100 protein-coding genes (2 of these 100 cut by a window edge) are annotated in these 115,343 nt (G+C 34.5%); 46 read left to right on the top strand and 54 right to left on the bottom strand.

The window, feature by feature from the left end; all coding sequences use genetic code 11:
* A protein-coding gene (locus FNW52_RS09030; protein WP_143377134.1) for a PKD-like domain-containing protein crosses the window boundary here: on the bottom strand, positions 1 to 4,307 show its start. The gene continues 5,227 nt to the left of window position 1, outside the view; the window shows 4,307 of its 9,534 coding nt (coding positions 1–4,307); the start codon lies at positions 4,305 to 4,307; its stop codon lies off the left edge, out of view.
* Positions 4,308 to 5,003: 696 nt separating this feature from the next.
* On the bottom strand, positions 5,004 to 9,299 hold the full coding sequence (locus FNW52_RS09025; protein ID WP_143377133.1) for a T9SS type B sorting domain-containing protein: 4,296 nt from the start codon (positions 9,297 to 9,299) through the stop codon (positions 5,004 to 5,006).
* Positions 9,300 to 9,783: 484 nt separating this feature from the next.
* Between FNW52_RS09025 and FNW52_RS09020 the strand changes: the two genes are divergently transcribed.
* Positions 9,784 to 11,016: a TCR/Tet family MFS transporter gene (locus FNW52_RS09020; RefSeq protein ID WP_143377132.1), complete on the top strand. Its 1,233-nt coding sequence runs from the start codon at positions 9,784 to 9,786 to the stop codon at positions 11,014 to 11,016.
* A gap of 579 nt (positions 11,017 to 11,595) precedes the next feature.
* Entirely contained in the window at positions 11,596 to 12,423 is an 828-nt protein-coding gene (locus FNW52_RS09015; protein WP_143377131.1) for a lipopolysaccharide assembly protein LapB, read from the top strand.
* Between the two features lie 307 nt (positions 12,424 to 12,730).
* Here the strand turns inward: FNW52_RS09015 and FNW52_RS09010 are convergent, their stop codons facing one another.
* From FNW52_RS09010 to FNW52_RS09000, 3 genes are all read right to left on the bottom strand, one after another.
* The gene (locus FNW52_RS09010; protein ID WP_143377130.1) at positions 12,731 to 14,161 is read right to left on the bottom strand and encodes a TolC family protein; all 1,431 of its coding nucleotides are present in this window, start codon (positions 14,159 to 14,161) and stop codon (positions 12,731 to 12,733) included.
* Positions 14,154 to 17,324, bottom strand: coding sequence for an efflux RND transporter permease subunit (locus FNW52_RS09005; protein ID WP_143377129.1), 3,171 nt, complete (start codon positions 17,322 to 17,324; stop codon positions 14,154 to 14,156). Before FNW52_RS09005 ends, FNW52_RS09010 begins: the two co-directional genes overlap by 8 nt.
* A gap of 121 nt (positions 17,325 to 17,445) precedes the next feature.
* Positions 17,446 to 18,528 (bottom strand): efflux RND transporter periplasmic adaptor subunit, encoded by a 1,083-nt coding sequence (locus FNW52_RS09000; protein ID WP_143377128.1) that lies wholly within the window; start codon positions 18,526 to 18,528, stop codon positions 17,446 to 17,448.
* Between the two features lie 9 nt (positions 18,529 to 18,537).
* Here FNW52_RS09000 and FNW52_RS20715 point away from each other — a divergent pair, with 9 nt between their 5' ends.
* Positions 18,538 to 18,681 carry a hypothetical protein gene (locus FNW52_RS20715; RefSeq protein WP_185965943.1) on the top strand — a complete coding sequence of 48 codons (144 nt, stop codon included), beginning with the start codon at positions 18,538 to 18,540 and terminating at the stop codon, positions 18,679 to 18,681.
* A 256-nt stretch (positions 18,682 to 18,937) separates the two neighbouring features.
* Here the strand turns inward: FNW52_RS20715 and FNW52_RS08995 are convergent, their stop codons facing one another.
* Positions 18,938 to 19,333 (bottom strand): hypothetical protein, encoded by a 396-nt coding sequence (locus FNW52_RS08995; protein WP_185965942.1) that lies wholly within the window; start codon positions 19,331 to 19,333, stop codon positions 18,938 to 18,940.
* A gap of 366 nt (positions 19,334 to 19,699) precedes the next feature.
* Positions 19,700 to 20,743: an NAD(P)-dependent alcohol dehydrogenase gene (locus FNW52_RS08990; protein WP_143377127.1), complete on the bottom strand. Its 1,044-nt coding sequence runs from the start codon at positions 20,741 to 20,743 to the stop codon at positions 19,700 to 19,702.
* A gap of 232 nt (positions 20,744 to 20,975) precedes the next feature.
* On the opposite strand from FNW52_RS08990, the gene FNW52_RS08985 reads away from it, so the two are divergent.
* Positions 20,976 to 21,545 carry a pentapeptide repeat-containing protein gene (locus FNW52_RS08985; protein ID WP_143377126.1) on the top strand — a complete coding sequence of 190 codons (570 nt, stop codon included), beginning with the start codon at positions 20,976 to 20,978 and terminating at the stop codon, positions 21,543 to 21,545.
* 77 nt (positions 21,546 to 21,622) lie between these two features.
* On the opposite strand, the gene FNW52_RS08980 is transcribed toward FNW52_RS08985, so the two are convergent.
* The 6 genes from FNW52_RS08980 to glyA all read right to left on the bottom strand — a co-directional run bounded on the left by FNW52_RS08980 (position 21,623) and on the right by glyA (position 26,409).
* On the bottom strand, positions 21,623 to 22,108 hold the full coding sequence (locus FNW52_RS08980) for a hypothetical protein (protein WP_143377125.1): 486 nt from the start codon (positions 22,106 to 22,108) through the stop codon (positions 21,623 to 21,625).
* A 200-nt stretch (positions 22,109 to 22,308) separates the two neighbouring features.
* Positions 22,309 to 22,770 carry a VOC family protein gene (locus FNW52_RS08975; RefSeq protein ID WP_143377124.1) on the bottom strand — a complete coding sequence of 154 codons (462 nt, stop codon included), beginning with the start codon at positions 22,768 to 22,770 and terminating at the stop codon, positions 22,309 to 22,311.
* Positions 22,771 to 23,036: 266 nt separating this feature from the next.
* Positions 23,037 to 23,471, bottom strand: coding sequence for a GNAT family N-acetyltransferase (locus FNW52_RS08970; protein WP_143377123.1), 435 nt, complete (start codon positions 23,469 to 23,471; stop codon positions 23,037 to 23,039).
* A gap of 58 nt (positions 23,472 to 23,529) precedes the next feature.
* Positions 23,530 to 24,027, bottom strand: coding sequence for a GNAT family N-acetyltransferase (locus FNW52_RS08965; protein WP_143377122.1), 498 nt, complete (start codon positions 24,025 to 24,027; stop codon positions 23,530 to 23,532).
* Positions 24,028 to 24,276: 249 nt separating this feature from the next.
* Positions 24,277 to 24,870, bottom strand: a complete 594-nt coding sequence (locus FNW52_RS08960; RefSeq protein ID WP_143377121.1) for a tRNA-(ms[2]io[6]A)-hydroxylase — start codon at positions 24,868 to 24,870, stop codon at positions 24,277 to 24,279.
* A 264-nt stretch (positions 24,871 to 25,134) separates the two neighbouring features.
* Positions 25,135 to 26,409 (bottom strand): serine hydroxymethyltransferase, encoded by a 1,275-nt coding sequence (glyA, locus tag FNW52_RS08955; protein ID WP_143377120.1) that lies wholly within the window; start codon positions 26,407 to 26,409, stop codon positions 25,135 to 25,137.
* 108 nt (positions 26,410 to 26,517) lie between these two features.
* Between glyA and fahA the strand changes: the two genes are divergently transcribed.
* Together fahA and FNW52_RS08945 are read left to right on the top strand one after the other, a co-directional pair.
* Positions 26,518 to 27,801, top strand: a complete 1,284-nt coding sequence (gene fahA / locus FNW52_RS08950) for a fumarylacetoacetase (RefSeq protein WP_143377119.1) — start codon at positions 26,518 to 26,520, stop codon at positions 27,799 to 27,801.
* Positions 27,802 to 28,023: 222 nt separating this feature from the next.
* Positions 28,024 to 29,208, top strand: coding sequence for a hypothetical protein (locus tag FNW52_RS08945; RefSeq protein ID WP_143377118.1), 1,185 nt, complete (start codon positions 28,024 to 28,026; stop codon positions 29,206 to 29,208).
* Between the two features lie 54 nt (positions 29,209 to 29,262).
* Here FNW52_RS08945 and FNW52_RS08940 read toward each other — a convergent pair whose 3' ends face one another.
* From FNW52_RS08940 to FNW52_RS08915, 6 genes are all read right to left on the bottom strand, one after another.
* A complete protein-coding gene (locus FNW52_RS08940) occupies positions 29,263 to 29,997 on the bottom strand; it encodes a hypothetical protein (RefSeq protein WP_143377117.1) in 735 nt (244 codons plus the stop codon).
* 94 nt (positions 29,998 to 30,091) lie between these two features.
* Positions 30,092 to 30,514 carry a DUF1003 domain-containing protein gene (locus FNW52_RS08935; protein ID WP_143377116.1) on the bottom strand — a complete coding sequence of 141 codons (423 nt, stop codon included), beginning with the start codon at positions 30,512 to 30,514 and terminating at the stop codon, positions 30,092 to 30,094.
* Positions 30,515 to 30,576: 62 nt separating this feature from the next.
* A complete protein-coding gene (locus FNW52_RS08930; RefSeq protein ID WP_143377115.1) occupies positions 30,577 to 31,053 on the bottom strand; it encodes a hypothetical protein in 477 nt (158 codons plus the stop codon).
* Positions 31,054 to 31,123: 70 nt separating this feature from the next.
* On the bottom strand, positions 31,124 to 31,726 hold the full coding sequence (locus FNW52_RS08925; protein WP_143377114.1) for an isoprenylcysteine carboxylmethyltransferase family protein: 603 nt from the start codon (positions 31,724 to 31,726) through the stop codon (positions 31,124 to 31,126).
* 498 nt (positions 31,727 to 32,224) lie between these two features.
* A complete protein-coding gene (locus tag FNW52_RS08920) occupies positions 32,225 to 32,971 on the bottom strand; it encodes a hypothetical protein (RefSeq protein WP_185965941.1) in 747 nt (248 codons plus the stop codon).
* 148 nt (positions 32,972 to 33,119) lie between these two features.
* On the bottom strand, positions 33,120 to 35,201 hold the full coding sequence (locus FNW52_RS08915; RefSeq protein WP_143377113.1) for a Helicase associated domain protein: 2,082 nt from the start codon (positions 35,199 to 35,201) through the stop codon (positions 33,120 to 33,122).
* An 861-nt stretch (positions 35,202 to 36,062) separates the two neighbouring features.
* On the opposite strand from FNW52_RS08915, the gene FNW52_RS08910 reads away from it, so the two are divergent.
* From FNW52_RS08910 to FNW52_RS08840, 15 genes are all read left to right on the top strand, one after another.
* A complete protein-coding gene (locus tag FNW52_RS08910) occupies positions 36,063 to 36,701 on the top strand; it encodes a GNAT family N-acetyltransferase (RefSeq protein ID WP_143377112.1) in 639 nt (212 codons plus the stop codon).
* A gap of 141 nt (positions 36,702 to 36,842) precedes the next feature.
* Positions 36,843 to 38,036, top strand: a complete 1,194-nt coding sequence (locus FNW52_RS08905) for an argininosuccinate synthase (protein WP_143377111.1) — start codon at positions 36,843 to 36,845, stop codon at positions 38,034 to 38,036.
* Positions 38,037 to 38,292: 256 nt separating this feature from the next.
* Positions 38,293 to 39,270 (top strand): N-acetyl-gamma-glutamyl-phosphate reductase, encoded by a 978-nt coding sequence (gene argC, locus FNW52_RS08900; protein WP_143377110.1) that lies wholly within the window; start codon positions 38,293 to 38,295, stop codon positions 39,268 to 39,270.
* A 41-nt stretch (positions 39,271 to 39,311) separates the two neighbouring features.
* Positions 39,312 to 40,451 carry an aspartate aminotransferase family protein gene (locus FNW52_RS08895; RefSeq protein WP_143377109.1) on the top strand — a complete coding sequence of 380 codons (1,140 nt, stop codon included), beginning with the start codon at positions 39,312 to 39,314 and terminating at the stop codon, positions 40,449 to 40,451.
* A 43-nt stretch (positions 40,452 to 40,494) separates the two neighbouring features.
* Positions 40,495 to 41,691, top strand: coding sequence for a glutamate-5-semialdehyde dehydrogenase (locus tag FNW52_RS08890; protein ID WP_143377108.1), 1,197 nt, complete (start codon positions 40,495 to 40,497; stop codon positions 41,689 to 41,691).
* A 170-nt stretch (positions 41,692 to 41,861) separates the two neighbouring features.
* Positions 41,862 to 42,623 (top strand): glutamate 5-kinase, encoded by a 762-nt coding sequence (gene proB / locus FNW52_RS08885; RefSeq protein ID WP_143377107.1) that lies wholly within the window; start codon positions 41,862 to 41,864, stop codon positions 42,621 to 42,623.
* Positions 42,624 to 42,764: 141 nt separating this feature from the next.
* Positions 42,765 to 43,409: a hypothetical protein gene (locus FNW52_RS08880; RefSeq protein ID WP_143377106.1), complete on the top strand. Its 645-nt coding sequence runs from the start codon at positions 42,765 to 42,767 to the stop codon at positions 43,407 to 43,409.
* Positions 43,406 to 44,119 carry a DUF3307 domain-containing protein gene (locus FNW52_RS08875; RefSeq protein ID WP_143377105.1) on the top strand — a complete coding sequence of 238 codons (714 nt, stop codon included), beginning with the start codon at positions 43,406 to 43,408 and terminating at the stop codon, positions 44,117 to 44,119. The genes FNW52_RS08880 and FNW52_RS08875 overlap by 4 nt, the downstream gene beginning before the upstream one ends.
* A 50-nt stretch (positions 44,120 to 44,169) precedes the next feature.
* Positions 44,170 to 45,129, top strand: coding sequence for an N-acetylornithine carbamoyltransferase (locus FNW52_RS08870; RefSeq protein WP_143377104.1), 960 nt, complete (start codon positions 44,170 to 44,172; stop codon positions 45,127 to 45,129).
* An 82-nt stretch (positions 45,130 to 45,211) separates the two neighbouring features.
* Complete coding sequence (gene argB, locus FNW52_RS08865) at positions 45,212 to 45,988, top strand: acetylglutamate kinase (protein WP_143377103.1); 777 nt, start codon at positions 45,212 to 45,214, stop codon at positions 45,986 to 45,988.
* Between the two features lie 83 nt (positions 45,989 to 46,071).
* Positions 46,072 to 47,139: a M20 family metallo-hydrolase gene (locus FNW52_RS08860; protein ID WP_143377102.1), complete on the top strand. Its 1,068-nt coding sequence runs from the start codon at positions 46,072 to 46,074 to the stop codon at positions 47,137 to 47,139.
* A 124-nt stretch (positions 47,140 to 47,263) separates the two neighbouring features.
* Positions 47,264 to 48,544 (top strand): argininosuccinate lyase, encoded by a 1,281-nt coding sequence (gene argH, locus FNW52_RS08855; RefSeq protein WP_143377101.1) that lies wholly within the window; start codon positions 47,264 to 47,266, stop codon positions 48,542 to 48,544.
* A gap of 179 nt (positions 48,545 to 48,723) precedes the next feature.
* Positions 48,724 to 49,302, top strand: a complete 579-nt coding sequence (locus FNW52_RS08850; protein ID WP_143377100.1) for a hypothetical protein — start codon at positions 48,724 to 48,726, stop codon at positions 49,300 to 49,302.
* A gap of 458 nt (positions 49,303 to 49,760) precedes the next feature.
* The gene (locus FNW52_RS08845) at positions 49,761 to 50,759 is read left to right on the top strand and encodes a DUF2157 domain-containing protein (protein ID WP_143377099.1); all 999 of its coding nucleotides are present in this window, start codon (positions 49,761 to 49,763) and stop codon (positions 50,757 to 50,759) included.
* Complete coding sequence (locus FNW52_RS08840) at positions 50,743 to 51,930, top strand: hypothetical protein (protein ID WP_143377098.1); 1,188 nt, start codon at positions 50,743 to 50,745, stop codon at positions 51,928 to 51,930. The genes FNW52_RS08845 and FNW52_RS08840 overlap by 17 nt, the downstream gene beginning before the upstream one ends.
* Before the next feature lie 132 nt (positions 51,931 to 52,062).
* On the opposite strand, the gene ytxJ is transcribed toward FNW52_RS08840, so the two are convergent.
* Positions 52,063 to 52,473, bottom strand: a complete 411-nt coding sequence (gene ytxJ, locus FNW52_RS08835; RefSeq protein WP_143377097.1) for a bacillithiol system redox-active protein YtxJ — start codon at positions 52,471 to 52,473, stop codon at positions 52,063 to 52,065.
* 310 nt (positions 52,474 to 52,783) lie between these two features.
* Here ytxJ and clpB point away from each other — a divergent pair, with 310 nt between their 5' ends.
* The gene (gene clpB, locus FNW52_RS08830) at positions 52,784 to 55,390 is read left to right on the top strand and encodes an ATP-dependent chaperone ClpB (RefSeq protein WP_143377096.1); all 2,607 of its coding nucleotides are present in this window, start codon (positions 52,784 to 52,786) and stop codon (positions 55,388 to 55,390) included.
* A gap of 362 nt (positions 55,391 to 55,752) precedes the next feature.
* Positions 55,753 to 55,926, top strand: a complete 174-nt coding sequence (locus FNW52_RS20710; protein WP_185965940.1) for a hypothetical protein — start codon at positions 55,753 to 55,755, stop codon at positions 55,924 to 55,926.
* A 377-nt stretch (positions 55,927 to 56,303) separates the two neighbouring features.
* Here the strand turns inward: FNW52_RS20710 and FNW52_RS08825 are convergent, their stop codons facing one another.
* From FNW52_RS08825 to FNW52_RS08815, 3 genes are all read right to left on the bottom strand, one after another.
* Positions 56,304 to 56,939, bottom strand: coding sequence for a hypothetical protein (locus FNW52_RS08825; protein ID WP_255515530.1), 636 nt, complete (start codon positions 56,937 to 56,939; stop codon positions 56,304 to 56,306).
* Positions 56,940 to 58,036: 1,097 nt separating this feature from the next.
* On the bottom strand, positions 58,037 to 58,996 hold the full coding sequence (locus FNW52_RS08820; protein ID WP_143377094.1) for an ornithine cyclodeaminase family protein: 960 nt from the start codon (positions 58,994 to 58,996) through the stop codon (positions 58,037 to 58,039).
* A complete protein-coding gene (locus FNW52_RS08815) occupies positions 58,993 to 60,114 on the bottom strand; it encodes an aminotransferase class I/II-fold pyridoxal phosphate-dependent enzyme (RefSeq protein WP_143377093.1) in 1,122 nt (373 codons plus the stop codon). Before FNW52_RS08815 ends, FNW52_RS08820 begins: the two co-directional genes overlap by 4 nt.
* Positions 60,115 to 61,318: 1,204 nt before the next feature.
* Between FNW52_RS08815 and FNW52_RS08810 the strand changes: the two genes are divergently transcribed.
* The 3 genes from FNW52_RS08810 to FNW52_RS08800 all read left to right on the top strand — a co-directional run bounded on the left by FNW52_RS08810 (position 61,319) and on the right by FNW52_RS08800 (position 63,674).
* On the top strand, positions 61,319 to 61,813 hold the full coding sequence (locus tag FNW52_RS08810; protein ID WP_143377092.1) for a DUF4199 domain-containing protein: 495 nt from the start codon (positions 61,319 to 61,321) through the stop codon (positions 61,811 to 61,813).
* A 275-nt stretch (positions 61,814 to 62,088) separates the two neighbouring features.
* Positions 62,089 to 62,958 carry a DUF808 domain-containing protein gene (locus tag FNW52_RS08805; RefSeq protein WP_143377091.1) on the top strand — a complete coding sequence of 290 codons (870 nt, stop codon included), beginning with the start codon at positions 62,089 to 62,091 and terminating at the stop codon, positions 62,956 to 62,958.
* A 368-nt stretch (positions 62,959 to 63,326) separates the two neighbouring features.
* Entirely contained in the window at positions 63,327 to 63,674 is a 348-nt protein-coding gene (locus FNW52_RS08800; protein WP_143377090.1) for a GIY-YIG nuclease family protein, read from the top strand.
* A 179-nt stretch (positions 63,675 to 63,853) separates the two neighbouring features.
* On the opposite strand, the gene FNW52_RS08795 is transcribed toward FNW52_RS08800, so the two are convergent.
* Entirely contained in the window at positions 63,854 to 65,608 is a 1,755-nt protein-coding gene (locus FNW52_RS08795) for an ABC transporter ATP-binding protein (RefSeq protein WP_143377089.1), read from the bottom strand.
* Between the two features lie 159 nt (positions 65,609 to 65,767).
* Between FNW52_RS08795 and FNW52_RS08790 the strand changes: the two genes are divergently transcribed.
* The 3 genes from FNW52_RS08790 to FNW52_RS08780 all read left to right on the top strand — a co-directional run bounded on the left by FNW52_RS08790 (position 65,768) and on the right by FNW52_RS08780 (position 68,650).
* The gene (locus FNW52_RS08790; RefSeq protein ID WP_143377088.1) at positions 65,768 to 66,616 is read left to right on the top strand and encodes a L,D-transpeptidase; all 849 of its coding nucleotides are present in this window, start codon (positions 65,768 to 65,770) and stop codon (positions 66,614 to 66,616) included.
* 255 nt (positions 66,617 to 66,871) lie between these two features.
* Positions 66,872 to 67,285 (top strand): hypothetical protein, encoded by a 414-nt coding sequence (locus FNW52_RS08785; protein WP_143377087.1) that lies wholly within the window; start codon positions 66,872 to 66,874, stop codon positions 67,283 to 67,285.
* A 477-nt stretch (positions 67,286 to 67,762) separates the two neighbouring features.
* The gene (locus FNW52_RS08780) at positions 67,763 to 68,650 is read left to right on the top strand and encodes a carbon-nitrogen hydrolase (RefSeq protein ID WP_143377086.1); all 888 of its coding nucleotides are present in this window, start codon (positions 67,763 to 67,765) and stop codon (positions 68,648 to 68,650) included.
* A gap of 186 nt (positions 68,651 to 68,836) precedes the next feature.
* Here the strand turns inward: FNW52_RS08780 and FNW52_RS20705 are convergent, their stop codons facing one another.
* The gene (locus FNW52_RS20705; RefSeq protein WP_185965939.1) at positions 68,837 to 68,998 is read right to left on the bottom strand and encodes a hypothetical protein; all 162 of its coding nucleotides are present in this window, start codon (positions 68,996 to 68,998) and stop codon (positions 68,837 to 68,839) included.
* Between the two features lie 192 nt (positions 68,999 to 69,190).
* On the opposite strand from FNW52_RS20705, the gene FNW52_RS08775 reads away from it, so the two are divergent.
* From FNW52_RS08775 to FNW52_RS08765, 3 genes are all read left to right on the top strand, one after another.
* On the top strand, positions 69,191 to 70,231 hold the full coding sequence (locus FNW52_RS08775; RefSeq protein ID WP_143377085.1) for an agmatine/peptidylarginine deiminase: 1,041 nt from the start codon (positions 69,191 to 69,193) through the stop codon (positions 70,229 to 70,231).
* Positions 70,232 to 70,441: 210 nt separating this feature from the next.
* Entirely contained in the window at positions 70,442 to 71,005 is a 564-nt protein-coding gene (locus FNW52_RS08770; RefSeq protein ID WP_143377084.1) for a Crp/Fnr family transcriptional regulator, read from the top strand.
* 101 nt (positions 71,006 to 71,106) lie between these two features.
* A complete protein-coding gene (locus tag FNW52_RS08765) occupies positions 71,107 to 72,147 on the top strand; it encodes an SMP-30/gluconolactonase/LRE family protein (protein WP_143377083.1) in 1,041 nt (346 codons plus the stop codon).
* Positions 72,148 to 72,219: 72 nt separating this feature from the next.
* Here the strand turns inward: FNW52_RS08765 and FNW52_RS08760 are convergent, their stop codons facing one another.
* On the bottom strand, positions 72,220 to 74,487 hold the full coding sequence (locus tag FNW52_RS08760) for a M1 family metallopeptidase (protein ID WP_143377082.1): 2,268 nt from the start codon (positions 74,485 to 74,487) through the stop codon (positions 72,220 to 72,222).
* A gap of 169 nt (positions 74,488 to 74,656) precedes the next feature.
* On the opposite strand from FNW52_RS08760, the gene FNW52_RS08755 reads away from it, so the two are divergent.
* The 3 genes from FNW52_RS08755 to FNW52_RS08745 all read left to right on the top strand — a co-directional run bounded on the left by FNW52_RS08755 (position 74,657) and on the right by FNW52_RS08745 (position 77,065).
* The gene (locus tag FNW52_RS08755; protein WP_143377081.1) at positions 74,657 to 75,508 is read left to right on the top strand and encodes an aldose 1-epimerase family protein; all 852 of its coding nucleotides are present in this window, start codon (positions 74,657 to 74,659) and stop codon (positions 75,506 to 75,508) included.
* A 67-nt stretch (positions 75,509 to 75,575) separates the two neighbouring features.
* A complete protein-coding gene (locus FNW52_RS08750; protein ID WP_143377080.1) occupies positions 75,576 to 76,517 on the top strand; it encodes an alpha/beta fold hydrolase in 942 nt (313 codons plus the stop codon).
* A complete protein-coding gene (locus tag FNW52_RS08745) occupies positions 76,517 to 77,065 on the top strand; it encodes a GNAT family N-acetyltransferase (protein WP_143377079.1) in 549 nt (182 codons plus the stop codon). The genes FNW52_RS08750 and FNW52_RS08745 overlap by 1 nt, the downstream gene beginning before the upstream one ends.
* A 429-nt stretch (positions 77,066 to 77,494) precedes the next feature.
* Here FNW52_RS08745 and FNW52_RS08740 read toward each other — a convergent pair whose 3' ends face one another.
* Entirely contained in the window at positions 77,495 to 77,881 is a 387-nt protein-coding gene (locus FNW52_RS08740) for a cyanovirin (protein ID WP_143377078.1), read from the bottom strand.
* Positions 77,882 to 78,512: 631 nt separating this feature from the next.
* Between FNW52_RS08740 and FNW52_RS08735 the strand changes: the two genes are divergently transcribed.
* Positions 78,513 to 79,151, top strand: coding sequence for a bifunctional 2-polyprenyl-6-hydroxyphenol methylase/3-demethylubiquinol 3-O-methyltransferase UbiG (locus tag FNW52_RS08735; protein ID WP_143377077.1), 639 nt, complete (start codon positions 78,513 to 78,515; stop codon positions 79,149 to 79,151).
* A 194-nt stretch (positions 79,152 to 79,345) separates the two neighbouring features.
* On the opposite strand, the gene FNW52_RS08730 is transcribed toward FNW52_RS08735, so the two are convergent.
* The gene (locus FNW52_RS08730) at positions 79,346 to 79,567 is read right to left on the bottom strand and encodes a VF530 family DNA-binding protein (RefSeq protein ID WP_143377076.1); all 222 of its coding nucleotides are present in this window, start codon (positions 79,565 to 79,567) and stop codon (positions 79,346 to 79,348) included.
* Between the two features lie 89 nt (positions 79,568 to 79,656).
* Positions 79,657 to 81,168, bottom strand: coding sequence for a S8 family serine peptidase (locus tag FNW52_RS08725; protein ID WP_143377075.1), 1,512 nt, complete (start codon positions 81,166 to 81,168; stop codon positions 79,657 to 79,659).
* Positions 81,169 to 81,319: 151 nt separating this feature from the next.
* On the opposite strand from FNW52_RS08725, the gene smpB reads away from it, so the two are divergent.
* Complete coding sequence (gene smpB, locus FNW52_RS08720; protein ID WP_143377074.1) at positions 81,320 to 81,772, top strand: SsrA-binding protein SmpB; 453 nt, start codon at positions 81,320 to 81,322, stop codon at positions 81,770 to 81,772.
* A 91-nt stretch (positions 81,773 to 81,863) separates the two neighbouring features.
* Entirely contained in the window at positions 81,864 to 82,532 is a 669-nt protein-coding gene (locus FNW52_RS08715) for a hypothetical protein (RefSeq protein WP_255515529.1), read from the top strand.
* 201 nt (positions 82,533 to 82,733) lie between these two features.
* Here FNW52_RS08715 and FNW52_RS08710 read toward each other — a convergent pair whose 3' ends face one another.
* On the bottom strand, positions 82,734 to 83,375 hold the full coding sequence (locus FNW52_RS08710) for a PAS domain-containing protein (protein WP_143377072.1): 642 nt from the start codon (positions 83,373 to 83,375) through the stop codon (positions 82,734 to 82,736).
* Between the two features lie 272 nt (positions 83,376 to 83,647).
* Positions 83,648 to 84,289 (bottom strand): protein-L-isoaspartate(D-aspartate) O-methyltransferase, encoded by a 642-nt coding sequence (locus tag FNW52_RS08705; RefSeq protein WP_116761310.1) that lies wholly within the window; start codon positions 84,287 to 84,289, stop codon positions 83,648 to 83,650.
* A gap of 178 nt (positions 84,290 to 84,467) precedes the next feature.
* Between FNW52_RS08705 and FNW52_RS08700 the strand changes: the two genes are divergently transcribed.
* From FNW52_RS08700 to FNW52_RS08670, 7 genes are all read left to right on the top strand, one after another.
* On the top strand, positions 84,468 to 85,433 hold the full coding sequence (locus tag FNW52_RS08700; RefSeq protein ID WP_143377071.1) for a Gfo/Idh/MocA family protein: 966 nt from the start codon (positions 84,468 to 84,470) through the stop codon (positions 85,431 to 85,433).
* Between the two features lie 85 nt (positions 85,434 to 85,518).
* Positions 85,519 to 86,406 carry a 3-hydroxyacyl-CoA dehydrogenase family protein gene (locus tag FNW52_RS08695; RefSeq protein WP_143377070.1) on the top strand — a complete coding sequence of 296 codons (888 nt, stop codon included), beginning with the start codon at positions 85,519 to 85,521 and terminating at the stop codon, positions 86,404 to 86,406.
* Between the two features lie 77 nt (positions 86,407 to 86,483).
* Positions 86,484 to 87,710, top strand: a complete 1,227-nt coding sequence (locus FNW52_RS08690) for a DUF1015 domain-containing protein (protein ID WP_143377069.1) — start codon at positions 86,484 to 86,486, stop codon at positions 87,708 to 87,710.
* A gap of 19 nt (positions 87,711 to 87,729) precedes the next feature.
* Positions 87,730 to 88,404, top strand: a complete 675-nt coding sequence (locus FNW52_RS08685) for a YggS family pyridoxal phosphate-dependent enzyme (protein WP_143377068.1) — start codon at positions 87,730 to 87,732, stop codon at positions 88,402 to 88,404.
* A gap of 60 nt (positions 88,405 to 88,464) precedes the next feature.
* The gene (locus FNW52_RS08680) at positions 88,465 to 89,826 is read left to right on the top strand and encodes an exonuclease domain-containing protein (RefSeq protein ID WP_143377067.1); all 1,362 of its coding nucleotides are present in this window, start codon (positions 88,465 to 88,467) and stop codon (positions 89,824 to 89,826) included.
* Between the two features lie 178 nt (positions 89,827 to 90,004).
* Positions 90,005 to 90,937, top strand: coding sequence for a tRNA (adenosine(37)-N6)-dimethylallyltransferase MiaA (gene miaA, locus FNW52_RS08675; RefSeq protein WP_143377066.1), 933 nt, complete (start codon positions 90,005 to 90,007; stop codon positions 90,935 to 90,937).
* An 82-nt stretch (positions 90,938 to 91,019) separates the two neighbouring features.
* Positions 91,020 to 91,760 carry an acyl-[acyl-carrier-protein] thioesterase gene (locus tag FNW52_RS08670; RefSeq protein WP_143377065.1) on the top strand — a complete coding sequence of 247 codons (741 nt, stop codon included), beginning with the start codon at positions 91,020 to 91,022 and terminating at the stop codon, positions 91,758 to 91,760.
* Between the two features lie 38 nt (positions 91,761 to 91,798).
* Here the strand turns inward: FNW52_RS08670 and FNW52_RS08665 are convergent, their stop codons facing one another.
* From FNW52_RS08665 to rpsF, 22 genes are all read right to left on the bottom strand, one after another.
* Positions 91,799 to 92,506, bottom strand: a complete 708-nt coding sequence (locus FNW52_RS08665; protein WP_143377064.1) for a response regulator transcription factor — start codon at positions 92,504 to 92,506, stop codon at positions 91,799 to 91,801.
* 3 nt (positions 92,507 to 92,509) lie between these two features.
* Positions 92,510 to 94,096, bottom strand: a complete 1,587-nt coding sequence (locus FNW52_RS08660) for a sensor histidine kinase KdpD (protein ID WP_143377063.1) — start codon at positions 94,094 to 94,096, stop codon at positions 92,510 to 92,512.
* 59 nt (positions 94,097 to 94,155) lie between these two features.
* Positions 94,156 to 94,752 carry a dephospho-CoA kinase gene (coaE, locus tag FNW52_RS08655; RefSeq protein ID WP_143377062.1) on the bottom strand — a complete coding sequence of 199 codons (597 nt, stop codon included), beginning with the start codon at positions 94,750 to 94,752 and terminating at the stop codon, positions 94,156 to 94,158.
* A 1-nt stretch (position 94,753) separates the two neighbouring features.
* A complete protein-coding gene (locus tag FNW52_RS08650) occupies positions 94,754 to 95,752 on the bottom strand; it encodes a glycosyltransferase family 2 protein (protein WP_143377061.1) in 999 nt (332 codons plus the stop codon).
* Between the two features lie 310 nt (positions 95,753 to 96,062).
* Positions 96,063 to 96,869 (bottom strand): enoyl-ACP reductase, encoded by an 807-nt coding sequence (locus FNW52_RS08645; RefSeq protein ID WP_143377060.1) that lies wholly within the window; start codon positions 96,867 to 96,869, stop codon positions 96,063 to 96,065.
* Positions 96,870 to 97,035: 166 nt separating this feature from the next.
* Positions 97,036 to 98,226, bottom strand: a complete 1,191-nt coding sequence (gene fabV, locus FNW52_RS08640) for an enoyl-ACP reductase FabV (protein WP_143377059.1) — start codon at positions 98,224 to 98,226, stop codon at positions 97,036 to 97,038.
* Positions 98,227 to 98,317: 91 nt separating this feature from the next.
* Positions 98,318 to 99,970 carry a DNA repair protein RecN gene (recN, locus tag FNW52_RS08635; RefSeq protein WP_143377058.1) on the bottom strand — a complete coding sequence of 551 codons (1,653 nt, stop codon included), beginning with the start codon at positions 99,968 to 99,970 and terminating at the stop codon, positions 98,318 to 98,320.
* 50 nt (positions 99,971 to 100,020) lie between these two features.
* On the bottom strand, positions 100,021 to 100,902 hold the full coding sequence (locus FNW52_RS08630; RefSeq protein ID WP_143377057.1) for a DUF4835 family protein: 882 nt from the start codon (positions 100,900 to 100,902) through the stop codon (positions 100,021 to 100,023).
* Positions 100,895 to 102,106: a bifunctional phosphopantothenoylcysteine decarboxylase/phosphopantothenate--cysteine ligase CoaBC gene (coaBC, locus tag FNW52_RS08625; protein ID WP_143377056.1), complete on the bottom strand. Its 1,212-nt coding sequence runs from the start codon at positions 102,104 to 102,106 to the stop codon at positions 100,895 to 100,897. The genes FNW52_RS08630 and coaBC overlap by 8 nt, the downstream gene beginning before the upstream one ends.
* Positions 102,107 to 102,114: 8 nt before the next feature.
* Positions 102,115 to 102,432 carry a DNA-directed RNA polymerase subunit omega gene (locus tag FNW52_RS08620; RefSeq protein WP_116761231.1) on the bottom strand — a complete coding sequence of 106 codons (318 nt, stop codon included), beginning with the start codon at positions 102,430 to 102,432 and terminating at the stop codon, positions 102,115 to 102,117.
* 8 nt (positions 102,433 to 102,440) lie between these two features.
* Complete coding sequence (locus FNW52_RS08615) at positions 102,441 to 103,235, bottom strand: outer membrane protein assembly factor BamD (RefSeq protein ID WP_143377055.1); 795 nt, start codon at positions 103,233 to 103,235, stop codon at positions 102,441 to 102,443.
* Positions 103,236 to 103,366: 131 nt separating this feature from the next.
* Positions 103,367 to 104,254 carry a 4-hydroxy-tetrahydrodipicolinate synthase gene (gene dapA / locus FNW52_RS08610; protein WP_143377054.1) on the bottom strand — a complete coding sequence of 296 codons (888 nt, stop codon included), beginning with the start codon at positions 104,252 to 104,254 and terminating at the stop codon, positions 103,367 to 103,369.
* A gap of 8 nt (positions 104,255 to 104,262) precedes the next feature.
* Positions 104,263 to 104,781: a hypothetical protein gene (locus tag FNW52_RS08605; RefSeq protein WP_143377053.1), complete on the bottom strand. Its 519-nt coding sequence runs from the start codon at positions 104,779 to 104,781 to the stop codon at positions 104,263 to 104,265.
* A gap of 296 nt (positions 104,782 to 105,077) precedes the next feature.
* Entirely contained in the window at positions 105,078 to 105,791 is a 714-nt protein-coding gene (locus tag FNW52_RS08600) for a hypothetical protein (protein WP_143377052.1), read from the bottom strand.
* Positions 105,781 to 107,790 carry an NAD-dependent DNA ligase LigA gene (gene ligA, locus FNW52_RS08595; RefSeq protein ID WP_143377051.1) on the bottom strand — a complete coding sequence of 670 codons (2,010 nt, stop codon included), beginning with the start codon at positions 107,788 to 107,790 and terminating at the stop codon, positions 105,781 to 105,783. Before ligA ends, FNW52_RS08600 begins: the two co-directional genes overlap by 11 nt.
* A gap of 41 nt (positions 107,791 to 107,831) precedes the next feature.
* Positions 107,832 to 108,176: a type II toxin-antitoxin system VapC family toxin gene (locus FNW52_RS08590; protein ID WP_143377050.1), complete on the bottom strand. Its 345-nt coding sequence runs from the start codon at positions 108,174 to 108,176 to the stop codon at positions 107,832 to 107,834.
* Positions 108,155 to 108,373: a hypothetical protein gene (locus FNW52_RS08585; RefSeq protein WP_143377049.1), complete on the bottom strand. Its 219-nt coding sequence runs from the start codon at positions 108,371 to 108,373 to the stop codon at positions 108,155 to 108,157. The genes FNW52_RS08590 and FNW52_RS08585 overlap by 22 nt, the downstream gene beginning before the upstream one ends.
* 43 nt (positions 108,374 to 108,416) lie before the next feature.
* Complete coding sequence (locus FNW52_RS08580) at positions 108,417 to 108,890, bottom strand: DUF6495 family protein (RefSeq protein WP_143377048.1); 474 nt, start codon at positions 108,888 to 108,890, stop codon at positions 108,417 to 108,419.
* A 141-nt stretch (positions 108,891 to 109,031) separates the two neighbouring features.
* Positions 109,032 to 112,241, bottom strand: coding sequence for a carboxypeptidase regulatory-like domain-containing protein (locus FNW52_RS08575; protein ID WP_143377047.1), 3,210 nt, complete (start codon positions 112,239 to 112,241; stop codon positions 109,032 to 109,034).
* Between the two features lie 100 nt (positions 112,242 to 112,341).
* On the bottom strand, positions 112,342 to 112,782 hold the full coding sequence (gene rplI, locus FNW52_RS08570; protein WP_143377046.1) for a 50S ribosomal protein L9: 441 nt from the start codon (positions 112,780 to 112,782) through the stop codon (positions 112,342 to 112,344).
* Between the two features lie 66 nt (positions 112,783 to 112,848).
* Positions 112,849 to 113,145, bottom strand: coding sequence for a 30S ribosomal protein S18 (gene rpsR / locus FNW52_RS08565; protein WP_007138295.1), 297 nt, complete (start codon positions 113,143 to 113,145; stop codon positions 112,849 to 112,851).
* 5 nt (positions 113,146 to 113,150) lie between these two features.
* A complete protein-coding gene (rpsF, locus tag FNW52_RS08560; protein WP_116761249.1) occupies positions 113,151 to 113,492 on the bottom strand; it encodes a 30S ribosomal protein S6 in 342 nt (113 codons plus the stop codon).
* Between the two features lie 168 nt (positions 113,493 to 113,660).
* On the opposite strand from rpsF, the gene FNW52_RS08555 reads away from it, so the two are divergent.
* Positions 113,661 to 114,356: a LytTR family DNA-binding domain-containing protein gene (locus FNW52_RS08555; protein ID WP_143377045.1), complete on the top strand. Its 696-nt coding sequence runs from the start codon at positions 113,661 to 113,663 to the stop codon at positions 114,354 to 114,356.
* A 9-nt stretch (positions 114,357 to 114,365) separates the two neighbouring features.
* On the opposite strand, the gene priA is transcribed toward FNW52_RS08555, so the two are convergent.
* Positions 114,366 to 115,343 carry the final stretch of a primosomal protein N' gene (gene priA / locus FNW52_RS08550; protein WP_143377044.1) on the bottom strand. It continues 1,473 nt past the right edge of the window, so the window shows 978 of its 2,451 coding nt (coding positions 1,474–2,451); the start codon falls outside the window, past its right edge; the stop codon is at positions 114,366 to 114,368.

Below are 115,343 nucleotides of genomic sequence, written 5' to 3'. Positions count from 1 at the left end.
CTTGGGACTGACCTGGCAGTACCTCCTGTAACATTTCCCGAAGCTCCTGATATAGTTGGAACTGGATAACTATAAACCACTGCTGTAGTGGTAGATGACAAACTTCTATTAGTCGTCTGTCCGCTACAAATAGTTTGAACCAAACCTGCAGTAACAATAGGATTAGGATTAACCGTAATTACCACCGTATCAACATTACCTATACACCCCCCCAACGGACCTGATGCAATGGGTGTTACAGAATATGTTGCAGTTTGAGGTTGCGTTGTAGGGTTATGAAAATCATCTATGATTGTATTTGTGCCAAATCCATGATCTGTATACGTCATTCCTCCCGATAAAACAGGAGGTGTCCAAGTAAAACCTGCTCCGCTTAAAAATGGAGTAGTTGTCAATACTAAACTTGCCGTTACATTACCACTAGTATTGGAACACAAATTTTGAACTTGACTAGTTGTCAAAACAGGAACAGGACTTACTGTTACAACCACTGTAAAAGGCGCTCCAACACATCCCAAAGGACTCGTAGGTGTAATGGTATAAGTAGCCGTTTGAATTATAGATGTAGGATTTACAAGAACATCTGTAATGTCTGCTGTACTTCCTGTACTACGATCATTGCCTCCTGTTATACCACCTGTTACTACTGGCGCAGCATAAGTAAATGTTGTACCTGAAACAACTGGACTTGTTGTTAGTACTTGATTCACTGTTTGACGACCACTACAAACTGTTTTCGTAGCCGCTACTCCAATTGGTGTTGGATTTACAGTAACTACTACTGTAAAAGTGGAGCCCACACATCCTTCAAGACTTGTCGGTGTAATAGTATAAGATGCCGTTTGTGCAGTTCCTGTAGGGTTTGATAAAACATCAGTAATATCAGCCGTACTTCCTACGCTTCTAGCTATTCCTCCTGTTATACCTCCTGTTACTATAGGTACACCATATGTGAATGTAGTACCCAAAATTACTGGACTGGTTGTTAATACTTGATTCACTGCTTGACCGCTACAAATACTTTTTGTCGATGAAACGCCAAAAGGTGCAGTTTTTGGAGCAGATATTCCACTTCCAATCATACCCATACAACCACTAATGCTTTGTGTTACATTAAAAGTCCCTGCCGTAGTTACTGTAATACTAGGGCTAGTTTCTGATGTACTCCACAATAAACTACCACTATAACCTGAGGCTGTAAGTATCGATGTGCCGTCACAATTGTTTACTACCGATACAATCGGGGCTGAAGGTAAGACAACAACACTCACAATTATATTTTGACAAGTTGAATAACAAGAGCCATTTTCCCAACGAGCATAATAGGTTGTGGTTACTGCTGGCGAAGCAATATTCAATGGATTACCTACTCCTATTGCTGTTCCGCCACAGCTCGATGTAAACCAAGTGACTTGTGAACCAGAACCTCCACTCACACTTAAACTAATATTTCCTGTGTCGTCTGAGCAAAAATTATTTCTATCAGCACTTGCTGAAACTGGAGCCGTTGGTGCTGTTTGCACTGTGATAGTAGGTGTACCACTTATTCCAGAAGACAAACATCCATTAGCATCTGATATTGATGTAATAGCATAGGTAGTGTTTGAAAATGGACTAACGGAAATACCACTTCCAGAAACATAATTACTAATTGTTCCGACTCCGTTGTTTATTGTAACATTATATGGAGAAGTCCCGCCTGTTACTGTTGCTGTTAAATCTGAGGAATTACCACCACAAATAGTAGCTGTTCCTGAAAGAACTGCAGAAGTGGGGTTTGAGTTTACTGTAACAGCAATAGAATTTGACAAAGTAGCAGAACACGAAGTTCCTATTCTAAAAGCCTTTACCGTTAATACAGTTGAACTGGTTAATGTCGCAGAAGTCAAAATTATAGCACTTCCTGTTCCTAGTTTAGAAGTACCACTTGTTGAAGCACCATTATATAATTGGTAAATTATTCCATTTTCAGAACTTTCAACTGTAACAGCAACTGTCGAACCTGAACAAATCGAAGCTGTAGCAGGAGTAACTGTTAAACTACTTGAGGGAGACACACAAACAACTGTACTACCTGCTGAAGCACTACCCTCACAATTAGACCCAGTCGAAGCTGTAGCGGTTACTACACCCCCAGCATACAATTCGCAATAGCTGGAAAGTCCTGAAATTGTCCAAACACCACTTGCAACTGTTGTAGTAGCCCCAATCTGAACTCCATCAATATATAAAGTAACAACATCTAAATTTGTACCTGTACCACTTACTGAAGCTGAACATTCATATATTGGACTTGTGGAAATGCCAACAGTATTTGATGATTTTGTACCAAGTACTACTGAATTTGAAGCACTACTAATCGAAAGACATGCACTGGATGCTTTTGCGGTAATTATACTGCCAAGTGCAATACTAATACCAGTTGAAGCTGTCCATGTACCACTTGCAGAAACTGTAGTAGTAGCACCTTCTGAAATTCCATTTTCATATACTTGTATTAAAGTGCCAGTTGCTTCGATAGAAGTACCTGAAACACTAGTGATTGCACCAGTAGAACAAAGCGGACTATTTACCGTAGGAGCATAGGCTGTTCCTTTTATTGTTCCTGTTACAGCTGTAGACACACATTTACCACTAGCAATTGCAACTAATGAATACGTTTGACATTCAAGACTAGAAAGAGACAATCCGGCAATTGTCCATGCCCCACCAGCAGTTGACGTTGTAGTTCCTAATTGTATTCCGTTTGAAATTATACTTACAGTTATCCCCGTAACATTATCCGGAGAAGCAATAGTACCTGATATTGATGTAGTTGAAGTAAGTATAGGACTTGTAGTTATGACTGGAGTGGTGGTCGCTGTTGCTGATGAATATTGACAATCATAAGTTCTTGCTGATTCACATTTTCCAGGTTCTTGATACGTAAAAAAATATACTGATGACCCAAAACAATTACCCGTTTGACATTTAAACAAAACATTTTCCGGATTAGCTGTGGTTGTAACTGTATTTAAATTATAGGGCACTTCCAAAGACAAAGTTATTGGATTTATAAGAGTCCCATTTGGCAAGTAACATCTAACAATGGTTCCAACTGGTCGAGTCAATGCTAAAGTATATCCCTTATTTCCTGATATCTGAGTAATATCTCCAGAAGCTGGGGCAGAAGTTACTGTTGCACAACTAGTAACAGTCATTGCATTACAATTGGCAATCGAAACCCCTTTGCTTGTTGCTGTAGCAGTAGCCGTAATTACATTCCCACTAGAGAGTGCTGGGCTAATACCACTAAGTGTCCAAACACCAGCTGTTACAGTTGTTGTACCAATAGAAACCCCATTCTTATAAACCGTAATAACCGTAGTATTTGCCTCTATTGAAGTACCTGATATAGAAGTTGCTCCACTATTTATGCTATTTATACCTGGACAAGTAGAGCGGTCGGGGCATACCGTTCCTGGTGCGCACGGAGTATAATTATCTATAATATCCTCAAAACAATTTTCAAGGATACTTCCGCACAATGCGTCATTTATTCCAGCAATATCAGAGGCAGATGCAGGGTTACATAACGTTGATTTATTGGCTCCCATATTATCAACCATAACCATTCGTATTGCTGTTGATGTGGAAATTCCAAACTGTGCAATCAGATCATTAAAATTCACAAAAAAATCATAGAAATAATCTGGATTTCCACAACTGGTTGTGAGTGCAATCGACTTTTGATAATGTATATTTAATGGATTATTATAAGAAATAACTGGAGTACAATTCATACTATTTACATCATACACAAAAACACCAAAATTAGTAGCTAATACTATTTCTATCTCAAAGCCAGGATTTGAACTGGAATAATTCGGATCTGCATTTGGACCAGTTCTTCCGAACTTGCCATCAGTATCAATCAAAACACTATAACTTTTTGAATTAGGTGCCGTACTTCCCATTCTCATCCTGAAAAGCCAATTATTACTTCCAGACAGATAGGACTGAACTGGATCCTGATCTCCTTGATCAACATAATCCGTAAAACCGCAATCTGGTCCAGGCCCAAGATCACTATTAGGCTCCACCATAGGAAAAACCAATGATGTATAAGGAATCTCACTTTGAACTTGGTCGTCTGTAGAAAAACCAGCATTTGTTGCCGAGATATAACCATCCCCATTTGGATCTAATACAGTTATACCACTACCAGTTGCTAACTGATATATAACACCTGGTGTTTGTGCATAACTATTTATAGATAATAGTATAAAACAACATTTTAGCAAAACCGAATGTATATTTTTACTCATAATATCAATAATTTTAAAATCCAATTAATTTAAATACTTTATAAAATGTTCAAAAAACAATAGTTGATTCATCGCAACCCTTTTTTTTTAAATTAAAAATCAATTCACGTGCCAGTTAAGCAATTAATTGACTAACAAAGACTTGAAGCATGTGTGTTTTGAAAAAAAATTCCAAATAATGGAAAACAATAATACCATATGGAATAAAATATCTAAAACTACTATTAAAAAAATCGCTGAATTAATAGAAATATTTGATCCAGTAGCTAAAGAAGGAGTCTTAATTTAGTTAAGGGAATAAGGGATATGCCGCTTGTCACGGATTTAAAAAGTTTTTTGCATTACCAATTTACTTTACTGACTTGGTCAATAAATTTCTTCAATAAATTAAATTTACTTTCTCTATAATCTTTGGGAATCCTTGAAATCTTGCGTAATAAATTAGTAATCGCATTATTTACAAATAGGGCTGTATTCTAAAATAAACAGCATTTAATTTTAACCATATAAGAAATATAAGGTCATTTAAGCTGGATGAAAAAGCAATAACTTATATTTTCTAATATTTCTTATATGGTAAACCTTTTTATCACAATCTAAACTCTTTGGGAGTCGGAGTGATTTTTAAATATCTGTTTTAAAAGAATATAAGTTAAAAATGCTGTTCATTGAAGAATTAAGCGACAAATAGTTATACTATCGTATCAATGAAAAATGGGAGCGATATTCTTTTGCAACTCCATTCTCTAAATAAGAAATCATAAACCAATAATCATCAGCTGGCAAAGGTTGTCCTTGAAAGGTACCATCCCAACTATCTCCGTTTATGGCAAGTTGCTTAATTATTTTTCCGTATCGATCAAGGATGAATATTTTTGGATCATCTTGATTTTGCAATCCTACTATACTCCATTGGTCATTATAACCATCTCCATTTGGTGTAAACATTTTTGGGCTACTGATTAATTTAATGGGTATAGGTATTGGGGTAGATCCACAACCATTGGCATCACTAACTGTAACTTCATGAGTACCAGAACTAACATTTACAAAAATATTACTCGTTTGCGGCATATCATTATCTATTGCATACAAAAAGTTACTTTCGTATCCTGGATATGGAACCGCATCAACTTTAATGGTTTGACTATCTGAAAACCATCCGCTTGTTGTGAAAGATACTTTGGCTGGTTTTGATGATATTAACACCGTAAAAGGGACTACTTTAGAAACACACCCAGCAACTGACAAGTCATTGACTGTTAAAGTGTACTTACCAGGTGTTTTTGTAGAAAAATCAGAAGCAGTACCCAATGTAGTTCCAGCTTCGTTTTTCCAATCAAAAGAATACAAAGGAGTCGCATAACCACTGGTAGCATAGGAGTCATTTATGATTCCTGTATCTACATCAACACATATTGGGAGAAGTGTAATGTTTGGTATCGGTTTGTTTTTTATAGTAATAACCAAAGGCTTTTCGTCATAACATAATTTTGTTGTTAGAGTACCAACATCTGCATAAGCATAAACAGTAGTCGATGAAGCGATTAAATCTCCCGCAAACTTTTCAGTATTAGCTACATTAGACCCGCCAGGCAATACAAAATATCTTGTTGCTGGCGCTATTAATGTGGGCAATGTATATGATTCACATACAACAACTGGGAGAATTGGAGCAACTATGGGAGTTTTATAAATTGTCACTGTAAAAGCATCTTCATCTGAGCAAGCAATTCTATTATTATCCTCTGCGTAAACATACAAAGTGGTGGTTGAAGTTATTGGCAAATATGGGGGTAGCAATTTTATCCCACTACCATTAGGTCCACCAGTAGCAGTATAATAATCTCCTTGACCTATAATTGCTGGTAATGCATAAGTATCACAAGCGAATGTATCTGCAATTGGATTTACTTTCGTATTCACAATAGTTACCGTTATACTATATTCAACAAAACAAGTATTAGGCGGTGGAGCTGCTGCATAAACATAAATCTTTTTAGATGTTTTTATTTCATAACCAGCTGGCAAAATAGGATTTGTTGCAGATAATCCTCCCGAAAATTCATAATACTCTCCATCTTTTAAATCATCCAGAAAATAACTCTGATTGCATCTTAAAACTTCTATAGGTCTTGCATCGATTAATGGGGAAGGATCTATAGTAACTAGAAAACTAGATTCTACATAACAAGAACCCGTTGGAACTTTATCATAAAAATAGATCGTTTGAGTACTTGTAATTGGGTAACCAACAGGTCTTACCACGCCAGTTCCTAAAGACTTTGTATAATATTTTCCTGAATGTGCTACTGCTGGCAAATAATAGACATCGCATTGAGGAGGAGTATCTACCATGACTGGCAATGGCGAAATATTTACTGTAACGGTAAATGATAGATTGTCTGTACAACTTTGTCCTGCAACGTGAAACCAAAGCGCTGTTGTACTATTTATAGCTGTTCCCGAAGCCACAACCGAACCTCCTCCTGCCGCTGCTGTTCTATACTCTCCAACAACCAAAGAAGGTAATAGATAAGTAGAACAGGAAGTAACATTGGTAGGAATAGTAATATTTGAAATACCAATATAAACCGTAAATATTTTTTCTGAAGTACAATTAAGGGGTAATGAGCCACTTTCTTTATACACATAAATTGTTTTTGTACTACTTATAATCGTACCCGGTGGTATTATAGGAAGCCCTTTATTTATTCCAGTATAATAAGTTCCTCCATTTGGGTCAACTGGTAATGTATATGGATTACAACCAAACTGATTAGGATAATCCGGTAATGGCGTAAAAGGCAATATTGTAACTGTAAAAAAAGTTTCTTTGGTACAAGAAGGAACAACCGTTGTATCTTCAAACCAAACGTATATCGCATTAGGACCAACAGTATTAATAATCGTTCCTGCGACTAATTTTGTATTACCGCTTGTTGCTGCGCCACCGCTTTGTGTATAATAATTTCCATAGGGCAACGCAGGAAGTGTGTATTGTGTACAGTAAGTAGCGCTGGCAGGTACTATCAAAGGTAAATTGGCAATCGTAACCTTAAAAAGATCTTGATTAATACAAGAACCCGATTTATTATAGACATATAAACTTTTTGTTGTAGTGACACTATTACCTGCAAAGAACTGTGTTCCTGTACCGTTTAACCCGTTCCAATATTGATTTCCAGCATTGACTAAAGTAGGTAAAGTATAAGAGCTACAAACTACTACATCCGGCAAAATATCTACTTTAGGCAATGGCGTTACAATAAGCTGAAAACTAGTGGTAACAAAACAACCTACATTCGATATATTTTGCAATCGTACCCAAACCGTTCTTGATGCCGATCTTATAATTCCTGTGGGCGAGGTTGCTAAAATATTAATGTTACTATTTGCCGAAGGTAATGTGGTGTGAAAAGAAATCACATTGTAAGCCGAAGATTGTGGTCCTAATATTAAAGCGATTTGGGAGGTCAAGTCAAAATCGGCTCTTAAATCGGCTAGCGTTCTTGCACAAAGTGTTGTTCCTCCTGGAGCTATAGCAATATAAGGCGGAGGAACTATCTGCAATTGAAAAGAGCGTATCTCATAACAAGGAGAAGTGGCACTACCGACTCTAACATAGATTGTTTTTCCGTTTTCTGAATTCAAAATCGTATAAGGGCTTGATAATGCAGCGGTGTTTGCTATAGCAGCAGCATTCGTGAGATGATAAGTAACTATTGTACTCGCTGGCAAATCATCTAGCATTCCAGCAGGAGTTGTAGCGGGATTCATTCCTGCCATAATAATAGGTGTGTTTTTTGTCAAATCAAAAGCATAGGTTGAAGCCCCAATATCACAGGCATAAATATTAGGAAGTATCGCTTTAAAACTTAATTTCGGATATATTTCGACTAGAATATCATCTGTAATCGCAACGCAACCGGGCTCAGTATAGGTAACGCTATACGTTTCGCTTCCTGTTGAAAGTAAAGGGAAAACTGAATTTAAATCTAAAGTCAAACCTGTTTGTGCAGGAGAAAAAGCAACACCTCCTTTTTTCCAAACAAAAGTAGTTCCTGAACTTAAGCTTCCCACTGATAATACAGGTAATGTCCCTCCTGTACAAATTCCTTTATTATTTGCAACACTATAATCAAGCCCTAAAACATTTTGTCCTATATTAAAACTATTGGCATTAAAAAATATAGCCGAATCGTATCCTACATTATTTCCTCCATCAGCAATTACAAGTTTAATATGATAGGTATGAGTAATATCTAATCCCGTTGCCGATGCGATCATTTTTACGGTTTGTCCATTAAAATTTATGGCAGGTCCAAATCCTCCCCCGTTAAACTTTCCAAAAAAACTAGCATTAGCCGAAGGGCAATTTGTATTGTATAAATTGTCTCTAATGGTTTCTACAGATATTGGAGTATTGGGCAATGCTGGTGCGGGAACCACAGCTAAATTTTCATTTGCACCACCAATAGTAAGGTCTTTCAAAAGAAAAGCAAAAGCATCAGAAAAATTACATTGTGAAGTTCCATACTCTTCGGAAGCAAAAATAAATTCAAAATCAAAATTGGAGGTTTTAGGTTTAAAATCAAACTCTATATAACTTGCATTAATCGAGTTAATGGTAATTCCAGATTGAGAGAGCAAATTAGCCTCTAGGTCAGCATCTCCAGTCCATACCAAATTTCCATCACTCAAGACAGTGGTGTTTGGACTAGGAACCTTGGATACATCCCCAGTTGTTAATACTACTCCTTTTTCAAAAGGAAAGTTTGGATTTGCGTTCTCAAAATAACCAATACCATTTGTTGAACCAAAATCTGTTCCAGTCTTTGAGGTAACGTTTGTACCAGAAACACAGGGAGAATTAATTAAAACAGTATTGACCAACTGATCGACCGTATAAACACTAGTATTTACAGTAATCGATTGTGAAAAACTTTGTAAACTAATCAATACCATTAATGTAAGTATGAATGTTTTCATTTGTATCCAAATTTTATCTGTTACAAAAACTAATTATCAATTTTAACTAAACGATAAATGCGCTTACATTAGTCGTTTAGCTAAAATTGATAATAAATTAAGAGACAGTTGTTATATTTTTAATTTTACCTGACATTGAATAATCAAATAGCACGCCTTTTTTAAAAACGCATTGCAAATCAATCAGTTACACACATACCGAATGTTTAACATTTCCAAAAATTGGAAATATCAACTATTTAATGGAAAAAAATACTGAAATCATACAGTTTGTCTAGTCTTGAAATAAGTGAATCACGGATAACTGCTTGATTTTACATCAAAAGGCAAGTTTGAACTAGAAGAAATTTATCTTTCTCACTCCTCTAAACTGACTTCTAAAAGCTTTGATTTTCGGAATAAAAATTCCTCTGACACATTTGATTACGTTTCCCGAAAAAAAAGTTATTTTTATCCCTATTAAATTTACAATAATCACAAACCCATGACTTCAACCAAAAAGGCGGCACTGAGTTTTATTTTCATTACATTATTACTAGATGTTATTGGTCTAAGTATAATTGGCCCTGTGTTACCAAGATTAATTGAGCAACTTATTCATGGAAATATTAGCCAGGCTTCACAATGGAGTGGTTTGCTGCTTTTTGCTTATGCCTTTATGCAATTTATTTGCGCTCCGATAGTTGGCAATTTGAGCGATAAATACGGACGAAGACCTGTTTTGTTATTGTCTTTATTAGGTTTTGGGATTGATTATATTTTTCTTTGGTTAGCGCCAACAATATGGTGGCTATTTCTGGGCCGGATTATTGCTGGAATGTTTGGAGCAAGTTATACAACTGCTACTGCTTATATTGCCGATATTAGTACAGATGAAAACAGAGCGAAAAATTTTGGGATGATCGGAGCTGCTTTTGGATTAGGATACATTATAGGCCCTGTACTAGGTGGCGTATTGAGCGAATTAGGCCCAAGAGTTCCATTTATTACCGCTGCAATTTTAACGTTTATCAATGTAATATATGGCTATTTTGTTTTGCCAGAATCTTTAGCCATAGAAAATAGACGCCCGTTTCAATGGAAAAGAGCCAATCCGTTAGGTTCTTTATTACAACTAAAAAAACACAAGAGTCTTTCGGGCGGATTAATTATTACCTTCATATTAATTTACATCGCCGATCATGCCGTAATGAGTACTTGGACTTTTATTAATATTGAAAAGTTTGGTTGGAGTAATGCCCTTATTGGACTTTCATTAACCACTGCTGGCATAATGGTTGTTATTGTTCAAGGAGGTTTAATTCGGATCATTAATCCTAAAATAGGGAATGAAAAAAGCATTTTTATTGGATTAGTTCTATATACGCTATCCCTTTTATTGTTTGCTTTTGCAACTCAAAGCTGGATGATGTTTCTATTTTTAATTCCGTATTGTTTGGGTGGCATTACAGGGCCATCACTACAATCGATTATCTCTAGAAATGTACCTCAAAATGAGCAAGGGGAATTACAGGGATCTTTAACCAGTTTAATGAGTGTAGCTTCTATAATTGGACCGTTATTAATGACCAATTTATTTACCTGGTTTACCCGTCCGGCTGCTCCAATTCAATTTGCTGGTGCACCTTTTTTAGCTGGTGCAGCTCTTATGATGATAAGCGTATTTATTGCTGCAAATAGCATGAAAAAAAAATTTATTATAGAGAAAGTTAATTGACAAATGTATTCTGTGATTGTTTAAAAAACCCAATACCCCTCCTATTTAAACATACAAAAAAAATAACCGCTGGGCGATTGAAAAAGAATGCCGATACAGTTAATTCAGGTGGCTATGTTCTAAAATAAACAGCATGCAAAAAGCAATAACTTATCTGTTCTTCTATTTCTTATATGGTAAACCTTTTCATCCTGATCGATACGCTTGGGTAAACGCCTTTAAAAAAAGAAAAAAGTTGCTACGAATTTTCACATATTTAAATTACACAATTTATCAAAAGGAATAAAATTCATACAATTAATTTTTATTCATTATGAATTTATGTTAATTCGTAAATTCGTAGCTAAAATTTTCTTAAAAAAATTTGGCCTGTCTATAAGCATTGGGAGTGTGGAGTGTTTTTTTTACGAATCTAAATTAAAACACTGTTTATCAGAGATTAATAGATTTACATTTTTAATTCACTATCGAATGGCAAATGAATGAATATTGCTGTATTGGATTTGTTTTGAAGAATCAAAATGCCAATCTTTGTGCTCGAATTGCAAACTCTCCTTTACTGTTCATTTAGATAAAATCATGAAAAATCAAATACTCGTTTACATCATAACTATAAGCTTACTTCCATTCAATGGTTGGGCACAAAAAATTCCTCAAAATGAAAAAAAAACAGAAGGAGTGCAAAACAATGCTACAATTCTAAGTGATAAAGTTGATGCTCAGGCAAGAAAAGTAAAGTATTACCATGTGGAAGAAATCGTTGATTTGAAATTTGGTGGACACAAAACAGTTTACAATGTAACACATCCTAAACTAATTCAAACCTATAATTTAGGACCAAATAGCAAAAGAATAGTAACAACCATATTTGAAAATGGCGAACAACTCGTTGAAAGTATTCTAAAATCGGATGGTTTAAAGAAAATTGGAAATTCTGCTAAAGTATCCATTACCGATACACCAAAAAAAATAGACATCCCTGATTTAGGCACAGCGAATAAAACAATAATAACTCCCGATTTTCCTAAAAAAGAGCAACTCGATGAAACCATTATTAAATTAAACACTTTAAATGAAATTGAAAGTTCTACTGTATTTTCGATCACCGATACACCAAAAAAAGTAAATATTCCAGCCAACATTGACATTATAAAAACCTATGAAAGAGTTGTTGAAAAAGGATACGAAACTTTAGATATATTAAAAAAACTGGCCAATTCATACTTTTTCGACAATCAATTAGAAAAAGCCGAAAAATACTATAGCAAAATATTTAGTAAGACTACTGATTTAGAACCTGAATATTATTACCGTTATTCTGTTGCTTTAAAAGCAACGGAGCAAGATGCAAAATCGAATGAGTTTTTAAAAAAATTCAATCAATTATCTGGTAACAGCTCTAAATAGCAGTACTACTAACAAAAATTTCACACGTCCCGATCGTTATTGGGATTCACGAATTAACACGAATACAGGATCAAAATCGAATCTAATTTCACAAAAAAAACAATTTCACAATGCAATTTGTGCAAATTTGTGTATCCCGAAAGCTTTCGGGACGTGTCTGTTTTTTTTTAAAATCCTACGTTAATTTGGTGTAGGCAGAATAGTAACAATAATTAATGGTATTAAATTCTAGTAAATGTTTTTTATAAAAAAAGCCCCAAACACTTTACGGTGCTTAGGGCTTTGGGCAAACTTAAAAAAAACGGTCTTATTTCCAACCTCCTCCTAGTTCTCTGTAAACATGAACTATGGCATTGAGTTGCTCTTTTTTGGTATCTATTAGTTCGAGATTAGATTCTAAAGCATCGCGCTGTGTCATCAAAACTTCGAAATAATCTACTTTGGCAGACTTGAATAAATCTCCTGCAACGGCTATAGAACGGTTTAATGTAGCTACTTGTTGCGATTTTAAGTCATAGCTTTTTCCTAGATTATTGATTTTAGAAAGTTGGCTAGAAACTTCTAGATAGGCATTTAAAATGGTACGCTCATAGTTATACAAAGCCTGAATTTGTCGTGCATTGGCAGAACTATACTCGGCTTTGATGGCATTTCTGTTAATCAAAGGCGCAGCCAAATCTCCGGCTAATGAATACAGCAACGACTCGGGAAGTGTAAACAAATAGGACGGTTTAAAAGCATTTAATCCTATCGCTGCCGAAATATCGAGTGAAGGATAAAACTCGGCACGCGCTACTTTTACATCCAGCTTTGCAGCAGTCAGTTGCAGTTCGGCTTGTTTGATGTCCGGACGATTGGCCAACAATTGCGAAGGAATTCCTGAATTGATTACCGATGGCATCAAACTCATGAAGTTACTTTTGTCTCTCTTTATCTCCTGCGGGTACTGCCCTAACAAAAAGTTAATTTTATTCTCCGTTTCTTTTATGTTTTGAAGAATCTCAAACTCCATGCTTTTAGACGCCATTACCTCCGCCTGAAATTTTTGAACACCTAACTCAGTTGCTCTAGCGGCTTCTTTTTGAAATTTTACAATTTCTAAAGCATTCGATTGCAATGCAATATTCTGTCTTACAATATCTAACTGGCTATCCAGAGCCAATAATTCGTAATAAGAATCGGCAACCTCAGCGATAAGGTTCGTAATCACAAAGTTCTTACCTTCAACAGTTGCTAAATATCTAGTTACTGCTACTTTCTTAGAATTGCGCAGTTTTTTCCAAATATCTACTTCCCAGCGGGCATAAGCCGCTAGTTTAAAATCGCTCAACGGGTCTGGCATTTCCTTACCGGGCATTATCTCGGTAGAGGCATCCCCCGCCCCTTGACTGGTATACCTTCCTACTTTTTCAACTCCTGCGCCTGCGCCTATACCAACTTTTGGTAACAGAGCGCCTTTCTTCACACGAATATCATTCTTTGCAATCTCAATTTCCTGCAAAGTAATCTGTAATTCCTGATTGTTTTTCAAGGCTGTATCGATCAAATTTACCAAATTCTGATCCTTAAAATAGGTACGCCAAGGAGTAGTTGAAATATTGATCGTATCCGTACTTTTATCAAAAGATTCAGGAACAGGCTTGCTTGCTGCCAACGGTGCGATACCTGGAGTACAACTTACCACCGCTAAGCAAATACCTAGCGGGATAATATATTTATGTAACTTCATTTTATACATGGTTATTATCAATTTCTTCGGTTAATGGATTTTCTTTTTCATTTTTTACCAGCTTATATTTTTCTGCGATTCTACCAAAAACGTAGTACAATCCAGGAATAATAAATACACCGCAAATGGTCCCTATAAGCATTCCTCCTGCTGCCGCAGTACCAATAGTTCTGTTACCAATTTTACCAGGTCCAGAGGCAAATACCAAAGGAATTAAACCTGCAATAAAGGCAAACGAAGTCATCAAAATAGGACGGAACCTCGCTTTAGAACCTTCCATGGCTGCTTCGAGCACTGATTTTCCTGCAGCATGCCTTTGAATAGCAAACTCGACAATCAAAACGGCATTTTTACCCAACAAACCAATAAGCATGACCATCGCAACCTGTGCATAGATATTATTTTCTAAGCCTGTTAATTGCAATAAAAGGAAAGCTCCAAAAATACCTGCTGGTAAAGAAAGAATTACCGACAATGGCAAAATAAAACTTTCGTATTGTGCTGCCAAAACTAAGTACACAAAACCTAAACAAATAAGGAAAACCCAAATGGCTTGATTACCTTGTGCTACTTCATCAGCAGAAATACCTGCCCAGTCAATACCAAAACCTCTAGGTAATTTTTTCTCTGCCACTTCCTGAATAGCTTTAATAGCGGCACCACTGCTGTAACCTGCGGCTGCGGCTCCACTAATTTCGGCAGAATTATACATATTGTGACGTGTAATTTCCGACAGTCCATATACTTTTTCTAGCTTCATGAAAGCCGAAAAAGGAACCATTTCGTCACGGTTATTTTTTACATATAATTTTAAAATATCTTCGGGTAAAGCTCTGTATTGAGGTGCTGCCTGGACGATTACTTTATAATTAAATCCGTATTTGATAAAGCTAATTTCATAATTACTACCCACAAGTGTAGATAACGTATTCATGGCGTTCTCAATAGACACTCCTTTTTGTTGCGCCAAATCATTATCGACTTTCATCATATACTGAGGGAAACTAGCACTGTAAAAACTGAATACTGAAGATAGTTCAGGACGCTTATTCAATTCTTTTACGAATTCAGCATTAACCGTTTCCATTTTTTTATAATCTCCTGAACCCGCTTTATCAAGCAAACGAAGCTCAAAACCTCCTGCAGCTCCGTATCCTGGCACAGCTGGCGGTTGGAAAAATTCGATATTAGCACCCGGAATTTCTTTCGTTTTTTCTTCTAATTCTGCCATAACCTCTTGCACAGAATGTTTTCTATCGCTCCAATCTTTAAGGTTTATCAAACAAGTACCTGAGTTAGAACCCGTACCTTCTGTAAGGATTTCATAACCAGCCAAGGCCGAAACCGATTGAACACCTTCGACGGTTTCTGCGATTTTCTGCAATTTTTCGGCAACATTATTCGTTCTTTCTAATGATGAACCTGGAGGAGTTTGAATAATAGCATAAAACATCCCTTGATCCTCATTTGGGATAAATCCAGAAGGCACGTTGCTGCTTAAAATCCATGTTCCCAAACAGAAAACTATAAGGGTGATAAAAGTAATTGTTCTTCTGTTTATGATATGACTCAAAGCATTTTGATACTTCCCAGCCGTTATATTAAACTTATTATTAAAACCATCTAAGAATATATTTATTGGAGTTCTCTTTTTAGGCTTACCATGATTATTTTTCAACATCATAGCACAAAGTGCAGGCGTAAGTGTCAATGCTACGATACCAGACAAAATAATTGCAGTTGCCATAGTGATTGAAAATTGACGATAGAATATCCCAACAGGACCTGACATAAATGCAACTGGAATGAATACCGCTGCCATCAAAAAGGTAATTGCAATAATAGCTCCTGCAATCTCGTGCATCGCTTTCTTGGTAGCCTTTATAGCTGATAAATGCTCTTCTTCCATTTTAGCATGCACTGCTTCGATAACAACAATCGCATCATCGACCACGACACCAATGGCTAATACCAGTGCAAATAAGGTAATAAGATTTAGTGTAATTCCGAAGAATTGCATGAAAACAAAAGTTCCGATAAGTGAAACAGGCACTGCAATTGCAGGAATAATAGTTGACCTCCAATCTCCCAAGAAAAGGAAGACTACCAATCCCACCAGAATAAAAGCTTCGACCAAGGTGTGCATTACTTTTTCGATCGAAGCATCCAGAAATTTAGAAACGTCATAACTAATTTCGTAATCCATTCCTTTCGGGAAAGAGTTTTTCTTAATTTCGGCTAATTTTGCCTTTACATCTTTAATTACCTGACTTGCATTACTACCATAAGATTGTTTTAATACAATAGCGGCAGAAGGCTTCCCGTTTAAGCTCGAATAAATATCGTACATCGAGCTTCCAAACTCAATATTGGCAACGTCTTTTAATCGTAAAATTTCACCGTCGGCGCTCGATCTTAAAACCACATTTCCGTACTGCTCTTTTGTAGTAAATCGCCCAGAATATTTCAATACATATTCAAATGCCTGAGATCGTTTACCGGAGCTTTCACCCGTTTTACCAGGAGATGCTTCTAAACTCTGATTTGCTAATGCTTCCATTACCTCATCAGCAGAAATTTTATAAGCTAACATTCTGTCTGGTTTCAACCAAATTCTCATGGCGTACTCACGAGTACCTAAAACATCTGCAAACCCTACTCCATTTACCCTTTTTAATTCTGAAAGGATATTAATCTCGGCAAAGTTGTAAAGAAACTTTTGGTCTGTATTTTTATCATCACTATAAAGATTCACATACATTAACATGCTTGATTCTTCACGAGTAATCTTTACCCCTTCTCTTACCACTAATGGCGGTAATTTATTCACTACAGAAGCTACACGGTTTTGAACATTAATCGCAGCCTGATTAGGATCTGTACCCAAATTAAATATTACTTGAATACTAGCTTCACCATCATTACCTGCATCCGAAGTCATGTATTTCATCCCAGGAACACCATTTAGTGCCTTTTCTAACGGAATGATTACAGATTTGATCATAAGCTCTCCATTAGACCCAGGGTAATCTGCTGTTACATTTACTTTTGGTGGCGAAATAGATGGAAATTGAGTCACTGGCAGATTTGTTACGGCCAAGGCTCCTAAAAAGACTATTATAAGCGATATTACTATCGAAAGAACAGGTCTTTGAATGAATTTATTAAACATTTATTTATTTTTTAATGATTAAACTAAATTGGAATTTATTGTCATCAGCTCAGTATATTTTGCTTTTTATTAGTTTCAGCAAACCTCTGAACACTAAATACTGAAAACTGACCACTTGAATTTACTCCGCTTTTAATCGCAAATGATTGATAACCTCTTGAGGTGCTAGGTAATCGAATTTGATTTTCTCATCTTCTTTTACTTTTTGAACACCTTCTATTATAATTTTATCATTCTCCGTAATACCGCTAGCAACCACGTATAAATCAGGTATTTCACCAGTAATAGTAATTTCTTTTGAAGTCACAACATTATTTTTATTCACTACAAAAACATACTTTTTGTCTTGAATCTCGTAAGTTGCTTTCTGTGGAATTACAACTACATTTTTAAGCGGAACTGTCATTAATACTTTTCCAGTTTCGCCATTTTTTAAGAGTTTATCAGAGTTTGGAAAACTAGCTCTAAAGGCAATATTACCCGTTTCGCTATCAAATTCACTTTCTATAACTTCTACTCTTCCTTTGTATTTTAAAGGTTCGTTGTTCGCCAAAAGTAAAGTTACTATACTATTTGCTCTCCCTTTTACATTGCTTTGATACTCTAGATATTCAGGTTCAGAAACATTAAAATAGGCAAACATTTTACTGTTATCCGAAAGACTAGTCAATAATTCGCCTTCGTCAATAAGACTTCCTAATTTTTTCGGAATTCGGTCAATCGTTCCGTCAAATGGAGCTCTAATTTCAGTAAATGATAAATGAAGTTTCGCTAAGGCCACTTCGGCTTTTGCTTGCTCCAATTTCGCCTGCGCTATAGCCTGCTCACTTTTTGAAACTATATTTTTATCGGCAAGATTTTTAGTGTTTTGTAATTCTATTTCAGCTGCTTTTTCTTCTGCTTTAGCTTTCAGCAATTCAGCTTCATACATTTTTGGCATGATTCTAAACAACACTTGGCCCGCTTTTACAAACTGCCCCTCATCTACATAAATATTTTGCAAGAACCCTTTTTCTTGGGCACGAATCTCAACATTTCGCACTGATCGTATCTGCGAAACATATTGCTTTACAAACGAAGTATCAATTTTTACAGGATTGGTAACGGTAAATTTACCGACTTCTTCTTTTTCTTCTTTTTTAGTTGTACAACTTGTTAGACACAACAAGGCAAGCATGCCCGTGAACACAATTATTCTCTTCATAATATAAAAATGGAAATTAAGCGATTGAATACTTTGGAATTAGAGATTCCTTTTGGATATAAAAATTATCAGTCGCCAGAGAAGAATCTGAACTGTACTACAGGAGGAAATAGGTTTAGCCAAAAATTAGCATTAGAGATTTACTGCAACTGAATTTATTTGACATTTCAACTTATTTTTTATTAGTCAAATAAAATCTTCGAAGCCTTCTTCAAAACTTAACACTTGCTCTAATTTAAAAGAAGTCAAAAAATTTCTTCTTTAAAAATTCCTCGAAACGTTCAGGACGTGAGCACTTGTTTGTATTGAATAATCTAGCTTCGTAACGAAATCTAATTCTGATTTTAGGTTTAATACACACCAACTTGGTACAGAGGATTGCTCCATCGGTAACTGATGTATCGTAGAATCAAATTCTTAAGACTCTTTGTCTAATGTAAATAGGATTTGAATGGCCGCAAAAGGGCAAGAAGATTTTAAAACACTCGGAGTAATCGTTTAAAACAAACTGATTAGGGAATGCCAAATACCAACTGTCTAGTAAGCTGTATTTTTTGAAAAGAAATTTATTGGTAAGCCCATCTTTGGCATCATCGCCGCTAACGTGTTCCTCGTCTAAATCTACGTCGGCATCCTCAATTAAGAGACTACCTTGATCTTGATTTAAAAATTTTACTTTGAGGTTTTTCGAAAAATTGTATGAAGAAGAGTAACTGCTACTGTCATGATTTGTATCTGCATGAAGATAATGCCCTCCGCCTAGCAGATGGAAACACAGATATACGAAAAATACAGTTGCTCTCATTTGGGCGCAAAAGTAACAAAAGATCGAAAGAAAAAAAACTATTTTTCAAGACTCGAAAAACAAAAGCAAACGAAAACGTTTTCGCCAATTTACCTGATAATGCTATCCATAAGCTGTTGGACACAATTAATAAATATTTTAATACTTTAAAATAGAAGCTTCTAACATAATTTTATGATTGATCCATTAACCGCTATAAGGCATCAAATCTCTTTGTATAATTTATAAATCATTTCTTAATTTATCTTTTTATAAGCAAGAAATTACATCTAAAATACATATAGCATACTTGTAAAATGTCTGCAAGACGCAAAAAAAAACTCTAAATCCTTCAAAATGTTTAGAGTTTTTCTTTATATAGCTCACCTACAATGTTGCCATATCAATGACAAAACGATAGCGCACATCGCCTTTTACCATTCGATCGTAAGCTTCATTTATATTTTTGATGTCTATCATTTCAATATCAGAAACGATACCGTGTTCTGCACAATAATCGAGCATTTCTTGGGTTTCCGGCAATCCGCCTATCAAGGAACCTACAATACTTTTTCGTCCAAAAATAAGTCCCATAGCATGTAACTCATACGGCGCGGGTGGCACACCAATGCAAACATGAACTCCTTTGGTCTTTAGCAATGCAACGTACATATTCAAATCATGTGGTGCAGAAACCGTATCCAGAATAAAATCAAAATAACCCGTCACACTTTGAAGTTGTTTTTCATCTTTGGTAACTACAAATTTATGGGCGCCCAGTTTCTTGGCATCGGCTTCTTTTGCAGGAGATGTACTTAGAACGGTTACTTCGGCACCAAAAGCGACACCAAACTTAACCGCCATATGACCCAAACCGCCAAGACCCAAAACCGCTAGTTTATGCCCTTTTCCCACTCCTAAAAATTTTAGAGGAGAATAAGTCGTGATTCCAGCACAAAGCAAAGGAGCTACGGCGGCCAAATTCAACTTATCGGATATATGCAAAACAAAATCTTCATGAACGACAATGGTATTCGAGTAGCCACCGTAAGTTGGCGTTTTTTTGTCTTGTTCCGTACTATTATAAGTCGCCGTAAATCCATTTAAGCAAAACTGCTCCAACCCTTCCTCACAGTTTTCGCAAGTACGGCAGGAATCAACCAAACAACCCGTTCCTGCAAGATCGCCTACTTTAAATTTCTTGACATGACTCCCAATTTTTATCACTTTCCCAACAATTTCATGTCCAGGAACCATCGGAAAAACACCGCCACCCCAATCGTCTCTTATCTGATGAAGGTCACTATGACATACCCCGCAAAATTGAATATCGAATTGCACATCATGTGGTCCGACTTCCCGTCTTTCAAAATTCCATGGTGCCAAGTCCGACTTAGCATCCTGTACTGCAAATCCTTTTGTTGCTATCATATTTTTTATTTTTAATAAAAATACTAAAAAAAATCTGACAGTCCGTTAATTGCATATTAAAACAGTTGATTTATTTTAAAAAAAATAAAAACCTATTTACAAAAACCTTTACAATTGATTTTGTTTTTCATTTGCAATAGCATTTTATTAATGTTCTATTCTTTTTCAGCTATAGAAATTCGTTTCTTTGCCAAAATCTATACTTGCAACACCTAAAAATCAAAACTCCTTCATGCCTGAATATTTCCTAGATATCGAATACAACAACCACACTTATGGCGCGGATGAAGTCAATTTTAAGGAGTTTGAATGTTGTACGTTTAACCATTGCACTTTTTCGGCTTGTAACTTTATGGATGTTACTTTTATCGATTGCATCTTTAATGATTGTATTTTTAGCGAAGCCAAAATCAATCATGTGGCGCTGAGAACAGTTACGTTCAACCGATGTGAAATCAAGGATGTTAATTTTTCCATGTGCAACAAACTCATTTTTGAAGTCCACTTTAACAATTGCATACTGGATTTTTCTAAATTTTATACCCTAAAAATAAAAGGAACTCCCTTTATCAATTGTAGTTTGGTTGCCGTCGATTTTATGGCTACCGATTTGACCGAAGTACTGTTTGAAAATTGTGACCTATACCGTTCCGAATTTGGCAAAGCCATTGCCAACAAAGCCAATTTTAAGACCAGTTACAACTACACGATTGACCCAAAAACCACCAAATTGAAGAAAGCGGTATTTGCATTAGAAGGTTTAAAAGGGTTGCTGTATAAACACGACATCATCGTAAAGTAATTTCTTTTTCCCCGACAGCCAACACTACCGACAGCTAAAGGAACTAACTTAAAATAGGCAATTTTGAATTAAAAATTTTAAGTGATAAACTCAAGGTGATTTCCTTCAGTATGCAAAATATGTTTTGCTTTCTGAATTTCTTCCTTAGAACCATTTACTATTACTATAAATTTTCCTTCTTTCAGATGTTCATGGCATTTAACTACCTTATCTTCTTTTATTCCAATAAAAGTCAAAAGTGAAATGAAACCACCTGCAACTATACCCAAGTCAAGTCCAGCGATGATTCCTACAAGTGCGCCTGCTCCATACAAAAAACCGAAACCAGGAATAGTAAAAACACCAATACCAGAGAGTAACCCAATTAGCGTACCCGCTCCCATACCAACCAGTGCAGGAGTTTCTTTCATAGTATCTAGTGATTGGATATGAATATGATCCTCAATTATTTCCGCCTTACCCAACAGCGAAACGTTATCCATAGGAAAATCATTTTCGCTTAACACTTTGATGGCATTAACCGCCTTTTCGTGGGTATCATAAATGGCAATTTGTGATTCCATAATATTATATTTTAAGGTATTAACACGATTAGTCAACATCATAATACTCTTAGTAAAGTTATGAATTTAAGCTGTTTATACATTATTATTTAACACTTTAGAATACAAAAATTTACTATTATTCAACCTGTTCAATAAAAATAGTATCAAAGCTCAATCAGTAGGATTTGATTGTATTCTTTAGTCAGTTTCATGATTTTTTATTTGGATAACATGTTGTCAAATCGCTTTTGCATTTCCTCAAAACTCATATCTTCTTTGTGGGTTGTTATCATCCATTTATACCCAAATGGATCCATTACTTGTCCTACTCGATCTCCATAAAACATATCCTCAATAGCCATTATTACGGTTGCACCTGCATCAAGAGCTTTCTGAAAAATGGCATCTACATCTTTTACATACAATCCAAAAGTCATTGGGTTTCCACCAATGGTTTCAGGACTTTTGTTCCCCCATTCGATATTCTCGTCTGCCATCATCAGTAAAGAACCTTCAATTTCTATTTCGGCGTGACCAATTTTACCATCTGGCATCAGTAATCGACCTCGTTCTTTTGCATCAAATGCTTTTTTGTAAAATTCAATAGCGTCACTACATCCTTTGATTGTTATGTAGGCATTCAAGGTGTACGCTCCTGGGTAAATGTGTGATGTTTGCATGTGTTATACGTTTTTAAGTTGTCATTTTGTATTGAGCAGATAAAACCCTGCTCTAAACAGAGCATTAAATTTACATATTTTTCTGTAAAACAGAACATTACTAAATTATTATTTTAAAATACGGGCTTTTATAAAATTTTAAGATTTATTACCTACACTTTAAAATGCGGTTAAACAAAAAAAAACTCGCTTAAAAGTCCTGAATTTTCGGGATTTTTAAACGAGTTTTACATTCTTATATGTTGTGTTTTTTTGCTTTTAAATAGCTACAAATTTATTCTCATGTGATTGTGTGTAATTCCAACCTCATCAAATGGTTCATCATAAATTTCAAAACCAAGTTTTTTGTAAAAATCATTTGCGGATGCTCTAGAATGGCACGTTACCTCCTTAATTCCTTGCTGTTTACAAAGTTCCAATAACTCAATCACTAAAAGTTTGCCTATGCCCTTCCCTTGCAAATTTGTATCTACGGCCATTTGCATGAGTTGAGCTTTTTCTTTTTTTCTGTCAATTGGGACCAAGATAACACAACCCAAAAGAGTATCATTTTCAGTTGCCACAAAGTGCCAGGCCTTATCATCGTTCATTTCCCATGCATTGTCAGGCAAGCCAATGGGTCTAAGTAAAATTTTATTTCTTAATTCTCTTTCTAATTGATAAAGAGGATCAAGAATTGTTATTTGTTTTATTTCTAACATGTTTTTTTGAGGTTTTTATTTCTATAAGGCGAAATTACAGCTAGTATGATTTTAATAATCACACCTTTTTCTCCATCACATAATCTTCCATCAGGTAGCCGTGATCCAATTCGATATCAATTTCATCAACAATTTCGAAACCTAATTTTTGATAGAAATGCAAGGCTTTATTGAATCGATTTACGTTTAAAGAAAGTGCAGTCGAATGGTTTTCTTTAGCAACATTTTCAATAAAATCGATTAGTGTTTTCCCAATTCCTTTGCCTTGAGTTTGTGGCAAAATATAAATTTTATGAATTTTGGTTTGTGGCTGTTGATTATAATTATGCTCATAAGAAGCAAAACCTAAGGTCTCGTCTCCTTCTTTGGCCAATACAAAATGATGTCCTTTATTGAAGACACTATCCTTTAAGGCTTCCTCATTATAAAAGGCTCCCAGCATATAATCCAATTGCGCTTTCGGAAGGATTTCTCCATAGGCAATTGGCCAAGTTTGATGTGCAATATCTTGAACTGTTTTGTAATCGTTTGTTGTAGCGGTAACTATTGTAATCATTTTAGAAGTTATAAATTAGAAAATAGAGTATAGAATAAAGAATAGAGATTGGAGTTCGTGTGATTGCTTCATTCCGATAATTATCGGAACTACTATTGACATTTTTATTTAATCGATTGAAAAACAATTATTTAACAAAATCAACATGCAAGAATAATACGTCATTTTATATTACTTTTTTTAGAATAAAAATTCCACCTCGCAAAGACTGAAAACTGAAAACTGAAAACTGAGACTGAAAACTAAAAACTACCCATGAATTGTCTCACTTTTCCCATAATTGGCAATAACAGATTCTTCGAATTCCAGCCATTCTCTCCATCGTTTTTCGACATCGATTCCAACGCCATATTTTCGGGCATAGGTTATAAAAGTAGTGTAATGAGCTGCTTCGCTTTCCATCAAATCTCTGTAGAAAATAGATAATTCTTCGTCTTTAATATTTTCAGAAAGTACCTTGAAACGCTCACAGCTTCTGGCCTCAATCATAGCCGAAAACAACAAACGCTCCACCAAACTAGAAACTCTGCTTCTATCGCCGCTTTTTTTCATGTACAAATACAATTCATTTACATAATCGTCTTTGCGCTCGCGACCTAGCTTCAATCCACGTTTGATGATGATGTTATGCACTTGCTCAAAATGGTCGATTTCTTCTTTGGCCAAAGCCAATAAATCCTTTACCAAATCCTGATGCTCGGAATTATTGGTAATTATGGTAATTGCATTGGTAGCTGCTTTTTGTTCACACCAAGCGTGATCCGTTAGAATCTCCTCTATGTTTTTCTCTACAATATTTACCCATCTTGGGTCGGTTGGCAATTTTAATCTTAGTACTGACATGGGGAAAATTTTAGATTTTAGTCCCGAAAGCTTTCGGGAGCAGATTTTAGATTTTTAGAACCTTCGGAATCTGAATCTCATTTTTAGTAAAAAAGGTTTAAAGTTAAAAATCAAGAACCCATAAATTCATAAAATACGGTTGTACTTTTATAATATGGAATTCCAAAACTTTAAACTCTAAACCTTTAAATTAAATTTTTAAACACTTAAATTTTTAAAAGATTAAACCTCTAAACTTTTAAACCCTTAAACTTTTAAACTTTTTTAGTAAACGAAGATTGCTCTTTCGCTCATCATTTCGTTTACTTCATTGGCTACTTCTTCAATAATATCTTCATCAGTATGGTTCATTAAAACCTTATCGATCATAGCTACAATCGTTTCCATATCTTCTTCAACAAGACCACGAGTGGTGATTGCTGGAGTTCCAACACGAATACCAGAAGTTACAAATGGTGATTTATCATCAAATGGAACCATGTTTTTATTTACGGTGATTTCAGCTTTTACCAAAGCATTTTCTGCCTCTTTACCTGAAATTCCTTTGTTTCTAAGGTCAATCAACATCATGTGATTGTCTGTACCTCCAGAAATAATATTATATCCTCTTTTTACAAAAGCATCAGCCATTGCATTAGCGTTCTTTTGCAATTGCATAGCATAAGTAAAGAATTCATCTTGCAATGCTTCACCAAAAGCAACCGCTTTGGCAGCAATAATATGCATTAATGGTCCACCTTGATTTCCAGGAAAAACAGCAAGATCCAATAAAGTAGACATCATTCTAATATCTCCTTTTGGTGTAGTTAATCCCCAAGGATTTTCAAAATCTTTACCCATCAAGATCAAACCACCACGAGGACCACGTAATGTTTTGTGAGTTGTAGTTGTTACAATATGACAATGAGGAATTGGGTCATTCATCAAACCTTTGGCGATAAGCCCAGCAGGATGAGAAATATCTGCCATTAATATAGCTCCTACACTATCCGCAATTACTCTAAAACGCTCAAAATCCATATCACGAGAATAAGCCGAAGCTCCTGCAATGATTAATTTTGGTTGTTCTCTTGTAGCAATTTCTTGAATTTTATCATAGTTCAAACGACCCGTTTCTTGATCTACACCATAAAAAACTGGACTGTATAAACGACCAGAAAAATTCACTGGTGAACCGTGAGTTAGGTGTCCTCCATGTGATAAATCGAAACCTAATATTTTATCTCCTGGTTTCAAACAAGCAAAAAACACTGCGGTATTAGCTTGTGAACCTGAGTGTGGCTGTACATTTGCGTAAGCAGCACCAAATAATTCTTTGGCTCTGTCTATGGCAATTTGTTCTACTACATCTACTACTTCACAACCTCCGTAGTATCTTTTACCGGGGTATCCTTCGGCATATTTATTAGTCAAAACAGATCCGGCTGCTTCCATTACTTCATCACTTACAAAGTTTTCAGAAGCAATAAGTTCTAGTCCGTGTATTTGTCTGTCTTGTTCTTCTAGAATGAGGTCAAAAATTTGTTCGTCGCGTTGCATTTCTTTGATTTTAGTTAATTTGTCGCAAAAATACAAAAAAACGTTTGTTTAACAGTTAGATTATAATATATTTGACAAGTAATTTTCAACAAAACAATTAACATTATCATGCCAATAACAGCCAACGATACCAGCAGAAAATCATGGTTAGAAGTACTAACAGACAGTGACTTTCCCATTCAAAACATTCCTTTCGGAGTTTTTTTAACAAAAGAAAACATAGTTACCGTAGGTACAAGAATTGGTGACTTCGCAATCGATTTAGGAGCTTTACAGCAACTAAACTACTTTGAAGGAATAGAATTGACAGACGATATGTTCATGCAAGACACTTTGAACGATTTTATATCCGATGGTCAAAAGACATGGAGATTAGTCCGAAATAGAATAGCCGATATTTTTGACGCAATAAATCCCGAATTAAGAGACAATCCCAAACATAGAGATATCGTAATTTTTAAAATGGAAGATGTCGAAATGCAACTTCCTGTATTAATTGGCGATTATACTGATTTCTTTTCTAGTAAAGAACACGCTACCAATACCGGGAAAATGTTCCGTGATCCCGAAAATGCTTTGTTACCCAACTGGTTACACATTCCCGTAGGATACCACGGAAGAAGTTCTACTATTATTCCGTCTGGAATTCCGGTACACAGACCTATGGGACAAACCTTGCCAAATGGCGAGACCACCCCTGTTTTTGGTCCTTCGCGATTAGTAGATTTCGAGCTAGAAACTGCATTTATCACTACCGATTGCAATATTATGGGAGAAACCATTCCTATTAGTGAAACCGAAGATTATATTTTCGGAATGGTTTTATTAAACGACTGGAGCGCCCGTGATATTCAAAAATGGGAATATATACCACTAGGACCCTTTTTGGCCAAAAACTTTGGTTCATCAATTTCTCCTTGGATAGTTACTATGGATGCTTTAGAGCCTTTTAGAACCAAAGGACCAAAACAAGAACCAACACCTTTTCCTTATTTACAACAAAAAGGAAAACACTCTTTCGATATTAATCTTGAAGTAGCAATTGCTCCAGAAAACGCAGAACCAACTGTTGTTTCTAGAACCAATTTCAAGTACATGTACTGGACAATGAGCCAACAACTAGCACACCATACCTCAAACGGTTGTCGTGTAAACTCAGGAGACATGATGGGTTCTGGAACACTTTCGGGCTCAACTCCAGACAGCTTCGGATCGATGCTAGAATTGACTTGGGGAGGAAAAAACCCGATCACATTAAATGACGGCACCGAACGTAAATTTATAAATGATGGTGATACCGTAATCATCAAAGGGTACAGCGAGAACGGACAAGTTCGTATTGGATTTGGAGAATGCTCTAGCAAGTTACTCCCTCCTTATGTAAGACAATAATTTTAAGTTAGTGATTAGTGAAGAGTAATTAGCTGTTAGCTTTACAATCACTAAAAACCATTCAATAATCACTGAATAACGACAAAAAATCTTATACAAACCGACAATTTTACAGTTGCCGGTTTTTTTATGAAAAATTTAAAGCGTAATCCCCTAGAGGAATAGTAATTTTGCAAAATTATTTTTTAGCTTAAAATCGATATAATTCATTTCCTCCAAAACATGAGAAAAATTACTTTTATAATTACATTCTTTATTCTGCTTACCTCTTGCAGTCTAAAACAAACCAAAAACAATTTGGCTTCAGGAAATTATGATGCCGCTATTGATATTGCGGTTTCTAATTTACGCTCCAATAAAGACAAAAAAGGAAAACAAGACTATATCTATTTACTCGAAGAGGCTTTCGCCAAAGCCAAAGAGCGAGATTTAAACACTCTTAGTTTTTTAAGTAAAGACAATCATCCAAGTAATTTAGAGAAAATATACAATACCTATTTAGCATTAAATGACCGTCAAGAAAAAATCAAACCTTTGCTTCCGCTAAAATTGATTAAAGAAGGACGAAGTGCTATTTTTCCTTTCGACAATTATACTGATGGAATCATCAGCAGTAAAAATAACCTATCCAATTATCTTTACACCAATGCAAAAGCGTTGATGCTTACCAAAAACAAAATGAATTACCGCAGGGTTTATGATGATTTAGTCTATTTGGATAAAATAAATCCTAATTATAAGGATGTCGCAAAAATCATGGATGAAGCACAGTTTAAAGGAACTGATTTTGTAATCGTATCTGCCCAAAACGAAACCAACATGATTATTCCTGTACAACTTCAAAACGATTTATTGGATTTTAAAAGCTATCAATTGAATGACAAATGGACTGTTTACCATAGTATTAAACAAAAAGGTACCAACTATGATTTCGGAATGCTCATCAACTTCAGATCTATTTTCATATCTCCTGAACAAATAAAAGAAAGAGAATTTATAAAAGAACGCCAAGTAGTTGACGGACAAAGAAAACAGCTTGACGCCAATGGCAGAGTAGTTTTGGACAGATACGGAAAACCTGTAATGATAGACAATCTAGTAAATGCAACGATAAACATCTATGAAATCAGACAATTTAAATCGTGTCAAATCACTGCGAAAGTGGATTACATTGACAACAAAACCAACCAATCCATAGAATCTTTCCCAATAGCAAGTGAGTTTGTTTTCGAAAATATTTATTCAACCTACAAAGGAGATCGACGTGCTGCCGATGCTAATTATTACACCTATTTTGATAAGAGAGTCGTTCCCTTCCCCACTAGCGAGCAAATGGTCTATGACACCGGCGAAGACTTGAAAGCCAAAATCAATGCGGTTATTACTCGCAATCAGTTTAGGAAATAAGAGATTTGATAGTTACAATTCCCAATAGCTAGCAAATCGCATTAGGTCGTTTTTTTATTTCGTTTCAAGAAAATTTTTAAAATTTCCTTTTTCATCAAGTGTCTCAATTTTTGGATTTCCTTTTTCATCTACATAAATTTTCATTTTTGGATTTCCTTCTTTGTCATACAAAAACACTCCTGAATTATTAGATTTGGTTCGTCCTATAAAAACCCTTCTTTTCGAACCTTCCTTAATCCTCAATTCCTCCATTTTTTGATTTCTTATTTTCTCATCTTTTATTTTTTCAAGTTCTTCATATTGAGCGTTTCTTACGTCTATATTTGAGCCTATTGGGTACTCGTTTATAATTAGACCTCTTTGGATATTACTTTTTCCATTTTCATATTCCTCACTATTTAATATCTGAATTACTTGATCATCATGATAATTATCCATCGTAAATGACATTCCCGAGCTTGTTTTATTATCATTGGTTTTCCCTGCAAAAACTAAGCCTCCACACTCATCTCCTTCGTCATTAAAAAAAATCATGCCCGCTGGTCTGTCTCTTTTTGGATAATCTTTCCCGTTCATTCTTCCAGAATGTTGTCTGGTTTCATTACTTAATACCATTCGTAAGCTACCATCTTCTCCTATTAAGTTGATTTTCTTAGCTGTGATTTCATCAAATGTTTCTTTTTTATCTTCTTTTCCAAAAGAACTTAATAATACAAAGCTAAAAACAAGGGTGCTCACGATAGCATAACCTGCTAAAAAGTTGATTTTTCTTTCTAATTTATTTTCCATTTTTATTGTTTAATTTACTGTATTTACAAGGGGTTTTAGTATTATTATTTTCAGTTTTGTACACCTCCTTTTCCTTGTAGGTAATTCTATCGATCTATTTCTTTGAATTGCTTTCCATCTCTTCCAAAATCCTAATTATTTTATCTAGTTTGTCTATTTCAATTCTATTCAACTTAATTGCCAAAGCTTCTATTTCCAACTTTGCTTCTTTATTGGTTTGATAATCGGATTGTGCTTGAGCTCTGTCTCTGTCATTTTGCCTGTTTTGAGCCATCATGATAATAGGAGCGGCATAAGCAGCCTGTGTCGAAAAAACAAGATTTAGTAATATAAAAGGATAAACATCCCAATGATACGTATAGGCAACAAGGTTTAATCCCATCCATAGTATTACCAAAATGGTTTGAACTATAATGAATTTCCAAGATCCCATTCCACTAGCCACTGAATCAGCTAAACGACTACCAAAGCCTGATTCCTCTTTATGTTTTTCGTGCCATGTTTTATTATTACTCATCTTTCTTGGGTTTTGTTATATTATGTTATGTTTTGATTTTCTGAATCACATGTCGAAACTTATTAGTCTATCACAAATTCAACCCATTTATTTTCGAAATAAATCGTTGAAACTTTGATCGCGTTTTTCATAAGTGCTGCTTTTATAAATGAATTGTCTTTTCCGATATATTTTAATTCCATATCATCCATAGAACTTGTATCATAATACGATCCATACTTACAATTGGAAGGATTACCTTTTACATCAAAAGTCCATATAGACAATAAAATCATTTTTTTTGAATTCTTATTTGGCTTATTGTAACCGAAAATTCGACACTCCTTTTGCATTGAAGAATATAGCGACATAACACTGTCCTTTTTTGAAATCTGTATTTTATTTACAAACTCCTTTTGGGTAAAAATGTATTTCTCCCAATTAGTATTTTCTTTTTCCCAATTAATACTATCTCGATTTACCTTTTTTTTAGCCTGAGAATAACCGTTATGGCCTATAAGACTCAACGAATATAAAATTACAAATATTAGTCTTGTCATTTTAGTATAGTGTTTATTATTTTGCAAATCCTCTGCCATTCCAAACAGCAGTTAGAATAGTAGTTTAATTTCAAATTAGTCGTCTTACTTTTTGCATATAGGTTAAATAATTGTGACCGTGTTGATTGGTTAAAAATTCTTCTTCAAGTCTGATTTGAATCTGAATTAACACATAACCTAAAACAAAAAAAACTCCTGTCAAAGCGTTTGGTGTTATTAGGAAAAGTCCAACCAGACTAATTATCATTCCAAAGAAAATTGGGTTTCTTGAATAGCTAAAAAGTCCTGTCATAATAAGTTCCGTTTTGACTTCGGTGTCTATTCCTATTCTCCAAGAATCTTTCATATTCCCTTGCGCAATTACTGTCCAAAGAAGTGCAAAAACTAAAAGTCCAAGTCCAACATATTTTAAAGTCGTGTTGTCAATTTGAGAAATAGGCAAACAGTAGTTATAAATTGTCGGTGCAAATGCGTAAAGCAGAACATAAACGAACATAAAAATCATCGTCAGTTTAAAATAATATCCAATAAGTCCGTAAGCACTGTCGTCATTGGGCAAAACAAGAGGATTTTTTCCAATTCGTTTCGCCACCATTATACTTTTTGCTACAAATGCAATTACAAAATATAGGATAAAATATGTCGGTAAAATTATTCTTAAAGATTGTTCCATTTTGTTTTTTATTAATGTTTACTGTTTTTCTAATGCTCTGCAAAGATCTCCAGACATAGCGTAACGCGTAGGAGAGCTAGAAACTAATACTTCTAGGTCGAATTCGTCACACACACACAGAGTAAACAATACAAATCCGCAATCAAAGTCCTTGCGAGTTCCGATAATTATCGGAACGAAGCAATCTCATTTGCTATATCCATTCCGATGATTCGTTTGGTTTGCTTGTGATAGTGAGATTGCTTCGTTCTTACCAAGGACTCAGCAAATCCCGCTACGCATTCTAAGACTAAAAACAAGAAAATAACAGTTTTGTTACTTTGCAGTTTTTCAATAACTCTTAAAAAAGTATACAATTCTTAAAGAGCTTTACAGTAAAAGTCGGGAGACTTTTATCTCATTCAAGGTTTTTAAAAACTTTAAAAAAAAAAGCAAAGTCAAAGACGTTTGCGGAGCGTGTAGGGACGAACACATCGCGGAGCTGGGGAACTGGTGGATTTATGACCACAATCTTTTCCACCAAGGCTTACTTCTACTATTAGCTTTATTGTTTGATTCTACACTATCTCTGCCATTGTTTTTATCCATTGTTGGTAGCTGCTTTATTCGTGTCATCATTTCAACAACTTCATCATAATTCTGCAAATCTCTTTTTCGCTCACTATAAATATATTGCCATTTGAAATCAGGAATTAGAATTTTTGAATTTATATCTTCATTCCACTCTGCTTCAAGGCCTTTTTTAGTTAATATTTTTACAATTTTTCGTCCTACTTCTAATGTCACCTTATGATTTGAATTATCAACTTTTTGATATGCAATGTATAGACTTGAGCTCTCCGGAGTAACAGCTCTTGCAAGGTCTTGCTCGTGATAAAAACAATATCCATCAGAAATCACCTGATTTTCACTAAGTCTCCTTTCCACTTCGGCTACTTCATATTCTCCATCACTAGTTGTAAACCCTGCATTATGTAGTGCAATTATATTTTGCTCACACAATTCGTCAAAAGCTTCAATTAGTCTATCCGTATCTGTTGGTTTTTTCCACTTTTCACTTTCTTCTAGCAACTTTTTGAATTCTTTTTCTATATTTTCAAAAGCCCATTTTTCAGAAATTTCCTCATCAAACCCGTTATCTTCTATTTCTTCGATTATGTTTTCCTTAATTTCAGAAACAGAAAGAAATCCCATTCGGACTTGATTGAAAATAGACTCGTAAATAAACTCTTCATTTTCTGTCATATCTTTTTCTTCTTGTTTAGTTCAAGTTACGACCAACGTTTCGCTGTTTTGAGATGGCTGGAAGTTCGTAAACGCTCAGTTTTCGGCTTAACGAAAACTTGATGCGAAACGGTAATTCCACTAAACTCCAGCTATATCAAAACAGCTGTTACAAGACGTTTTTCTTGGTAGGAGCAAGTGTCAATTCCCATTCAAACTCTATCTCTTCGAGTTTTGCTATTTTTTCAGGCGTTAATGTCTTAATTCTTTTGGCTCTTCTTTGAGAAGCTGACCAAGTGTATAATTCTTTATCAAAACTTTTTGTAACTCTACAATTACCATTAGATATTTTATATTCACATAATAAATCATAAAAGAGATTCCATTTTTCATCTGTAGAATTTTCTTTCGATAATTTTAAATCTAAATTTTCTAATAATTGTATTTGTTCATCATTAAGATTGTCAAATGTATACCTTCTTTTTTGACTTGAAACCCAAGTTCCAAACTTTTTATCTTCTTGATAGTCTTGATTAATTTGATTTATATTTTCTCCTTTTTCCTTAAGTGCTTTTAGTTTTTCAAAATTATTTTTCCATACTAGAGTTAATTTTCTATATTTTTTATCTTTTCTATCAACTTCTGAACGTAAAATTATACCGTCCACTCCAATCTCTTCTAAAATTTCTTTGTATTCTTTTCTCGTACCTCTATTTTTTAGGCTATAGATGAAATTTCCTAAAGCAATTCCGTCAGTTTTATAACTCAAAGGAACATTGAAATTGCCAAACTCTTTCTTATAGTCTATCAGTTTATTTAATTTAATTTTAAATTCATGTTCTTCTAAATCCCAAATGATATTTTCTGATTCTAGTAATTCTATTCTATCTTGAGAAAGTAATCCACGCTTTCTATTTACAGTTTGGTCATTTCTCCATCTTGCAATTTTATATTCATCTGTATTTCTTTTCTGTTTAGGTTCACGATTATATTTTTTCTTAAATTCCGAGTATATTGTCAGATTTTTAAACCATTGATCATCATCTTTTGAAATTTGACTATTCCTTTTATACCCCAATTCCCAACTAAAATCTATTTCTTCTAATTTTTTTATTTTATGCTCACTCATACGATTATCATCGTACTTTTTGTAATGACGTTGCATAGCAACGAAATTAGATAATTTGTACAATGGATCTTTTGAGTCTTTTTTTCGTGGAACATCAGAATTTTTGAATTTTACGAAATATTCTTTGAGTTCTAAATATGATTCTTCCCATATTTTATCAAATCTTATATCGTGACCGCTAGCGAAGTTGAATCCATTTTTTACCAACTTTTCTAAATGCTCCTCTGGAATCCTTTCTTCTCTGTAGAGAGCTTTTTGATTAAGATACCAAGTATACAAGCTACGGTTTACATAATCTTTAGGGATTATTACTGATTTATATTTTTCTTTAAAAATTTTAAATCTTTCAAAGTTTATTTTCCACATTGAAAAATAATAGTCATTGAGAATTATCTTGGATTGATAGTTTTTAATTTCTGTTTGACTGCCTATGTTTTCTAAATCTTCCAAATCAACATATGATGCTTCTACAGCTGTAAACAAGTCGTTGCCTTCATCATCTTTTATATTGTTTTTTTCAATGTCCTCTTCACTTTCATAGATTCTTTTCTCATCAAGTATTAATCCGTTTACTGTTAAATATTTGATTAGATTTGAATCTAATTTTTTTATATTTTGATTACTTTTATCTAAAAAGTTAAAAAAGTATTCTTCGATTTGTCTCTTTAATTTTTCGCCTTGAAAATTACCCGATACAAAGTCTATAGCAAGTGAAGTTTCAACATTATTAAAAAGGCCAGGTCTTGTTAAATTAGAAGAACCAATTAATATTCTATTCGCTTTTTCTCCATTAAAAATATATAGTTTAGGATGATATATTGCCCTAGTTCTTTTTGTAGGATTATAATAAATGTATGTATCAATTTCTCTTTCCAAAAGTTCAAGTAAAGCTTCTCTTGAAGTACCTTTATCATCAACACCTAAATAGAATTCAATTTTTTTGTAGTTAAGTTTTACTTTTTCGAGTTCGTCTATGAAAATTGAAAGTCCTGAAAGAGTAGTGTAAGCTACAAAACATTTAAAAGTATCAAAATTTTTGTCTTTGAAAGATTTATGTAGATAATTTCCAACAGTATTATCTTGCTCTTCTAATATTCCATGTCCAAGAAATTCTATTTTCATTTACGTTTCGTTTTTTTAAAATGTCTTGTAACTATTGTACACACGAAACAACCCTGCATACACACAACCAATACTAAGTGTTTAACAAAAATTTGTTTCGTATTTTTTACTTTTCAAATATACCCAATATCCCTTACAAATCTTAAAAAGAACTTTTTATTTATCAAAACCTTTTCGGTCTTAAAAAAACAAAATCTCCTCGTTTTCCTTAAAGTTGTTATGTCCCCGTAAGTGATAGCAGCTAGCTACCGAAGTAGCGCGTTCCGATAATTATCGGAAAGCACGACCGCCGATAGAGAAAAGGGCAATGACGACAAAGTAGCTTGCCCTTTTTTCTAGCGGGGGTTACGCCAAAATCACTTTTAAAAACCAATTACTGATTCAAAATCGTTCGTCAGCACCTCGAAAAAGAAAAAATTAATCAAAATCAGTCCTTAAACTCCTGAAATTTCTTTTTTGATACAAAAACAACCTTATTTGTTAAAAATTTGACTTTTACAAAAAAATTAGTATTTGGTTTGAAAAATAATTGTAGATTTGCACCAATGAAAAATACAGGAACATATATAACAATTATCTCTCGGATAATCACACCTACGACTTCTCCCGAAGTACGGACGCTATAACTATAGCTTCCAAAGTGTATTAGTAATATATTTATTCATTCCCTTATTTTATCGTTTTGAAATTATTTCCATTTGGATATATACATCCAAAAAATAGCATCACACAAAATTTATCTATCTGTAATCCAATATCTTGGATTGTTCTTTCTTGTATTTATCTTATATTTGATAGTGCAAAACCAGAGCATTTCAAACTTGATTACAGTACATTTTTTAACCTAAAATATCTCTTGAAATGAATATTTCTATTGTAGTAACTCAGGAAGAACATTATAAGTATGCGCAAGAAATATGCGATACCATAGAATCGTCTGCCCTGTTGAGAGGTACTGGAATTGCCAAAAGAACCCCAGAATACATCCAGAAAAAGATGGAAACCGGAGACGCTGTTATTGCCCTTAACAACGGAATTTTTGCTGGTTTTTGCTATATCGAAAGTTGGCAGCACGGTAAATTTGTAGCACATTCGGGTTTAATCGTACATCCGGATTATAGAAATTTGGGACTGGCAAAAAAAATAAAATCGTTTGTATTTGACTATTCGTTACAAAAATATCCAGAAGCCAAAGTATTCGGAATCACAACGGGTTTGGCAGTAATGAAAATCAATTCGGATTTAGGATACAAACCAGTTCCGTTTTCGGAATTGACTACGGATCCTAGTTTTTGGAAAGGGTGTCAGACCTGCACCAACTACGAAATCCTGAAAAGCAAAGACAATAAAATGTGTTTGTGTACGGGTATGCTTTTTGATCCAAAAGAAAAACCAAAAGACCCGCCCAAACATACTTTTAATGAAAAAGTACTCTTGAGATTGAAAGCCATTAAACAAGCGTTGTTTTTGACTCCAAAACCATCGAAAGAAAAGAATTAAGATTTTTGATTAACGCTTTTTGATGTCAGTTTGACAAAAAATAATGAAAACAAATAAATACAACCAAATATAAACATAATCAACTTCCGCACAGTCTCCCTCCCCTTCGGGGAGGGCTGGGGAGGGGAAAACCACAACATCATGAAAAAAGTAGTATTAGCATATAGCGGAGGATTAGACACTTCTTATTGTCTTAAATATTTGAAAAATGAAAAAGGGTATGAAGTACATACCGTATTAATCAACACCGGTGGTTTTGACGAAGAAGAACTAAAAGCGATCGAAGACAGAGCCTACGAACTAGGAAGCGCCAAACACGCCAACCTGACTATCGTTGATAAATATTATGACAAGGCGATTAAATATTTAATTTACGGAAATGTGTTAAAAAACAACACCTATCCACTTTCTGTAAGTGCTGAGCGTGTTTTTCAAGCGATTGAAGCCATAAAATATGCCAAATCTGTAGGTGCCGAGGCGATTGCTCACGGAAGCACAGGTGCCGGAAATGACCAAATTCGTTTTGACTTAATTTTCCAAACCATTGCTCCCGAAATTGAAATCATCACTCCTATTAGAGACCTAAAACTTTCCAGACAAGAAGAAGTGGATTATTTGTCTAAAAACGGCGTACATTATTCTTGGGAAAAAGCACAATACTCGATCAACAAAGGGCTTTGGGGAACTAGCGTAGGCGGAAAAGAAACTTTGACATCAAACCAACCCTTGCCTAGTGAAGCATACCCATCGCAATTGCAAAAAACGGGAGAAGAGAAAGTAACGCTTCAATTCGAAAAAGGACAATTAGTGGGAATCAATGGTGTTCTTGATGCACCAACAAAAAATATCGTTACTCTAGAAAAATTAGCCAATGTGTACGCCATTGGTAGAGATACTCACGTGGGAGACACTATTATCGGAATCAAAGGAAGAGTTGGTTTTGAAGCTGCTGCTCCTTTAATCATCATCAAAGCGCACCATTTACTGGAGAAACATACTCTTGGAAAATGGCAACAATACTGGAAAGAACAACTAGGAAACTGGTACGGAATGTTATTTCACGAAGGTCAGTTTCTGGATCCTGTAATGCGTAACATCGAGGCTTTCCTTGAGGACACTCAAACTACGGTAAACGGAACCGTGATTGTTTCGCTTAAACCGTATCATTTCACGCTTGACGGAATCGAGTCCGAAAGCGACCTGATGAACACTGGTTTTGGTCAATACGGCGAAATGAACAACGCTTGGACGTCTGACGATGCCAAAGGATTTATCAAAATTCTGGGGAATGCACAAAACATATTTTCATCTGTAAACAAACTGACACACGATTAATACCTCTAAACCAATATTCGGAAGAGTTAGGAGCGAAAGTTTAGGCATTTTAAGGAGGTATTGGTTCCCGCTGTCCTTCCAATCTTTTTTTTAGATTTTTACACCTGTCAGGTTTTAGAAACCTGACAGGTGTAAAAATCTAAAAAAAAGGATTTTCCCTCCCATCGGGGCTAAAGAGGAAATATTGGGGATTTTTTGGAGTTATCCAAATCGACTAAAAAAACACTAATTATAGTACGTTTTAAAATATAAAATTATGATTAACATAGGTATAATTGGCGGATCGGGTTATACGGCCGGCGAACTCATCAGGATATTGATGTTTCATCCCCATGCCAAACTCGATTTTGTGTACAGCACCACCAATGCTGGCAAACCGCTCTCGGTGGCGCATCACGATTTGTTGGGCGATATTGAAATGAACTTTACCGATACCGTAAATCCAAATGTAAATGTGGTTTTCCTGTGTTTGGGACACGGAAAATCAAAAACATTTTTGACTGAAAACCAATTTGCGAGCCATACCAAAATCATCGATTTAGGAAATGATTTCAGATTGCATAAAGATGAAATTTTTGATGGTAAAAAATTCGTTTACGGCTTACCGGAACTGAATAAAGCAGCGATTAAAAACGCAAATTACATAGCCAATCCGGGTTGTTTCGCCACTGCGATTCAGTTGGCTTTATTGCCTTTGGCGGAAGCCAAATTATTAAATGGAGATGTTCATATCAACGCCACAACAGGAAGTACAGGTGCAGGTGTTAGCCCATCAGAAACGACACATTTTAGTTGGAGAAACAACAATATGTCACATTACAAGGCTTTTGAACACCAACATTTAGGAGAAATTTCAGAAAGCTTGCATCAATTGCAGGATACTTTCACAAACGAATTGCTTTTCATTCCGAACAGAGGAGATTTTCCAAGAGGAATTTTTGCAACATTATACACCACCTGCAACGAAAGTCTGGAGGATATCGTGGCCAAATACGTCGCATTTTATAAAGACCAACCTTTTGTGACGGTTACCAAAACTGCTATCAATATGAAACAAGTGGTTCAAACCAATAAATGCATTATTAGTTTAATTAAAAAAGGAAATCGGATTTTGATAACCTCGGTAATTGATAATTTAGTCAAAGGCGCCTCGGGACAAGCCATTCAAAACATGAATTTAATGTTTGGATTGGAAGAAAGTACCGGATTGCATTTGAAACCAAGCGGATTTTAAACCCCCTAACCCCCTGAAGGGGGAAATTTAAAAGAAAAAAAATGAACTTATTTGACGTTTACCCTTTATACAACATCACTCCTGTAAAAGCAATAGATTGCACGATTACAGACGAAAATGGTGTAGAATACTTAGATTTATATAGTGGCCACGGAGTAATCTCCATTGGACACACACAACCTGATTATGTTGCCAAATTGAAAAACCAATTGGATAACATCGGGTTTTATTCGAATGCGATTCAAAACCCGTTGCAAGTGGAATTGGCTGAAAAACTAGGCAAACTTTCAGGATGCGAAGAATACAGTTTATTCTTGTGCAGCTCTGGAGCTGAAGCCAATGAAAATGCGCTAAAACTGGCTTCGTTTCATAACGGAAAATCAAGAGTAATTGCTTTTGACAACTCTTTTCACGGAAGAACATCGGCAGCAGTTGCGGTAACCGACAATAAAAAAATTGTCGCTCCAATCAATGCGCAACAAGTCGTTACTTTCTTACCATTGAACAAGCTCGATTTGGTGGAAGTCGAATTGAAAAAAGGAGACGTTTGCGCTGTGATTATCGAAGGAATTCAAGGCGTAGGCGGATTGGATGAAGGAACAACCGAATTTTTACAAGGATTAGAGAAATTGTGTAACCAATACGAGGCGGTTTTAATTTTAGACGAAATTCAGTCGGGTTATGGAAGAAGCGGGAAGTTTTTCGCCTTTCAACACCATAACATAAAACCGGATATTATTAGCCTTGCCAAAGGAATGGGGAACGGTTTCCCGATTGGCGGTATTTTAATTGCACCAAAATTCACCGCTAGCCACGGATTACTGGGAACTACCTTTGGAGGAAGTCACCTTGCCTGTGCCGCAGGAATTGCCGTTTTGGATGTAATCGAAAATCAAAAACTGATAGACAACGTAAATGATGTTTACGGGTATTTCTTGGAAGCTATCAAACAAGTTCCTGAAATCATTAAAGTAAAAGGAAAAGGATTGATGCTGGGCGTAGAATTTGATTTTGAAGTAGGTCCTTTACGTAAAAAACTGATTGTAGAAAAGCTTATTTTTACAGGAAGTGCCAACAATAAAAATCTATTGAGAATCCTTCCGCCTTTAACAATCAAGAAGGAAGCCATTGATACATTTATAGTCGCGTTGAAAGAAAGCATAGCAGAATTGAAAGCGTAGTTTTTCAATTCTAAAATCTAACCTCTAAAATCTAAAATAACCAATGAGCCATTTATTACCCATACAAAAAAGAAATTCAGTTCTGAATCGAATGGCAGATTTGCTCGAACAAGAAAGAACCAACATCAAAAAAAGCAATCAGGAAGACCTTCAAAACTACAAAGGAGATGATTTGGCGATGGAAAAACGTTTGCTTGTGGATGATGCCAAAATTGACGGTATGATTCTTTCGTTACGCCAATTGTTTGCCCAAGAAGACCCAGTGGGACAGGAACGCTTTCATTTTGTACACGATAATGGCATCAAAATCACCAATAAAACAGCGGCTTTCGGAACCATTTTGATTATTTATGAATCCAGACCGGACGTAACGGTTGAAGCCGGTGGTATTGCTTTCAAATCGGGAAATAAAATCCTTTTGAAAGGCGGTAAAGAATCCCTGCGTTCCAATTTAAAGATTGTAAGTCTTTGGCACCAAGCCTTAGCCGACAATGATGTAGATACGAATTGGGTAGAATATTTGAATTACGACAGAAACGAAACTCAAGCATTTTTAGAAAAACCAACACAAAAAGTAGATTTAATCGTGCCAAGAGGTGGCGAAAACCTAATTGCTTTTGTCAAGAAACACGCTACTTGCCCTGTAATTGTAAGCGGTCGTGGCAATAATTTTGTTTATGTGGATAAGGAAGCCAATTTAGACCAAGCGCTGAATATCATTATCAATGGTAAAACATCCAATATTTCAGTTTGCAATGCTTTGGATAAAGTACTAATCGACACGAATTTACCAAACTGGGAAACTTTTGCACAAAAATTGGTTACTGAATTGAAGAAATTCAACGTAACTATATTAGGAGATACCGCTTTCGCAAAAGCCACACAGGTAGATTGCATTGAGAACGATTTAATATGGTACGAAGAATTTTTAGATTATAAAATCGTAATCGGAACCATCAATTCCAATCAAGAAGCGATTGAAAAAATAAACAAATATTGTGGCGGACATTCCGCTTCCATCATCACCAAAAATGATGCAGTTGCCCAAGAATTCATGGAAAATGTGGATACGGCAGCAGTGTATCAAAACGCTTCTACCCGATTTACCGATGGAGGTCAATTTGGTCTTGGTGGAGAATTAGCGATAAGCACCGACAAACTCCACCAACGCGGACCAATTGGATTACAGCATTTAGTGACCAATAAATGGTATATTTATGGGGATGGACAGATAAGGTAGAAAATTTTAGATTTTAGATTGTTGATTAACGATTTTTGATTGATGATTTAAAGAAAAAAATAAAGATTTAAAAATATAGAGACAAAGCTTTGCGAACATTGCGTTTTTAAGCACTCCAAATAAAAAGAACTTTGCGCCCTTTGCGGTTAAAACCGGTTAAAAAAATAAAAATGGCTAAAAAAAGAATACTATTAAAGTTAGGCAGCAACACCTTAACCAAAGAAACCAATCATATTTCGAGAGGAAAGATTGAAGACATTGGAATGCAGATAGCGGCTTTGCAAGACGAATACGAATTTATCATTGTAAGTTCGGGAGCGATTGCCGCGGCCAAACAATTTGTAAAATTAGACAATCACGACCAAGAGGTTTTTGTAAAACAAGCTTTGGCTTCTATCGGTCAGCCCCATTTGATGCGGATTTACCACGAGAATTTTAGTGATTTAGGATTGCATATTTCGCAATGCTTGCTTTCTTATTCAGATTTTGAAAAAGAACAGTCCAAAGTCAACATCGTAAATACGATAAACGTATTGGTCAAAAACAATTACATTCCGATTATCAATGAAAATGATACTGTGGCAACAGACGAAATCCAGTTTGGAGATAATGATAAATTAGCTGCCTTAACCGCAGTCCTATTAAACGTTGATATTCTGATTATTGCAACAAACACCAACGGAATTTACACCAAATCGTCAATATATGATGAAATACCGGAAACGATAGAATTAGTAACCGATTTATCGCTGTTGCAAAAAGAAATAGGCGATGAAAAATCCTCTCACGGAACGGGCGGTATGCAATCCAAAATTGATTCGGCTGCGATTGCCAAAGCTGCGAATATTGAAACATGGATTGTAAATGGTCTCGAAGATAATTTTATGTTGAAGGCTTTGAAGGAAGAGATTAAATTTACGAAGATTATTTAATTATATCATATTTTAACATGATATTTTTAATTATCGTTTATTTACACGATATTTAAAATTATCATCTTTTAAAACGATAATTTAAAATATCGTTGTTTTATACGATATTATGATTATCTTTATTTAATAGAATATTGAATTATGATAGCAATTATAACAGCCGATATTATCAATTCCCGGAAATTGGTAAATCAAGAAATTTGGATTACTCCATTAAAGAAACTATTAACCTCTTATGGAGCAACACCGAAAAAATGGGAAATTTTTAGAGGTGATTATTTTCAAATCGAAATTGAAGATCCAAAAGAAGCATTACTTGTATCACTAAAAATAAAAGCATTGATAAAAAGCATCATTGTGACAGTAGGACAAAAAAAAGCGGCTTCGATTGATGTTCGAATGGCAATAGGTTTAGGAACAAAAGAATATGCTGCCGATAGAATTTCGGAGAGTAATGGTACTGCGTTTATCAATTCGGGAGAAAAATTTGAAAAGCTAAAAAAGGAAAAAACAACGCTGACAATTCAAACTTCATTTCCAAATTTTGATTATGAAATGAATTTATATCTAAAATTGGCAGTGATTCAAATGGATGCTTGGACAGTAAACTCGGCTGCTTTATTCAATACTTTATTTGAAGATTCAGAAAAAAAACAAACAGAAATAGGGGCGATTTTAGGCATCAGTCAAAATTCGGTAAGTGGTAGATTCAAGCGTGCCCACGTTGATGAGATTCTAGAATTAGATAAAATGTATCGTTTTAAACTAAAAGAATTGATGCAATGATACTACTTGTAAAAGTAATTTTAGCACATATACTAGGTGATTTTTTATTACAACCTAATAGCTGGGTAAAAGCAAAAGAAAACAAAAAAGCATTAGCATGGCAGCTATATGCCCATGTATGCATTCACGGATTGCTGACTTTGCTGCTTTTATTTGACATAACTGATTGGAAATTGGTAGTAGTTATAGTATTAAGCCATTTGATTATAGATTACGTAAAATTAAAATTTCAAACAGAAAATTCTAAAATTACTTGGTTTATTATTGACCAAATGCTACATCTGTCAGTAATTATATTTTTAGGGCTGTATTGGCAAGACAAAGAAAAGGAACTTTTAGAGTTACTGCTTTCCAATTCGTTTATAACATTGACAACGGCAGTCCTTTTCTTGACACAACCCGTTTCAATCATAATGAGTGTGTTGATAAAACCATGGTCGGATACAATATCAAATGAAAAAGAAAAATCGCTTAAAAACGCAGGTAAATACATCGGAATACTCGAAAGATTATTGGTTTTCCTCTTTATTTGTACCCATCATTTCGAGGCAGTTGGCTTTTTATTAGCCACAAAATCAGTGTTTAGATTTGGCGATTTAAAAGAATCCAAAGAACGAAAATTGACAGAATACATTCTCATCGGAACATTACTGAGTTTTGGCATTGCTTTGTTGGTGGGATTATTATCCGTTTATCTTTTGAAAATATAAAAAACACCAACTATAATTCCATTCTTTAAATTAATTCACAATCAACAACCATGAACTACACCTCCATAAAAGAAATAGACTCCCTCCAAAAATGGGTAAAACAAGCATTGAAAATCAAAAAAAATCCGCTTAAAAATCAAAAACTAGGGAAGAACAAAACCTTGGGAATGCTGTTTTTCAATTCGAGTTTGAGAACCCGTTTGAGTACACAAAAAGCGGCCTTGAATTTGGGGATGAACGTTATTGTGATGAACTTTAACAGCGAAGGCTGGACACTCGAATTCGAAGACGGAGCCATCATGAACCAAGGCGCTTCGGAACACATCAAAGAAGCTGCCGAAGTAGTTTCTCAATACTGTGATATTATTGCGATCAGAGCTTTTGCAGGATTGGTCGACAAAGAAAAAGACAATGCCGAAACGGTAATGAGTGGTTTCTTAAAATACGCCACCGTGCCAGTCCTAAATATGGAAAGCGCTACAGGGCATCCACTACAATCCCTTGCCGATGCTATTACCCTTGCCGAACATAAAACCAAACACAGACCAAAAGTGGTACTGTCGTGGGCGCCACACCCGAGAGCATTACCACAAGCGGTACCCAATTCATTTGTAGAAATGATGCAGTTGCAAACCGAAATGGATTTTGTGATTACACACCCGGAAGGCTACGAACTGAATCCTGAAATCACAAAAGATTCTAAAATAGAATACGACCAAGACAAAGCTTTTGAAAACGCCGATTTTATCTATGCCAAAAACTGGAGCAATTATAAGGAATATGGCAAAATCACCAATTCCGACCCCTATTGGACAATTACTGCCGATAAAATGAAACTGACCAATAATGCCAAATTCATGCACTGTTTACCAGTAAGACGTAACGTAATTGTGACTGACGAAGTTATCGACAGCGAAAACTCAATTGTGATTGAACAAGCCAATAACAGAACCTATTCGGCTCAATTGGTTTTACAGAAGATTTTGAAAAAATTAGAGAAAAGAAAATAGAACATAGATGATAGACGAATAGATATTATGGACACTTCCGTGATTAAAATCTAAAATCATAAATCTAAAATCATAAATTAAAATGACTCCTTTATCAATCATAAAAATTGGTGGTAACATCATCGACAATCCAACAGAATTGGCACAGTTCCTTACCGATTTTTCAAAAATTGAAGGCTACAAGGTTCTCGTTCACGGTGGCGGAAAATCGGCTACAAAAATGGCTCAAAGTATTGGATTAGTACCGCAAATGATTGATGGCCGACGCATTACCGATGCGCCAATGCTCAATGTAGTGGTAATGATTTATGCCGGTGAAATCAATAAAAATGTAGTCGCTCAATTGCAGGCGAATAACACCAATGCGATGGGATTTTCGGGTGCAGATGGTAATTTGATTTTATCGACCAAAAGAAATCACCCCACAATTGATTATGGTTTTGTGGGCGATGTACAAAAAGTAAATACCCCTTTATTAGAAACTTTACTAAAAAGTGGAATAACACCCGTTTTTTGTGCCATCACGCACGATGGAAATGGACAATTATTGAATACCAACGCCGATACGATTGCCAGTGAATTGGCCATCGCATTATCCGAAGTATTTGAAGTTACCTTATCCTATTGCTTCGAAAAACCAGGCGTTTTGTACGATGCCGATGATGACAGTTCGGTAATCGAACAAATCAATCACGAATTATACATCAAATTAAAAGCCGAAAAAGCCATACATTCCGGGATGATTCCTAAATTAGACAACTGTTTCAACAGTTTATCCAAAGGTGTACAAAAAATAAAAATTGGTCATCACAGAATGTTGCAAAACGAGAAAGCGATTTGCACAAGCATCGAATTATAAAAATTGAAACACGAATTACACGAATTTTCACGAATTTAAAAGTAAAATAAAAAATTAGCGCCTTTGCGCCTTTGCAGTAAAAAATGAAAAACATAGAAACCCTAACACAAGAAGCCATCACGTTATTAAAATCGCTAATTGAAACTCCTTCCTTTTCGAGTGAAGAAGAGCAAACAGCGCTTTTAATCGAGAATTGGTTCCGTCAAAACAACATTCCTTTCGAGAGGGAAAACAATAATATTTGGGCTTTCAATCAGCATTTTGATAAAGCCAAACCTACATTATTACTCAACTCCCATCACGATACCGTAAAACCCAATCAGGGCTATACCAACGATCCGTTCAAAGCTATCGTAAAAGATGATAAATTATTCGGACTTGGCAGTAATGATGCGGGCGGATGTTTGGTATCTCTTATGGCGACTTTTGTTTATTTTTATGCCAAAGAAAACCTTTCCCATAATATCGTAATGGTGGCTTCGGCCGAGGAAGAAAGCAGCGGTAAAAAAGGCTTAAACAGTGTCTTGAAACATTTACCCGAGTTGGATTGTGCCATCGTAGGCGAACCCACTTTGATGCAATTGGCCGTAGCCGAAAAAGGATTGTTGGTCCTCGATGTCGTTGTCAAAGGTACCGCCAGTCACGCGGCTCACCAAAACCTTGACAATCCAATTTATAATGCAATGTCCGTTATTCAATGGTTCAACAGCTATCAATTCGAAAAACTATCGGAGGTTTTAGGTCCTGTAAAAATGACCGTAACCCAAATCAATGCAGGGAAACAACACAACGTAGTTCCTGCCGAATGCCATTTGGTGGTCGATATCCGTGTCAACGATTGTTACAGCAATGTAGAGATTTTAGAAACGGTCAACAAGAATTTAACCGCTCAAATCACACCGCGTTCGATGCACTTAAACGCCTCGTCTATTCCCGTTTCGCACGGTTTGGTGCAAGCCGGAATCGCATTGGGAAGGACAACCTATGGCTCGCCTACCCTTTCGGATCAGTCCGTTTTGAGTTGTCAATCCTTAAAATTAGGCCCAGGAGAATCCCTGCGGTCGCACTCGGCAGACGAATTTATATATGTAAACGAAATTGAAGAAGGCATCCAATTGTATATCAAAATACTGGGAGACTTTTTGAAATAAAATTCCAAATTCCAATTTAGGACTTATGGATTTAAAAAAAACAAATAATTTATTTTAGCATTTTCAGGCTTGTAAACGGCTGTTTTCAAATCTAAAATCTAAAATTTAAAATCTAAAATTGAATATGAAACTTTGGGAAAAAGGAATACCAACCGACAAACAAATCGAACATTTTACAGTAGGAAACGATAGAGAGCTCGATTTGGTTTTAGCCAAATACGATGCTTTGGGATCTATTGCCCACGCCAAAATGTTGGGACAAATTGGACTACTCACCAATGCTGAAACCGAATCATTAGTCTTGGCTTTGAACGAAATTATAGAAGACATCGCAAACGGGAATTTCGAAATCGAAGACAGTTTTGAAGACGTGCATTCCAAAATCGAATATTTGTTGACTGTAAAACTAGGGGATGCCGGAAAAAAAATACACACCGCACGTTCCCGTAACGATCAGGTTTTAGTCGATGTCAACTTATATCTAAAAGATGTAGTCAAAGAATTGAAAGAGCAAGTAAAAACGCTTTTTGATTTAATGATGGAATCGGCAGAGAAACACCAAAATGTATTATTACCAGGTTACACACACCTTCAAATTGCGATGCCTTCCTCTTTCGGGATGTGGTTTTCTGCTTATGCCGAAAGTCTGATTGACGATATTACGATGCTAAATGCCGCTTTGAAAATTGTGGATCAAAATCCGTTGGGTTCTGCTGCGGGTTACGGCAGTTCGTTTCCTATTGACAGAACATTCACAACACAAGAATTAGGTTTTGCAACCTTAAAATACAATTCGGTTGCCGCACAAATGAGCCGTGGAAAATCAGAAAAAACAGTCGCTTTTGCCATGAGCAGTGTGGCTTCTACCCTTTCTAAATTTTCTATGGATGTGTGTTTGTATATGAGTCAGAATTTTGGTTTTATCGGTTTGCCATCGCACCTTACCACGGGATCGAGTATTATGCCTCACAAGAAAAACCCAGATGTTTTTGAATTGATTCGTGGAAAATGCAACAAGATTCAAGCCTTGCCTTATGAAATTACTTTGATAACCAATAATCTTCCTAGCGGCTACCACAGGGATTTACAACTCTTGAAAGAAGGATTGTTTCCAGCGATTCAAAACCTAAAAGCCTGTTTGGATATTGCTATTTTCTCTATCAAAGACATTACTGTAAAAGACAATATTTTAAACGATCCCAAATACAATTATCTGTTTACTGTAGATACTTTAAACGAAATGGTGGTAGCGGGAATTCCTTTTAGAGACGCCTATAAAGCTGTTGCCGAGCAATTGGAAAACGGAACCTACCAATCACCAAAAGAAACCAAACATACACATGAAGGAAGTATCAATAATTTGTGTTTAAAGGAAATTAAAGAGAAGATGATGAGCTCTTATTAATTCAAAAATAATATAAAGCAAAAAAATCCATAAATCACTTTATGGATTTATTTTTGTAACCTATTCTCCCCTAAAACATTAATATAAGCAACATAAATAACTCAATTTTTTAACATTAAAAAAATAGTATGCACGCATAGTTTTATGTATTTTCACAAAAAAATTATAAAACTAACTTCATGAAATTAATTCAAAAAATTGCTTTATTACTATTTACTGGCTCAACACTTATTATCAGTTGCTCTAGTGACGATTCAACAGAAACAGATGCTGTTGCAACGGATACTACTACCCTAAAAACCTTTAAAGATGTTACTTTTTCTTTAGACCAATCAGAAAGTTTTGATGCGGCTCTGTATTTTTCTACCGAATTAGGAAAATCATACAAAACCAAACAAATTGATGCTGCCATTTTACCCAAAATTGATATTGCTTTTTATAGTGCCAATTATAGCTTAAACTATTTTACCAGTCCAAATGATGCTGATTATGGTCTCAAAAACGCAACACTTTCTTTATTCATTAATACTCAGAAAGACCTATTGACTATTGATCAATTTAACAAAATAGAAAAAGGTTCTGAATTTGATGCTATCAAAATAGATGCAGACAATGATGATTCTTTCCCTGATAGCCAAATGCCAAATGTAGTATTGTTTAAAAATGCTGCTGGCAAAAAAGGAGCAATTTACATTAAATCAGTTCACAGAGTGGGTTATGACCCAAGAATTGTAGTTGACATTAAAATCCAAAAATAAAACACTACATAATCCTATTGACGAAACCAATTTTTCTAGTCAGAAAATTGGTTTTTTTATGCTTTTTAGTTTCCTCCAGCAAAAGCTGAAGGCAATGTAAAGCTAGAGACAATTCAAAGAAATGACACTACTATCCCTGATTCTTGACTGTTTAAAATTACTCTACCTTTTATTATGTGAATCAAGGGTTGGAAATCTGTTTTTTGTGCCGTTAGGCACTAAATATTGGTAGTGAATTAAATTAGCAATACCCTCAATGTCCCGTAGGGACTATACATTTTTACGTAATTTAGATATGAAAAGGGATTGTTTAGTCCCTAAAGGGACAAAAAATGCGGATGAAATTATTTTTCTACCAATATTCAGTACCTAACGACACATTTGAACCCTTGATTCGCATTTATTACAAATTAGTACTAAAAATTCTATATATTTGAGAAATAACTTAAATCAATAGCATGGCGAATTTCGAAGAACAAGCAACTCAAATGCTTTTTGACAAAAATCACATTACAGAGGAACAATTGGAAGTCATTAAGGAGTATCGGGGGTTAAATTTGTTTTCGGTTCATAACGAATTGAAGTTCTTACTATACCTTTCGATGCTGCTGTTTACTTCGGGTATTGGGATTTTGATTTACCAAAATATAGATACCATTGGGCATACCGCACTCCTTGGATTGTTGCTTTTGGTAACCCTAACTTGTTTTTATTTTTGTTTTAAAAATCATGAAGGCTTCAAAAAAGAAGAAGTTTCATTCCCCAATCCGCTTTATGATTATTTGGTGCTTACCGCCGTTATATTGAGCTGTACGTTTGTGGGCTATTTGCAATTTCAATATCAAACTTTTGGTACTCATTATGGATTGGCTACTTTGATACCCACCCTCATCAGCTTTTTTTGTGCCTATTATTTTGATAACAAAAGTGTTTTATCCATTGGAATCACAGGAATGGCGGCGTATTTGGGACTTTCGGTAGATCCAAAGCATGTTTTTGAAAACGAAATGATTGACAATACAACTTTGAGCTATATTGGATTGGCTTTTGGATTGACTTTGTTGCTTTGGGTTTTGTACACGACCAAAATCAACTTGAAAAAACATTTCAATCTGGTCTATCTTACTTTTTCGCTTCATTTGGTTAGCATTGCCTGTATTGTGAACTTATTTGAGGATTACTGGTTGGCATTTGGATTAGTGCTGGGAATTGCAGCTTATTATTTTTATAATTTAAGTTTCCAAATCAGGTCTATCTCACTTTTCATTTTCACGGTTTTATACGGTTATATCGGTATGAATATCTTATTTGTGAAGATTTTAGAATCCATCCATTTGGAAGACATATTCTCTGTGTTCATTTTCACTACCCCTTTTTATTTTATTGGCTCCATAATTGGATTCATAAAATTGATTAAACACTTCAATAAAAATACTACCGATGATAGCATACGATAAAACTCTTTTAGACAATGTTTATATAGACGAAGAAGCCAATCGATTGAAAGAGTCGGGTTTCATTAGTACCGAACAATACAAATCTATTGGAAACCAATTACCAAAACTTAAAAGTCAAAATAACATCTTTATCCGAATTGGTTTCTTTATTCTGGGGTGTATGTTGTATGCCTCAATTTGTGGCTTTATATCGCTTTTGGGATTAGGCATCATGGACGATGCGTATTTGTTTTTCATCTATTTATTTGCTATAATCGGCTTTGGAGCGAAAGAGTTTATGTCTATAGAAATGAATTATTTTGGTTTTGGTTTAGATGACGCTTTTATTTTGGGAGCCATTTTAGCATTACTGATTGCGGTTGGTCTCACCTTTGAACAGAATTACGATCCAAACTATCTGATTGTTATCATAGTAATGGCAATCGTGTCGAGTATCTCCTATCTGCGGTACCTCAATCTTTCTTTGGCACTACTCGCCTGCTTCGGAATAACAGCAAGTCTAGCGTACATAACATTCGAGTATTGTGTAATCGGAAAATCCATTTTGCCTTTTGTGATGCTATTCTTTTCTGGTGCTTGTTATTTCATTGCCAAAAAAACAGTACAAAACCTAACTTCTCCCTATTATGCTAACGGACTGAAACTAGCCAAAGGCTTCTGCTTAATTCTTTTCTATCTCGCAGGAAATTATTATGTGGTACGAGAATTAAATTTCAGCCTTTCTGAGAACTATTACTATGATGATGTGAGTCCTGAAATTCCTTTTGCGATAGTCTTTTGGGCTTTTACGATTTCAATTCCAATTATTTACCTCATATTTTCTTTAAAAAACAAAGATAGAATGATGCTTTGGGTCGGTTTTCTGGCACTTTGCTTTACCTTATTTACCGTTAGAATGTATCATCACGTTTTACCTCCGGAAGTTGCCTTAACCATTGGCGGACTGGTTGTATTTGCTTTTACTTATTTTGCCATAAAAAAAACGAAGTTCAACGAAACCGGAATCACTTTCAAAGCCGATCGCTTTACCAATCCAAATGCTTTTGCCAATCTACAAACTCTTGTGGTAGCTTCACAATTTGGACTTAAACCAGAAGCTAAAGTTGAAGAATCGCCAATGGAGTTTGGCGGTGGAGGTTTTAGCGGTGGCGGTTCGAGTGAGGGATTTTAGAATCTCATCGATCTATTTCTCGCAAAGGCGCTAAGACGCAAAGTTAAAAAGTGTTTTTTCTTTGCTTCTTAGCGCCTTTGCGAGCAAAAAAAGAGTTCAACTTACCAAGACACTATATACAAACCACTTAATCTATAACCTCTCGGCCAATTCTTCCGCATTAATATCACTATGCGAAGCATCATAAACCGATTGTCCGTTTTTAATCAGCAACACTTGTGGGGATTGGTGCACTACTTGAAAACGGTTGGCAATTTCATTGGAAATTTCTCTATATTCTATCAAATCCAAAAAATACGCCGATACATTGTCCTGCGTAAAGACGTTGCATTGCAACGTCTCTACCTCAAATTGTTTCAATGCAAATCTACTCACACTGCAACGGGTACTGTGTTTGAAAATTGCTACAGGTTTTTCGTTGGATAATGCTACAATCTCATTCAGCTGACCTAAATCAGTTAGCGGAATCCAATTGATTTTATTTGTTGTTGCTGTTGTTTTCTTCTCTTCTGAATTACCAAATAGGGAATTAAATATACTCATTTTGTCGTATTTTATGTCTTTTTGTCTTTATAATATGATGGAAATCATAGTTCAAACGTCAAATTGTCCGTAAATTTATAGTGGAATACCATTTGATGATTATTTTGCAAAGCTAGTGAAATTTAGTAATTAGTAATTAGTGAATAGTGATTAGCTTCAGGGCGATTAGCGACAATTTATAATTAGGACTAATCACAAGTAAAAAATAACTACATAAAATCAGCAAAAGAAATTTTATTTCGAAGCTAAAAGCTAATTGCTAATCACTAATTACTATAAACTTAAAAAAATAATAAAAAAACCTTTAATCATGAACATTAATAAATTTACCATTAAATCGCAGGAAGCCATACAGCTTTCACAGCAATTGGTTCAGAGTTTGGGTCAACAGCAAATCGAGAACGAACACATTTTTAAGGCTATTTTTGAAGTAGATGAGAATGTGGCTCCGTTTATTTTGAAAAAACTCAATGTCAATGTACCGTTGTTTCTTCAAATTTTAGACAGCACCATACAGAGTTTTCCAAAAGTTTCTGGAGGCGAAATTCAGCTTTCAAGAGTTGCCAACTCCACATTGAACGAAGCCGAAATCATCGCCAAAAAAATGAATGACGAATACGTTTCTGTCGAACATTTGATTTTGTCCATATTCGACTCTAAAAGCAAAGTAGCCCAAATCCTAAAAGACCAAGGTGTAACCGGAAAAGGATTGAAAGCCGCTATCGAAGAATTGCGCAAAGGCGAGCGAGTAACCTCAGCTTCTGCCGAAGAAAATTACAATTCTTTGAACAAATACGCTAAAAACCTCAACGAACTGGCCAGAAACGGAAAACTGGACCCCGTAATTGGTCGTGACGAAGAAATTCGACGCGTATTGCAAATCCTTACCCGAAGAACCAAAAATAACCCAATGCTAGTGGGTGAACCCGGCGTGGGTAAAACCGCCATTGCCGAAGGTCTCGCACACCGTATTGTAGATGGCGACGTACCCGATAATTTGAAAGACAAAATCGTATTCTCCCTCGATATGGGAGCCTTGATTGCGGGTGCCAAATACAAAGGGGAATTCGAGGAACGATTGAAATCCGTAGTCAAAGAAGTCATCGCAGCCGAAGGAGACATCGTGTTATTCATTGACGAAATTCACACGCTTGTAGGTGCAGGCGGTGGCGAAGGTGCTATGGATGCCGCCAATATCCTGAAACCGGCTTTGGCTCGTGGAGAATTGAGAGCTATCGGTGCGACAACTTTAGACGAATACCAAAAATATTTCGAAAAAGACAAAGCTCTCGAACGCCGTTTCCAAAAAATCATCATCGAAGAACCGGACACCGAAAGTGCCATTTCGATTCTAAGAGGAATCAAGGAAAAATACGAAACACACCATAAAGTACAAATCAAGGACGATGCTATCATTGCTGCCGTAACCCTTTCGCAACGTTACATCACCAATCGTTTCCTTCCGGACAAAGCCATCGACTTAATGGATGAAGCCGCTTCGAAACTGCGCATGGAAATCAACTCCAAACCAGAAGAATTGGATGTTTTGGATCGAAAAATTATGCAGTTGGAAATCGAAATTGAGGCTATCAAACGCGAAAAAGACGAAAGTAAACTCAAAGGACTTGGTTTGGATTTGGCAAATCTCAAAGAAGAACGAAACGAGATTTACGCCAAATGGAAATCCGAGAAAGAAGTCGTTGATAATATCCAAATCGTAAAAACCGAAATCGAAGACTTCAAATACGAAGCCGAACGTGCCGAGCGTGAAGGCGATTACGGTAAAGTAGCCGAAATTCGTTACGGAAAAATCAAAGAAGCCCAAGAGCGACTAGCCGTTTTTACCAAACAATTACAGGAAAACCAATCGGGAACTTCCTTGATTAAAGAAGAAGTAACCCGCGAAGATATAGCCGAAGTAGTAGCCAAATGGACCGGAATTCCAGTAACGAAAATGCTGCAAGGCGATAGAGAAAAACTGTTGCATCTAGAAGAAGAGTTGCACAAACGCATTGTGGGACAGGAAGAAGCCATCGAAGCCGTGAGTGATGCTGTAAGACGAAGCCGTGCTGGATTGCAAGATGTAAAAAAACCCGTGGGAACCTTCCTTTTCCTAGGAACAACAGGAGTGGGAAAAACCGAGCTTGCCAAAGCCTTGGCCGAATACCTGTTCGACGACGAAAACGCCATGACCCGAATCGATATGAGCGAATACCAAGAACGCCACAGCGTGAGCCGATTGGTAGGTGCGCCTCCAGGATACATAGGCTATGAAGAAGGTGGACAATTGACCGAGGCAGTGCGCAGAAAACCGTATTCCGTGATTCTGCTGGATGAAATCGAAAAAGCCCACCCCGACACCTTCAACATCTTGTTGCAGGTACTCGACGAAGGACGTTTGACAGATAACAAAGGACGTTTGGCCGATTTCAAAAACACCATTATCATTATGACTTCCAACATGGGAAGCCAAATTATACAGGATAAATTTGAGAATCTAAAAGGAAGCGTCGAAGCCGCCACCGAACTCGCCAAAATCGAAGTGATGGGATTACTGATGCAAACGGTACGCCCCGAGTTCATTAACCGTATCGACGAGATCGTAATGTTCACGCCACTTACAGCCAAAAATATTGCCCAAATCGTAGGATTACAACTCAAAAGCGTGACCAAAATGCTTGCCCAACAAGGCATCACGATGGACGCCACACCCGAGGCCATCGCCTATCTGTCCGAGAAAGGCTATGACCCGCAATTTGGTGCCAGACCCGTAAAACGAGTAATTCAAAGAGACGTTCTCAACCAACTCTCCAAAGAAATCCTCGCCGGTCGAGTAAAACCAGATAGTATTATTTTACTGGATGCCTTTGATGACGGTCTCGTTTTTAGAAATCAAACTGAGTTGGCACACGAATAAAAAACCGTCAGTTCGAGTGTTTTTTGTGTAATGAAATGGAACAAAAAATGTATCGAGAACAACATTCAAAAAAACTGCATTGTGGCGACACTTTGCAGTTTTTTTATTTAAGAGCATAAGTATTTGGTTTTTCATCAACTTCACTCCCGCTGTCCACAGTATCTTTTATCCCGAACCCCGGCATAAAAGGATACTTGCTCCCATCGGGGCTATGCGAGGTATTTTGTTTTTCAGAAGAAATGATACGGTTTGTGGTTGTTGTCTTTTCAACATATTTTCTTAAAAACAACTAAAGGTTAAATATTTACGAATACCCTTTTCTATTTATATTTGATATATTTACAAAAGAAAAAATTAATATTATGGGAGAAATTAAATTAGATGTAACCTCAACGGTTGCAGAAAAGGGGGTTGAATTAGCTAAAGGTTTTTTGGAAAAACTATTAGGTTCAAGTGTAGAGGAGACAGGTTTGTTAATATCAGATAATATTAAATTAATTTATTGTTCACTCACTGAATCCTATAAGAATTCATGATTTCGAAGCCAATGAAAAACACAATTGTTATTCAAAGACTTAAGAAACTAATTATTATTATTTTTTTAAAAGCCTAAAACAAAATCCGTTAATTAAACTAATCTAATGGACATTAAGGGACGCGAAGTAAACCCAGTGCTTAAAATTCAACCCAGGAAATCACAAAGTCTAAAAATTGGGCAATATTATTCAAAAAAAAAAAACCAATCGCTCCCAAAACAGTGAATTGACCCGAACAATTGTACAGCCATTATAAAAAATTCACAACGAAATTAAATTAAAACAATGCAACCTAAAAAAAGTCCCGCAAGCTTAAACTTGCGGGACTTCTAAACTATATTCAAAACTGAAATTTATTCAGAAATAAACAAGCATTACTATACTTTAGACCATTTTCCTCCTTTATAGAGTCTTGATTCTTCATTAGTCGTAGTAAGATCAATCTCCACAGCATTACTTCTGACAGTGCTGAACATGGTAGATGTACTTATATTCTGCTGAAACCACACCATAACCTGCTCAACAGGAACAAGCTCGGCTGTTCCTGAAACCATCACATCTTCGGCAACATAAATAGGAGTCGAAACTTGGCTACCATCCACACCATAAGAAAGTTGATTAACTCCAGGATGAATATTGCCATAATTATTTACCATATTTATTGCTATGTCTGATCCTCCGCTAACAGGTGCTGAAAGAACCCCTGCAGTATTAAGCGTACTTTGTTCTCCTAACCCTATTGAAACTATATTTGTTGAACCTTTTACAGTAACGGCATCTTTAAAAGTATTGGTTCCAAAAAGCTGATATTGGGGAGTCCAGCTAAACTCATTGTTGCCTAAATATTCAGCATATGCCTGCCAAACGACATTATAGGTATCCCCCACCTTTTTTGCAAAACATAACATATAATGCGCATCCTTTAAAGTCTGGAGATCAGCACTGTCAATCAAAATATTAACAACCTTAGTTGTAGACTCCAATGCAACGGCAAAATTAGTATACTTCAACAATTCTTTTGAATTTGGTCTTGTAATTTCTAATGTTTTCATAGTAACTTTGATTATTTTACATCCCTACTCTCTGGCTTTTCGGTTTCCGCCCCGTTTTTAAAATGGTTTCTGGACTCCATCTTAATTTTTTATAATATTACCTAACAAACTCACAGTATTACAAAACAAAAAAATCAAGTATAAATACCTGATTTTTAGATTGTTTAAAAAATTATTATGCATTTTAAAAATCAAAAAAATGAGTCCGACACGGGTTGATAAAACAAAAGATGTTCTTTAAATGGCTCGTCCAGACATAATCTTTCCGATCAATAAAGAACACGGATTTACAATTATTGCTTGAAAGTTATGCAGTAAAAAGTCTTGCTGTTGTTTTTTTTGAGAATTGCCCGATTATTTTGTTGAAAGGAACAAAGTTTTGAAAGATCCCCCGCTGGTTTGAGCGTCTATTTCGCTAGCGCGATGCCTCTGGCTCGTGCACACAAGCCGAGTATTTACAATCTAGAAACAGAAAATCAACTCCATAACGGGGTTGTTTTTTTTGCTTTAGACACTGACACGAGCATACTTTATAGATTGGAGCCGATATACTAAATGAGATTGCTTCGTACCTCGCAAAGACTCAGCGAACGCACATACAAGATACGACTTCGTTACACACGCTAAGCAAACAATACAATTCCACAATCAAAGTCTTTGCGAGGAACGAAGCAATCTCACTATAAAAAGCAAACCCAACAAATCATTGGAACGGATATAGCAAATGTGATTGCTTCGTTCCTCGCAAAGACTCAGCGAACGTACATAAATTCCAACATCCCAGCTCTACGAAGTCTCCCCCGCTAGTTTGAGCGTCTATTCCGCTAGCGCGATGCCTCTGGCTCGTGCACACAAGCCGAGTATTTACAATCTAAAAACAGAAAATCAACTCCATAACGGGGTTGTTTTTTTGTTTTAGACACTGACACGAGCATACTTTATAGATTGGAGCCGATATACTAAATGAGATTGCTTCTTCCGATAACTATCGGAACTCGCAAAGACTCAGCGAACGTACATACGAGTCCTAAATTCACCGCTCCTCTCACGTGGAATTTTTATAATTTGTTTTTAGAAAAGTATCTGTCCATAACTACTGTCGCTGTTGCTAAATCTTGTACTCCAAGTCCAACCAATTTTACAATTGTCAGGCCGACTTTTTCATTTGTTTCAATGCTTTCTGAAAGTAATTGGCCAAACTCAAAAGTCTTATTAATTATAGATGGATTTTGAGCAAATGCATCTTTAAATTCACCATATTTTTTATTTAATTCAATACTATCAACAAATATACTTTTGGCATCTTCAAAGCATTGAGTATCTAATTCTTTTTTGAATGTATCATCTGCACGAACCGCTGTAATATGCTGTCCGGATGTTAGCCAATTTGCTTTTATTAATGGCAAAGTGCTGGATGTAGTTGTTATAATTATTTCTGAATTTTTTACAGCTTCTTCAACTGTCTTGGCTATATTGATTGAAATATTTGAAATGGATTTTTCAATTTTCTCTTTCAATATTTCTGCTTTGTCAATATTTCTTCCATAAATAGTTAGTTTTTCAATATTTCTCAATTCTTTCAAGGCTTTTACTTGATAAAATGCCTGATTACCTGTTCCAATAATTGACACTGAATTTGCGTTTTTTGTAGCAACCTGATCTGTTATGATAGCACTTGCTGCAGCCGTTCTTAAATCGGTTAAATATCCCTGGTCTTTTAAAATTGCTGTAAATTCTCCTGTATTTGCATTAAACATAAAAATTACACCGCTATTGGCTGGTAAATTTTTAGTCTCATTTTGTGGAAACATCGTAGCCACTTTCATAGAAAAATAAGAATAGCCTTGAATAGCGGCTATTTTGATATGTGCATCAGCATTATTTTCAAAGTGAAGTAAATTTACAGGGGAAGCAATAACTTTCCCCGAACTGTAATCAATAAACGATTGCTTGACTGGCTCAAATAAATCCCTGATAGTTACAAGTTTTTTTATTTCTTCAAATTCAATTGTTATCATTTCAGTAAATTTTCTTTAACAAACTCTTCAAATTTTTCAAGTGCTATCGGCATATTCTTTCTTCCAAAACCAACTCTAAAAAAACCTCTGTAATCATATATTTCACCGGGTAATAGCAATACATTTTTTTCCTTCACAACTTTTTCGACAAATGCCATATCATCAAATTCAAAATTCATTTTTACAAAACCAATTGGTCCTGCATTTGGCTGATACCAAGTAAATAACTCTGAATATGTATTGAAAAAAGCATTCAAGAGAGGAATATTTGTCTGAACAATTTCAAGATTTCTTTTCAAAATTTCATCCCTGTTTCTTAATGCAACACCCGCTAGAAACTCACTTGGTGCCGAATTACATATGGTGGTATATTCTTTTAGGACTGCAATTTTCTCTAAAATCTCTTTTTGTTTTGACGCTACCCATCCAATTCTAAGTCCTGGCAATCCGTATGCTTTCGACATTACACCCAATGAAACGCCATTTTCATAAATATCTGCAAACGCTGGTATCCTATATTCCGGTTTATGCTCTAATTCTCTATAAACTTCATCACAAAAAATAATACAATTATATTTTCTGGCTAACGCGACAATAACTAACTGTTCTTCTTTTGAAAAATGATGTCCTGTTGGATTGTGTGGACTATTCAAGTAAATAACCTTTGTTTTATTAGTTATTAGCTTTGCAAGTTCTTCTATATCAAATACAGGTATATTGTCGTCATATTTTACTGTCCAATTTACAACTTTACAACCCAAACTTTCGGGAACAGACTGTACCGACTGATAACAAGGAAATTGAATAATTACTTCGTCACCGCTATTTAAAATTGCCTGTGAAAACAAAAAAATTGGTTCTTGAGCTCCTGAACAAACCAAGATTTCATCTGCTGTTATTGAAGAATAGATAGACGAAATGTTTTGTCTCAAAGAAGGATTCCCCTTCGTTTCTGTATAACTTAACGATAGATTGTTAAAGTCTTTAGAAGCCCCTTCTTCCAATTGTAGTAAATCTCCGATTGTCATTGATTCACAATCAGAACTACATAATAAATATTGTGCTGTGAACTCGTGAATTGTATAAAATCTTTCGAGTTTAAATGGTTTTATCTTCATGTGTTGAAAATCTTACGTTAGGAAAAAAAATCTATAATAAGTGTGAAATATAACAAAAAGGTTTTAAATACGAAAAAAATACAACAAACAAATACTTAATAACTACGGAATTTTAACCATTTCAACCCGCTCTGGCAAAGATATGAGTCTCCCGACTTCGTCACACACGCTGAGCAAGCAATACAATTCCGCAATCAAAGTCCTTGCGAGTTCCGATAATTATCGGAACTCGCAAGGACTCAGCGAACGTACATAAATTCCAACATCCCAGCTCTACGAAGTCTCCCCCGCTAGTTTGAGCGTCTATTTCGCTAGCGCGATGCCTCTGGCTCGTGCACACAAGCCGAGTATTTACAATCTAAAAACAGAAAATCAACTCCATAACGGGGTTGTTTTTTTGTTTTAGACACTGACACGAGCATACTTTATAGATTGGAGCCGATATACTAAATGAGATTGCTTCGTTCCTCGCAAAGACTCAGCGAACGCACATAAGAATTACGACTTCGCCACACGCGCTGAGCAACCAATACAATTCCGCAATCAAAGTCTTTGCGAGGAACGAAGCAATCTCACTATCAAAAGCAAACCCAACAAATCATTGAAACGGATATAGCAAATGTGATTGCTTCGTTCCTCGCAAAGACTCAGCGAACGTACATAAATTCCAACATCCCCGCTAGTTTGAGCGTCTATTTCGCTAGCGCGATGCCTCTGGCTCGTGCACACAAGCCTAGTATTTACAATCTAAAAACAAAAAAACAACTCCATAACGGGGTTGTTTTTTTGTTTTAGACACTGACACGAGCATACTTTATAGATTGGAGCCGATATACTAAATGAGATTGCTTCGTTCCTCGAAAAGACTTAGCGAATGCACATAAGAATTACGACTTCCCCGCTAGTTTAAGCGTCTTTTCCGCTAGCGCGATGCCTCTGGCTCGTGCACACAAGCCGAGTATTTATAATCTAAAAACAGAAAATCAACTTCATAACGGGGTTGTTTTTTTGTTTTAGACACTGACACGAGCATACTTTACAGATTGGAGCCGATATACTAAATAAGATTGCTTCTTCCGATAGCTATCGAAACTCTCAAAAACCAAAACAACAACACCTTTTGACTGGGAATTGGTATTCACAAACAGGAATTGATGAAGTGAATTTTTATTTATCTTTGAGTACGAACCCAAAAACTATAACTATGCAAAATAACATCTTCAAAAACGGAATTTTAGGAGGAATAATAGTTTCTATTGTTATGATTTCGATGATTTTTTATATGAAAACCTATCCCGATCGCGAACCCAGTGCGATTATAGGTTTTGCCAGTATGTTTTTGGCTTTTACCTTCGTAATATTGGGTATAAAAAAAGAACGTGAAATCAATAATAGCGCAATCACTTTTAAAAGAGCATTCCTAACAGGCTTAGGCATTTCACTTGTCATTTCAACCATTTACGTTATGGTTTGGCTTATTATTTATTATATTTTTTTTCCAGATTTCATGGACAAATACAGTGAAATGGTACTAAAAAATACCAATCCTGAAGAGCTTGCCGCAAAAATTACCGAAATGAATCAAATGAAAGAATGGTATAAAAATCCGTTAATGATAATTGTACTAACTTATATGGAAATTTTACCCATAGGAATTGTAGTTTCATTAATTGGCGCATTAATTTTAAAGAAAAAATAATATGTCTATCTATATTATATCCAAAGTATAAATTATAGTACACCGACAACACGGATTGAACGGATTATACACAGAATTAAATAAGTGTCTGAGATACATCAAATAAAAAAATTCGCATAAATCCGCATAATCAGTACAATCTGTGGGCTAATACTCGGATGGCTTGAATATTTCAACCAAAAAATGGTAGATTCGCATACATAAACAATTAATAAACATAGATTAAATTTTGGTAATGCAATATCAAAACCAACACTATTCCTAAAACAATTATAATGGCATCAGGTTTTTTCATACTATTAGATGATATCGCGGCACTTATGGATGATGTTGCGGTAATGAGTAAAATTGCAGCAAAAAAAACGGCAGGAATTTTAGGTGATGATTTAGCCGTAAATGCCGAAAAAGCTTCCGGATTTATTTCTTCAAGAGAAATCCCTGTATTATGGGCAATTGCAAAAGGTTCCTTTATCAATAAATTAATCATTTTACCAATAGCCTTTCTGCTAAGTGCATTTTCCCCTTTGGCAATTATAATAATTTTAGTGCTTGGCGGACTTTATTTAGCTTACGAAGGTGCCGAAAAAATATACGAATACTTCTTTCCTCATGAGCATTCAAAACCAGAAATTTCAATGCAACCGTTGACCGAAGCGGAAATTTTATCTTTTGAAAACGATAAAATAAAATCAGCAATTGTAACCGATTTCATTTTATCAGTAGAAATAGTAATTATTGCACTAGGCACCGTAATAGGAAAACCTATTTCATCACAGATTATGGTTGTTTCCATAATTGCAATACTAGCAACCATTGGTGTTTACGGCATTGTAGCCCTAATTGTAAGAATGGATGAACTGGGTTTTAAACTTATTGGACTGAGCACTAAAGAACGTAGCCTATCAAAAACTATAGGAAACATACTGGTACAAGCGCTGCCAAAAGTCATCAAAAGTTTGGCTGTTATTGGTACAATAGCTTTGATTTTAGTCGCTGGTGGTATATTTGTACATAATATTGATTATTTACATCATGTATTACCCCAATTACCCTCCATTCTAAAAGAGTTTAGCATCGGGCTTATAATTGGACTGGTTGTTTTGGGAATTGTAAACCTATTCAAAAAGATGATTGGAAAAAAATAAGGAACGCAATAATTTAAAAAAAAAAATAGAATCTACTTTTCTTAATACAATTCTACAATCAAAGTCTTTGTGAAGTGGAATTGTATTACAAAAAGTAAAACCAAAAAATCATTGAAACGGATATACTAAATGTGATTCCTCCTTCGTCGGAATGACAAAAATTAAGATAAGTACGTTAAAGGATACGTTTGTCATTCCGACGAAGGAGGAATCACACAAAGTTTGTCCTGTAATATGTCATTCCTCGTGCCTACCATTGACGTTTTTTCTAAACAGATGAAAAACGTCATTTCATATTGCTTTTTTTTGAATAAAAATTCCACCGCGGAATGACAGAAAGCATTATAATGACATCAACTTGTTAAAATATGATTGAATTTACAGAGGGTTATCATAGCTATTATGTTTATATTATTACGAATAAGTATAGGTCAACCTATTATATTGGCATGACAAATAATTTAGGGGTAAGGTTACAACAGCATAAAGAAAACATCGAAAAAGGAATTAAAACTTTTGCATCAAAATATAATATTGAGTTTTTAGTCTATTGCGAAAAGTTTACTTGGGTACAGCAAGCCATAGCTAGAGAAAAGGAAATTAAAGGTTGGAGAAGAGACAAGAAATTAGATTTAATCCGTTCGTTTAATGACAATTTTGAATTTTTAAATCATCGTTTTGTCAACTGCAATGTGATTCCTCCTTCGTCGGAATGACAAAAAATGAGAGTTCGTTAAAGGATACGTTTGTCATTCCGACGAAGGAGGAATCACATAAAATTGGGGCGTCCTACCTAAACCCAGCTCTGCATTCTATGACTTCACAACACACGCTGAAAAATAATACAATTCCACAATCAAAGTCCTTGCGAACGTAAAATAAAGTTCAACAATTCTTACACTATCTTCCTTTCCCCTATTTGCTGTCTCCACATAGCGTAATACAACCCTTTTTCATTCAATAGATCTTGATGCTTTCCTTGTTCTATAATAGCTCCTTGCTCTAACACGTATATTTTGTCCGCATGCATGATGGTAGACAAACGATGGGCTATCAAAACTGTAATTTGGTCTTGTTTGGAAGAGATGCTTCGAATGGTTTGCGTGATTTCTTCTTCCGTGATAGAGTCAAGAGCCGAGGTAGCTTCATCAAACAACAGTAATCTTGGGTTTCTCAATAGCGCTCTTGCAATGGATAATCGCTGTTTTTCCCCACCAGATACTTTAATGCCGCCTTCGCCAATAGTAGTGTCCAATCCTTTTTCGGCACGCTCTAATAAATTTTGGCAGGCTGATTTTTGCAACACATCATTTATTTCGGCATCGGTTGCATTGGGTTTTACAAACAATAAATTGTCTTTTATGGTTCCTGAGAACAATTGTGCATCTTGAGTCACAAAACCCAATTGTTGTCGCAACTCCGTTAAGTCAATGTCTTTGGCGTTTATTTCATTATAAAAAATAGCTCCTTCCTCTGGAGTGTATAGCCCAACCAACATTTTTACCAAAGTAGTCTTTCCACTTCCCGAAGGTCCGACGAAAGCAATCGTTTCTCCCGCTTTCGCTTCAAAAGAAATATCTTTAACAGCATAAGAAGTAGCGGTTTGATGCCTGAAAGAAATATTTGAAAATCTCAAATTATTGATAAACCCAATTGTTTTTGGGAACAGTGGTTTCTCTTCGCTTTTGGCATTCATCAAATTACCAAAATTATCCATCGAGGCTTTTGTTTCGTTATACGTCGCTATAACGTTACCAAGTTCCTGTAGGGGATTAAACAAAAAGAAGGAGAAAAACATTAAGGTAATCAAATCTCCCGGCTTGATGATGCCTTGAAAAATAAACAGGTATAACGCAAAAACTAAACCGGTTCTCATAAAATGAACGGTTGTTCCTTGGATGAAACTCAATGAACGAATAAAGCGTACTTTCTTCAATTCCAGTCCTAAAATTTTTATAGTCGTACTGTTTAAACGATTCACTTCCTGCTCCGTTAAACCTAAACTTTTCACTAGTTCTATATTGCGCAACGATTCGGTAGTTGCTCCAGCCAAAGCGGTTGTTTCCCCCAATATTTCTCTGGAAACTTTCTTGATTTTTTTGCCCAAAAAAGAACTGATAAAAGCAATAACAGGAACAGTTGCTAAAAAAATGGGACCCAACAACCAATCTATGGAAATAGCATAAACTACCACAAATGTGATTCCGATAAGGGATTGAAAAACCAACGAAATAGATAAAGTGATGAACTTTTCACAATCTATTTTTACTTTCTGAAGCTTGCCCAATGTTTCACCGCTTCGTTGATCTTCAAAATCCTGAAAAGGCAGCTCCAATGCTTTTTGAATACCATCCGTATACATTTTTGCCCCTGTTCGCTGAATAATAATATTGGTAAAATAATCCTGAAAATTCTTAGCAATTCTGGACATCATTGCAGCTCCTAATGATAGAGCCAACCAACCTAAAACTGCTTTGGTAAAATCAGGGAAATTACGATTAAAATTAGCTACCCCAACACCGCATTGATTCAGTAATTTACCAATAATAATGGAGTCACATAACGAAAAACATTGATTAATTGCTGCTAAAAACAAAGCCAAAAATAATAAAGGCTTGTGATCTTTGATATAGGTATATAATATTTTCATTGTTCTTTCTAAAAAATTGAAATGCAAAACTACAACTATTGAATTCAAATATTGAGTTCAAATAATTAAAAATGACACAATAATAACACAACAAATTACCGTTATTATATAACATATCCTTTTGTCGAAATCCTCAATTTTACAATAAAGAAATTCGTTATGAAAATGGCTGTCCCTATTTTAATCCTTCTAATTTTTTTTAGTTCATGTAAACAACAGAATCAGGAGATTATTGAAACAAAAAAAACACTTGTTAGAAAACAACCCAAAACCATTTCGTTTCATTTCGAAAACACCAAGCAATGGCTGACAAAGAATACAGATAGCACCCAAATCCAAATCGTACTTGCCATTAACCGAACAGACAAAACTAATATAGCCAAAATGGATTCTATCATTATTCCAGGCGATTTAACAGGCGATTTGGTATTTTATCTTCCGTTTCCAATAGAGGTTCCCTACTTGAAACCCATCAATAAAATTATCTTCTTTTCTTATCCAACACAAACCTTCGCTACGTATGAAAATGGCATATTGATTCATACAGGTCCCACCAATATGGGACGAAAAAAAGATCCCACTCCTACTGGACTTTTTTATACCAACTGGAAGTCCGAAAAAACTACTAGCACATTTAATGATGAGTGGGATTTGCGTTGGAATTTCAACATCGCCAATAAAGCTGGTGTGGGTTGGCATCAGTATGAATTACCCGGTTATCCAGCCTCACATTCCTGTTTGCGACTTCAAGAAAAGGATGCCAAATACCTTTACAATTGGGCAGATCAATGGATATTACAAGATGACGAAACGGTACTCCTAAAAGGTACACCTGTAATTATTTTTGCCAAATATGATTTTGATGCACCAAAACCTTGGCTACAATTGATTCAAAATCCTACAAAATTAGACATTTCCGCAGCAGAAATAGGGAATACAACAAAACCTTACCTAAACGGCATTCTATCCGAACAGAAAAAAAGAGCAAAAATGCCAGCAAAAAAATAAATCTTGAGATTTTCATATCATTATTAGAAAAACATCAGTTGAAAGACTGGTGTTTTTTGTTTAAGGTAATTCATTTTTAAGGTGTTTAACTTTCTACATTTCCGTCAACATCCCCAAAATGAGTAAATTTTAACACACAAATAAAAACTTGATTTACAGATCATTAAACACATATTAAATCTATTTAACATTTTAAGAAGCAACCATATTCCTATGCCAGCATCTATTATAGAAATAACAATAAATAATTTTATTATGAAAAAATTTAAATTACAATCGGTTCTATTCGTATTATTCGCAGCAACAGTTTTAATTTCTTGCAACAAAGATGACGATTCTCCAAGTCCTCCAGCACTTATCACAAAAAATGCTTTTGTAACAGCGATAAGTGGTCCAACAACAGGAAAAGTAGATGAAACCATCACTTTGAATGTTGTCTTTACTGTAGATAATAGCTGCGGTGACTTCAATAAATTTATTGATGTCACAATAGACAAAGAAAAAGGTTTACAAGTACAAGCCAAATATCCATCTGCCGCCTGCAACAAAAAGGTGCCCGAACCAAAAACTACAACTTACAAATTCAAATCGACTGCTAAAGGAAGTTATGCTATAAGATTTAAAAAATCTGAGACTGAATTTAAAACTCACACTATCGTAATCAATTAGTTAGTTTAACAAATAAAAAAGAATAGCTTTTTTACACTGTTTAAAACTTTTGCACTGCAATCTAGGAAACCGTTTTATTCTGAATTTATTCCGAAAAAGTATTTAAAATTGGGATGTCATCCCGATAATTATCGAGAACTTTTTCATATTTATAGGAAGAAAATTTCTTAATGCGGTTTCAATTAAAATAATAAGTTACTATTCAGCCTACACCAAATTAACGTAGGATTTAAAGAAAAACAGACACGTCCCGAAAGCTTTCGGGATACACAAATTTGCACAAATTGCATTGTGAAATTATTTTTTTTGTGAAATTAGATTCAATTTTGATCCTGAATTCGTGTTAATTCGTGAAATTCGTGTAAAACTTTTGTTAGGCTGAATAGTTACAATAATAATTAGGAATGAAATATTTATAAAACGGTTTATCCCTACTCTTTAGAAAAATAACTATTTTTGCAGTCTAAATTTTTCACCATGTCAAAGAAGAAATACAAAATAGCAGTCATTCAATTGAATCTTAATGATGTTGCCGAAAACAACCTTAAAAAATGTTTGAGTTGGGTTCGCGATGCCGCCAATCAAGGAGCCGAAGTCATTTCGCTACCTGAATTATACAGCAGTCATTATTTTTGTCAAAGTGAGGATGTCGATAATTTTGCTTTGGCAGAACCATTATACAGTACTTCATTTATTGCTTTTAGTGCTTTGGCCAAAGAGTTGGGTGTCGTAATTATTGTTCCTTTCTTCGAAAAAAGAATGGCTGGAATTTACCACAACAGTGCGTACATCATTGACACTGACGGTTCAGAAGCTGGATTGTATCGTAAAATGCACATTCCGGATGATCCTCATTTCTATGAAAAATTCTATTTCACACCTGGGGATTTAGGTTTCAAAGCCTTCCCAACCAAAAAAGGAAAAATAGGAACTTTAATTTGTTGGGATCAATGGTATCCGGAAGCGGCTCGATTAACAGCCTTGCAAGGTGCCGATGTGTTGTTTTACCCAACCGCAATTGGATGGCATCCGCTTGAAAAAGACGAATACGGCGAAAACCAACATGGTGCTTGGATGAACGTAATGAAAGGTCACGCTGTAGCAAATGGCGTATATGTGGCTGCAGCTAACCGAATTGGTTTAGAGCAATATATTGAAGGAACTGCTGGAATTCAGTTTTGGGGATCTTCGTTTATTGCAGGACCACAAGGCGAAATTTTGGCACAAGCCTCACACGATAAAGAAGAGATTTTGATTGCCGAAGTGGACTTGGATTTACAAGAAAACGTACGTCAGAACTGGCCCTTTTTTAGAGACAGAAGAATCGATGCTTTCGGAGATATTACCAAACGAGCAATCGACTAATTTTTACTTAGTATCAACTAAAAAAATAAAAAATCTATCAATAGTAAACCCTTACTTTTGGTAGATTTTTTTTATTCAAAATAGAATCTTAGAAACCGCGATAAACAATAAGCCAGCAAGAGTAGCAGCTTTTTAAAAGTTCACAAATACTAGTGCAGCAGAATTACTTCCGCCATAAGCACCTATTTAACAACTCCAGTTCAACCAGTAATGATAAGACCAATCTTCATCAGAGGATTCTAGATTTTCATTTACCGTTGGTTTGATTCTTTTTTTACTATTGTTCTCGTTTTCGGTTCTTCCGAAAAAAAATAGTGTTTTAACCACTTCTATACTTTTCTTAATCATCGTTTTATAGTTTTTTTTTCTGCAAAATTAATTGCAAACAGACGAAACAATATTAGCTAAACATTAACGAATTCTTATTATAAAACTCAGCTTTAAAAAAAATTGAAACACAAAAAAATGTAAGTGACCAAACTATTTTAAAAATTAAATCGATTGACTACATTTGTGCCTATTACTATTTGAAAATAAATTATGACTGCACTATCAAGAAGATTCCCCGCAGAATGGGAAAAGCAACAAGGTATTTTATTGTGTTTTCCGCATAATGGCAAAGATTGGCCAGGAAAATATGAAGCCATACAGTGGGCTTTTGTAGAATTTATCAAAAAAGTAGCGACTTATGAAGTTGTTTTTTTGGTAGTTGCCGATGAAAATCAAAAAACAAAAGTGATTGAAATGCTAGAAACAGCTCACGTAAAAATGAGTAATATTTCTTTTATTATTCATAAAACCAACCGCAGTTGGATGCGTGATTCTGGACCAATCATCGTAAAAAATGGTACGGCTAGAGAAGCGTTGAATTTTAACTTTAACGGTTGGGCCAAATATAAAAACATCAATTTAGACAAACACATTCCTGCCAAAGTGGGTGAATCTCTAAATATCCCTGTCACTCAAGTGATGTACAAAGGAAAACCCGTAATTGTAGAAGGTGGTGCTATTGATGTAAACGGAAAAGGAACGCTATTAACTTCCGAAGAGTGTTTGATGCATCCTGACATTCAGGTTCGGAATCCCAATTTTACGAAAGAAGATTACGAAGCTGTTTTCAAAGAATATTTAGGTGTAACGAATGTGATTTGGTTGGGCGACGGTATTGAAGGCGATGATACCCACGGACATATCGACGATTTATGCCGATTTGTCAATGAGGATACAATTGTAACCATAGTCGAATTAGATCCAAATGACAGCAATTACAAACCGTTGCAAGACAATCTAAAACGACTGCAAAATGCCAAACTCGAAAACGGAAAATCACCAATTATCGTGGCGTTACCGATGCCAAAACGCATTGATTTTGATGGATTGCGTTTACCCGCGAGTTACGCTAATTTCTTGATTTTAAACAATTGCGTTCTAGTTCCAACGTTTAATGATGCTAACGATAGAAAGGCGCTAAATATTTTAGCTGAATGTTTCCCTGACAGAGAAATTATAGGAATAAGTGCTATTGATTTAATTTGGGGTTTTGGAACTTTGCATTGTTTGAGTCAGCAAATTCCAGAGTAAACCTTATTTTTTTTAGCTAAGTAAATATTTCAAAATAAACCATACAATTTGCCTCGCTCTTTTGCCCTTTTTCTTCGTTAAAAAATCTTTGAATAGCTAGGCTATTGAAAGTTTTTTTGCCTTGAAAAAGACCAAAATAACTTCCTCAAATTTTGCATGGTTTATTTCAAAACCTTTACTAAAAAGTATTCATGAATTACAAAAGTGCAAATGAGAACACAATTACGAATACACCTAGAAGAAATAACGGAGCTAACAGATGATGAATTTACTTATATTTTTTCTCATTTTTCAATCAAAAAATTAAAGAAACATCAATTCTTAATTCAGGAAGATGATGAAGTATCACATACCTATTGGGTAAAAAAAGGATTACTAAAAGCTTACATTACTGATAAAAAAGGAAAAGACTACATTCTCAATTTTGCGATGGAAAATTGGTGGATAAGTGATTTTCAAGCCTATTTTACACAAACAAAAGCCACCCTAAATGTAAGCTGTTTGGAAGAGACTGAACTGCTTTGCCTATCGTTTGAAAACAGGGAAAAACTTTGTGCAGAGATGCACAAGATGGAACATTTTTTTAGAAAAAAAGCCAATAGTGGTTTTGTTTCCTTGCAAAAACGCATGCTTTCTTTCTTAACTCAAAATACTAAAGAACGTTATGATATACTCCTTAAGCAATATCCTCAACTTTTTCAGAGGGTGCCAAAAACCATAATTGCGGCCTATCTTGGGGTCTCAAGAGAAACTTTAAGCAGATTGAGTTCTTAACAACCCGTGATTTACCTCACACAAAAGATGTGATATAGGTCTAATCCTAATTAAGACAAACACAACCAACTTTGTATTATTATAAATTTTAAAATAATACAATGAAAAAAGTAATCATCACATTATTATTTGGCCTTTTTACTGTCCAAATATATTCACAGGAAAAAAAGGAATTGTCTCTATTTGCAGAAAGCAAAAACCAATGGACAGGAATCGCTATTTCAAAGAAAGATAGAGTGTTTGTAAACTTTCCAAGATGGTCAAGTGAAACACCAATATCTGTTGCCGAAATTATAGATGGCAAAATAATCCCATATCCAAATAAAGCATGGAACGACTGGGACACTACTGTTTTACAAAAGCATCAGTTTATTTGTGTACAAAGTGTTTACATTGATGATTTGAATACTCTTTGGATATTGGACACTGGCTATGAATTAAAAACTGATGCTACAAAAGCGGCTCATCTTTATGCTTTTGACCTCGCTGATGATAGTTTAAAATCAGAATATGTTTTTCCCGAATCCATAATTACCAATAAAAGCTATCTAAATGATTTACAGATAGACAACCGGAATCAGATAGCCTATTTCACAGATTCACAGGTAGGAGGAATTGTGATACTAGATTTACATACCCATGAAATAAGACGTATTTTATCTAAACATCCCTCTACATTGACCGAAGTATCAAAAATAGTAATAGAAGGTTTTGAGCGTACACACCCTGTTCATTCTGACGGAATTGCATTAGACCCAGACAAAAAATATTTATACTATTGCTCCTTGATGGGTAAGAACATCTATCGAGTACCTACAGGGGCATTATTAGATAAAAAATTAAATGATTCGCAATTAGGTGAAAAAGTAGAGAAGTTTGCTGAAACAGGAGCAAATGATGGAATTATATTCGATAAAAAAGGGAATCTGTACTTGAGTAGTTTAGAAAAGAATGCTATTAGCCAGTTGGATAAAAATGGTATTCTTCGAGAAGTTATTAGCGACAAGCAAATAAAATGGCCAGATTCGTTTGCCTTCGACAGCGCCGGAAACTTACTGTTTACCATTTCTAAAATACATCTCCCGAAAGAAAACAGAGGGCTCTATGCCGTTTTTAGGCTAACCATAAATAACTTACATTAAGTTATAATTATAAACCAAAAAAGACTTGTAGCGATTACCGCTACAAGTCTTTTTTTTACACCTAAAACTAGATTAGTCTCTTGTAAAAGGTAATTTTTGATCTGCACTAATAATCATATCAAATCCAGTTTTTGCTTCGTTAAATTGAAATGTAACTCCGGCCTCTTTAGATTCAAATTTATCAGTACCAATTAGAGTAAGACCAAATTTTGGGTAATCAGTAATTTCTGCAAAAAGCACACTATTTTTTTCAGTAATCACGATTTTTAGCGGTGCAGCTTTTGTAGAATACTTACCAACATAACCGTCTAAAATTACCTCTTTCTCGATTACACCTTTATCAGAAGTCCAAGTATTGTTACTTTCATTAGAATCCGGAAAAACGTGATCTGGATCGAGAACTATGCTCGCTATTTCTTCTGTAGTATTTACTTTAAAAGACCAATCTACATTTCTTTGCCAAACTTCAACAGGTAATTTAATACGGGTTACTTTTCCGCTTTTAGTTTTTACATCCAAAACGACAGGCATCGCCATTTTTTCGTAATTTTCAATCGTGACTACAGCTCCTCTAATTGGATCATTTTTTACATATTTCACAGAATTTACACCTTGATCCAAACGCCAGTTGTTTACAAACCAACCTCTCCAGAACCAGCTCAAATCTTCTCCTGCCACATTCTCCATTGTTCTAAAAAAGTCATCTGGAGCAGGGTGTTTAAAAGCCCAACGCTCTACATACGTTTTAAAAGCCAAATCAAAACGCTCTGGTCCTAAAACTTGCTCTCTCAAAATAACTAATCCTGAACTTGGCTTGAAATAGCACAAAAGACCAATATTCTTTTCTTTCATATTATCTGGAGAACTCATAATAGTTTCTGTCTTGGGATTGGTAAAATAATCCGCATTTTCATGTAAGTCGGTTGGCTTACTTTTATACTCTCCATTATTGAAATCAACTGAACTTAGTGAATTAATAAAGGTGTTAAACCCTTCATCCATCCAACCAAATAAACGCTCATTAGAACCTACAATCATTGGAAACCATCCATGACCAAACTCATGATCCGTAACACCCCATAAATCTTCTCCTTTGGATTCCCATCCACAAAAAACGATTCCAGGATATTCCATTCCTCCTTCATTTCCGGCTACGTTCGTAGCAACGGGATAAGGATATTCAAACCATCTTTTAGAATAATTTTCGATTGATGTTTTAGTATATTCTGTAGCGCGTGCCCAAGCTTCATTACCGGCACTTTCTACAGGATAGGCAGATAATGCCAATGATTTTTTGCCACTTGGCAAATTTATCCTAGCTCCATCTAATATAAATGCAGGAGAAGATGCCCATGAAAGGTCTCTTGCGTTTTTTATTTTAAAATGCCATGTTTTTTCAGAAGTAGTTCCTGCTTTTGATGCATTGGCTACCACTTCCTCGGCAGTACGAATCATTACCGTTTTTTCGCTTTGAATGGCTTTTGCCAAACGACTTTGCTCATTTGCAGAGTAAACCGATTTTGGATTTAACAACTCTCCAGAACATACTACAATATGATTGGATGGAACGGTAATATTGACATCAAAATCCCCATATTCCAAGTAAAACTCAGATGCTCCTAAATACGGATTGGTATTCCAACCTCTCAAATCATCATATACACACATACGCGGATACCATTGTGCAATGGTGAAAATTTTACCATTTTTGGTATCTAAAACTCCTGTTCTATCCGAACCTTCTTTTGGTGAAATGAAGGAGAAATCGATTTTAATTTTCACAACTCCACCTTTCGCTTTTAGATCATCAGGGAGAAAAACTTGCATTCTGGTATCAGTAATAACAAATTTCGCCTCTGTTTCAACAGATTTTCCTTTATTGGTAGAAACAATTTTTACCGATTTAATTTTATGACCTCCGTCAAAAACCTCTCCTTGGGCACCGTTGCGACTTCCTTTTAATGGCACAACTGCATTTCCTCGAGAATCGGCCTTGAATAAATTTTGATCCAAATGCATCCAAACAAAAGACATTTTATCCGTACTATTATTGGTATAGGTTACAATTCCTGTTCCTATTATTTCATTGCTTTTTTCATTCAGCTTGGCTGTCAACTTATAATCAGCTCTATTTTGCCAATATTCATGACCAGGCGCACCACTGGCAGATCGTGTATCTGTACCATTATTTACATAAAATAAAGGACCAAAAGCATCGTGATAATCATACTTTGAAACTGGAGCAGGAGTTGCAACAGTCGTTGTCTCTTGCGCCCATGAAGTAGTAATTCCTAGAAGTAAAGCCAATTGCAAAATGGCTCCGAAACGGATATTTTTCATATTTTTCTTTTTTTTCAATGACAAATTAATGGAAAAAAAATGAAATTTTCAGTTAAAATTGAGAATCTGATTGAAATTTCTTAAATATAATTAGTGCAGTTTCTGTAACCTAAATAAAAAATATAAAATATCTTTACGGTATGCTAACCATTAAAAAACGAATATTATTTTGATTACAACTATTTCAAACTCAATTCTAACGGCAAATATAAATCATACTGGAGCCGAATTGTGTTCCTTAAAAGACAATTCTAATACAGAATACATTTGGAGCGGAAATCCTGAATTCTGGGGAAAGCACTCCCCCATTTTATTTCCAATTGTGGGTACTCTCAAAAACAATTCCTATCACTACAATGACCAAAAATATAACTTATCCCGTCATGGATTTGCTCGTGAAATGAATTTTGAACTGATTGACAAACAAGAGAACAGTGCTACTTTTTCGTTAACTTCATCTGATGAAACTAAAGAAAATTATCCGTTTGATTTTGAGTTGCATTTAATTTACGCTTTAGAAAATGCATCCCTAAAAATTGAATACAAAGTCATCAACAAAGGAGCATCAAAAATGCCATTTTCAATTGGGGCGCATCCTGCATTTGACTTACCAGGGGATTTTGAGAATTACAGTCTTGAATTTGAGAATGAAGAACCATTAACATTTCATCTTTTGGAGGATGGTCTAATTTCGAATGTTACTGAGCAAGTACAATTAGACAAAAAAAAATTGCATTTAAATCATAAATTATTCGAAAATGATGCTTTGGTTTTCAAAAAACTGACATCAAAAGCGATAACCATTTTAAATAAATCGAAGCCAATTTTAAAAGTAAACTACAAAGATTTTCCGGATTTAGGAATTTGGACACCTCCTAATGCTCCTTTTATATGTATCGAACCTTGGTTTGGATATTCAGACACCGTTGATACTTTTGGAAATCTTTTTGAAAAAGAAGGCATACAAGTTCTGGATTCATACGAAACCTTTAAATCACAATTCGGCATTGAAATTTTATAACTAACGAAAATTATTTCTCTATATTTGGATAAAACTAATATACAGAAGTTCGTAAATCAATCAAACTATGCGCAACTTACCACTTCTGTTATTCTTTATCTTTTTATTCTTGGATTGTTCTGGCCATAAAATAGTATCCGATTATGTATTTAATTCTATAGATGAAAAAGCATTATATATTAAATCATACGATGAAACATTAAAATTATGGAAGGTTCCGTTTGAAGAAATGGATGTAACAACAAATTATGGTATTGCACACATTATCATTAGCGGTCCAAAAACAGGCGAACCTTTGGTTTTATTTCATGGTACAGATGCCAGTTCCACCATGTGGTTTCCTAATGTAAAAGAATTTAGTGCAGCATACCGAGTTTACGCGATTGACTTCCCCTTGGAAGCAGGAAAGTCGTTATCAAACTGTATAAAATTAACCAATAAACAGACTGCGGGATTTTACAATGCCATTTTTAAGCACTTTCGGATGGAAAACATTAATTTATTAGGAGTATCAAGAGGCGGTTGGATGGCAACTTATTTAGCCTTACAGCCTGGCAATGCAATTAAAAAAATAGTTTTATTGAGTCCTGCACAAACTTTTGGAAGAGTCTCAAACTTAGGAAAAGTCCTGTCTGCTATAAATCTTAAAATGTTTCCAAGTCCAAAAAGCACTAATAAATTTTTCGAAGCTTTTTCATACTATCCAGATAAAATTAACGGTGTTTTTAAAAATCAACTTTATCTTGCCTACAAATATGGGAATAGTAAACCCCGATTATTAGGTATGATGCCGTTTTCTCAAAAAGAATTAAAGTCACTAAAAATTCCTGTACTGGTTTTGATTGGTGACCATGATATTGTGAATAATGAAAAAATATTCGTGAAAGCGCACCAATTTATCCCGAATGTTGAAACTGCTGTTATCAAAGACGCGGGGCATTTTATATCTATTGATCAATCTGAAATTACAAATAAAAAAATTATCGAATTTTTAAACAAAAACGAATAATGTTAGAAATAAACTTTACCCCCTTTCCTAATCTTGAAACCGAGAGATTGACTCTAAAACAAGTAACTACAGATGATGCTGATGACATTTTCGAGTTGCGTTCGAATACAGAAGTCATGAAATACATTCCGAGGCCATTGCTTCAAAACAAAGAAGAAGCGTTGGAACTTATTGCCATGCTAAACAACAAAATAGAAAACAACATTGGAATTAACTGGGGAATACGATTAAAAAATGACTCGAAAATCATTGGTATTATTGGACATTACCGAATAAAACCAGAGCATTACAGAGCCGAAGTGGGTTATATGCTATTACCCGAATATAATGGAAAAGGAATTGTATCCGAAGCCTTAAAAAAAGTAGTCGAATATGGTTTTAAAGAGATGAAACTGCATTCTATAGAAGCTGTTTTAGATCCTAAAAATGAGGGGTCGGAAAAGGTTTTACTGAAAAATGGTTTTACAAAAGAAGCTCATTTATTAGAAAACGAATACTACGAAGGGCGTTTTCTGGATACTTTAATTTATTCTATTTTGAATAAATGACACTTAATATTAACCTGTTGAATGTAATTACTATTTTAAATAAAAACTATTATGGATGAAAATGTACTTTGTTCTAAAACTCCAGAAATGACATTAAAGGAGTTGAAAACTTCGTTGTCAATCTATAATTTATCAAGAAAATCAACGTAAGCAAATCTAAAAGACTTGCCTTTTCCCTCCGAAGGTGATTTCATTTTCGAATTCTATAAAAATAATTTGAGTGTTCTTATTGACAAAAAGGGAAGAGTATACGATCAATGAGTTATTGTACTATTTTATAAATATTAATGGTATTAAGCCTCATTTCTACAATATATAATTCACTTTATCTCAAAAACCCCCGATCCAAAATTAAGGATAGGGGTTTTTTTATTGTTGTTAAGGGAGTAAAATAATTTAGAATTATCAAAATATCTTATTCCCTGATTTTTAATCTACTGTTAAAACACCATCTATATTAGAGATTGTTTTTGTTAATGCCAGATTTGTAATCACTAATGAACTGTATTGCCAAGAACCATCACGTTTTTGACAATAAGCAGAAAACACTATGCTTACGTCTTTGGTAGTTTTTGCATAACTTCCTCCAGGGATGTAACCATTTTGAGGTGCACTACCTGAATCATTTACTAAAATACCATCATAGTTGGTTACATTCGATTCTGACAAATCAGTAAGATTTAAACCGGATGCAATCCAGTTCTGATCTCTTTTTTGAGAATGAGCATACATGTTTACTCTAATTTTTTTTGATGTTGCAACATAACTTCCAGTAGGAACAAAATGGGTTAGCACCATTGTTTGAGAATTTATCATAATCTTTTTTTTTATATTTAGTCTACTCTTTATTAAGGATTTTCGACGACCTCCCATCAAAAGCGGAATCCGGCTTTCCCTTTCGACACTCAAATTTAGAACCAAATTTTCTAAAAAAAACAGGTGGAAATACGTGTTTTTCAGCGTAATGGATAAAAATGATGCTATTTTTTAAATGTTTGCTTAAAGTGGACAAAAATTATGCTTCTTATTTACTTTTGTAAAACCTTTTTTTTCAACAGAACTTTATATTAAAAAACTAAACGAAAATAGGCTCTGCTGAGGAGCAACCCATCAGGGATGATTTTTAAATCTGAAAAATGCCTTTCAAGAGCATTGTTAGTATTTGGTATTTTTAGTTCTGGGTAATGGTCATACCTAGTAAATAAAAAATGAACCACATCGATTTATAACTAAGAATTAAAGAGAATAAAGAAAATAGTTCTATTTCACACATAGTCAGCCTATGTGTAAAGTAAAGCATCTATTTAATCCTTTACGACACTATCAATTCTATATATCTATCTATGTCGTAAAAAAATCACAACCAATGAGGTATCTTTACAGAAATTAAACATTAACTCAAAATTCGCATTTATTATTTGAATGCACCTAGTAAAAAAAACCAAAAATGAATCTAGACAATCAAAAAGAATATTGGGACGAAGTAGCCGACATAAAAACATTTACTCATCCAATAGACATAGAATTACTGAATCCCTTTGTAAACAAACAAAGCATAATTGTTGACTTTGGGTGTGGGTATGGAAGAATTGTAAAAGAATTAAATGATTTAGGATTTGAGAATGTTTGCGGATTTGACACTTCTAAAGAATTAATCGCGAGAGGAATATCAGAAAACGATTTGGCTCTTTTTCATATTGAAAACCCAACAGAACTGACACTCGAAGACAACTCTGTTGATTGTATCATTCTTTTTGCCGTTTTAACTTGTATCCCGTCTAATGAAGGGCAAAAGAGTTTACTCAATTTACTGCTATCCAAACTTAAAAAAGGTGGAATATTGTATATAAGCGACTATTATCTACAAGAAAACTCAGTTGAAGTGGAGCGATATGAATACTTAAATGGAGACCAAAATAACTTTGGCGTTTTCAAACTTCCAGAAGGAGCCACTTTTCGTCATCATACAAAAGAGTGGATTAAAACCTTGACGAAAGACTTTGAAATTTTAATCGAAAACCCTCTAATTGTAAAGACAATGAATGGAAATATGGCAAATGGATTTCAAATAATAGCTAAAAAATAATTAGTGACTTATACAAGATCTTTACATCTTATGAAAACGAATGCCCTAGCCCTGATAGTCGAATTGCTCTCACAATTACCTTTTCTTGAGGCGTCCCGATAATTATCTGGATTTCTTCGCCTTAAGAAAAGATACAAGCGGATAGCAGGATTAAGCTCTTTCCCTCGACTAAGCTCGGGATAAAAATTATTGGATTACTTTTTTATTGTCTTTACATACAATTCTTCGACTTGTTTTCTGGCCCAATCGGTTTTTCGTAAAAAGGTAAGGCTTGATTTTACACTAGGATTTTCATTGAAACATTTTATTTTTATGAGCTCTCCCAAGGTGTCAAATCCGTAGTGTGCGACTAATGCTTCTACTATTTTTTGGAGAGTAATTCCGTGAAGCGGATCTTTTGATTGTTGCTTTTCCATGTTGCAAAAGTATTGATTAGAAAGAAACAACTATAGAAAAACCATCAAAAATTTCTTTTTGATGGTTTTTTATTTAAATAAAAATTTGATTATTGAACCGCTAACAAGGCATTAATGTTTCCATAACCAAATTCTGGGTTTTTGTTTGGATAAAAGCTTGCCGATTGGCGCATCTTTGCTAAAACTTGATCCCTTGTCCAACTTGGATTTTTAGCCCAAACCAAAGCTGCGATTCCAGCTGTGGTAGCTGTTGCAACTGATGATCCACCAACATAATCAGATTGATTGTCATAATAACTACCTACAGGAATCGTATTACCAGAACCAGCCCTTTGCATAACTACTGTAAAATCTATTTTTCCACCTGTATGACAAACATCACATTTTTGATAACTAGCGCCTTCTTTTACACCTGTTACCGCAATGGTTTCTGGCATCCAAGCGGGGAAAATAACTCCTACAAATGTCGTAAAATCGGTTGATGTTCCGCCTGCGCAGAAAATCAATTTACCTTTACTATAGGCGTATTTTATTCCATCTTCAATTTTACCAACCGAAAAAATATGTCCCATCGACATTGAAATGATTTTTACATCACTTCTATTTCCTAATGCGATAAAGGCATTTTTAACACCATTTTGCTCGTGATATCCATCTAAAACCACATTGCTTGCCGCACGATAAGTCACTAAATTGGCATTATAAGCCACGCCAACCGGCAATCCTTTATCATTTCTTGGTGAAGCGGCCACAGATGCCATACTAGTGCCGTGTCCGCATTGATCGTTAGGCCCATCTGTCCCACTTGTCCATGGCCAAATGGAATCAACATAAACACCATATTTTTGAATTGTTCTATCGGTCGAAACACCATCATTAAAGTTTGAACCTAATAATGTTTGGTTGGGTGAAACTCCAGTATCTACAATCCCAATTGTAATTCCTTTCCCGGTACTATAATTCCATGCACCAGGAATATTATGCAAATAAAATGCCCAAGGAACTTTTGCGTTGGGCGTAATTGTTGTATAATCTAATGTACTGAGTGATGAAGCTTCAAATCCACACCCTGAACCTGAACCTGAATCTGAACGGCGTTCTAAATTTTCATTTTCAAAATACCTGTAATCAGCTGGTTCTATATACCGGATATGCTTATTCTTTCTTAAAGCAATAATGGTTTCCAGTTTTGTAATTGTAACATCAATTAAATTTAAATATTCATCGGAAGAAATCGAGCCTTTCTTTAAATTCCCCCCCTCATGTTTCATAATAGTTTCTTGCAACTCATTTTGAATATTATCAATTCTAGCCGATTTAGATCTTTCGAAATCTTTTCTTGAATTACCAAATCCTATTGTTACAATATTCTGTCCACGAACCACAGCACTCCAAAGTAAATAATCAGAAGCTTTGCTCCAATCAAAACTCCCCTTGGTCCTTATTGCCTCATCTATTTTTTTATTAATTTCTTTTGAAGTCAGAGGCTCATTCTGAGACTCAATACTAACAGGACTATTTTCCTGAAGAGCATCATCTTTGGCACAAGAAACAAGAACCAAAAACATAATAACGGATAATCTTAGTGTGATTTTTGTCATTTTAATAGGTTTTTAATATTTAGACCCGAATATACTTAATAAATTAACATAAATAATTAATTATGATAAAATATTTCTTACTTATAATAAAATAAATATTCGTTTTGAATAATTTTTTCTTAAAAAATATAGTTTGTACATTTGCCTTCTTATGCTAAAAACAGTAAACATACTCAATAAAAGAGCCCGATTCGATTATGAAATAATCGAAACCTTTACCGCCGGTATTGTTTTGGCGGGAACTGAAATAAAATCTATCCGATTAGGAAAAGCTAATATTACCGAAAGTTTTTGTGAATTTAGCGGTAATGAACTTTTTGCCATTAATACCTATATCGAAGAATATACTTTCGGGAATCAATTCAATCACAAAGCCCGTAGCGAACGTAAATTACTTTTAAAGAAAAGAGAATTGAAGGGCTTACTTAGAAGCGTACAAGCCAAAGGACTTACCATTGTTCCCCTAAAATTATTTACCAATGAAAAGGGATTGGCTAAACTACAAATTGGACTTTGTAAAGGTAAAAAAACATACGACAAAAGAGAATCACTTAAGGAACAAGATACTAAAAGAGATTTGGATCGAATAAAAAAGGCTTTTTAAAGGAAATCATGTTAATTTTTTTATTGTATTTAGGTAGTTTTTCATCGAATTATAATTACTTTTACTACATTAAATCAAAAAACAGGAAATTATGAAAAACATTTTTATCGCATTAGTCTGTATTTGTCTTGCAAGTTGTGGAAGTAACACAACAATTGTTTCTAGTTGGAGAGATCCAAATTCAACTCTTGCAAAAGAAAACTTTAAAAAAGTAATAGTTGTAGCTCTGGCAAAAGATGAAAGCACCAGAAGATCCACAGAAAACAGAATCGTTTCTATTAATCCTGAGGTTTTAACTTCTTCTTTCAATTATTTAAACCAACAAAATTTAAATCTTACGCAAGATCAAAAATTAAGTATTCTACAAACTGAAGGTTTTGATGGTGCAATTACATTGCGTTTCATAAAAGCAGATAAAGAAACTCAATATGTTCCTGGAACCGCAAACTATTATGGCGGAATGGGATATCCAGGAATGGGATATGGTTACGCAGGTGGATACGGAATGGGTTACGGTGCAGGATTTGGTGGCTGGTATGGTGCTTATGCTCCTGCTTACTATACGCCTGGATACTACCAAGAAAACACTTATTACTATATCGAAACTAATATTTTTGACTTGAAAAACAATAAATTGGTTTGGAGTGCTACTACAAAATCTTTGGATGTATCAGACATCAGTACTACTGTTGACGAAATCATGCAAGCTTGCGTGAACCAAATGAAAGCTGACGGTTATATGTCTCCTAAAGCAAAATAATACAATCCCCTTCTAAAGGAATTGTTTCGATAAAAAAAGCAATACTAAAATAATTTAGTATTGCTTTTTTTGTTTGGGACAATCTCGAAAAGTAAAGTTCTTATACCGTTTGTTATTTCAAAATAGCCCAATAAAAATTGGTCTAAATGAAATATACAACGGCATTATACCAAAACCAATTGAACTATAGTAATAATGGTATTATCTCCCGAAAAATCTGCTAAAAAAGCCTTTGACTTCCTCTTCTTCTTCCATTTCTTCAACAGCTCCTGTTTGTTGCGCTTGCTGTAATTTCTGGTTCTTTTGATCTTCCACCATTAATTTGGTAATTAAATCAACGTAACTAAGTCCTTGCTCTTCTAAAAAGCCGATTAAATATTTCTCGCTGGCACCAACACCACTAGCTTCTTCAATCAACAAAAGTTTTTTGTATAAAGGCTCAATATGCTTCGTGATTACATCTTGTGGAACCGCTTTTCTTCTAGCTATATAATTAACTATATTCCCATCCTCATCTCTAGAATACTCAAAATTAGTAATTACCCAGTAATATCTTCCCGATTTAGCTAAATTCTTTACAATTCCATGAAATTGATTTCCTTTTTGAATATTTTCCCAAAGTACTTTAAATACCACCTTTGGCATGTCTGGATGTCTCACAATATTATGGGGTTGAGCCATTAACTCATAATCCTCATAACCACAAACATCTACAAAAACTTCATTTGCATATTCGATAGTGCCATACAAATCAGTTTTACTCATAATGGTCTGGGTTTTATCCCATACTACCTCTTTATCAATAGGAATTGGTCTTTTGGTCATTTCTTTCACTTCGTTCATACTTTTTTTTATTAAACATTTCATTCTATTACAAGTATTTTACTTACTAATACTTGATGAGGCAAATATAAAAAGTCCTCTTTTTTTAAAACATGATAATAATCAGTTTTCTAATATTATCGGAATTTAGCTGTTTATTTTTCAAATACAATTACAAGAATCGATTGTATTTCTTTATTTTTCAACCACATAGCAACCTTTATTCTAACACTTTTGAAATAAAAAAAACCATTCACAGAATGAATGGTTTTAAAAGATTGGACAAAAGAAAATCAATTCTTATCCTCTAATAAAGGAACGAAACGAAACTCACCAAACTCGTGTTTTTCAAACTGGGTTTCGTTTATACGTATTAATAATGTCATAATCTGAACATCTTCACCAAGCGGAATAACAAGTCTCCCTCCTATTTTGAGCTGCGCCATTAAGGGTTGCGGAATTATAGGCGCTCCGGCAGTAACAATTATACTATCAAATGGAGCGTAGCCCGGTAAACCTTTGTATCCATCGCCAAAAGAAAGATGCTTGGGACGAATTCCTAGTTTTGGCAATAGCGCAGATGTTTGTTTAAACAACTCTTTTTGCCTTTCAACACTAAAAACTTGCGCACCCATCAAACACAAAACAGCCGTTTGATAACCTGAACCTGTACCTATTTCCAGCACTTTATGTCCTTTTTTTATTTCTAATAACTGCGATTGAAAAGCAACAGTATATGGTTGAGAAATTGTCTGTCCTGCCGCAATAGGAAATGCTTTGTCTTGATAAGCATAATCCGCAAAACTGGAGTTCAAAAATAAATGACGCGGAATTATTTTTATGGCTTCTAAAACATTCTTATCAGTAATTCCTTTTTGGTGTAAGACACTTACTAATTGATTACGAAGTCCTTGATGCTTGGCGGTATCTTTCAAAGTTTTGGGTTTTATAAAAGGCAAAAATAGAAAACAAATTCAAATTCCAATTTAAAAAAAACTCCAAATTTCGATGTATTCAATTTATATTTGAAGCTTAGAATTTAGTCCCGATAGTTATCGGGATAAAAATTGGAATTTCTTATTTTATTACTATTTTTGTAGAAACATCATTATTATGCTGAAAATTGGAGTATTGGGTGCAGGGCATCTCGGTAAAATACATTTGCGTTTATTACAACAATCCGAAAAGTATGAATTAGTTGGTTTTTATGACCCCAATCAAGAAAACGCCGAAAAAATATCAAAAGAATTTGGTTATAAACATTTTAGCACCATCGCAACTCTGATTCATGCGGTTGACGTAATAGACATTGTTACTCCAACACTTTCTCATTATAAATGTGCCAAAGTTGCCATTAAATCTGGCAAACACGTTTTTATAGAAAAACCCATTTCGAATACCGTTGAAGAAGCCGAAGAAATCATTGCATTGGCCAACGAATATAATGTAAAAGGTCAAGTAGGACATGTCGAAAGATTTAATCCTGCCTTTATCGCTACCAAAAACATGATTGTAAATCCCATGTTTATCGAAACACATCGATTGGCCGAGTTTAATCCGCGTGGTACCGATGTGCCTGTAGTTTTAGACTTAATGATCCATGATATCGATGCTATTTTGAGCGTAGTTAATTCTAAAGTAAAAAACATCAATGCAAGTGGTGTTTCTGTAATAAGTGACACCCCAGATATTGCCAATGCTAGAATTGAATTCGAAAATGGTTGTGTGGCCAACTTAACCGCAAGCCGAATTTCGATGAAAAACATGCGTAAGTCACGATTTTTTCAAAAAGATGCCTATATTTCTGTTGACTTTCTAGAAAAAAAATGTGAAGTCGTTAAAATGAAAGATGCTCCTGAAATACCTGGAGATTTTGACATGATTTTACAAAATGCCGAAGGGGTAAAAAAACAAATTTACTTCTCTAATCCAGATGTTGAACAAAATAATGCCATCCTAGACGAATTAGAATCGTTTGCTGATGCCATTACAAATGATACAACTCCTGTGGTTACACTAGAACAAGCAACAGATGCTTTAAGAGTGGCGTATCAAATTATAGATTGTTTTAAAAAATAAATAACTCAATAAATCAAATTAAAGTTTAAGGTTTAAAGTCATTGGTCTTTAAATTTTAAACTTTTTTAACTTAAAAAATAACAAAATGAAAATTATTGCTGTAATTGGAGCTGGAACTATGGGTAACGGAATTGCTCATACTTTTGCACAAAGTGGATTTACTGTTAAATTAATCGATGTTTCCGAAAAGTCTTTGGACAAAGGAATGGCAACCATAGCGGCCAATTTGGATCGAATGGTTTCTAAAGGAACCATAACCGAAGAAGACAAAGCCAAAACCATCACCAATATTATTACCTATACAGACATCAAAGACGGTGTTGTTGGTGTAGATTTGGTTGTAGAAGCCGCTACTGAAAATGTAGATTTAAAACTCAATATTTTCAAGCAATTAAACGAAGCGTGTTCACACAATACAATATTAGCAACAAACACTTCTTCGATTTCCATCACTCAAATTGGTGCCGTAGTGACACATCCAGAACGTGTAATAGGAATGCACTTTATGAATCCTGTGCCTATTATGAAATTGGTTGAAATCATTCGTGGTTACAATACCAGTGACGAAGTGACAAAAACCATCATGACTTTGTCTGAAAAACTAGGAAAAACACCTGTTGAAGTAAACGATTATCCAGGTTTTGTTGCCAATAGAATTTTGATGCCCATGATCAACGAAGCAATTGAAACGCTGTACAACAAAGTAGCTGGCGTTTATGAGATCGATACTGTAATGAAATTAGGAATGGGACACCCAATGGGACCTTTACAACTAGCTGATTTTATTGGTCTTGACGTCTGTCTTGCGATCTTAAACGTAATGTACGACGGTTTCAAAAACCCAAAATATGCTCCATGTCCTTTATTAGTAAACATGGTAAGAGCAGGAAAACTGGGAGTGAAATCTGGAGAGGGTTTTTATGATTATAGCGAAAGTAAAAAGGCTGATAAAATTTCAAAACAGTTTATTTAAAAAGCTGTAGTTTTCAGTCACAGTTTTAAATCTAGCGATGAATTGAAAACTGTGACTGAGACTAAAAACTATAAAATATGGCAAAAATAGTCCCTTTTAAAGCAGTTCGACCAACGCGTGATAAAGTATGTCTTGTTACGTGTCGTTCGTATGAAGAATACATAAATGCTGAGTTGGCGGCACAGTTGGATTTTAATCCACTATCTTTTTTGCATATTTTAAAGCCAGCCTATTCCAATCAGGAAACGGTTTCCTATGAAAAACGATACAAACAGGTATCTCAGAAATATCAGGAATTCAAAAATGATTTCGTTTTAGTCAAAGATAAAAAACCTGCTATTTATATCCATAAAATTGTAACCAAAACGCATTCTTTCACAGGAATAATAGTGGGTACAAGCATTGAAGATTACCGCAATGATGTCATCAAAAAACATGAAGATATTCTCGCTTTTAGAGTTCGATTGCTAAAAGAGTACATGAATTATTCGGAGTTCAACACAGAACCCGTTTTAATGACTTATCCCGATAACAAAACGATTGAGAATTGGATTTATAATTGCACCCAAAAACTAGCCGATTTTGAATTTTCGACCACAAAGAAAGAAATTCATTATTTATGGAAAATTGACGATCAATTAGAAATCAACTGGATACAAGGGATTTTTGAAAAAATAAAAAATTTATATATCGCTGATGGTCACCATAGATCCGAAGCTTCTAAATTATTATCGGAAGAAAATAAGGATCCAAAAAACACAGCAAAAGACTATCTGTTAAGCTATTTAATTTCTGAAAACAACATCAAAATATATGAATTCAATCGACTCATAAAAGATTTGAATGGATTGTCTAAAGATGATTTTATCCAGAAATTGAATGAGAATTTTATTGTCGAAATCAAAAATCAGCAACCGTTTCAACCAATTGAGAAACACCAATTCGGAATGTATCTTGACCATGATTTTTATAGTCTGATTTTGAGACCGGAGCATCGTGTTTTTGAAACCGCTTTAGAATCTTTGGATACCCAAATTCTTTATAAGAAAATACTATCGCCTCTTTTAAACATTCAAGATCTTAGAAATGACGAACGAATTGAATACATATCCGGGAAACAATCCATGCTAGAAGTAAAACGAAAAGTAGATGAAGGAGAATTTGAAATTGGATTCATCATGTTCCCCTCCAATATTCAGGAAATAAAAGACTTAGCCGATACTAACTTGGTTATGCCTCCAAAAAGCACTTATATCGAACCAAAATTCCGAAGTGGATTAGTGATTTATGAACTGGGGATTTAAAAATTAAAAGATTTAGAAAATGTCAATAGCTGCAAATTTACAGATTATAAGATCAACCCTCCCAGAACACGTGACCTTGGTGGCGGTTTCCAAAACCAAACCCGTTCCAGATTTGATGGAAGCCTATAATGCTGGTCAACGTATTTTTGGCGAAAACAAAATCCAGGAAATGGTCGATAAATGGGAACAGTTGCCCAAGGATATCGAATGGCACATGATTGGACATGTACAAACCAATAAGGTCAAATACATGGCTCCTTTCGTGAGCTTGATTCATGGCGTGGATAGTTTGAAATTATTAGAAGAAATCAATAAACAAGCCTTAAAAAACAATCGAGTTATTGATTGTTTACTCCAAATATACATAGCAGAAGAAGAATCGAAATTTGGTCTTGACGAAGAAGAACTAGCTTCACTCCTATCATCCGATTCTTTTTTAAAAATGAAAAACATCCGAATTGTAGGCCTAATGGGAATGGCTACTTTTACGGATAATCAAAACCAAATTAAGAAAGAATTCACACATTTGAAATCGATTTTTGATGAATTGCGAGGTACAGACGCGATTTATCGCGTCTCAACCAATACAATTCCTCAAACATTATCCATGGGAATGTCCGGCGATTACCAACTAGCCATTGCATGCGGTAGCACGATGGTTCGGATTGGAAGTAGTATCTTTGGAGGACGATAATTAGATTTTGATCTCAGATTTAAAACTGAATACTAAAAACTGTAAACTGAACACTGAATTTTGTACGCAATACTCGACATAGAAACCACAGGAGGACAATTTAACGAAGAAGGAATAACGGAGATTGCTATCTATAAATTTGATGGACACGAAATTGTAGATCAATTTATTAGTTTAATCAATCCCGAAATTCCCATTCAGCCATTTGTTGTCAAACTTACTGGCATAAATAATGAAATGCTTCGTGGCGCTCCAAAGTTTTTTGAAGTAGCCAAACGTATTATTGAGATGACCTCAGACTGCGTTCTTGTGGCTCATAATGCCTCTTTTGATTACAGAATCCTACGTACCGAATTTCGTCGTTTGGGTTATGATTTCAATATAAAAACCCTCTGCACGGTAGAATTATCGCAACGTTTATTACCCGAGCAACCCTCGCACAGCTTAGGGAAACTAGTACGTGCCTTAGGTATTCCTATGGCCGACAGACACAGAGCCAGCGGAGATGCTATGGCGACAGTGAAATTATTCAAAATGCTATTGGACAAAGATCTCGAAAAAACAATTGTAAAAGAGCTCATCAAGTTTGAAGTCATCAAAGGTATTCCTACCAAATTATTAGACATAATAGAGAGCCTACCCTCCAAAACAGGAATTTATTACATTCATCAGGAAGATGGTTCAATAATCTTTATTGGTCAAAGCAAAAACATCAAAAAAAGGGTCAATCAGCATTTTACAGGAATTACAAGAAGTGCCAAGAAAATCCAATCTGAGGTATTTACCGTAACCTATGAAGAAACGGGAAGCGAATTGATTGCTTTGTTAAAAGAATCCGAAGAAATAAAGAAAAATCGTCCCATTTACAACCGAATGGCACGCAAAAACACGTTTTCTTGGGCTATTTATGCCGAAAAAGACCAAAATGGCTACTTGAATTTAAAACTTCAAAAAGCAGATGGCCGTAAAAAAGAAATCACTGCATTTGTAAATCAACAGGAAGGAAAAGCAGCTCTTATTCGCATTACAACAAGCTATCAATTGTGTCCAAAACTAACTGGTCTTTCGGATTCAAAAAATGCTTGTTCCCAATTCGCAATCAATGAATGCGATGGCGCTTGTATCGAAAAAATAACTCCCGAAGAATACAATTCCAGAGTTCAAGTTTTTATTGACAAAAACCTTTTCGACAATAAAAGCATGATTATCGTTGACAAAGGCAGAAAAACAGGAGAACACAGCGCAATATTAATCGAAAAAGGAATATACAAAGGCTATGCATTTTATGATTTAAACTATCAAATTCATACCCCAGAAATACTAAAAAACATCTTAGTTCCTATGCCCAATAATAGAGACACAAGATCTTATATTCAAGGCTATTTAAAAAAGCATAGAGTCCTAAAAATCATTAATTTTTAATTCCAAAATAGTAAACCAAATAATTAGGAGCTAATCCAGCTGTACACTACAACTCCTCATTATTCTAGCCGTTTTTCTAAGGCATAAAAGGAGCTTCTTCCAGTCGCTCTTTTATACCAAGAAAAACAGACTAGAATAACTCCGGGGTTTTCGTTACCATCTGGGCTAAAAAAAGAATATGAAGTATTTAATTACCATAGTGGGACCTACAGCCATAGGAAAAACCGCCCTGAGCATTGACTTGGCCAATCACTATAATTGCGAAATCGTTTCCTGTGACAGCCGACAGTTTTTCAAGGAAATGACTATCGGTACTGCGGTGCCTACCCCAAAAGAATTGGCAGCAGCAACGCACCATTTTATTCAAAACAAATCCATTTTTGACAATTACACCGTAGGCGATTTCGAAAAAGAAGCCCTTTCAAAAATTGAAGAATTGTTCCTAAACAATGATTACGTTGTACTCGTTGGGGGATCTGGATTGTATGTTGATGCTATTTTAAAAGGCTTCGATGAATTTCCAACTATAGACCCCTCTATTCGAGAAAACGTAAATTCTCAATATGAAAAACTGGGAATCGAGTATTTGCAACAACAACTAGAGACATTAGACCCTGAATATTTCAAATCAATAACATCCGAAAACCCACAAACTTTGCAAAACCCACAACGGATGATGCGATTTGTAGAAGTTTGTATTGGTTCCGGAAAACGATATTCTTCTTTTTTAAACCAAAAGAAAAACAACCGTAACTTCACTCCAATAATTATTGGCTTAGAAGCAGATAGAAGTGTTATTTATGATCGAATAAACCAACGCGTAGAGATCATGCTCAACGAAGGACTTTTGGCGGAAGCCGAAAAACTATATCCAAACAAAGAACTAAACGCCTTGCAAACCGTTGGCTATAGAGAATTATTCAGCTATATGGACGGAGAATTTACATTGCCCTTTGCCATAGAGGAAATCAAAAAAAACACCAGAAGATTTTCCAAACGCCAACTCACTTGGTTCAAACGAAAAGAAAACACCAAATGGTTTGATTATTTAACCAATCGTACAGAAATCATAAAGTATATTGAAAAACAAATTCCAAAATCTAAAATTTAAATTCCAATCTATATTCTCTTCTCTATGTTCTCTTTTCTAAAATCCAAAAATCATAATTCTTAAATCTTAAATCATCCACTCCATGCCGATAGATCCAAATTTCACCTCCGTTTTAAGTAAAGATTGGGAAATTAACTTTACACAATGTACGCCAAATGGCTATCTAAAATATACTGATTTGTGCAATTTACTACAATTAACCGCTGCAGCACACTCCGAAGTGGGAGGTATTAGTTTTACTGATATGCAGGAATTCAATCAAGCTTGGGTTTTGAGCAGAATGCGCGTAGAAATTACTGAACTACCCAAATGGAGAGACGTTGTTACCGTAAAAACGTGGATTAATTCCTTAGAAAATTCGCGTTCCGTAAGGGCACTGGAAATGTATGTGAATGAAAAAAAAATAGTAGGCTCTGAAACGTTTTGGGCGGTTTTTAATACCAAAATACGCAGACCGGAACCCTTGGCACTACCCTACCAACATTTTGAATTATATCCTGAAGACAAAGCAACAGCATCTGGTTTTTCAAAAATAAACCTAACCCACGAAAAAGAAATGGTATTTGAGAGAACCGTCTTTTTATCTGATTTAGACATTGTAAACCATACCAATAACGTAAAATACCTCGAATGGTGTTTGGATTTGGTTGATGAGAATAAAATTTTATCCCAAGAGATCAAAAGCTTCGAGATGAATTTCTTAAAAGAGTTATCGCTTAAGGATAAGGTAACCATTCATGAATACATAAACGACACCAATACTATTTTCAGCATCACCAAAGAAGACAAAACATGTTTTGCTTTACAACTCAATTGGGAATAAAAAAAAGCTTCGAAATCAATCGAAGCTTTTTTTATGGGCTATTTGTTTTTTACAACTAATCTAAAACCTTCACCATGAATATTAAGAATTTCAACATTCTCATCTAGTTTTAAGTATTTTCTAAGTTTGGCGATGTAAACGTCCATACTTCTAGAAGTAAAATAATTATCATCTCTCCAAATTTTCGTCAAAGCTAATTCTCTTGGCATTAAGTCATTTTCATGAAGTATTAACATTTTAAGTAACTCATTCTCTTTTGGAGATAACTTAACAGGCTCGCCTTCGTCAAATGTCAAGAAACGAAGTTTTGAATTCAAGTGAAACTTACCAATGTTAAATTCAAATTGAACCGCTTCAGTTTTTACATCAGAAGATTTTCTCTGAATGATAGCATTAATTTTCATTAATAACACCTCAGAATCAAAAGGTTTATTTAAATAATCATCAGCACCAGCCTTGTACCCTTTTAACACATCTTCCTTCATTGTTTTTGCAGTAAGGAAAATTATAGGTACTTCATTGTTTTTTTCTCTAATCTCTTTAGCTAAGGTATACCCATCTTTATATGGCATCATAACATCAAGAATACATAAATCGTAAGTATCTTTCTTGAATTTTTCAAAACCTTCCATACCATTTTTAGCTAATACAACTTCAAAATCATTTAGCATTAAATAATCTTTTAGTACGGCACCGAAATTAAGGTCATCTTCAACTAGCAGTATTTTTTTATTCGCGTTTTCCATATTTTAATTTATTAATGGTAATTTTATAATGAAGGTACTTCCTTTTCCCTTTTCACTTTCTACATATACTTGACCGTTATGGTCTTCTACAATTCTCTTTACATAAGCAAGCCCTAACCCATGACCTTTTACATTATGTATGTCACCCGTATGCTCTCTGTAAAATTTTTCAAAAACTCTTTTCTGAGCTATTTTACTCATACCAACCCCATTATCTTTTATTTTAATGATAACCATGTCTTTGATATTCTCAGTATAAATATCAATTTCAGGAACATCTGGAGAATATTTTATAGCATTTTCTAAAATATTTACAATTACGTTTGTAAAATGCACGTCATTTAGCAACACTGTTTTTCTTAAAGCTCCAAAATGAAGATTTACACTACCGTTTCTATCTTCTAATATCAAATTAACATGTTCTATGGCATCATTTATTATCTCTTCAATATTTGTTGATTCTTTGATAATATTTAATTCTTTCTTTTCTAATTTAGATATTCGCAATACATTCTCTACTTGGGCATGCATTCGTTTATTTTCGTCCCGAATCATTTCAAGATACTTAAATACCTTTTCCCTATCATCAATTATCTTCGGATTTCGTATGGCATCCAAAGCTAAATTTATAGTGGCGATGGGGGTTTTAAACTCATGCGTCATGTTATTGATAAAATCCGTCTTAATCTCTGAAATTTGCCTTTGACGTATCAACTGATTCAAAGCACTTGTATACGCAATTATTATAATTAAAGTAAATATTATAGACAATATCGTAATACTTACCAACTCAGATAATAAAAATTTCTTTTTATGAGGAAAAGTAACTAGCAATTTGTACTTTTCATTTCCTTCATTATCAGTAAAAACTGGTATAGAATAAGTAGCATCCTTATCGTATTTAAAATCATCCGATTTTACTTTTGTTGCAATTCCATTACTATAAATACCAAACTCAAATTTGGTTTTTACACCATATTCTTCTAATTCTTTTTTTATTAGACCTCTCAAAACTTCTGTTGAAACCCTTTCTTCAAGTGGCATTGCAGAAGCTACTTCTTTGTACGATATTTCGAATTCTGCGTCTTGAAGAATTCCTAAATTTCCAGATTTTTCAATTTTAATATCAGGAATTAAACTGTTTTGCAAACCTGAATTATCAACTCCATTATTATTGTAAACTGATGTAGTACTTTTTGAACTAAAACTTCTAAACTTTAAATCACCATCTTTACTATTATTATCAAATGACGGATTAATATCATACTTCTCAGAATTAACAATGTTAGTATGAACTATTGTTTGATTGGTTTTAGTGTTTTTTTGAACCCAATAAAACTGCAAAACATCTTCTTTCTCTGATGTTTTACCTTCCTTATCGTTTAATTTATGGTATTTATCATAAAAACTATAAGCTTCTCTATTTTGAAGTTTATCAGCAACATTACCAATTACTTGTTTAACATGAAACTTAAATTGTTCATCATTATTTTTAAACGAATTATTAAACCAATACACTTGAACCAGTATTATCCCAATTAGAGACAAACTCATTAACATTACAAGCAATCTAAAAAATAGTTTATTCATTTAAGCAAAATTAGTATTTTAACAATATAGTAAATAATGCATTAACCAAAGATTAACATTTAAGACTTGATTTGATTAATTCCTAAAAAATTAAGAATTTTAACAATATCTAACTTTACATCCTCTATACTGACATTTTCTATAATAAAATCACTTTTTGATGATTTTTGTTCATCATTCCATTGATTTTTTATTCTTTCCAATACTTTTTCTCGAGTGGTTTTATCTCTTTCTATGACCCTTTGAATTCTTATTTCAAGCGGTGCCACAACATTTATTACGAAATCACACTCTTTATAACTACCACTTTCAAATAAAATTGCACTTTCATAAATAATAAACGGATCTTTTTTATGTACCAAAAGCCATTGTTTAAAATGCATCTTAACAGCGGGGTGTACAATTCCATTAAGTTGAGCTAATTTATTAGCATCATTAAATACAATTTCGGATAACTTTTCCCTGATTAAAACACCCTTTTCAAACACAGCTGTTCCGAATACTTTTTTAATTTGATCTAAAACATCATCGGATTGCATCAAATTTCTAGCTTCTAGATCCGTTATATAAACTGGAACCCCGGAGGATGAAAAAAGTTGTGCGACTGTTGTTTTACCACTACCAATTCCTCCTGTTAAACCGATAATTTTTGTCATACTAGTTTTTAAAAAATAATCCTGGAAATGCTTCTTGTGGGTTCTGTTTTAATAGAATCACTTTTATATAAGATTCCAAAAATCCAGTACCATACCCATAAAACTGTTTCCAAACTGCAATGATTGACAAATAACCAATTTTAATACTCTTATTCTGAATAGAAGAAAGCAAAAACAATGCCAAAAAGTAACCGAAATAAAATTTAAGAAGAAAATCTTGATTAAAGACCAATAATATTAAAGATACAAAAAATCCTATTATAAAAAACGTGGGAAAGAAAAAAGTTAATTTATTATATTGAGGATACCAACTGTTGAGAATTGGCCTGGCTTTTCCAAACTTGCTGACTTGTATAGAAAACTTTTCCCAATCAATTCGTCTTTTATGATACACGAATGCATTTTGAAAAAGACGAGTTTCAAATCCTAAATTCCACAAACGAATAGACAAGTCCGGATCTTCTCCTGGATGAATATTTCCAAAACCTTTGGAGGCTTCGAATGCTTTTCTCGACAATCCCATATTAAAACTTCGGGGTTGAAACTTCCCGATTTTTTCTGAACCTCCTCTTATTCCGCCAGTCGTCAAAAAAGAAGTCATGGCAAAATTGATTGCTTTTTGAATATCCGAAAAACTATCCAAGGCTTTATCCGGACCACCAAAACAATCCACATAATTTTCTTTTAATGCTTTGTCAACTTCTGATAAATAGGTGATTGGAATAATACAATCCGAGTCGAATATAATGTAATAATCCCCCCTAGCCTTTTTCATCCCATAGTTTCTGGAATCGCCAGGGCCTGAATTTTCTTTGTAATAATAAGAAATATCCAATTTATCTCCATATTTTTGAGCGACATCCTGACATCTCAATGTAGAACCATCTTCTACAAGTACAATTTCGAAAATTTGGTCATAAGTAGTTTTTGATAAACTTTCTAATAGTTCATCAACTTCATCGGGACGATTATAAACAGGGATTATTAAAGAAAACAACATAATATAACTGAGGTATTAAATATTTTTTTGTTTTAAAAATTTCGGCAAAGGTACTCTTTATCCACAAAAAAACCATCAAAATTTATCTGATGGTTTATAGCCGTTCAGGAAGTTTTCAGTTTTCAGTCGCAGTTTTCAGTCCAAAAAAGGTACTGATTTTAAAAAAGTACTCAAACAGACTATCTTTTATACAAATATCGTTAAGAAAGCAAAATACAATGTTTACAGACAACTCTGACAACTGCGACCGCGACTAAAAACTACTGCCTGAAATAATGTTTTTATTATATAATCTGGACTTTTCATTTATTTATTCAAACATTTCCATAACCTCTTGGCTCACTCCCATATTGGAGAATCCGCCATCGTGCAATAAGTTTTGCAAAGTCACCTTTCGAGTCATATCAGAGAACATAACCACTACATAATCGGCACATTCTGCTGCGGTAGCATTTCCTAATGGAGACATTTTATCTGCAAAGGCCATAAAACCACCAAATCCTTTGACTCCTTGCCCCGCTCTAGTGGCTGTAGGAGATTGCGAAATGGTATTCACTCTTACTTTTTTATCTCTTCCGAAGAAATATCCAAAACTACGCGCAATCGATTCCAGATACGCTTTATTGTCGGCCATATCATTATAATCCGGAAAAACACGTTGCGCTGCCATATAGGACAATGCAATGATACTTCCCCATTCATTCATCGCGTCTTTTTTATACAAAACCTGCATGAGTTTATGAAAAGAAACTGCAGATACATTCCACCCCTTCTCCGTATATTCATAATTCTGATTGGTATAGTGATTTCCTTTTCTAACATTAACGGACATTCCAATAGAATGCAAAACAAAATCAATTTTACCTCCCAAAATTTCAACCGCTTTATCAACCAGCAACTCCAAATCAGTTACCGAAGTAGCGTCAGCAGGAATAACTTGACACCCTATCTTTTCGGCCAGTGTCTCTATATTTCCTAATCGCATCGCCGCTGGAGCATTGGTAAGAACAAAAACACCTCCCTCTGTATGAACACGTTCTGCCGTTTTCCAAGCTATAGAATTTTCATCTAAAGCGCCAAAAATAATTCCTCTTTTCCCTTTTAATAAATTGTACATAAAATTTGTTTTTAAAATTATAGTAATCCGTTCAGTGATTAGTGAATAGCTTTTAGTGATTAGGCTGAATAGCTACAAATTATACTATAAAAAAACACCTTATTTTCTTGATTTCAAACCATCAAGTAATAAGGTGTTTTTTAATTATAAAAATAGGATTTGCTAATTATCCTATACTTGGAACAGCAACCATTTCGTTTGTGTCTGCTTTATAATCTACACCATTAAATCCAAAACCAAACAGATTATAGAAATCACTTCTGTATCCTTCTAAATCTCCTAATTCAGCCAAATTATCAGTTGTAGCTTCCAACCAAAGTTTTGCAACTTGAGCCTGGACATCCTCACGCATTTCCCAATCATCAATACGGATTCTTCCCTTATCATCGGTAATCATCGCCTCTCCTGTATACAATCTTGCTTGGTACAAACGTTGAATTTGCTCAATACATCCCTCGTGAATTCCTTTTTCTTTCATTATTTTATACAATAAAGAAATATACAACGGAATAACTGGTATTGCAGAACTAGCTTGAGTTACCAAAGCTTTATTTACAGAAACATAAGCTTTACCATTAATATCAGCCAAACTATCCGTAATAGTAAATGCACTAGCCTCTAGATGATCTTTGGCACGACCAATTGTTCCTTTTCTATAAACCGCCTCTGTTAATGATGGCCCTATGTATGAATAAGCAACAGTTGTAGCTCCAGGAGCCAATAGATTTTCAGCTTTTAAAGCATCAATCCACATAGCCCAATCTTCGCCGCCCATTACGGCAACCGTATTGGCAATATCTTCCTCATTACAAGGTTCTATAGAAATATCAGAAACTTTTCCTGAGTGGAAATCAACCGTTTTGTTAGTAAAAGTACTTCCAATAGGTTTCAAAACAGAACGGTGTAAAACTCCTGTATTTGGATTTAATCTTACTGGTGAAGCAAGACTGTATATAATCAAATCAATTTGACCTAAATCGGCTTTAATAAGATCTAAGGTTTGTCTTTTTACTTCATTCGAAAAGGCATCTCCGTTGATACTTTTTGCATACAATCCTGTTTTATGAGCTTCATTTTCAAAAGCAGCCGAATTATACCAACCCGGAGAAGCTGTTTTACCTTCTGAAGGTTCTTTTTCAAAAAATACACCAATAGTGGCAGCATCCGAACCAAAAGCACTTGTAATTCTTGAAGCCAAACCAAAACCTGTCGAAGCTCCAATCACCAATACTTTCTTAGCGCCTGCTATAGTTCCTTTTGATTTTACATATTCAATTTGATTTTTAACACTTTGTTCGCATCCTTTGGGTTGGGCTGTCAAACAAATAAATCCTCTCATTCTTGGTTCTATAATCATATTAGTCTATACGTTAATTTATATTATAAATTTTTAAATTAATTGAATGTTTTACGTTTTAAAATTGAATGGGCAAATATAGGCCAATTATTTAGTTCAACAAGGCTTTTGCATGATTTAAGGCCGAATCCGAAATAACGGTTCCGGACAACATTTGCGCTATTTCTGTGATGCGTTCTTCACCGGATAATAATTTCAATTCTGATTGGGTGTCTTCCCCAACCGTCATTTTAAACACCTTGAAATGTTCCGATCCTTTGGCCGCTATTTGAGGTAAATGGGTTATGGCAAATATTTGCATTTCAGCACTCATTTCTTTCATAATCTCTCCCATTTTATTGGCGATTTCTCCTGAAACCCCCGTATCGATTTCATCAAAAATCAAGGTGGGTAATTTTGAATATTGTACCAAAATTGCTTTTACAGCAAGCATAATTCTTGACATTTCCCCTCCAGAAGCCACTTTCTTCAGCAACCCAAAATCGGTTCCTTTATTCGCCGAAATTAAAAATTGCAATTCGTCTTTTCCATTCTCAAAATAAGTCGGAGTTCTATTTAATTCCATTTTAAAACGCACATTTGGCATTCCCAAAGACTCTAAAATAGCAACTAATTTTTCGCTTAAAATTGGAATAGCGGTTGTTCTATTTTGATGGATTGCATCACAAATTAAATCCAGTTTCGCTATACTCTCCTCCACTGCTTTAGATACACTTTCAATTTCTTCGTCGAGATTTCCTAACTCTAAAACTGAATTTTCTAAATTAGTTTGAATCGCTATTAATTCATCAACCGAAAGTACTTGATGTTTCTTTTGGAGATTGTATATAAGTTGCAACTTTTGATTAATTAAATTCAATTGTTCTGGGTCATTAATCAATTTCTCAGTACAACGGTTTAATTCAATTGCTATATCTTCAAATTCTATCTTTAAACTTGTAATTCTTTCAAACAACAAATTATAATCTAAAGAGAAAACAGCTACTTTTTGGATAGCATTTTTAATTTCATTCAAATTATGAGAAACACCTATTTGTTCCTCATTGGCAATAGCCAAAGATTTATCAAGAGATTCTTTGATAATCTCCACATTGTTTAGCTGCTCATAATCGGATTCGAGCGTTTCTTGCTCTCCCGATTTTAATTTTGCCGATACCAATTCATTTAAAAGAAAAGTATTGTATTCTTGCTCTTTTGATGCCTCTGCTTTTCTTTTGAGCATGGCATTTAATTTAGACTTATCTGATTTGTATTTTTTTAAAAAAGATTGATACTCTAAAATTATATCTTGATTATTCGCAATAGCGTCAATAATTTTAAATTGTACATTCTCATCAGACAATTCTTGAGTTTGTTGTTGGGAGTGAATATCAATTAAATACAAACTCAACTCTTGCAACTCTTGAAGGTTTACAGGACTATCATTTACAAATGCCCTAGATTTTCCGGAAGGCAATATTTCTCTTCGAATGATGGTGTCATTTTCGAAATCTAAATCATTTTCGACAAAAAACGGAAGCAAGTTATACTTTGAAATATCAAAATGAGCTTCAATCACACATTTTTCTTCTTTGTTTTTTAACGAAGTCAAGTCGGCTCTTTTACCTAACGCTAAACCTAATGCACCTAATATTATCGATTTACCAGCACCCGTTTCGCCCGTAATTATTGAAAAGCCTTTAGAAAAATCGATGGCTAATTTTTCGATTAAAGCATAGTTTTTTATCGACAGAGAAGTTATCATTTATATTGGTTTAAGGATAAATTGGTTTAATTAAAATACTAATGCTAAAATTAATATTTAATTAATTGCCATTTGCTAGAGTTCATTGGTGATGTTTTATTCAAACTATCAACCAAATCTGTAATTGTAATGCTGGGTCCGCCAGAAAAAATAGAAACAATTTCATCTGAATTCGAATCCATAAAGATTCGCAATAAATAAGAATTTGGCTTTGTATCATTTAATTTTGCCAAATTCATTAAAGCTCCTTTTATCATTTCCTTAGCTTTTTTCTGATCTAGATTCATTATATCCAAGCCCGTATAATATTGCGCAATTGATAGTCGTATATCATTAAAGGTAGGAGATAATAAGTCATTTATTAAAGTATATCTACTTATCGGACCATCGGATTGTTTCCATCCTTTACTTCCTCCTTGTTGCGCTACGTTTGAAATATTTAATGCCTCTCCATAATATTTATTCCCGTGCAAAGGAATAAAGGTATCAGCATCCAACCCTAATATTATATAACAATAAAAAGAAACAACAGAAATCAGATTAGAATCAGAACTCGTTGGGGTGTACGTTAAATTTTCGAACTCGGTATAATTAAAGGTAAAATCTTTATCATTCAAGTTTAATACCGGAGACGAGTAGGATGAATTATATATATTTCTTGAGGACTGCACTTGTATATTGGCAACAAATTGATCTGATGAATAACTTGAAATCGTAATAAACATGGTACAATCGACTTTTTCTTTTTGGGACAATGTTTGCCCTGTCCAATCTGTTTTATTTACAAATTCATTTAATGCCGTTTCCAAAGTTTTGAAAACTTGCTGGTTAGCATTATTCACTTTTTGGGTGTTCAGCGTTACCGTGCAATTCAGTTGCTGCGCTTGAATAAAGCCACACCACATCAATAAAAATAAAACATATTTAACCATAAAAGTGCACTATTACCTTGTTTATAATATCATCTGCCACTTCTTCCTTAGATTTCAAATCCATTGGTTCTACCTGAAAAGAGCTATCAATAAAGGTAACCTTATTGGTTGCTTTTCCAAAACCAGCTCCTTGATCTTGTAAGGAATTAAGAACTATCAAATCTAAGTTTTTTTTCTGGATTTTTGCTTTAGCATTTTCAATTTCATTTTCGGTTTCTAAAGCAAAACCTATTAAAAATTGATTCTTTTTTAAATCCCCAAGAGAAGCAAGGATATCTTTGGTTTTTTCAAGCTCGATTGTAAAATCATCGGCCGCTTTTTTAATCTTTTGATTTGCAACGCTTTTAGGCTTATAGTCGGCTACTGCAGCAGCGGCAATCGCCACATCTACATCAGCATAATAGTTATGGCAAGCGTCATACATTTCTTGCGCAGAAACCACCGGAATTAATTGCACCAAAGGATGATTTATTTTACAATGTGTGGGGCCAGAAATCAATACAACTGTAGCGCCGTAATTGGCGGCACTTTGAGCGATATCAAAACCCATTTTACCCGAAGAGTGATTCCCTATAAAACGAACTGGATCTATTGCCTCATAGGTTGGACCAGCCGTTATTAGTATTTTTTTCCCTTTTAGGGGTAATTTGCTTTCGAGATCCGCCTCTAAGAAAGAAACGATATTCTCGGGCTCTGCCATTCTACCTTCACCAGACAAACCACTAGCAAGTTCACCATTTTCTGCTGGAATCATTATATTCCCAAATCCTTTTAAAGCTTTAAAACTTTCAACGGTAGAAGGATGAATGTACATGTCTAAATCCATTGCTGGCGCAAAATAAACAGGACATTTGGCAGACAAGTAACAGGCGATCAATAGATTATCACACAATCCATTTGCCATTTTCGACAACGTATTGGCAGTTGCCGGAGCAATAACCATAAAATCTGCCCAAAGGCCTAATTCAACATGGCTATTCCATTCCTCATTTTTTTCATCTTTATTATAAAATTCTGAAAATACAGGGTTTTTAGATAAAGTTGATAAGGTAAGTGGGGTTATAAAATCCTTAGAAGCAGGTGTCATTATCACTTGGACATGTGCACCTGCTTTTATGAAAAGTCTAACTAATGTAGCCGTTTTATATGCAGCAATTCCGCCAGAAATTCCTAGCAAAATCTTTTTTCCGCTTAAAACTGACATTATATAGATTATTTATTTGCGTCTCTATGGTAAATTTTACCATCTAACCATTCTTGAACAGCTAATGCGTGAGGTTTTGGAAGTTTTTCATAAAATTTAGAAACTTCGATTTGCTCTTTGTTTTCAAAAACTTCTTCTAAACTATCGTTATAAGTAGCGAATTCTTCTAGCTTCTCAGTCAATTCTTTTTTGATTTCAGAATTAATTTGATTTGCTCTTTTAGCCATAATTGTTATCGCCTCATACACATTTCCAGTAGGTTCTTCAATAACTGTTTTATTGTAAGTTATTGTGTTTACTGGAGCATTTGTCTTTTTTAAATCCATGACTTTATTTATTTATTATATTTTTGTAATTCTAAATCAATTTTTGCAGACATTTCATCCACTTTAGTTTTGTATTCCGTATTAGGTCTAAACTTAACCAAATTCAAATAGTATGTCTTTGCGCTATTTAGTCTTTCTTCCATTTTAGAAGGAACACTATTTATGGCTAACAAATAAGCGGAATCAAATTTAAAATACAACGCTTTCTCCTTGTAAGGAGTTCCCGGGAAGTCTGCAATAAAATTATCAAAAGCAATAATAGCTGATTTATAATTTGAAATTCTATTGTATTCTAAAGCGTTTTCATACACTTTGCGTTCAATTTTATCATTTAATTTTCTAGAAGTCGCATTGGCTTCAGCAATGTATTTAGAGTTTGGATAGCGGTCAATAAATCCTTGTATCTTTTCTATCGCTTTGAATGTATCCGTTTGATCTATAGAATAAACTGGTGATAACATCGAGTAACTTTGCGCTCCTAAATAAGCACATTCTTCGGATTTTTCACTTTTCGGATAACCCGAAACAAAACTATCAAATTGATATCCAGCGATATAATACTGTTTCGTTTTATAACACGATTGAGCATACATGTAAAACAATTTTTCACCTTGCGGTTTTCCCCTATAAGCGGATGCCATTTGTTCAAAAAGTCTAATGGCTTTTGTGTATTTCCCAGCATCGTATAATTTCGTTGCTAGCTCAAACTTTATTGCTACATCTTCAGTTTTTAATGCCGTTTGGTATTCACTACAAGAGCAAAAAAAGAGAACAACAAGCAATACAGATATTATTTTTTTCATTTTTTTACTTATATTTATTTTATTGGATAATTTAAATCCACAATAAAACGGCACCAAAGTTTTGGTGGCAAATTTAGTTATTAATTTAGCGATTACAAAATATTTCTTTGTATAAAAAAAACAAGTACTTTTTAAGTGTTTTTATCAATATTCTTCACAAAAACACTTAATCGATTTGATAAAGATTCGTCTACTGTAACCAGTGGTAAACGCACCACATTCTCGGCGATTCCTAAAATTTTAAACACCTCTTTTATCCCTGCTGGGTTTCCTTGTTCAAAAATCATATCAATACAATCTGACAATAAATACTGAGATTTATAAGCATCATCTACTTTTCTATTCAATCCTAGACGAATCATTTCAGAAAACTCCTTCGGAAAACCTTGTCCAATTACCGATATAACTCCAGCTCCTCCCGCCAAAACAATAGGCAAAGCAATCATATCATCTCCAGAAATTACAAGAAAATCTTTAGGTTTATTTTTTAATAATTGCATGGCTTGAACCATATCTCCGGCTGCTTCCTTTATAGCAACAATGTTTTCAAAATCATTTGCTAATCTAATAACAGTGCCAGGCAACACATTACTTGCCGTTCTTCCTGGAACATTATATAAAATCACTGGAATTGGCGATGCTTCTGAAACCGCTTTAAAATGCTGATAAATACCTTCTTGAGTAGGTCTATTATAATAAGGCGAAACAGATAGTATAGCCACAAAACTAGACAAATCTCTTGTTTTTAGCTCCGCTACTACCTCTAATGTATTATTTCCTCCCACACCCAGAACCAAAGGCAATCTCCCCGCATTGACCTCTATTACCGTTTGAATTACCAGTTCTTTTTCCTCTTGTGACAAAGTAGCATTTTCTGCAGTTGTACCAAGCACAACAAGATATTCAATACCTCCATCAATCGAAAAATTTACAATTCTTTTTAAAGCATCAATATCGATTGAAAAATCTGCTTTAAATGGTGTGATTAGGGCAACTCCTGTTCCTATTAATGATTGCATAATTTAAATTATATTTTGTTTAATATTTTTAAGTATCTAAATAATTCATGGATAAAAACCTTGTAATTCTCAACATTACTAGTAATCATCAAATGATTTAATCTTTTATCAATCGATGAAAAACCAACCTTGAATATAGCCTTTGAATTATTTGTCAAGAGCAACAAAACAGGCTTCTCAACATCATAATAATTGATTAACAAATCAAATTCTTCTGAAACAAACTCCTTTACTGACTGTAATTCTACATTCCCTCTAAAATTAACATCATTTAATCCAAAAGTAGGATGCAAATACACTTCATTCTTTTTCAAAATATCCCTGTGAGCAATAACTTTAATATTACTTTCGGTTATTCCGTTAGCAACAATTTCTTTTATTAAGTAATTTACATTCAAAAAACAACTCTCGTCAACAAGTAAACCAACTGTTTTTACAGGACTCCTTAGATCATCCGCCTTAACATTTCGTATACTGTTTTTTAAAGCTTTCTTTACTAATATCCTCTTTATGTAATTTAAAAACATAGTACTTTTAGGATTACAAATTTAATTAATTAAGTTGCATTTGAGATGGTAAATCTAAAAAAGTATAATGACGTTTTGAAACTTTTTGTTATATTCTTAACACTTTTTTTTACAACTACCAGTAGGACCCTAAGAGGAGTCCATTCAAAACCATTAGAAACACTAAACCAAAAATAGGTTTAAAGTTGACTGACAAATTTAACATTACGAAAAGTAATCAATTTCTACTTTGAAATTAAGTGTCGGTTAAAAAAAACAGCTGATAGAAAATCCAATTACTAATGTGAATCAAAAAGCTACAAATCCAACACTTGATTCTCATTTTTATCTAAATCCGCTTTTATCTGATCCTTTGCAATAAAATATTTTACCATAAAGAAATAAGACAAAACCTGTGTGATAACACTAATCAAACTAAATATATAGAGGTTAAAATAAAAATTATAAACAACGAAGAAAATGTCCGTAATAATAAAACACACACACATCATCATTGAATTAACAAAAACATAGCTTTCGTTTTTAATGTAATTTGATAATACAACAACACTCAAAAGACTCAAAACGACTCCAAAAATGACGTATAGTGAAAAACTAAGAGCTAATCTTTCAAACTTCAAGTTTAAAACAGAATAGCAAATAGTACCCAATAATAAAACTAAAATTAGAATTGAAGTACTGTCTTTATAATTGAATTTCAAGTCCCTAAAGTCCTTAAGTGATAAAACCAACAATATTAAATAGACAAAAAGAATACATAGGAAAGACCCCATTGAAGATTCTTTACTATTCAATAAAACAAAAACTTCTCTCATAAAACATAACAAAAAAATTAATGCTTTTATAAGTGTTACCCTGTAATTATTTGAAACAAAATAATAAATAAACAAAGAAGGAATTATAATCGATTTAACATAAAGCACAAAAGAATTATACTCTAACACTTTAAATAAAAGTGCAAAAAAAGAAGCTACAAAAAATAAAATAAGTGATGGAGTACTAGCTTTCATCTAACATTTTTATAAAATTAGCCTCCGAAATTATGGGCACATTGAGTTTGTTTGCTTTTTCTAACTTGGCGGGCCCCATATTATCTCCTGCGACAACAAAATCAGTTTTAGCAGATATTGAGCTTCCCACTTTCCCACCATTATCTTCAATCATTTTTTTCAATTCATCTCTTGAAAAAGTAGAAAAAACACCCGAAACCACAAAAATCTTCCCTAAGAATTTCTCCGTTGCATTTGGATTTATCTTTTCGACAATTTCAAATTGTATGCCGTAACTTTTTAATCTTTCGATAATCATTCTATTTTCATTATTTTCAAAAAAGGCAATGACGCTTTGGGCGATTCGCTCTCCAATTTCATCTACCAAGATCAAATCCATAAGAGTCGCCTGTTGTAAGGCATCGATATTTTTATAATGCTTGGCTAACTTTTTGGCTACTGTTTCGCCAACAAATCGAATGCCCAAAGCAAACAAAACGCTTTCGAAAGGAATATTTTTAGAATTCTCAACCCCTTTTACTAAATTCTCCGCCGATTTTTGCGCCATTCGTTCCAAAGGCAGAATTTGCTCTACTGTCAATTCATACAAATCGGCATAATTATGTACCAATCCATTATTAAAAAGCAAGGCTACTGTTTCTCCTCCCAGCCCTTCTATATCCATTGCTTTTCGAGAAATATAATGCTGAATTCTCCCTATAATTTGTGGAGGACATCCATAAAAATTAGGGCAATAATGATTGGCTTCCCCTTCCCCACGGATTAATTGGGTATTACATTCCGGGCAATGAGTTATATATTCAGTAGGTTCTGAATTATCAGGACGTTTACTTAAATCAACCGCTATGATTTTTGGAATTATCTCCCCTCCTTTTTCTACAAATACGGTATCGTTTACTCGAATATCTAATTTTTCGATCTGATCGGCATTGTGCAAAGAAGCCCTTTTCACAATGGTTCCTGCCAGTTGCACAGGTTCAAGATTGGCTACTGGCGTAATAGCACCTGTCCTTCCCACTTGATACGAAATCGAATTCAATCGTGTTGCTACTTGCTCCGATTTGAATTTATAAGCAATTGCCCAGCGAGGCGATTTAGCAGTGTATCCCAGCTCTTCCTGATGACGAAAATCATTCACTTTTATTACCACCCCATCGGTTTCATAAGGCAATTCATGGCGATGTATATCCCAATATTCAATAAACTGAAAAACTTCTTCTAGATTTTTTGCCAATTTAGCTTCTGTAGGTGCTTTGAAACCCCAACTTCTGGCAGCTTCCAAGCCTTCAAATTGAGAAGAAAAAGGTAAGTTGGTACCAATTAAAAAATAAAGCAAACAGTCCAGAGGTCGTTTGGCAACTTCGGCACTGTCTTGTAGTTTTAAACTTCCCGAGGCAGTATTTCTTGGATTGGAATAGGGAGTTTCTCCGATTTCAATTAATTCCTGATTCATTTTTTCGAATCCAGCAAAAGGTAAAATAATTTCACCTCGAATTGCAAAATAATCGGGATAATTCCCTTTTAACTGCAAAGGTATCGATTTGATTGTTTTTATATTATTGGTCACGTCATCCCCTTGAAAACCATCTCCACGAGTTACTGCACGTTTTAATTTTCCGTTTTCATATGTAATACTTATAGACGCTCCATCATACTTCAATTCACAGGTATATTCTAAAGGAATATTTCCTAGAACTTTCTGAATGCGGTTTTCCCAATCAATCAAATCTTCTTTCGAATAGGAATTATCCAGCGAATACATACGGTAATCGTGAGGAATTGTTTCAAAATTTTTGGTGATTGCCCCACCCACCCTTTGTGTCGGTGAATTAGCATCAAAAAATTCGGGGTGTTGATTTTCTAAATCTTGAAGTTCTTTTAATTTTATATCAAACTCATAATCAGACAATGTAGGAGCATCCAGCACATAATAATTATGATTGTGAAGATTGAGTTCGTCGCGAAGCGATTGAAGGGTTTGCAGTATATTATTTTCCATTATAATTTATAAGGATTGAGAAATTTTAATCCTTCAATATTTTAAAAATCTTTGGTATTGTTTGTAATAATTGTATAATCTAATGTCAATGCAGTTGAAGCAATTATTGCGTCGGGGGTCTTTACATTTTTGAATCGTCTAATTTTGACACAATTAGATATTATTCCATCCGAAATGTTAATTATTTCACAAATTGATATGAAATTTTTTATCAAATTTTCAGTATAATAATCGGTTTTCCAACTTAATAATTCAATCTGAGTGATAAATGATATTTTTGGAGTATAATTAATAATACTATCACGAAAAACAGTTCCTTTTTCTCCAAAAGAATTTAATAAATAATCAGAAATAACATTTGTATCTATAAGGTATTTCTGTCCCATTCTTCTCTTGACGATTTAATATGATCATTCAAACTTTTCCCTTGTTCTTTGGTTAAGATGCCTCTAAATCTATCAGAATTTTTAATTTTTTCAGGCTCGTCTTCTCTAACAACATGAAGAATATCCATTTTCTCTAAATCATATAAAAGATTAAGCGCGTTCTCATTTTTAAGTTCGACTACAATTTTATTTCCCATGACAAATAGATTTTCATCTCAAATATAAGAATTATTAAATAATCTAACCCTCGATAATCGAATTAATTTGATTGTATAATTGTCCATCACTCAAAAAAGAACCTTGTTGGATCAATTGAAAAATCGATAGATTACGTTCCTCTGTAAATTCCTTTTTACCCACTTTCATTTCGATAGTTTCTGTAAACATATTATCGCTAAGCCATTGCAAACCCTCTTTGGTCAAAAAATCAGTTTCTGGAACTAGCGATTTCAAAACAATAGATTGTACGTAGGTATCAAAGCAATGAAAAAGAAAAATATGCTTTTTAGAGAAAAATTCTAAATAGGTTGCTTTAGTTAGCACTCCTTCCCAAATCAAATCCGAAAAAACGTCTAATTCTTGTTCAGCAACCTCCGGTTTTTCTGCTTTTATTTTATCCCATTCGGCTTTATCAATTGTTTGAGTAGCTAAAAAAGTACTAAATTCTTGATTTAGCTCTTCTAATTGTTCTTTTGTTAGTCTGGTGTATTTCATGTATACTATTTAAATCTTGTCTTTATGATATGTAAATCAATTCTAATTTTTCCTTTTAGAAATTTTCATGCAAATTTAAACTTTTAAATCAAAAAAAAGCCCTCTTTTTCAAGAAGGCTTTAATCATTTTTAAATCGTTATTTAGAAAATATATCTTATTCCAAATTGCATTTGCCATCTAGAAGCCAAACTAGCATCATAAGCAAACGTTTTGGTTTGAGTCCCATTAAATGTGTAAGTAGGAATTGTTTTTGTAGCATCATCTAGTTTTACACCAATTGGCTGAACACTTACTGGAGTTTGAACCAATCCCCAATCAGAGTTTAATAAATTACTAAAATTCAAAATATCAATACTCAATTGAATTGTATTCGTTTTTTCTGAAGCTGAAGATATTTTGAAATTATAATCTTGCAATATTTTCACATCCCATTTACCTCTCCATGGAGACAAAGCACCGTAACGCTCCATATATTGACCTCTTTTATCTTTCATATAATCATCTTGATTGATAAACGCTTCAAAAGCATCAGCCTGTCCAACTCCAGTGAAAGTCATTACTTTAATTTCAGCAGAAGTTGGTATATATACTAAATCATTAACACCTGAGCCGTCATTATTTATATCGCCACCGTAAGTATAGCAATACCTACCACCTTGTGCATATTCAAAAACAGTAGAAACGGTTGTAGCCCATTTGTCTTTTCCGTATTTCCACTTTTTAGACCCAACCCCAACAAAACGATTGTTATCACCATATTTTGAGTTAGATAACACATCCTTATTTACATCTCCTAATGCAGGATTAAAAGCAAAAGCATCTCCAGTAATTTCAGCTTCTATTGAGTTAACATCTTTTGAAATCATATAATTATAAGCAATACTAGCATATAATCCGTTATCAAAATTCTTTTGTACTTTAACAGAAGAATTGAATGCATACCCTTTGTCCGAATTGGTCATTACATAAGCATTATTTGCCCCTTTATCTGTTGCCAAATAAATAGCTCTATTATCAGCACCTGCAAGAGTTCCTGAGGGTGTTTTTAATCCCCAATTTTGTACATGCACCCCGTTAATATCTTTATTATAAGACATATCAACTGTCAAAATATAATTGTTTTTGAATTTATGGTCATATCCTAAACTAGTTCTCCATACCTGTGGCCATTTGTAATCAGGATCCATTATTTGAAAAAACCCATCATCGGCTCCACTCACTTGATTTCCTAACCATACAAAAGGAATTCTACCAGTAAAAACTCCAGTTCCCCCTCTAAGCTGAGAAACATTATTTCCATCCATATTCCAATTGAATCCAAGTCTAGGAGACCAAAGTATTTTATCCGAAGGCAAATCAGTAGAAATTAATTTTACAGCTTGGCCTGTTTCAGGGTCAAAATAATCCACATTATTATTTCTACTTGCTCCATTATCAGTATCAATATATTTTTGAATTAAATCAGCAGTATTAAAATATAATGGCTTATCCGCTCTTAAACCCAAAGATAGTTTGAAATCATCATTTATACTCCAATCATCTTGAGCATAAAAAGCAAGTTGTCCTACATTTAATTCAGCTAATTTCCATCCTTTGTCTTCTCCAACTCCAAAAGAATTAAAAGATTTATCTCGATCAATAGCATATTGCATATTTTGAGCTATAAAGCTAGAAGAATATGGCTGTGCTGCATCAGCTAAAAAAGCAGCTACAGAAGGATATGAACTAAACAAGCCATAATAATTACCTAAAGTTCCAAAAGTTCCAAAATTTTCATAAGCCGTTAAGTTAAATGAATTTTTGAAAGCAAATTTCTCAAAAGAACCTCCAAAAGTAAATTCGTGATCTCCAGTTACGTAACTCAAATTATTAGTAATCTGAAAAACTTTTTGATCTAGTGTATTATGAATTGAAAATGGCTCATGTCCTCCAACAATATAATTGGCACCTGCACCATCTCGAATATTAATTACTGGAGCTGGAGTTGAAAAAGGATTTCTAAAATCATTGAATGAAGTATAACCAACCTGTAATTTATTAGAAATTTTTTCATTAATTTTTGAATTCAACTCAACCAAGAACGAACTCAACTCATTATTTATTTGATAGCCTGCATTTTGAAATTGAAGAATAGAAGCACTTGGTCCTCTAAATCCTAAAGCTGTTGGATGCGCTGGTTTGTCTTTTGAAGCATCCAAGAAGTTATAAATGACAGCCAATTTGTTATTGTCATTTATATTCCAATCTATTTTTATAATTCCTTTATTTGAATTTGAGTTGTGAATAAATCCCTGGTATGATCCTGGATTATATCCAAAATTATTACCTGCTGCATCTTTCAAATTAGTCAAAGCATTATAAACAGCTATTAAATCACTTTCTAAAACTCTTGATTCATTAACTCCAGTGACTCCATCTCCATTGTTCGCCACAAAGCTAGACCCCAAATCAGTTCTTTGGTCAATTTCATAATTGGCAAAGAAAAATAATTTATCCTTAATTATTGGACCTCCGATACTAAAACCAGCTTGAGTTTGCTCTAAAGAAGGAACGAAAATACTTTCGCCTTTTACTTTATCACCTGTCATATTTTCATTCCTAAAATAACCATATGCCGTACCGTGAAACTCATTTGAACCCGATTTGGTTACGGCATTCACAGAAGCCCCTGTAAAACCAGACAAAGTTACATCATAAGGCGCAGTTGCTACTTGGATTTGATCAATTGCATCTAATGAAATAGGCTGAGCGTTCGTTTGACCTCCAGGTGTTGCAGCATCCAATCCGAAAGGGTTATTAAACACTGCACCATTCAAAGAGTAGTTATTGTATTGATCGTTTCTACCTCCAAATGAACCTCCACTTGCTGTTGGCTCTAATCTTGTAAAATCTTCTGCAGATCTTGAAATAGAAGGCAAAGCTGCCAACTCTTTTCGCCCAATTGTGGTTTCGGCTCCAGTTTTATTACTTTGAAAAATTTTGTTCTTAGAAGTTATAATTTTAACTTCTTCCAATGCTTGGCTTTCATCCGCCAAAACGACATCTAAACTAAAAGTCTTTCCTAAATCTAGATATACCTCATTGAATTCTTCTTTACGAGAACCAATAAAAGTCACTACCACTTTATAAGGACCGCCAACTCTCATATTCAAAATACTAAATCTTCCTTCAGCATTCGATATCGAAGAATACTTAGTACCTGTAGGAGTATGAATAGCAAGAATTGAAGCTCCGGATACTGATTCGCCAGTAGTATTCTTTACAACTCCCTTAATATTAGAAGTTGTCGTTTGCCCGGACATCACAAAGAGACCGAAAACAAAAAAAAACAAAGAGATTAATTTTTTCATTTTGGAAGGTTTTTTTATTGGTTTACTGTCAAAATTAGACAAAAAAAAATCACTCCGAAGAGTGATTTTTTATTTTTATTAACAAAATGTTAACTGAATATTATTTTTCAGCGATGATTTCGTAAGCTAATTCTATAATTACATCTCTGTGCAATCTAACAGTAGCAGCATATTTACCAGTACGTTTAACGATTCCAGAAGTGATGAATTTTCTATCAATTACTTGACCACCTTTAGCCAAAGCTTCAGCGATATCAATGTTTGTAATTGAACCGAATAATTTCTCACCACCTGCTTTTGCAGAGATTTTAATTTCGATAGCTTTCAAAGATTCAGCTAATGCTTTAGCATCTGCTACAACTTTAGCTTCTTTGTGAGCTCTTTGTTTTAGGTTTTCAGCTAATACTTTCTTTGCAGAAGAAGTTGCTAAATGAGCGTGTCCTTGTGGAATTAAAAAGTTACGACCGTATCCGTTTTTCACAGAAACGATATCATCTTTAAATCCTAAATTTTGAACGTCTTGTCTTAAAATAAGTTCCATGTTGTTGTCCTTTTTTATAGAAGTTAGGTTTCATATTTCAGAAAACCAACAACTGTTAATTTTTAATTATTTTAGTAAATCAGCCACGTATGGCATCAATGCTAAGTGACGCGCTCTTTTTACAGCTACAGACACTTTTCTTTGGTATTTTAATGAAGTTCCTGTTAAACGACGAGGAAGAATTTTTCCTTGTTCGTTTACGAATTTCAATAAGAAATCAGCATCTTTATAATCAATATATTTGATACCTGATTTTTTGAAACGACAATACTTTTTAGTTTTGTTAGTTTCTATGTTCAAAGGCGTAAGATATCTGATATCCCCGTCTTTTTTTCCTGAAGCAGATTGTTGTAATGTTGCCATGATAATTAAGCTTTAGTAGATTTAAGTTTCGCTCTTCTTCTTTCAGCCCAAGAGATAGCATGTTTGTCAAGACTTACAGTTAAGAAACGCATAACTCTTTCGTCACGTCTAAATTCAGTTTCAAAAGCTATTAGAACTTCTCCAGCAACTTTGAATTCGAATAAGTGATAAAAACCACTTTTTTTGTTTTGAATTTCGTAAGCCATTTTTTTCAGACCCCAATCTTCTTTCGATACCATTTCTGCTCCTCTACTAGTAAGAAAATCTTCAAATTTGCTTACTGTTTCCTTCACCTGAACTTCAGATAAAACGGGATTTAAAATGAAAACAGTTTCATAATGATTCATAAATATTTTTATTTATTTGTTAATTTGGCTGCAAAAGTAATCTTTTTTTTTAAACAAACAAGCTTTAAATCGCTTTAATCGATGAACAACAAAAAAACACTCGTTTTATTAGATTACTAAAATAAAAAAAAGTATTTTTACTTTACCAAATCAAATAAACCTAACATTATGAAACTAAACTGTGTAGTTGTAGATGATAGTTCGATTCAAAGAATGATAATTGCAAAATTAGTTAATAATCATACCAATTTAAACTTAATAGGTGATTTTTCTAATGCTATAGAAGCTAAAAGTTGCATGACAGTACATACGGTAGATCTAATATTCCTCGACATTGAGATGCCTGTGATTAGTGGATTTGATTTTCTTGATGGCTTAAAAACAAAACCACAAATTATATTCATTACTTCTAAAGCAGAATATGCCATGAAGGCTTTCGACTATAATGCCACAGATTATCTTCAAAAACCAATTTCTATCGAGCGATTTAATGCTTCCGTTCGAAGAGCTATTGACCAATTCCTACTTAAGAAAGAGAATAAAGAAGATGAAGGCGAGCACATTTTTATCAAAAGTAACCTAAAAAAATTAAAAATATTCACATCCAAAATTAAATGGATTGAAGCTTTTGGTGATTACGTAAAAGTAGTCACAGAAGACGATAGCAATCTTGTACTTTCTACCATGAAATCTTTTGAGAATGATTTATCGAAAGAAAAATTCATCAGGGTACACAAATCTTTTATTGTCAATATCGACAAAATTGATCGTTTTAACAGCAAGTTTGCCGAAATTGGCGTAACAAAAATTCCTTTGAGTCGAAACAAAAAAGAAGATCTTGTAAAAGCACTTGCCTATACCTAAAATTTTACCCTAATAAAAATCGACATTTGTCGTAACTTTTATAGCTCTGTATTGAGCGACAGCCTCGAAACTATTCAATATCTTTTGGATAGTTTTTTTTGTATTACCAATTGAAGTTTGCTGAGGAATCTTAATAATTATAGTTCGGATGTATTCATTTCGGATTCTACTAATCACAGGTTCTTCTGGCCCTAAAACTGGCATAACCAAATTTTGACTTAATACCTGATACAACCACATTGCTCCTTCCTTAAGCTTATCGAAATCACGTTGCTTGAGTGTCAATTTTATAATTCTAAAATAAGGCGGGTACTTATAAATTTGCCTGTCATACAATTGCTCTTTATACATTCCGACATAATCAGTATGTGTTACTTGCTGTATCGTATTGTGATTGGGATTGTAGGTCTGAATAATTACTTTTCCTTTTTTCTCAGATCGCCCCGAACGTCCAGCTACCTGAGTCATCATTTGGAAACTTCTTTCGAACGCACGAAAATCAGGATGGTACAACATATTATCGGCATTCATAATCCCAACCAAATTGACATTATCAAAATCTAATCCTTTGGCTAGCATTTGGGTTCCAACCAAAATATCAACCTCACGATTCTTAAAACTGTCTATAATTTTTTCGAAACCAAATTTCCCTCGAGTAGTATCTTGATCCATTCTTCCTGTTTTGGCACCAGGGAAAATAGTCATTAATTCTTGTTCTATTTGTTCCGTCCCAAAACCTTTGGTGGTCAAATCGATACTGGAACACGCATGACAACGAGTAGGATTTGCCATTGAGTATCCGCAATAGTGACAGCGCAATTGATTTTTATGCTTATGATAGGTCAGACTCACATCGCACTGCTGGCAATGCGGTACGTGTCCGCAAGTTATACATTCAATTATAGGCGAATACCCCCTTCTGTTTTGAAATAAAATAACTTGTTCGCCCAATGACAAAGCCGTTGTGATTTCTTCGATTAGAACATC

Source organism: Flavobacterium sp. ZT3R18 (assembly GCF_007097385.1).
In the GTDB taxonomy this organism is placed as follows: Bacteria; Bacteroidota; Bacteroidia; order Flavobacteriales; family Flavobacteriaceae; genus Flavobacterium.
This window is presented reverse-complemented; position numbering and strand designations above follow the sequence as displayed.

Excerpts from the sequence above, each read along its gene's own strand:
- FNW52_RS09025 (WP_143377133.1), bottom strand. The coding sequence starts at position 9,299 with ATGAAAACATTCATACTTACATTAATGGTATTGATTAGTTTACAAAGT.
- FNW52_RS09020 (WP_143377132.1), top strand. The coding sequence starts at position 9,784 with ATGACTTCAACCAAAAAGGCGGCACTGAGTTTTATTTTCATTACATTA.
- FNW52_RS09015 (WP_143377131.1), top strand. The coding sequence starts at position 11,596 with ATGAAAAATCAAATACTCGTTTACATCATAACTATAAGCTTACTTCCA.
- FNW52_RS09010 (WP_143377130.1), bottom strand. The coding sequence starts at position 14,161 with ATGTATAAAATGAAGTTACATAAATATATTATCCCGCTAGGTATTTGC.
- FNW52_RS09005 (WP_143377129.1), bottom strand. The coding sequence starts at position 17,324 with ATGTTTAATAAATTCATTCAAAGACCTGTTCTTTCGATAGTAATATCG.
- FNW52_RS09000 (WP_143377128.1), bottom strand. The coding sequence starts at position 18,528 with ATGAAGAGAATAATTGTGTTCACGGGCATGCTTGCCTTGTTGTGTCTA.
- FNW52_RS20715 (WP_185965943.1), top strand. The coding sequence starts at position 18,538 with ATGGAAATTAAGCGATTGAATACTTTGGAATTAGAGATTCCTTTTGGA.
- FNW52_RS08995 (WP_185965942.1), bottom strand. The coding sequence starts at position 19,333 with ATGAGAGCAACTGTATTTTTCGTATATCTGTGTTTCCATCTGCTAGGC.
- FNW52_RS08990 (WP_143377127.1), bottom strand. The coding sequence starts at position 20,743 with ATGATAGCAACAAAAGGATTTGCAGTACAGGATGCTAAGTCGGACTTG.
- FNW52_RS08985 (WP_143377126.1), top strand. The coding sequence starts at position 20,976 with ATGCCTGAATATTTCCTAGATATCGAATACAACAACCACACTTATGGC.
- FNW52_RS08980 (WP_143377125.1), bottom strand. The coding sequence starts at position 22,108 with ATGGAATCACAAATTGCCATTTATGATACCCACGAAAAGGCGGTTAAT.
- FNW52_RS08975 (WP_143377124.1), bottom strand. The coding sequence starts at position 22,770 with ATGCAAACATCACACATTTACCCAGGAGCGTACACCTTGAATGCCTAC.
- FNW52_RS08970 (WP_143377123.1), bottom strand. The coding sequence starts at position 23,471 with ATGTTAGAAATAAAACAAATAACAATTCTTGATCCTCTTTATCAATTA.
- FNW52_RS08965 (WP_143377122.1), bottom strand. The coding sequence starts at position 24,027 with ATGATTACAATAGTTACCGCTACAACAAACGATTACAAAACAGTTCAA.
- FNW52_RS08960 (WP_143377121.1), bottom strand. The coding sequence starts at position 24,870 with ATGTCAGTACTAAGATTAAAATTGCCAACCGACCCAAGATGGGTAAAT.
- glyA (WP_143377120.1), bottom strand. The coding sequence starts at position 26,409 with ATGCAACGCGACGAACAAATTTTTGACCTCATTCTAGAAGAACAAGAC.
- fahA (WP_143377119.1), top strand. The coding sequence starts at position 26,518 with ATGCCAATAACAGCCAACGATACCAGCAGAAAATCATGGTTAGAAGTA.
- FNW52_RS08945 (WP_143377118.1), top strand. The coding sequence starts at position 28,024 with ATGAGAAAAATTACTTTTATAATTACATTCTTTATTCTGCTTACCTCT.
- FNW52_RS08940 (WP_143377117.1), bottom strand. The coding sequence starts at position 29,997 with ATGGAAAATAAATTAGAAAGAAAAATCAACTTTTTAGCAGGTTATGCT.
- FNW52_RS08935 (WP_143377116.1), bottom strand. The coding sequence starts at position 30,514 with ATGAGTAATAATAAAACATGGCACGAAAAACATAAAGAGGAATCAGGC.
- FNW52_RS08930 (WP_143377115.1), bottom strand. The coding sequence starts at position 31,053 with ATGACAAGACTAATATTTGTAATTTTATATTCGTTGAGTCTTATAGGC.
- FNW52_RS08925 (WP_143377114.1), bottom strand. The coding sequence starts at position 31,726 with ATGGAACAATCTTTAAGAATAATTTTACCGACATATTTTATCCTATAT.
- FNW52_RS08920 (WP_185965941.1), bottom strand. The coding sequence starts at position 32,971 with ATGACAGAAAATGAAGAGTTTATTTACGAGTCTATTTTCAATCAAGTC.
- FNW52_RS08915 (WP_143377113.1), bottom strand. The coding sequence starts at position 35,201 with ATGAAAATAGAATTTCTTGGACATGGAATATTAGAAGAGCAAGATAAT.
- FNW52_RS08910 (WP_143377112.1), top strand. The coding sequence starts at position 36,063 with ATGAATATTTCTATTGTAGTAACTCAGGAAGAACATTATAAGTATGCG.
- FNW52_RS08905 (WP_143377111.1), top strand. The coding sequence starts at position 36,843 with ATGAAAAAAGTAGTATTAGCATATAGCGGAGGATTAGACACTTCTTAT.
- argC (WP_143377110.1), top strand. The coding sequence starts at position 38,293 with ATGATTAACATAGGTATAATTGGCGGATCGGGTTATACGGCCGGCGAA.
- FNW52_RS08895 (WP_143377109.1), top strand. The coding sequence starts at position 39,312 with ATGAACTTATTTGACGTTTACCCTTTATACAACATCACTCCTGTAAAA.
- FNW52_RS08890 (WP_143377108.1), top strand. The coding sequence starts at position 40,495 with ATGAGCCATTTATTACCCATACAAAAAAGAAATTCAGTTCTGAATCGA.
- proB (WP_143377107.1), top strand. The coding sequence starts at position 41,862 with ATGGCTAAAAAAAGAATACTATTAAAGTTAGGCAGCAACACCTTAACC.
- FNW52_RS08880 (WP_143377106.1), top strand. The coding sequence starts at position 42,765 with ATGATAGCAATTATAACAGCCGATATTATCAATTCCCGGAAATTGGTA.
- FNW52_RS08875 (WP_143377105.1), top strand. The coding sequence starts at position 43,406 with ATGATACTACTTGTAAAAGTAATTTTAGCACATATACTAGGTGATTTT.
- FNW52_RS08870 (WP_143377104.1), top strand. The coding sequence starts at position 44,170 with ATGAACTACACCTCCATAAAAGAAATAGACTCCCTCCAAAAATGGGTA.
- argB (WP_143377103.1), top strand. The coding sequence starts at position 45,212 with ATGACTCCTTTATCAATCATAAAAATTGGTGGTAACATCATCGACAAT.
- FNW52_RS08860 (WP_143377102.1), top strand. The coding sequence starts at position 46,072 with ATGAAAAACATAGAAACCCTAACACAAGAAGCCATCACGTTATTAAAA.
- argH (WP_143377101.1), top strand. The coding sequence starts at position 47,264 with ATGAAACTTTGGGAAAAAGGAATACCAACCGACAAACAAATCGAACAT.
- FNW52_RS08850 (WP_143377100.1), top strand. The coding sequence starts at position 48,724 with ATGAAATTAATTCAAAAAATTGCTTTATTACTATTTACTGGCTCAACA.
- FNW52_RS08845 (WP_143377099.1), top strand. The coding sequence starts at position 49,761 with ATGGCGAATTTCGAAGAACAAGCAACTCAAATGCTTTTTGACAAAAAT.
- FNW52_RS08840 (WP_143377098.1), top strand. The coding sequence starts at position 50,743 with ATGATAGCATACGATAAAACTCTTTTAGACAATGTTTATATAGACGAA.
- ytxJ (WP_143377097.1), bottom strand. The coding sequence starts at position 52,473 with ATGAGTATATTTAATTCCCTATTTGGTAATTCAGAAGAGAAGAAAACA.
- clpB (WP_143377096.1), top strand. The coding sequence starts at position 52,784 with ATGAACATTAATAAATTTACCATTAAATCGCAGGAAGCCATACAGCTT.
- FNW52_RS20710 (WP_185965940.1), top strand. The coding sequence starts at position 55,753 with ATGGGAGAAATTAAATTAGATGTAACCTCAACGGTTGCAGAAAAGGGG.
- FNW52_RS08820 (WP_143377094.1), bottom strand. The coding sequence starts at position 58,996 with ATGATAACAATTGAATTTGAAGAAATAAAAAAACTTGTAACTATCAGG.
- FNW52_RS08815 (WP_143377093.1), bottom strand. The coding sequence starts at position 60,114 with ATGAAGATAAAACCATTTAAACTCGAAAGATTTTATACAATTCACGAG.
- FNW52_RS08810 (WP_143377092.1), top strand. The coding sequence starts at position 61,319 with ATGCAAAATAACATCTTCAAAAACGGAATTTTAGGAGGAATAATAGTT.
- FNW52_RS08805 (WP_143377091.1), top strand. The coding sequence starts at position 62,089 with ATGGCATCAGGTTTTTTCATACTATTAGATGATATCGCGGCACTTATG.
- FNW52_RS08800 (WP_143377090.1), top strand. The coding sequence starts at position 63,327 with ATGATTGAATTTACAGAGGGTTATCATAGCTATTATGTTTATATTATT.
- FNW52_RS08795 (WP_143377089.1), bottom strand. The coding sequence starts at position 65,608 with ATGAAAATATTATATACCTATATCAAAGATCACAAGCCTTTATTATTT.
- FNW52_RS08790 (WP_143377088.1), top strand. The coding sequence starts at position 65,768 with ATGAAAATGGCTGTCCCTATTTTAATCCTTCTAATTTTTTTTAGTTCA.
- FNW52_RS08785 (WP_143377087.1), top strand. The coding sequence starts at position 66,872 with ATGAAAAAATTTAAATTACAATCGGTTCTATTCGTATTATTCGCAGCA.
- FNW52_RS08780 (WP_143377086.1), top strand. The coding sequence starts at position 67,763 with ATGTCAAAGAAGAAATACAAAATAGCAGTCATTCAATTGAATCTTAAT.
- FNW52_RS20705 (WP_185965939.1), bottom strand. The coding sequence starts at position 68,998 with ATGATTAAGAAAAGTATAGAAGTGGTTAAAACACTATTTTTTTTCGGA.
- FNW52_RS08775 (WP_143377085.1), top strand. The coding sequence starts at position 69,191 with ATGACTGCACTATCAAGAAGATTCCCCGCAGAATGGGAAAAGCAACAA.
- FNW52_RS08770 (WP_143377084.1), top strand. The coding sequence starts at position 70,442 with ATGAGAACACAATTACGAATACACCTAGAAGAAATAACGGAGCTAACA.
- FNW52_RS08765 (WP_143377083.1), top strand. The coding sequence starts at position 71,107 with ATGAAAAAAGTAATCATCACATTATTATTTGGCCTTTTTACTGTCCAA.
- FNW52_RS08760 (WP_143377082.1), bottom strand. The coding sequence starts at position 74,487 with ATGAAAAATATCCGTTTCGGAGCCATTTTGCAATTGGCTTTACTTCTA.
- FNW52_RS08750 (WP_143377080.1), top strand. The coding sequence starts at position 75,576 with ATGCGCAACTTACCACTTCTGTTATTCTTTATCTTTTTATTCTTGGAT.
- FNW52_RS08745 (WP_143377079.1), top strand. The coding sequence starts at position 76,517 with ATGTTAGAAATAAACTTTACCCCCTTTCCTAATCTTGAAACCGAGAGA.
- FNW52_RS08740 (WP_143377078.1), bottom strand. The coding sequence starts at position 77,881 with ATGATAAATTCTCAAACAATGGTGCTAACCCATTTTGTTCCTACTGGA.
- FNW52_RS08735 (WP_143377077.1), top strand. The coding sequence starts at position 78,513 with ATGAATCTAGACAATCAAAAAGAATATTGGGACGAAGTAGCCGACATA.
- FNW52_RS08730 (WP_143377076.1), bottom strand. The coding sequence starts at position 79,567 with ATGGAAAAGCAACAATCAAAAGATCCGCTTCACGGAATTACTCTCCAA.
- FNW52_RS08725 (WP_143377075.1), bottom strand. The coding sequence starts at position 81,168 with ATGACAAAAATCACACTAAGATTATCCGTTATTATGTTTTTGGTTCTT.
- smpB (WP_143377074.1), top strand. The coding sequence starts at position 81,320 with ATGCTAAAAACAGTAAACATACTCAATAAAAGAGCCCGATTCGATTAT.
- FNW52_RS08715 (WP_255515529.1), top strand. The coding sequence starts at position 81,864 with ATGAAAAACATTTTTATCGCATTAGTCTGTATTTGTCTTGCAAGTTGT.
- FNW52_RS08710 (WP_143377072.1), bottom strand. The coding sequence starts at position 83,375 with ATGAACGAAGTGAAAGAAATGACCAAAAGACCAATTCCTATTGATAAA.
- FNW52_RS08700 (WP_143377071.1), top strand. The coding sequence starts at position 84,468 with ATGCTGAAAATTGGAGTATTGGGTGCAGGGCATCTCGGTAAAATACAT.
- FNW52_RS08695 (WP_143377070.1), top strand. The coding sequence starts at position 85,519 with ATGAAAATTATTGCTGTAATTGGAGCTGGAACTATGGGTAACGGAATT.
- FNW52_RS08690 (WP_143377069.1), top strand. The coding sequence starts at position 86,484 with ATGGCAAAAATAGTCCCTTTTAAAGCAGTTCGACCAACGCGTGATAAA.
- FNW52_RS08685 (WP_143377068.1), top strand. The coding sequence starts at position 87,730 with ATGTCAATAGCTGCAAATTTACAGATTATAAGATCAACCCTCCCAGAA.
- miaA (WP_143377066.1), top strand. The coding sequence starts at position 90,005 with ATGAAGTATTTAATTACCATAGTGGGACCTACAGCCATAGGAAAAACC.
- FNW52_RS08670 (WP_143377065.1), top strand. The coding sequence starts at position 91,020 with ATGCCGATAGATCCAAATTTCACCTCCGTTTTAAGTAAAGATTGGGAA.
- FNW52_RS08665 (WP_143377064.1), bottom strand. The coding sequence starts at position 92,506 with ATGGAAAACGCGAATAAAAAAATACTGCTAGTTGAAGATGACCTTAAT.
- FNW52_RS08660 (WP_143377063.1), bottom strand. The coding sequence starts at position 94,096 with ATGAATAAACTATTTTTTAGATTGCTTGTAATGTTAATGAGTTTGTCT.
- coaE (WP_143377062.1), bottom strand. The coding sequence starts at position 94,752 with ATGACAAAAATTATCGGTTTAACAGGAGGAATTGGTAGTGGTAAAACA.
- FNW52_RS08650 (WP_143377061.1), bottom strand. The coding sequence starts at position 95,752 with ATGTTGTTTTCTTTAATAATCCCTGTTTATAATCGTCCCGATGAAGTT.
- FNW52_RS08645 (WP_143377060.1), bottom strand. The coding sequence starts at position 96,869 with ATGTACAATTTATTAAAAGGGAAAAGAGGAATTATTTTTGGCGCTTTA.
- fabV (WP_143377059.1), bottom strand. The coding sequence starts at position 98,226 with ATGATTATAGAACCAAGAATGAGAGGATTTATTTGTTTGACAGCCCAA.
- recN (WP_143377058.1), bottom strand. The coding sequence starts at position 99,970 with ATGATAACTTCTCTGTCGATAAAAAACTATGCTTTAATCGAAAAATTA.
- FNW52_RS08630 (WP_143377057.1), bottom strand. The coding sequence starts at position 100,902 with ATGGTTAAATATGTTTTATTTTTATTGATGTGGTGTGGCTTTATTCAA.
- coaBC (WP_143377056.1), bottom strand. The coding sequence starts at position 102,106 with ATGTCAGTTTTAAGCGGAAAAAAGATTTTGCTAGGAATTTCTGGCGGA.
- FNW52_RS08620 (WP_116761231.1), bottom strand. The coding sequence starts at position 102,432 with ATGGATTTAAAAAAGACAAATGCTCCAGTAAACACAATAACTTACAAT.
- FNW52_RS08615 (WP_143377055.1), bottom strand. The coding sequence starts at position 103,235 with ATGAAAAAAATAATATCTGTATTGCTTGTTGTTCTCTTTTTTTGCTCT.
- dapA (WP_143377054.1), bottom strand. The coding sequence starts at position 104,254 with ATGCAATCATTAATAGGAACAGGAGTTGCCCTAATCACACCATTTAAA.
- FNW52_RS08605 (WP_143377053.1), bottom strand. The coding sequence starts at position 104,781 with ATGTTTTTAAATTACATAAAGAGGATATTAGTAAAGAAAGCTTTAAAA.
- FNW52_RS08600 (WP_143377052.1), bottom strand. The coding sequence starts at position 105,791 with ATGAAAGCTAGTACTCCATCACTTATTTTATTTTTTGTAGCTTCTTTT.
- ligA (WP_143377051.1), bottom strand. The coding sequence starts at position 107,790 with ATGGAAAATAATATACTGCAAACCCTTCAATCGCTTCGCGACGAACTC.
- FNW52_RS08590 (WP_143377050.1), bottom strand. The coding sequence starts at position 108,176 with ATGGGACAGAAATACCTTATAGATACAAATGTTATTTCTGATTATTTA.
- FNW52_RS08585 (WP_143377049.1), bottom strand. The coding sequence starts at position 108,373 with ATGGGAAATAAAATTGTAGTCGAACTTAAAAATGAGAACGCGCTTAAT.
- FNW52_RS08580 (WP_143377048.1), bottom strand. The coding sequence starts at position 108,890 with ATGAAATACACCAGACTAACAAAAGAACAATTAGAAGAGCTAAATCAA.
- FNW52_RS08575 (WP_143377047.1), bottom strand. The coding sequence starts at position 112,241 with ATGAAAAAATTAATCTCTTTGTTTTTTTTTGTTTTCGGTCTCTTTGTG.
- rplI (WP_143377046.1), bottom strand. The coding sequence starts at position 112,782 with ATGGAACTTATTTTAAGACAAGACGTTCAAAATTTAGGATTTAAAGAT.
- rpsR (WP_007138295.1), bottom strand. The coding sequence starts at position 113,145 with ATGGCAACATTACAACAATCTGCTTCAGGAAAAAAAGACGGGGATATC.
- rpsF (WP_116761249.1), bottom strand. The coding sequence starts at position 113,492 with ATGAATCATTATGAAACTGTTTTCATTTTAAATCCCGTTTTATCTGAA.
- FNW52_RS08555 (WP_143377045.1), top strand. The coding sequence starts at position 113,661 with ATGAAACTAAACTGTGTAGTTGTAGATGATAGTTCGATTCAAAGAATG.